This is a genomic window from Shewanella sp. 6_MG-2023 (assembly GCF_030547195.1).
Classification (GTDB): domain Bacteria; phylum Pseudomonadota; class Gammaproteobacteria; order Enterobacterales; family Shewanellaceae; genus Shewanella.
Window position 1 is genome coordinate 1 of sequence record NZ_JAUOQU010000025.1, and the last position, 81,420, is coordinate 81,420.

General features: G+C 41.4%; 71 protein-coding genes and 1 tRNA gene. 34 read left to right on the top strand and 38 right to left on the bottom strand.

Annotation, left to right across the window (positions count from 1 at the left end):
• Positions 1-311 precede the first annotated feature (311 nt).
• The 4 genes from Q4533_RS14415 to Q4533_RS14430 all read right to left on the bottom strand — a co-directional run bounded on the left by Q4533_RS14415 (position 312) and on the right by Q4533_RS14430 (position 6,793).
• Positions 312-1,043: an NYN domain-containing protein gene (locus Q4533_RS14415; protein WP_303503009.1), complete on the bottom strand. Its 732-nt coding sequence runs from the start codon at positions 1,041-1,043 to the stop codon at positions 312-314.
• A gap of 91 nt (positions 1,044-1,134) precedes the next feature.
• A complete protein-coding gene (locus tag Q4533_RS14420) occupies positions 1,135-2,934 on the bottom strand; it encodes a hypothetical protein (protein WP_303503011.1) in 1,800 nt (599 codons plus the stop codon).
• 1,066 nt (positions 2,935-4,000) lie between these two features.
• Positions 4,001-4,357 carry a hypothetical protein gene (locus tag Q4533_RS14425; RefSeq protein WP_303503013.1) on the bottom strand — a complete coding sequence of 119 codons (357 nt, stop codon included), beginning with the start codon at positions 4,355-4,357 and terminating at the stop codon, positions 4,001-4,003.
• 159 nt (positions 4,358-4,516) lie between these two features.
• Entirely contained in the window at positions 4,517-6,793 is a 2,277-nt protein-coding gene (locus Q4533_RS14430; protein WP_303503015.1) for a dynamin family protein, read from the bottom strand.
• Positions 6,794-6,942: 149 nt separating this feature from the next.
• Here Q4533_RS14430 and Q4533_RS14435 point away from each other — a divergent pair, with 149 nt between their 5' ends.
• The 3 genes from Q4533_RS14435 to Q4533_RS14445 all read left to right on the top strand — a co-directional run bounded on the left by Q4533_RS14435 (position 6,943) and on the right by Q4533_RS14445 (position 9,205).
• Positions 6,943-7,500 carry a hypothetical protein gene (locus Q4533_RS14435; RefSeq protein WP_303503017.1) on the top strand — a complete coding sequence of 186 codons (558 nt, stop codon included), beginning with the start codon at positions 6,943-6,945 and terminating at the stop codon, positions 7,498-7,500.
• Between the two features lie 50 nt (positions 7,501-7,550).
• Complete coding sequence (locus tag Q4533_RS14440; protein ID WP_303503019.1) at positions 7,551-8,093, top strand: hypothetical protein; 543 nt, start codon at positions 7,551-7,553, stop codon at positions 8,091-8,093.
• 347 nt (positions 8,094-8,440) lie between these two features.
• Complete coding sequence (locus Q4533_RS14445) at positions 8,441-9,205, top strand: endonuclease (RefSeq protein ID WP_303503021.1); 765 nt, start codon at positions 8,441-8,443, stop codon at positions 9,203-9,205.
• Between the two features lie 65 nt (positions 9,206-9,270).
• On the opposite strand, the gene Q4533_RS14450 is transcribed toward Q4533_RS14445, so the two are convergent.
• The 4 genes from Q4533_RS14450 to Q4533_RS14465 form a co-directional block, all read right to left on the bottom strand.
• Entirely contained in the window at positions 9,271-10,311 is a 1,041-nt protein-coding gene (locus Q4533_RS14450) for an HNH endonuclease (RefSeq protein WP_303503024.1), read from the bottom strand.
• A 76-nt stretch (positions 10,312-10,387) separates the two neighbouring features.
• Positions 10,388-10,759, bottom strand: a complete 372-nt coding sequence (locus tag Q4533_RS14455; RefSeq protein ID WP_303503026.1) for a hypothetical protein — start codon at positions 10,757-10,759, stop codon at positions 10,388-10,390.
• 60 nt (positions 10,760-10,819) lie between these two features.
• The gene (locus tag Q4533_RS14460; RefSeq protein WP_303503028.1) at positions 10,820-12,013 is read right to left on the bottom strand and encodes a hypothetical protein; all 1,194 of its coding nucleotides are present in this window, start codon (positions 12,011-12,013) and stop codon (positions 10,820-10,822) included.
• Between the two features lie 77 nt (positions 12,014-12,090).
• Positions 12,091-13,131 carry a hypothetical protein gene (locus Q4533_RS14465; protein WP_303503030.1) on the bottom strand — a complete coding sequence of 347 codons (1,041 nt, stop codon included), beginning with the start codon at positions 13,129-13,131 and terminating at the stop codon, positions 12,091-12,093.
• A gap of 282 nt (positions 13,132-13,413) precedes the next feature.
• Between Q4533_RS14465 and Q4533_RS14470 the strand changes: the two genes are divergently transcribed.
• From Q4533_RS14470 to Q4533_RS14500, 7 genes are all read left to right on the top strand, one after another.
• Complete coding sequence (locus tag Q4533_RS14470) at positions 13,414-14,097, top strand: hypothetical protein (protein WP_303503033.1); 684 nt, start codon at positions 13,414-13,416, stop codon at positions 14,095-14,097.
• A gap of 112 nt (positions 14,098-14,209) precedes the next feature.
• Complete coding sequence (locus Q4533_RS14475; RefSeq protein WP_303503035.1) at positions 14,210-15,139, top strand: site-specific integrase; 930 nt, start codon at positions 14,210-14,212, stop codon at positions 15,137-15,139.
• Positions 15,132-17,186: an ATP-binding protein gene (locus Q4533_RS14480; RefSeq protein ID WP_303503037.1), complete on the top strand. Its 2,055-nt coding sequence runs from the start codon at positions 15,132-15,134 to the stop codon at positions 17,184-17,186. Before Q4533_RS14475 ends, Q4533_RS14480 begins: the two co-directional genes overlap by 8 nt.
• A 112-nt stretch (positions 17,187-17,298) precedes the next feature.
• A complete protein-coding gene (locus tag Q4533_RS14485; protein WP_303503038.1) occupies positions 17,299-17,748 on the top strand; it encodes a DUF6641 family protein in 450 nt (149 codons plus the stop codon).
• 102 nt (positions 17,749-17,850) lie between these two features.
• On the top strand, positions 17,851-18,279 hold the full coding sequence (locus tag Q4533_RS14490; RefSeq protein ID WP_303503040.1) for a DUF2787 family protein: 429 nt from the start codon (positions 17,851-17,853) through the stop codon (positions 18,277-18,279).
• 70 nt (positions 18,280-18,349) lie between these two features.
• Positions 18,350-18,604: a viroplasmin family protein gene (locus Q4533_RS14495; RefSeq protein WP_303503042.1), complete on the top strand. Its 255-nt coding sequence runs from the start codon at positions 18,350-18,352 to the stop codon at positions 18,602-18,604.
• Positions 18,605-18,862: 258 nt separating this feature from the next.
• Positions 18,863-20,695: a hypothetical protein gene (locus tag Q4533_RS14500; RefSeq protein WP_303503044.1), complete on the top strand. Its 1,833-nt coding sequence runs from the start codon at positions 18,863-18,865 to the stop codon at positions 20,693-20,695.
• A gap of 28 nt (positions 20,696-20,723) precedes the next feature.
• Here the strand turns inward: Q4533_RS14500 and Q4533_RS14505 are convergent, their stop codons facing one another.
• The 3 genes from Q4533_RS14505 to Q4533_RS14515 form a co-directional block, all read right to left on the bottom strand.
• Positions 20,724-21,833, bottom strand: a complete 1,110-nt coding sequence (locus tag Q4533_RS14505) for an XRE family transcriptional regulator (protein WP_303503077.1) — start codon at positions 21,831-21,833, stop codon at positions 20,724-20,726.
• Positions 21,820-22,422 carry a hypothetical protein gene (locus Q4533_RS14510; protein WP_303503046.1) on the bottom strand — a complete coding sequence of 201 codons (603 nt, stop codon included), beginning with the start codon at positions 22,420-22,422 and terminating at the stop codon, positions 21,820-21,822. The genes Q4533_RS14505 and Q4533_RS14510 overlap by 14 nt, the downstream gene beginning before the upstream one ends.
• Before the next feature lie 555 nt (positions 22,423-22,977).
• Positions 22,978-23,062: transfer RNA gene (locus Q4533_RS14515), tRNA-Leu, on the bottom strand.
• Positions 23,063-23,502: 440 nt separating this feature from the next.
• On the opposite strand from Q4533_RS14515, the gene Q4533_RS14520 reads away from it, so the two are divergent.
• Positions 23,503-23,634: a DUF3149 domain-containing protein gene (locus Q4533_RS14520; protein WP_076540587.1), complete on the top strand. Its 132-nt coding sequence runs from the start codon at positions 23,503-23,505 to the stop codon at positions 23,632-23,634.
• A gap of 95 nt (positions 23,635-23,729) precedes the next feature.
• Here Q4533_RS14520 and Q4533_RS14525 read toward each other — a convergent pair whose 3' ends face one another.
• The gene (locus Q4533_RS14525; RefSeq protein ID WP_102436678.1) at positions 23,730-24,341 is read right to left on the bottom strand and encodes a superinfection exclusion B family protein; all 612 of its coding nucleotides are present in this window, start codon (positions 24,339-24,341) and stop codon (positions 23,730-23,732) included.
• 242 nt (positions 24,342-24,583) lie between these two features.
• Positions 24,584-25,378 (bottom strand): tRNA cyclic N6-threonylcarbamoyladenosine(37) synthase TcdA, encoded by a 795-nt coding sequence (gene tcdA / locus Q4533_RS14530; RefSeq protein ID WP_102436769.1) that lies wholly within the window; start codon positions 25,376-25,378, stop codon positions 24,584-24,586.
• 408 nt (positions 25,379-25,786) lie between these two features.
• On the opposite strand from tcdA, the gene Q4533_RS14535 reads away from it, so the two are divergent.
• Both Q4533_RS14535 and Q4533_RS14540 read left to right on the top strand, forming a co-directional pair.
• Positions 25,787-26,818 carry a porin gene (locus Q4533_RS14535; RefSeq protein ID WP_102520925.1) on the top strand — a complete coding sequence of 344 codons (1,032 nt, stop codon included), beginning with the start codon at positions 25,787-25,789 and terminating at the stop codon, positions 26,816-26,818.
• Between the two features lie 490 nt (positions 26,819-27,308).
• A complete protein-coding gene (locus tag Q4533_RS14540; protein ID WP_303503048.1) occupies positions 27,309-28,340 on the top strand; it encodes a porin in 1,032 nt (343 codons plus the stop codon).
• A gap of 85 nt (positions 28,341-28,425) precedes the next feature.
• Here Q4533_RS14540 and Q4533_RS14545 read toward each other — a convergent pair whose 3' ends face one another.
• Entirely contained in the window at positions 28,426-29,085 is a 660-nt protein-coding gene (locus Q4533_RS14545; RefSeq protein ID WP_303503050.1) for a thiopurine S-methyltransferase, read from the bottom strand.
• A 164-nt stretch (positions 29,086-29,249) separates the two neighbouring features.
• Entirely contained in the window at positions 29,250-29,606 is a 357-nt protein-coding gene (locus tag Q4533_RS14550) for a hypothetical protein (protein ID WP_076540594.1), read from the bottom strand.
• 276 nt (positions 29,607-29,882) lie between these two features.
• On the opposite strand from Q4533_RS14550, the gene Q4533_RS14555 reads away from it, so the two are divergent.
• The gene (locus Q4533_RS14555) at positions 29,883-31,691 is read left to right on the top strand and encodes a protein kinase (protein WP_102436672.1); all 1,809 of its coding nucleotides are present in this window, start codon (positions 29,883-29,885) and stop codon (positions 31,689-31,691) included.
• Between the two features lie 124 nt (positions 31,692-31,815).
• Here Q4533_RS14555 and Q4533_RS14560 read toward each other — a convergent pair whose 3' ends face one another.
• The 3 genes from Q4533_RS14560 to Q4533_RS14570 form a co-directional block, all read right to left on the bottom strand.
• The gene (locus Q4533_RS14560) at positions 31,816-34,215 is read right to left on the bottom strand and encodes a zinc-dependent metalloprotease (RefSeq protein ID WP_102475357.1); all 2,400 of its coding nucleotides are present in this window, start codon (positions 34,213-34,215) and stop codon (positions 31,816-31,818) included.
• A gap of 73 nt (positions 34,216-34,288) precedes the next feature.
• Positions 34,289-37,996 carry a response regulator gene (locus Q4533_RS14565; protein WP_102531221.1) on the bottom strand — a complete coding sequence of 1,236 codons (3,708 nt, stop codon included), beginning with the start codon at positions 37,994-37,996 and terminating at the stop codon, positions 34,289-34,291.
• A 321-nt stretch (positions 37,997-38,317) separates the two neighbouring features.
• Positions 38,318-39,712, bottom strand: a complete 1,395-nt coding sequence (locus tag Q4533_RS14570) for a PhoH family protein (RefSeq protein WP_102436666.1) — start codon at positions 39,710-39,712, stop codon at positions 38,318-38,320.
• Positions 39,713-40,068: 356 nt separating this feature from the next.
• Between Q4533_RS14570 and rapA the strand changes: the two genes are divergently transcribed.
• Together rapA and Q4533_RS14580 are read left to right on the top strand one after the other, a co-directional pair.
• Positions 40,069-42,975, top strand: coding sequence for an RNA polymerase-associated protein RapA (gene rapA / locus Q4533_RS14575; protein WP_102436664.1), 2,907 nt, complete (start codon positions 40,069-40,071; stop codon positions 42,973-42,975).
• A gap of 170 nt (positions 42,976-43,145) precedes the next feature.
• Positions 43,146-44,018 carry a DUF3530 family protein gene (locus Q4533_RS14580; RefSeq protein WP_303503052.1) on the top strand — a complete coding sequence of 291 codons (873 nt, stop codon included), beginning with the start codon at positions 43,146-43,148 and terminating at the stop codon, positions 44,016-44,018.
• Positions 44,019-44,218: 200 nt separating this feature from the next.
• Here the strand turns inward: Q4533_RS14580 and Q4533_RS14585 are convergent, their stop codons facing one another.
• Positions 44,219-45,025 (bottom strand): crotonase/enoyl-CoA hydratase family protein, encoded by an 807-nt coding sequence (locus Q4533_RS14585; protein ID WP_102475359.1) that lies wholly within the window; start codon positions 45,023-45,025, stop codon positions 44,219-44,221.
• 380 nt (positions 45,026-45,405) lie between these two features.
• Here Q4533_RS14585 and Q4533_RS14590 point away from each other — a divergent pair, with 380 nt between their 5' ends.
• On the top strand, positions 45,406-46,401 hold the full coding sequence (locus tag Q4533_RS14590) for a response regulator (protein WP_102436656.1): 996 nt from the start codon (positions 45,406-45,408) through the stop codon (positions 46,399-46,401).
• An 88-nt stretch (positions 46,402-46,489) separates the two neighbouring features.
• Complete coding sequence (locus tag Q4533_RS14595; protein ID WP_102436654.1) at positions 46,490-47,449, top strand: sensor domain-containing diguanylate cyclase; 960 nt, start codon at positions 46,490-46,492, stop codon at positions 47,447-47,449.
• A 110-nt stretch (positions 47,450-47,559) separates the two neighbouring features.
• Here the strand turns inward: Q4533_RS14595 and rraB are convergent, their stop codons facing one another.
• The 6 genes from rraB to Q4533_RS14625 all read right to left on the bottom strand — a co-directional run bounded on the left by rraB (position 47,560) and on the right by Q4533_RS14625 (position 52,238).
• Positions 47,560-47,961, bottom strand: a complete 402-nt coding sequence (gene rraB / locus Q4533_RS14600) for a ribonuclease E inhibitor RraB (protein WP_102436652.1) — start codon at positions 47,959-47,961, stop codon at positions 47,560-47,562.
• Positions 47,962-48,018: 57 nt separating this feature from the next.
• On the bottom strand, positions 48,019-48,807 hold the full coding sequence (locus Q4533_RS14605; protein WP_102436650.1) for a 1-acylglycerol-3-phosphate O-acyltransferase: 789 nt from the start codon (positions 48,805-48,807) through the stop codon (positions 48,019-48,021).
• 218 nt (positions 48,808-49,025) lie between these two features.
• Positions 49,026-49,799, bottom strand: a complete 774-nt coding sequence (locus tag Q4533_RS14610) for a metal ABC transporter permease (RefSeq protein WP_303503054.1) — start codon at positions 49,797-49,799, stop codon at positions 49,026-49,028.
• Between the two features lie 4 nt (positions 49,800-49,803).
• Positions 49,804-50,706: a metal ABC transporter solute-binding protein, Zn/Mn family gene (locus Q4533_RS14615; RefSeq protein WP_241901140.1), complete on the bottom strand. Its 903-nt coding sequence runs from the start codon at positions 50,704-50,706 to the stop codon at positions 49,804-49,806.
• On the bottom strand, positions 50,696-51,913 hold the full coding sequence (locus Q4533_RS14620; protein ID WP_303503056.1) for a hypothetical protein: 1,218 nt from the start codon (positions 51,911-51,913) through the stop codon (positions 50,696-50,698). The genes Q4533_RS14615 and Q4533_RS14620 overlap by 11 nt, the downstream gene beginning before the upstream one ends.
• An 85-nt stretch (positions 51,914-51,998) precedes the next feature.
• Positions 51,999-52,238, bottom strand: coding sequence for an ABC-type zinc uptake system zinc chaperone (locus tag Q4533_RS14625; RefSeq protein ID WP_133126465.1), 240 nt, complete (start codon positions 52,236-52,238; stop codon positions 51,999-52,001).
• 313 nt (positions 52,239-52,551) lie between these two features.
• On the opposite strand from Q4533_RS14625, the gene Q4533_RS14630 reads away from it, so the two are divergent.
• Positions 52,552-52,677, top strand: coding sequence for a hypothetical protein (locus Q4533_RS14630; protein ID WP_277869338.1), 126 nt, complete (start codon positions 52,552-52,554; stop codon positions 52,675-52,677).
• Here the strand turns inward: Q4533_RS14630 and Q4533_RS14635 are convergent.
• A complete protein-coding gene (locus tag Q4533_RS14635; RefSeq protein ID WP_303503058.1) occupies positions 52,674-52,991 on the bottom strand; it encodes a hypothetical protein in 318 nt (105 codons plus the stop codon). The genes Q4533_RS14630 and Q4533_RS14635 overlap by 4 nt on opposite strands.
• Before the next feature lie 110 nt (positions 52,992-53,101).
• On the opposite strand from Q4533_RS14635, the gene Q4533_RS14640 reads away from it, so the two are divergent.
• The gene (locus Q4533_RS14640; RefSeq protein WP_102436640.1) at positions 53,102-54,727 is read left to right on the top strand and encodes a mechanosensitive ion channel family protein; all 1,626 of its coding nucleotides are present in this window, start codon (positions 53,102-53,104) and stop codon (positions 54,725-54,727) included.
• A gap of 101 nt (positions 54,728-54,828) precedes the next feature.
• Here Q4533_RS14640 and Q4533_RS14645 read toward each other — a convergent pair whose 3' ends face one another.
• Both Q4533_RS14645 and Q4533_RS14650 read right to left on the bottom strand, forming a co-directional pair.
• Positions 54,829-55,698: a MaoC/PaaZ C-terminal domain-containing protein gene (locus tag Q4533_RS14645; protein ID WP_241901136.1), complete on the bottom strand. Its 870-nt coding sequence runs from the start codon at positions 55,696-55,698 to the stop codon at positions 54,829-54,831.
• Between the two features lie 141 nt (positions 55,699-55,839).
• Positions 55,840-56,733: a TraB/GumN family protein gene (locus Q4533_RS14650; RefSeq protein WP_303503060.1), complete on the bottom strand. Its 894-nt coding sequence runs from the start codon at positions 56,731-56,733 to the stop codon at positions 55,840-55,842.
• Positions 56,734-56,801: 68 nt separating this feature from the next.
• Here Q4533_RS14650 and Q4533_RS14655 point away from each other — a divergent pair, with 68 nt between their 5' ends.
• Positions 56,802-57,113, top strand: a complete 312-nt coding sequence (locus tag Q4533_RS14655) for a prephenate dehydrogenase (protein WP_076540628.1) — start codon at positions 56,802-56,804, stop codon at positions 57,111-57,113.
• 99 nt (positions 57,114-57,212) lie between these two features.
• Here Q4533_RS14655 and Q4533_RS14660 read toward each other — a convergent pair whose 3' ends face one another.
• On the bottom strand, positions 57,213-57,743 hold the full coding sequence (locus Q4533_RS14660; RefSeq protein WP_102436634.1) for a DUF3016 domain-containing protein: 531 nt from the start codon (positions 57,741-57,743) through the stop codon (positions 57,213-57,215).
• 357 nt (positions 57,744-58,100) lie between these two features.
• Between Q4533_RS14660 and Q4533_RS14665 the strand changes: the two genes are divergently transcribed.
• Positions 58,101-58,436, top strand: a complete 336-nt coding sequence (locus Q4533_RS14665) for a hypothetical protein (RefSeq protein ID WP_303503063.1) — start codon at positions 58,101-58,103, stop codon at positions 58,434-58,436.
• Positions 58,437-58,530: 94 nt separating this feature from the next.
• Here Q4533_RS14665 and Q4533_RS14670 read toward each other — a convergent pair whose 3' ends face one another.
• Entirely contained in the window at positions 58,531-59,040 is a 510-nt protein-coding gene (locus Q4533_RS14670) for a DUF4240 domain-containing protein (RefSeq protein ID WP_102436630.1), read from the bottom strand.
• Between the two features lie 103 nt (positions 59,041-59,143).
• Here Q4533_RS14670 and Q4533_RS14675 point away from each other — a divergent pair, with 103 nt between their 5' ends.
• The 5 genes from Q4533_RS14675 (at position 59,144) to Q4533_RS14695 (ending at position 62,389) form a co-directional block, all read left to right on the top strand.
• The gene (locus Q4533_RS14675) at positions 59,144-59,530 is read left to right on the top strand and encodes a hypothetical protein (protein WP_303503065.1); all 387 of its coding nucleotides are present in this window, start codon (positions 59,144-59,146) and stop codon (positions 59,528-59,530) included.
• Positions 59,531-59,617: 87 nt separating this feature from the next.
• Complete coding sequence (locus Q4533_RS14680) at positions 59,618-60,415, top strand: response regulator (protein ID WP_102436626.1); 798 nt, start codon at positions 59,618-59,620, stop codon at positions 60,413-60,415.
• Positions 60,416-60,656: 241 nt separating this feature from the next.
• Positions 60,657-60,929, top strand: coding sequence for an HU family DNA-binding protein (locus tag Q4533_RS14685; RefSeq protein WP_102436624.1), 273 nt, complete (start codon positions 60,657-60,659; stop codon positions 60,927-60,929).
• Positions 60,930-61,218: 289 nt separating this feature from the next.
• Positions 61,219-61,908, top strand: coding sequence for a TorF family putative porin (locus Q4533_RS14690; protein WP_102436622.1), 690 nt, complete (start codon positions 61,219-61,221; stop codon positions 61,906-61,908).
• A gap of 304 nt (positions 61,909-62,212) precedes the next feature.
• On the top strand, positions 62,213-62,389 hold the full coding sequence (locus Q4533_RS14695) for a PA3496 family putative envelope integrity protein (RefSeq protein ID WP_198589379.1): 177 nt from the start codon (positions 62,213-62,215) through the stop codon (positions 62,387-62,389).
• Between the two features lie 518 nt (positions 62,390-62,907).
• Here the strand turns inward: Q4533_RS14695 and Q4533_RS14700 are convergent.
• From Q4533_RS14700 to metB, 6 genes are all read right to left on the bottom strand, one after another.
• Positions 62,908-64,275 (bottom strand): sodium:alanine symporter family protein, encoded by a 1,368-nt coding sequence (locus Q4533_RS14700; protein ID WP_102436618.1) that lies wholly within the window; start codon positions 64,273-64,275, stop codon positions 62,908-62,910.
• 303 nt (positions 64,276-64,578) lie between these two features.
• Positions 64,579-64,836 (bottom strand): cysteine-rich CWC family protein, encoded by a 258-nt coding sequence (locus tag Q4533_RS14705; protein ID WP_102531227.1) that lies wholly within the window; start codon positions 64,834-64,836, stop codon positions 64,579-64,581.
• Positions 64,837-64,948: 112 nt separating this feature from the next.
• Positions 64,949-65,992, bottom strand: coding sequence for a c-type cytochrome (locus Q4533_RS14710; RefSeq protein ID WP_102436614.1), 1,044 nt, complete (start codon positions 65,990-65,992; stop codon positions 64,949-64,951).
• A gap of 9 nt (positions 65,993-66,001) precedes the next feature.
• Positions 66,002-66,685, bottom strand: a complete 684-nt coding sequence (locus Q4533_RS14715) for a c-type cytochrome (protein ID WP_102436612.1) — start codon at positions 66,683-66,685, stop codon at positions 66,002-66,004.
• 338 nt (positions 66,686-67,023) lie between these two features.
• Positions 67,024-69,417, bottom strand: a complete 2,394-nt coding sequence (locus tag Q4533_RS14720) for a bifunctional aspartate kinase/homoserine dehydrogenase II (protein ID WP_102436610.1) — start codon at positions 69,415-69,417, stop codon at positions 67,024-67,026.
• Between the two features lie 62 nt (positions 69,418-69,479).
• Complete coding sequence (metB, locus tag Q4533_RS14725; protein WP_303503067.1) at positions 69,480-70,640, bottom strand: cystathionine gamma-synthase; 1,161 nt, start codon at positions 70,638-70,640, stop codon at positions 69,480-69,482.
• A gap of 207 nt (positions 70,641-70,847) precedes the next feature.
• Here metB and metJ point away from each other — a divergent pair, with 207 nt between their 5' ends.
• Both metJ and Q4533_RS14735 read left to right on the top strand, forming a co-directional pair.
• Positions 70,848-71,162: a met regulon transcriptional regulator MetJ gene (metJ, locus tag Q4533_RS14730; protein WP_076538901.1), complete on the top strand. Its 315-nt coding sequence runs from the start codon at positions 70,848-70,850 to the stop codon at positions 71,160-71,162.
• 150 nt (positions 71,163-71,312) lie between these two features.
• On the top strand, positions 71,313-72,053 hold the full coding sequence (locus Q4533_RS14735) for a sulfite exporter TauE/SafE family protein (RefSeq protein WP_102475366.1): 741 nt from the start codon (positions 71,313-71,315) through the stop codon (positions 72,051-72,053).
• A gap of 61 nt (positions 72,054-72,114) precedes the next feature.
• Here Q4533_RS14735 and Q4533_RS14740 read toward each other — a convergent pair whose 3' ends face one another.
• Entirely contained in the window at positions 72,115-73,305 is a 1,191-nt protein-coding gene (locus tag Q4533_RS14740) for a conjugal transfer protein TraF (RefSeq protein ID WP_102436604.1), read from the bottom strand.
• Between the two features lie 122 nt (positions 73,306-73,427).
• Positions 73,428-74,333: a LysR family transcriptional regulator gene (locus tag Q4533_RS14745; RefSeq protein ID WP_303503069.1), complete on the bottom strand. Its 906-nt coding sequence runs from the start codon at positions 74,331-74,333 to the stop codon at positions 73,428-73,430.
• 137 nt (positions 74,334-74,470) lie between these two features.
• On the opposite strand from Q4533_RS14745, the gene Q4533_RS14750 reads away from it, so the two are divergent.
• From Q4533_RS14750 to Q4533_RS14770, 5 genes are all read left to right on the top strand, one after another.
• A complete protein-coding gene (locus Q4533_RS14750; protein WP_102475367.1) occupies positions 74,471-75,190 on the top strand; it encodes an SDR family oxidoreductase in 720 nt (239 codons plus the stop codon).
• Positions 75,191-75,539: 349 nt separating this feature from the next.
• Positions 75,540-77,222 carry an ABC transporter transmembrane domain-containing protein gene (locus Q4533_RS14755; RefSeq protein ID WP_102531230.1) on the top strand — a complete coding sequence of 561 codons (1,683 nt, stop codon included), beginning with the start codon at positions 75,540-75,542 and terminating at the stop codon, positions 77,220-77,222.
• Positions 77,219-79,291 carry a peptidase domain-containing ABC transporter gene (locus Q4533_RS14760; RefSeq protein ID WP_303503072.1) on the top strand — a complete coding sequence of 691 codons (2,073 nt, stop codon included), beginning with the start codon at positions 77,219-77,221 and terminating at the stop codon, positions 79,289-79,291. The genes Q4533_RS14755 and Q4533_RS14760 overlap by 4 nt, the downstream gene beginning before the upstream one ends.
• Positions 79,284-80,609 carry an HlyD family type I secretion periplasmic adaptor subunit gene (locus Q4533_RS14765; protein WP_102475370.1) on the top strand — a complete coding sequence of 442 codons (1,326 nt, stop codon included), beginning with the start codon at positions 79,284-79,286 and terminating at the stop codon, positions 80,607-80,609. The genes Q4533_RS14760 and Q4533_RS14765 overlap by 8 nt, the downstream gene beginning before the upstream one ends.
• Positions 80,610-80,625: 16 nt before the next feature.
• Positions 80,626-81,420 (top strand): hypothetical protein (locus Q4533_RS14770; protein WP_303503075.1); only part of this gene is annotated, 795 nt, incomplete at its 3' end.

Below are 81,420 nucleotides of genomic sequence, written 5' to 3' on the forward strand. Positions count from 1 at the left end.
TTATTATTGAGTTCGAAGACAGAATTGTGAAGCATATTAACTAAATTGCAGTTACACAGAATCTGTTACACCCTCGACAAAATAGAAATTTTAAAATACCCAACTTCACGATAATGATTATTATCGTTAAATTGGCAAACCATTGGCAAAGCGCACATTTTTCGACTTGAAGTGGCTCAACTTTACGATAACCGTAAGTTACAGCCACTTCACAATAGGCGTAAATTAGGCTCAATCAGGTGAACCAAAGGATCTTAGGCAAATGCCACTATATCGCGATCAAGTACAAGCATAATGATTATCATGAAGTCTCATGATGACAGTCTCTTAGCTTGCTGCTTAGCCCTCTTAATATCACGAACCCAAATCACTGTGTTGTTCGTGACTTTAGTTTCGAACAAATCAATAGCACCAAAGAGATCACTTAATTTTTTAAATCCATAGTTTCGCTGATCAAAAGATGCTTGGTTAGAGATCTGTGAACCAATTGGACCGAGCATAGCCCACCCATCATCTTCTTCAACAGCCTCAATCGCCTGCCTTAAAAGACTAATAAGCTTATTATCCTTGTTCAGGCTTTTATCAAACTTAGGTAGCCCTTCAACACTTTGTTCGTATTCGTCTAGATATAGGAAACGGGAACAGCTGTTTACGAATGCACTTGGTGCCTTACGTTCACCAAACCCAATCAAGAATTTGCCGTCAGCAAGTGCTCTAGTTACTAAGGGAGTAAAGTCACAATCAGATGACACAAGGCAAATGATATCGACGTCTTTAGTATAGAGAATATCCATAGCATCGATGACCAGTGCTATATCAGTGGCATTCTTACCTTTGGTTAGATCGAACTGCTGGATTGGCTGTATAGCATATTCATGCAATACATCTTCCCAAGGCTTGATATTAGGGCTCTTCCAGTTACCATAAGCCTTGCGTATGTTCACTACACCGTACTTTGCCAGCTCTGACAAGATCACATCAATTTTGGCAGCTGGTGCATTGTCAGCATCGATAAAAAGAGCTATTTTTTCTTTATCTTTCATAAGACTCACTTAAATAAATATTACATTTTACGACAAGAAAGCTGAGCACTCATTTTGAAAATAAGGCAACAAAACTGTTGCCTTTCTTCCCTTAATGATGAGTTAACTCATAACACAGTCTAAACCCTGTTTTTAGGTACTTATATTTTCCAGTACTGTATCGAGGACCTGAAGAGCGAAGAATATGTTTATCACCATAAAAAGAAGTTAAGCTAGCCGAGCGAATTGAAGTGCCTTCTAGTAACCATTCAGCAAATGAATCAGAGTCGACAAAGCTAAGCTCTTTGCATTGGAAGTTAACAAGATCTCTTGGATATTTAACTGGCAAAGCATCAAAATTTTTGGGATTCATATATGGAGGATATGACTTATAAAGGTTCCCCTTCAAATCATAGAAACGTAAACGAAATTCTTCATTGTAATTAGGTGTCCTTGAGTGACCTTCTTTTCTAAGTTCTAAGTATTCGTCTAACCCAAGTAAACGCAGAGGAACTCCCGTTTCTTTTTCCTGCCAGTTTATATAAGCCAAAACATCGTAAAAAGAGAGTGATGCAGGTAAGGATGTGTCCTCATCACTATTTACAGGTTTAATCGCATCTCCTTTTCTTGAATCTGCGTAGCCCTTATTGTTTGCTAAAAAGTAATATAGTTCATCAATTGTTCTTAGTTCCGATACCATCAATTTTTTGTCACCCACAGCAACTTGTTTAAAACCTTTAAGCATATTGCTGGAACTTCTTGATTGAGGCTTGTAAATACCTTTATTTTCATAAAACTGTCTAAGAATCACTTCTGAACTTGAATAATCAGCAATCGTATTTCCATTCCCATAAAACAATTTTTCAGACTGATGCGAATCTAGATTTCTATTACCTTGGTACTCAAAGTAATACCATCGTTTGAATCGGTATGTCTCAATGCAACTAGGTATATCAGAACGCTTAAGGTATTCACCATAAATCTGATGGTCAAATTTATGATCCCTTTGGTTTTTAATTATAAAGTCATAACCTCCTTGCCCATCAGAAAGAAAAATCAGGTTTTCATTAAACGGGATTACGTCAACCCAACCCTCTTTTCCCATCTTAAACAAAAGGTTAAGCAAACTTTTTATATACAGTGCTTTTTCAGAGTCATGTTTAAACCCTTCATCATCCCCAGAGTTATATAGCTCCACTTCCGGGAAATCATCGGTGAGATCTGTGAGGTTGTTCCCTAACAAGTGATAAGCTGCCGTTACATTAAACTCAAGCCTATTTTGTAAAAGAATTAAATCAATAACCCTAACAGTTCTCCTTTCCCCACCAATGATTGGTTTAAGTTCAGTGAATATATCTAGATTCAAAAACTCTTGTTGTTTTTTAGGTAGCTCTTCAAAAGGAAAGTTTTTATTAACCATATGGTTAACATGATCATTCCTTCTAATAACTTGATACCAATCCTCATCTCTACTCACAAGCCCTGGGATATCCATGTTATGCCAGTCAAAAATACTCGCAAAATCAAAGTCGTGACCAGTAAATAATCTCTGAGGTAGCTTGTGGTCTGTGAAGAAAAGACGCTCGGAAACCTGCTGGTGAGTGAATGGTCTGCAAGGGTTATAGTGACCAGCTATACTATGTTCCAGCAAATTCACTCGCTTATTGAGGTTATTTCTTACCATAAATGGCAGAAGCTTATCCTTGTATTCTTGCTCATAAAAAGCAAAGCCACCCAGAAACCCTAGCTTCTTCGAAATAGCATTGAGTTTGGTTGTATGAGGGATTGTTTCTCTATCATGCATTGCCTTTTTTGATGAACGCTTTAAGCTTTCTGGTGCTAAGCCATCCAAAGGAATAATGTGAAACTTATCAAGAGGGAGTAGAGTTACTGGAGTATTATTTTTTTGCATTTTTTAAAACCTATTAATAGATGATTAGCCCCAATTTCTTGGTGCACTTCTGGCTAATAAAAAAGGTTTCAATCAATGAATATCGCGAAGGTTATGGACATTGATATAGAGTTTTGTTTTGTAAGAAGTACATTACAAACCGCAGGTAAGCTCTAGCCCTAGGTTTTTTAATCTACTTGATCAATATACCGTTCGTCAAACATTATCTTACCCAAATATAAAAAATCTGAGTAAAATTTCATGAGGTGATGATATCCCCCTAGCTAGGTGGCCAAACCACTATGTCACTACAGTATGAAATTTGGGGAGTGAATCAACACCATGATAATTACTGTTACCGTTAAGTTGGCTTTAGCTAACATGCGGCAACTACAGTCAAAGCTTCTACCTAAACACGTTTTTGGAGAATACTGAGTTACGATGAACTAGTGCAGCTGAATTTTCTGATAACTTATTCTATGCCAAACACACCAATTGACTACAAAGTAGTGGCCTGTTTTGCTAAACCACTACAAAGGAAGTGTTAGTGAGAATATCATTTGTCACTTTCGCCTTCAGACAATAATTAATTGAATAGGAATAAACCCGTAAATCAAATTACACATATTTACCTGTCTTGCGTGTAATTATGCATGAGTTAGATAATTGCGTGTAATTAGAGGTAACAATGAGGAAAAAGTCGGGACAGGCATAACTTTTAGGTTGAGCATAACCCACCTTTCAGATTAGGTTTTCTATAGACAAAGCTTTACTCGTCCTACTTACCTTTTGAATAACGAAACTCACTTTGGGCAGAAACGGCTTAGAGCTTAAACACAAAAAACTGCGGTTTACATTACGATAAGTATCCTAGTAAATGGAGAAGGCGGAATTGTATTCACTGAAAGAACCGCCCTCAGCAAGAAGCTCCAGTGTTGCTCTACCTCCTGAATCCATTCAATTCTCGCATGAAGAAAAGTACGTCAAATTAGGAGTTGTCGAAGTGATACTACACTGGGTCGCAACAGAACCAAGAAAAGCCGTGAGAGAATAAATCACAGCTTTGGGTTTGGGGGGCCAATTGTTCCTAATCAGAATTTTTATTTGTAGCCGCAATGACAGCACCAGAAGTTGCAGCTCCCGCAACCGCTCCAGTAGCTGTAACTAAAGCTGTTCCTCCCGCCACTCCAGCTCCACCGGCGGCTAAACTGCCACCACCTAATGCTGCTAAACCTGCTGAGCTAGCAGCAGCCCCACTTAATGTTCCGGCTGCAGCTCCTAACCCAGCCGCACTTGCGGCAGCTCCTATTGCTGGAGCTACTGCAAGTGCTGCTCCACCTGTTGCAACTGTTGCTGCGACAACTACGATTGATTTGATTGGATTATCGATAACTGCATCAATACCATCCGAAATAAAATCACCTAAACTATCAAAAAAACCCATATATCCACCTGTTTATCAAGAAAAATTAGTTTTTGCTTTTACATGATTAAAGAGCTAGTCACTTAACGCAAATAACTCTCAGCTACAAAGTCGACCAGATGTCAGGCCAGTCGACGGACCTCGAGCATAATTGCCCGGGCTTTGCCTATCTTATTGCCGTTAGAACGTAGCCTTCATTTTGACGATGACATCAACACACTTATCCAGTTCTGCCGCATCGAACTCAGTTTTAGCTTCTTCCTTCATTTGCTCGATGTGCTTATCTGTCTCTGATTTCAGTTCATCAAGACCCGCTTTGGTCGCCTTGACGGTATTATCCCAGAATTCAGAAACAGGGCTTTCCAGCTTCGACCAAACATCATCTTTGTCGAGTGCAGCTTTAACTTTCTTGGCCAACCCCTTCTGCCAAGAACCACCAGCAATACGATAAATCGCGTAACCTATAGCAGCGGCAATTGCGATACCAATAGTGATAGGCCCACCGATCGCCGCCACGAAGGAGGTAACGCTGGTTACGCTACCAGCCAAACCTAAGCTTGTCAGAACGCCTGCAGCCTTACCAACCAGGAGATATGCGCCCAAGTTACTTGCGATGGTCGAAACATATAATGACATTGCCCCCAAGCTGCCAATGCTGGATAGACCGCCGATGAACGCCGCACGGGAATTGAAGCCCGACAGGTCCAAATCTAACCCGTCCATGTCACCCCGCTTACCAGCTTCAGTCTTAAACGAAGGTGCGATTTTCTGCCAGCGGTCAAGCAAGACGTCTAGTTCGTTGGAGAAGACCTTACCACTCGTTTTAAGTGTGCTCTCAACCTTGGAAGAAAGCATTTGCCCAATGTAGTTACCAACCTCAGCTTGCGCCTCTTTCTTGCTGTCGTATGACTCTTCAATCAAGTCAGCCAAACTATCGACATTGGTTTTTGCTTCAAGGAATAATTTCATTGTGCTCAAATCTTCCTGTTTGCGGGTTTGGCAAGATGTAATATGAGCTTCGAAGCCGCTTACAAGCTCAACAACTTCCTCACGAAATCGGGCATCCTGCTTTTGTACCTCTTCAACACGCTTTTCTACATTGGCTTTTTTGGCTTCCAGGTTACTAACCGCTGCAGCCAGTGCGCGAATAATTTCCTTGTTAATGCGTTGGACGTCTTTTTCGACAATCTGAGTGTGGTGTTCTGTCAGATAGTCCACCATCTCATTGAGGCGGACCATCAAGCCATTGCGGAATTCATCGTTTTCTCGCCAGAAAGGTTGCAAGCGTGAAGCAAGATCTGCTGCATCTGGTGCTTTGCTGATAAAGCCTTCTGCCACCCAGTGCTTGAATACTGTCTCATCAAAGATTTTACGTGTGCGCTTGAATGCCTTAACCCCAAGGTCTTTCGCAACTGATGCGGGAATGGCGTCATGGCAATGAGACTGAACAAACAGCAAATGCTCGAGTGGTTTCTCTTTTTCTACTGGTGGGCGCTGACGAATGATGTCAGTGCCGAAGTACAGTTGAGCATTATCAAGAAAGCCGGTAGCTTGAGACAGGAATACAACACCGTCCACCAATTCGGCGCCTGTCTTAGCCTTCTCTGAATCGCCTGACTCTTCTTCATTCAGGTGCCCAGGAGTGTCCATCAACCATGCACGTTCTAAAATCTTAGCCTCTGAGAACACAATTGAGATATAGGCGTCATTCGGCATCGTTGAGTCGTAGTCATGGATCCCGAGGCGATCCAAGATGCTTGTATCGCCATCTTCAATCAGAAACTCTTTAACCAGAGATTCATCATGGATCATGTGTGGCATAAAGCCTTTTTTGAATAGTGAAACCGCACCTTTTAGAGATTTAGGACGGTCAGTCTCATGCATTAGCAGGTTCACGATACTGGTGGCTGGTTGATAGCCGTAAGGCAGTAACTCTTTCGCTACAATCGTGTTAATCAGCGTTGACTTACCTGAGTCATAATGTCCAAAGAAGCCGATTACTGGTTTACGGTCTAGGCCTTTTAAAGCTTCGGTCGCGGTGAACAGACGTTCCTCAAGTTTCAGGCTTTTAATGTACGGGTGTGGGTTTGAAACCAGAACTCCTTGAGCCTGTATTACTTGCCCTAATGCAGATTGGATAACTGTCGTAATCGCTGATCTTGTGTTCGAGTTAATCATGTCCATAGATTTAATGCTCTCTGAGAATGTTAGTTCGGTTAAGTGGTCGAAATACTCTTTCGGATCACAGCCTATCGCTGCCATATAAGCGGCGATGTTGATGGCGCTTGCTTTAAGCGGCTGCTTCTCAATTCTGGAAACTATCCGCTGGTCTAAAATACCTTTTATGCCAAAAGCATCAGAACGTGTTGCTACATCAGCCTGCGTAAGCTTCGCATCAATTTCTCTTTTCTTAATGAGGAAATTAGACAGCTTTTCAGATAGTTGTTTTAGGTTCATATTGATTACTCATGGCCGTAATTGATTTTAACTATGACACCGAACTCAGAAACGTGCAACAGTCTTAGTCAAAAATGTCTTAAACCATTGCACAGTTCTACATTTGTGTTAGATTGACCAAACAAAATTCAATCCCAAGGTCAACGCACATGTCCTGGTTCATGCCCAAACCCACGTATAACCCTTTGTGGGAATTAGCTAAAAAGCTGCTCAAATCTAATGATGACAATCATTCACCAGAGCCATCCGATAAAAAACGCTTAGCTTCTTCCAAGGGAAGTCGTACAAAAGCTCGCAAGAAGATGATCCGCAATATTTTAGTGGCTAACCGGCAGAAGTTACGCGCTGAGCTCTTGGATTCACTGCAGACAGATTTCCCAAGATTTTCCGATGTAACCTGCGAATTTCAGCTCGGTAAGCTGGTGGTTGACTTCAACGGGGTCGGGTACATACAAGCAGCTATGGATATGCTGGCTAGCAAGTTTGATGTCCAGATAAACCAATCAGCAACCGGTGACATGATTGAAATTGAGATGACACCCATTGACGATGTTGTAAAGAAAGCATTGGCTAAAGCCAACGACCAATATGGCGAGTTGTGCGGGTTCAACTACGACAATGAGTACAACCAGGCTGATGATGCGTACTTGAAAAGTATCAGCCGCTTGTTACCGAAACACTCTACCCAGTCCAGTAATGCAATGTGACTTGCCGTACTGATCAATATAACTATTTCGAAAGATATTGAAGGTTAATTATGTTTCAGATGATACCTATCTTAGGTGCAGCTTGGCTTGCCAAGAAGGTTTATGATGCAATCATGGACGATTCTAATTCCGACTCCAGTGGTTCATCCACCAGCTATGACGATAGCGAAAGGCAACAGCGTATTAAGACAGCTAAAAATCACAGAAAAAATACTCGGTCTAATCTCATCAAAAAAGCCATAGCGGATCACCGGCAGAAAACTGCAGCCGAGTTGAAGCGGAAGTTAAACAGGAGTAAGCCAAGTGGGTTCAAGGTAAAGGTATACGACGATAAGCTTACGATAACGAACGACAGTTTGAAAAAAGCTGAAAATGTGATTCTTATAGTTAACAGCTGCTTTGCTGGTGCCAAGAAACGTCAGCTCAAAGGTGGGACGATACATATTGCCCTTCCCTCGACAAAAGAGTTGGTGGCCAAGACGCTAAAAAATGCAGATGAAAACTACGGTGCTGAATGTGGGATTTCCCATAACGAGCAATATGTCCAGGATGATGACACCTTCCTCGATCAGTTGAACCAATTACATAATTAACCACAATAAGCAGAACCATGATAATTGCCATTAAGTCAGCTTGCTATGCACAGTGTTCAAATATTATTAAACACTCTCAAACTTATCGTCAGTAACTTATCCACAGTTCATGCATTCCTTTCTCATTTTATCCCCCTTTATGAGTGGCACTACAAACTGAACTATTAAAAGTCATATCACAAAGGCGCGTCACTCATTAACTTGCCTCCCCTAATAAGTTGACACTAATTCAGGCTAAGAACAGCCTGCCGTCTGCACCTTATATCAGTGCGATAGGCTAAACACTTTGTTGAGGAAACATTGAAAACCAGTCATGATATAAGGATGACTTCCCCGCAGACGACTTCATGCGCCTTACTTACCTATCAACCATATTACTCCCTTTCCTTCTTACCACTCAGACTGCGGCTAACGGTAACGAGCCAAATACCACAAACCAGTCATTCAATAAGGCAAAGAAGTCACTTGAAAGTAGTATTTATAATAATCATCGAGAGACCATTTACTGCGGAGCTGAATTTACTGAGAAGAAAAAAGTCATTCCTCCCCCCGGGTTTGAAACCGCTAAGTATATAAAGCGCTCTAAGAAAGTGGAATGGGAGCATGTTGTTCCCGCAGAAAACTTCGGCAGGTCATTTAAAGAGTGGCGTGATGGACACTCAAGCTGTGTTGATAGCAAAGGGAAGTCATTCAAAGGACTGAGGTGTGCTAAAAAAGTAAATACCGAGTATCGTTACATGCAAGCTGATATGTATAACCTTTACCCAGCTATCGGGGCAGTTAATGCTTTACGCAGCAATTACAATTTTACGATGCTACCAAGTTCACCGTCTAGCTTTGGAAGCTGCCAAATGAAAATAGACAATAGAAAAGCCGAGCCTCCCATTGCTGCTAGAGGCCGAATTGCTCGTACTTATCTTTATATGGATAGCACCTACCCGAGGTATGCTCTGAGCAAACAACAGAAGCAATTAATGACCGCATGGGACAAGCAGTTTCCAGTTTCAAAGTGGGAGTGCACACGAGCCAAAAGAATTGCCGCTATCCAGAAAAATAGTAATCTAGTAGTACAAAGCCGATGTCAAAACCTTAGTGAAAAAATCATTTACTGACTCAAATTTTTTAGACCACACGCTTTATCACTGTATATCTATATACAGCCTAGATTCCCAGAGCCCTAACTGCCATAGTGCTTCTTTCTATGGCAGTTAGGGCATAATGCAATTGCGTTATCTACTGTATCATCGCCACCGTCGGCCAACCTAACTATATGATGGACCTCTAGATATGGTTTTGCATTTGATTTCCTTACAAATGGAGCATCTTCAAAACAAGCTCCGCACACACCTTTAGCTTGTTCTAAGACCTCAGCTACAACATCTGGATTACGCTCATAGATAACAGTTCTGACAACTCTAGTCTTTGGCTTTTTAGGGGCTTTACTTAATCTTTTCCTCCGTTTTTCAGATAGGTCATTCGATGATATCTCTGCTTGTAAATTCAACTCAGCATTTATCTCTTGAAGGGAGCTAATGTGTGTTGAGTTTATTTCACCTAATTGAAACCACTTTTTATCATTCTCATCGAAATGGTTTAAATACCTGAAAGCACCTTTAAAAGTAAACTTATTATCTGTTTTTTTGGTGCGGACAAAGGTATAAATTGGGATGTGACCAGAGTTAATTATTGATTTATTATCTTCATAGGACTCTCTGAAAGTATCCCCAATACTCTTCATATAATACTTAAGCAATGTCCCTTTAATCAGCCATTCATTTTCGTATTTACCACCTTTCAAGGTGACTTTTATCGCAATCGCCTTTAATTCACCATCGACCTTGTGTAGCTGAATACCACCGCTTCGGGTATCGTACTGTCGAACAACAGAAAGAATATCTCGGGCGTAATACTCTTGATCTAGTTTAAAATCGCCAAACTGTGAAATCTCCCCCAACTCATCTTTAAACTTTTTTTCAAAACTAGGTAGGATGCTTTCATAAGTCTCTAGCCCTGCAGCGTCTAACTGATCAACGCTACTGTCCCTGGTTTTCGTAGTACTTAAAAGATACTGGTAAATATCGCCAACTTTCTTAAAGCTTTCTATCCAAGGAACTTGGCTTTTAGTCACATCCTTAACCTTCTGCGCAACATGATTTGATGCAATGGCGGGTAGTAAGACTCTATCTAATACATACTGTTTGGCTGTTTCTACACTCATTATATTCCTAAACCATGTTAATAACGATTACCAGTAAGTCGGTAGTACACTTAGATCACTACCGACTTACAACTTACTATCGTATTGTCACTCCTTTCAACTCTAAATGGCTAACTATCGCTCCTCTTGAACGACCAAGCTCTCTAGACAGAGTAGAGGCTGCACGCCCAGCGATGTATTCACTAATTAATTTTTTAGTATCCACATTTGACCAAGGAAAACCATGGTTTCTTGCTTTGCCATTGACTATATTTATCAACATTTTATCTTGCTGTGTTAAATATGTCTTCTTACTCAGATTTTGTGCGACTAAATTTATGCAAATGTTTACAGCCTCAAGGACTTCCGGCTCATTAAAAAAATGATCTTTTCTCATTTTTTGTCTTGAGAATGGGTGCACTCCATGGGCAATAAACTTCAGTGTTTCTAACGCAATATCGGCCTTCATCATCAATTCCTTTATCTACTATATTAGTTATCTAACTTCTATTTTTCTTCGGCTAATCAGTCATAAAGCAAGAAATTTCGCTCTTATTTCGCACAACTTATCTCTGACAATTTTATTAATCATAATTCCATCAACACCTAATTCGCATTGCTTTAAAATCTTGGCTAGCTTTACTCTATCTGTATTATTTTTATTGCGTCTAAGCGCTGCTACACCAAAGTATTGAACAATCTGCCAGTCCCCGCTGCTTTCACCTAATAGCTCACTTAACTTATTAGAGTCATAGGTAAGTAAGCCAGTATAAAGATCTTCTACCTGCTCAATATCTTTCAACTTAAGACCTTTGAGGGATTTAACGTTATATGGCCTAATTGTCATTTCCAATCTAGTACATACTTTATTACCATCCACTCCACGCTTAACCTGCTCAGCAGTTTTATTGTAAACCTGAACTCTACGTGACTTATTAGCTCCAACAACCTTAGTTTCTACAACTCCATTAGCCCTTACAAAGGCTTTATAGAATGAGCTTTTATCAAGACTAATGGTGGCGTCACCAACTAAGTAACCATCACTGTCGAACGTAACATCGACTCTAGTTACATTTGATTTCAGTATTCGATTTTTAAAGTGTCTTCCGCACAACTTCTTGAGCTTTTTAACAAGTACTCTTAAGTCCTTCTCTTGGTAATTAGATGGGTTATAGCTGACTTTTAATTCCTTTATCTTTTTTGAAATTGGCTTAATAAGGAGCTGTAGACTACCGAATTGCTTAGCCTCAATTGAAAATGATTTATTGAATTTCACCCCCTTCGCATTTGGGTGTGAATATTGTTTAACCCTGAATAAGCGCATCTCTTCCTCAATCAATATCGAATGCAAACGCTTACTTTCAGATCGAGTTAGTGGAATAGTTATTTCAAGTTTATCTAAAAACAAATCAGCAAAGATTTCAGGACTTGCCAATTTGCAAGACAACGAGCTGTAGTCTGAATAATTTAGAACAAGATCTTGATACGGTGCAGAAGTCGCTCTAGTTACTACTACCGTAGACTTTGCGGGCTTATATTCTTTGTAGCTGCTTAACGTATCATGGGCAGCTTCTGACATAAGTACGCTGTCAAAATTACTCAGATTAGACTTATGGATGCTAATTAGATCATCAAGTGTGATATTAGCCATTGTATGCTTAGCATGATCAATGACAGTGATGTTATAGTCAGATTTAGCTGCATCGGCTAGTAGAATTTTCATTATTTGGCCTCTTTAGTTGCAAATTTGCAAGTATCAAATCTAGAGTAAAGGGCGCTTAGCATCGCCCTTTTAAAACACTAGGTATCAAGGTCTCCAAAAGTTTCTACTAACAGGCTTACCTGCTTTTTCATTTCACTAACGCTCTCAGGGCGATGCTCAACAAGACACTTTGAAATAGATTGGATTTTTTCACAGTAATCAATGAATTTTTCCAAATCAGCATCTAAGTCAACCCCATGAACTGTATTTCTCTTAACAACCTCTATTTCCGTTAAATTTAATGCAGGTTCCACACGCTCATACTCTTCAATAGCACCACTTTCAATAGTTTGACTAAGAGCTCCATTTTGAAGAAGTGCTTTATGAACTTCTTGAATCAATTTCCCTGTCACTTTCTTAGTAGAGTTTTCATCAGCAACGATTTGATTACACTCTTCATGAACCTTTAGAAGGTGGAGGTCACCATGATCAGCACGAATAGTTGAATAGCTATTGAGAACATGGTCATTTTCATCACCGATATCACTCAAACATTGTCGATCCTCTAGCTCATAAATAGAAGTCACCCCATGCTTTAGAAATACTAAAGTTTGTACATTTCTAAGAGCCTTTGACACTTGATAGTCGGCAAGATTAAAGTACTTTTCAAAGTATGCGCCTTGTGTTAACCCCATTGTTTTAGGTAGATCAAGCTCAATCGACATATATATAACGACACGTATAAACTTTGAGGCTTCATTACAAACCTGACCCCACTCTGAAACTCTTTTATCTGATAAATATTCAGTAGTATTCTCTAAATTCACAAGGCCATAAAGCATTGAGCCTAACTGTGTGCTTTTAGGTTCCTTTGCAAATATAAGCTCACCATATTCAATACTGGCTTTAGTCATAACCAGAGCCTGTTCATCGGCTGTTTCATATCCTCCCTCATTGGTATAGTCATCAAAATCATTATCAGTTGATGGGGAAATATTACCGAAGCCACGACGTTGCAGTTTGGCTTTTGGACTGGTAATATTTCTTATTGGTTTAACCTTCTTTCTTATTGGTTTAACCTTCTTTCTTACTGGTTTAACCTTCTTTTTAGTTTGCATAACATTCGTATTTTTTATCATTGTAATCCTCTATTAATTGCCAGTATGTCTCCTGAAAACAACTACAATTCTAAAGAAAACCCTACAATAATCACGGTATAGCAGCCGGAAAAATCCATACAAAGCAAACACAGAATACTCACCTAACACACTAAAAAATAAACAAAATACATCCACCTCTTCACATTACCCTCACCATCGTCTAGTATTTCTAAAGCGATTATTTGTGAAGCCTTACTCTCTCGGGCTTTACAAGAGCCTTACAAAGTAATTAACAGTGAAACTCACGCCTAATGGATATCTATGAAAATTGGCACAGAAGAAAACCCACTTATTGCAACTTTAGATAAAGTAGCCAGGCCCTTACTAGAAACGGCATTGAGAGACAAAAGTTTTGAGTTCAAAGATGAGCATACATATGGAGTTGAGTTATTTTTGAATAATGTTGCCGGAAATGCGCATCTATCTAAGATGGCAATTCGAATTGCCATCTTTTTTTATAACTATTTTCTTTCTGAAGATTCTGATCGGTCTTTCGATTATGAAACTGGAGAGGTGTTTATGACAACCGATCCTGCGAGTCAAACATTAGTCAATGAGCATGAAGAGTATAGCGATAATGAGTTTTATGTGAATTATGCAGGCTCCATTACTGGGTTTCCTATGCCTTTACCAAACCTTGTAACTTTACTTGTCGAGTCAAGTATTCATATAAGTTCATCAAATCTTATTAAGACACTAAAAGAGCTTCATGATTTCAAATACCTAACACTCTCGCCTCCTCCTAATTATCCAAAAAGCAAAAATAGAACGCCTTGGAGGCATATCAGACTCTACAAGGGCATGATAGAAAAACCATTCTATTATCATGTAACCAATAAACCAAAACGTAAAATCTCAGCATTCAGTCCACTTCCGGTTAGGGTACGTTACCGTGAAATAGGGGCGCTAGATCTATTCAATATTAATGCAACTAAGCTCACCTAATTGGTTTCACGAAAACCAACCGTCCGAAAGCACCACTAAAACCACTCTTAACAGCCTGATATAATGGACTTATCAGCACGAAGTTCTTCGTGTTCTATCTAGGCTCTCCTTTATGAATAATCAAACTCCAACGGCGTTGTTTTTGTCACGCCTTGCGCCCAGTGGCCGAAGACCACTGCGCAGTCAATTAGGTACTGTAAGAAAACTTTTAAAATGGAAAGGTGAAGTGGAAGACCAGCCATTTCACACTCTGAACTACGCACAAATTGAATACATAAAACGCCACAAACTTGATGAAGGAAAATCACCTCGAACGATTAACTTGGTGCTGTTCGCACTAAAGGCCATTGTTAAAACTGGCTTCCTTATGGGAGTGGTAGACGATATGCAATGGCGTCAGGTACAAGCCATTAAACGATTAGCGATTAATCCAAGTACCAAAGGCAAAGCGTTATCATCTTGCAGTGTTGGCCAGTTAATTAACACCTGCTACCTAGACAAACGGTATATAGGTAAACGTGATTGCTGCATCTTAGCCATTTTCTTAAGTACTGGCCTAAGGCGTTTTGAATTAGCCAACCTTACAGTCAGTGACATTCAACTCGACAAACACACTCTAACGGTTAAGTCTGGTAAAGGTAAAAAACCACGTAAACAACCCATACCAAAGTGGGCATTAACCTATATCACTAACTGGTTAAACGTGAGAAGCCACCAAGCAGGAAGTCTGTTTAATCCCATCTGGAACAATGTGATTAAACCTGACCGAGGCCTCAGTAGTGCCGCCTTGTACCAGATTGTAAAAGCCAGAACGTTAGCCGCTACTGGTATCACCATTTCACCGCATGATTTACGCCGCACATTTATCACCGAACTGCTCAACCAAAGTGTTGATTTAAGTACTGCCAGTAAACTTGCTGGCCATGCCAATGTCACCACAACCCAAATCTATGACAAACGTGATGAGTCAGTAATGAAGGAGGCTATTGACCTGCTTAACTATCAACTCGATGACCCATTGAATGGAGAAAACCATGACTAGACTCCATGCGCCTATCCCCACAGATAATATGGTAGTAGAAGTCACGCCAATACTGTCTCACCAAGGTTGCGCCACGACCTATGCTTACCAAGCCATTACCTCAGGATATATTGATGATACCGACCTTCATGATATCAATAGCCGCATCATTAAGGTCGTTTGTGGTAAAGGTTTTAAACTAGGTTCAACGAATAAAAAGACGTCACTAAAAAACCACCTGAAGAAGCAAGGCATTCAAGCCGATTCTGAAAACCTAAACCACAATTGTCAGTTATTATCCCAAGGATTGGGGTTGCCAAGTGACAGTTGGAAAGTGATTAAGTTTATTGCGGTAATGAATGTTAATCGTGGCCTATATGATTTCATCAATAAGGTTTTACCAGAAGATAATTACGCCAATGCCATGTTTGCCTATATGCTCGATATACCTGAAGCCAAACTCATTGAAGTATTAAAGTCATTAACCACCACAGGGCTATTTGACCAGTTCTTTGATAGTTCGCTCATTGATTTTATGAACCTGCCACAGGCTATCACCAGTCTATTACTCGGTAAAAAGGTCGAGTATTACATCAACCTCATTGAGCCCTTTATACAATCCAAGCCAAAGTCTGAACTCAAGTTACGCCACTTCAACCACCTTGAGTGTGACACCTTGCAGCAGTTCTTGGATATCAGTATCAACCACTCCATGCATGGCATAAACATCTTGCTATATGGGTTACCAGGTACAGGAAAAACAGAACTTGCAAAGGTATTGGCCGACAAAAATAACGCTAACCTGATTGCCATTAAACCCGCTGGCGATGAGGTATCAGAAGAACATGCTCGGTTTAAGAAGCAGGCCTTTAGCTCCAACCTAAGACTACAGTACCTAACACTGGTAAAGCGCCTTGTGTCACCAGATGAAAAGACCATGTTATTGATAGATGAATGTGAGGATATTTTTGAACAAAGTCTTTCACACCGTGGTTATGGTAAAGATATGTTGCATGAATTAATGGAGCAAAACATCATTCCAACGATTTGGATAACCAACCATATCGATACCATTCCTCATAGTTGCATTCGTCGTTTCACCTATATCCTCAATGTCAGCATTCCCGATAACCGAGTAATGGAAAGCCTGATGGATAATAGTTTTAAAGGCCTAAGAGTATCCAAATTATTTAAGCAGAAACTGGCATCATTACCTGACGTAGTGCCCGCTAATATCACCAATGCCTCATTCGTAAGCCGCACGATTGGATTAACAGGTAAAAACGCTGAGCGGAATATTGAAAATATGGTGAAGAGTACGCTAGAAGCTTGTGGCCACAGCATTAATACCAATATATATAAACCACAACTTCCCTTTTCAACCGAGTTCTTGAACCTCCAAGGCGGCAATCAAACCATTATCCAATTAGAGAAAACAATTAACCAGCAATCTAATATTCGTACCTTATTAGTGGGTCCACCCGGTACAGGTAAAACGGCAGTAGTGGAATACTTGGCAAGTATAAGTAACCGAGAACTGGTCACTATTAAATGTTCAGATGTACTGGGTAAATACGTTGGTGAAAGTGAGAAGAATATTGCCCGAATCTTCCAAGAGGCCAATGATAACAACAGCATTTTGTTTTTTGATGAAGTGGATAGCCTACTACTCGATAGAGGCGGTTTAAATGCCAGTTGGGAGATACAACAGGTCAACGAACTACTCACGCAAATGGAATGTTTTAATCAGCCATTCTTCGCAGCAACGAATTATTCAGAGCGCTTGGATAGAGCTGTCATGCGTCGATTCGACTTCAAGCTATCATTTGATTATCTAACAGATATTCAAGCTCAGAATCTGTTTAGGAGAGTCACAAGCACAGACATACTATCGATTCAGATACTGAAATCATTAAGTTTACTTAAACTACTGACTCCCGGTGACTTTTCCATCTTAAAGCGCCGTCTAAAACTCAATAAAAATAAATTAACTATCGATGAATGCTTAGCCATTATCACCACAGAAAACAACAGTAAGCCTAACCATAAAAGCATCGGTTTCAAATAACTCATAACCGTAAAATCGACCACTTCGTCAATAACCCATTTCGCCACAAAATCTAGTCCACCACAGGGCTAGTTCAATTAGTTAATACAACCAACCACAAAAGGTAATCACTATGACTACATCATTATTGAGTTCACTCAAGGTCACCGCTCGCCCTGAAGACGGCAGTAAAAATCCACTAGTTCAACGTAGAGAGAAGTTACTCACCAAGTTAGGCCAACAAAAGATACTGGCTCTCGCTCTAATCGAAAATGAACCTCACACTTTCTACCGTGAAAAATGGGTTAAAGATGATGAAACTGGCGAGAAAAAGAAAATCAAAGTAGCGAAAAAGGTGAGTCCTTGGTTCTACAAACGCAACAACTGCTACTACCTAGAAGTACGCAATGGTAATAAGCCGCTGGAGCTACAAAAAGGCATGCATGCCATTGAGGTAGGTGAAGAAGAAAAGTTAGTAGACACCATTGAAACCATTATCGAGGCTGTTGTGGCTGGTGAGGTTGATACTTTACTTACTAAAAGTAATAAGCCTGGCACCAAGAATGAAAAGAGTAAGAAGTAACAGTTGCGAATTAACCTTAACCACCATGAATGAAGCTGGTGCCTGATATTCTTCAGGCCACGCTTTCTCTCCTTTGTCACAAATGCCTGAAAGGACACCGCTATGACTATCAAGATAAAGCACCAAGATCTATGTTTACCAATATCCCCCATGTTCGCCCTGCACTTGGCAGATCTTATCAGCGAACATACGGCAGCCTCAGCCGTTACCATCAACTTCAGAGATCCTAACTATTCAGCCAAGCGTGGCGGTTTTCACCCTGTGGAAGTAAGACTAGAGAAAGAAGTTAATGAGGAGCATGGCGACCAATGGCAGATCTGCTATATCACCGACTTTAGTTTTGTTTCTGTTGGTTACATGGCCGAGCTAACCAAGGAACTGGACTTCGACTTTGATAACGGTATTTTCCGGCACCTGATGGGCGTATCACCAATCGAGCAAGCCAGTGAGATCTACCAAGTGTGGGAACAAAACTTCTTGGCTTATAGCTTTGGGGTTAAGGCTTACCAAGTTAATATCGCCAGCGATTAATTCTGCTTTTTCTAAAACTGTAAATCCAAGTTGTAGAGTAATTTTGCTCTACATCATTGGAGAAGTTTTAATGAAAAAATTTAAACAAAAACTAAAAAGTCATTTCCCATACTATGTCGTTCCTGTAGGTTCAGAAACCGGTATATTCGACAGCTTTCACAAGGCTAGAAAAAGTTACGAAAACTATCCACATGGCCGTTGCGAGGGGTTCCACACACTCAAAGGAGCCCAAGATGCATTAAACCGTCACGCCAATGCATTGCGAGATTCTAATGCTGAATTTCATTGGGGCCCAACTCCACCACCACGCGGTAATAACTGCTAGAACATAGAAAAGCCATGGGCGGTTTCAATGTTGTTACTGCCCTAAGTACATCCCACTGAATATTTAGCTCCAGGAATCAACAAGCGTATTAGCTGACCAGTCCCCCTTTAGTAAAGTGTCCGGTAAAAGTTGACATAAACAAGTTCTAGTGACCTCCTTAAGTAGTTTTGAAGGGGGATCACGGTTAAAAAAGATCGTTTTGCATAAATATATGTGACATGTAAAATCACAGTTCATCACTAGTTAAGTAGCTTACTAATGTTTAGAGCTTTCAAAACTTTCATCCAATATCTAAAAGCAACTTTAATTAGAGTAAATACAATGACTTATGCAAACTACGCCTCTCAACTACCATTGCCATCCAGCGAAATCCCTGAAACATTAAGGAACTTATTAGAAGTTGAAACTACGTCCTCTCCGTCAAAGAAAGTTCAAATTACCACCAATTTCGAAAAAGACCAATACGGTGACAGACATGAAGCTCTCCAAATGATTATGGCTTGTGTTCCTGAAAATGAACTATCAAATTTAGGACAGTTAAATGAAAGTAGTGAGGGCGTTGTTTCATACTCAAAACCAATTTGTGACAACAAAGGGGATATAAATAGTATCAAGCCTAGTATCTCAGGTTACGACTACATAGTAGCCTCTTGGGGAGACGGCCAACGATATTCATACTCATTGGCAGAAAAAGTATGGATGACTTTAGGCTTATCACCGAGAGTTAAAGGTAACTCTGTTCAAAAAGTAACATATGATGATCTTTCAAAGCCAATAATTGATGTTGCTAATGGAGATTTCGCGAGCCAATATTACTTTCACTCTAGCCGTGATATAAAATGGGAAATGCGTAATGACTACCTTAGAAAATACCTATGGATGAACGGCTGCTGGGGAGTTAGAGTTTTCTACTATGAGACATATATTAAAGACACTCCAGCGATCAGAAAGTTATTTGGCAAGGACAAATACTTCCAATGTAACAAGCCAAACAGTTGGTACGATTTAATATTAAGAGAACATCAAAGTAAAATATTGTTGCAAATTCATGCAACTGTCCCTGTTGTATCACCTGAAAGATGCGATTTCATTGATAAGTATTCATTAGTTTGGGCGGGAGATGGTTCTCCAATGTCTAAAGACCGAGCCTCCTGTCACATGAAAGATGAGCACGTTTACGTTGATGATAGGTTTCTAGAAAAATATGAACGCAATAGTATGTTTGAATGCACTCCTTTCAAAAGGTACACTTCATTTAGCAGCTGCCCTTCCTATGGCGGTCAGTGGGCATTTCGAGACTGCGAAAGAGTTGGTAGAAACATGCTTAAAGTCTCAATCTATGAGCTTTATAGAGGGGTACCATCACAAGAAATTCTTCATGTTCACAAACACGCTATTTCAGCTTTAGAAGCTAAAGGTTTCCCCGAAGATGAAGAGCATATAGTTTGCAAGAGTTTTAGATTACTTGAAACTTTAATAGACTTATCAGAAAATTTGGCTACGCTAGCAAAGGTTGCCAACGGCACCTTAATTCGGCCTGTTGATTTCGTTCTATTTGATAGACAAGAATACAACAATGAGGGTATTAGTAATTTCTCTATAATTAAGAAGTTATCTCAAGTCGCCCCACTTGATATGTATGAGCAAGATTTTTTAGCTCGTTGTAAAACGCTCAATGAGATAATAAACAGGTTTAAAATAGTCCCTTTACGTAAAGTGCTAATTTCTCTAGGTGCTAAAGAAGAAGACACACTAAAAATCCAAGGAATAAGACTCTTTCAAGCACTATTCAATATTCTTGATGATCATAATAGTAAATCAGAGTCACATAAACTTCTTCATGTAGCAGCTAAAGATATCAACATCACAAGTAGAAACGCCAAAATAGCCCCGCTATTCATAAACAATGACCTAAGAAATGCCGAAGCACATGAGTCGATTGGAAAATCATTGGAGCATTTAGAGAATCTAGGATTTGATATTTCTTCGGTTAGTGAAGGATACGGTCACGCTTTAGACTACATTCTGGATTCAGTAACTGATGCACTCATAGAACTAAACACTTCAATTCAAAATGCTATTCACAGATAAAAAGCAGGCATTATAACCTGCTCTATCGTTACTGTACCGATACTAAATGTGGTTTTGGTGTCTTTAACCTATAACGGTTTATAAGGGTTGATTCGTTCAGGCCACTTTGTTTCATCAATTTAATCCAAGTATAGCTATCTAGCATATCGATAGCTCTTTGGATCATTTGTGGTTCTTCCGTAATCAAGCGATCATCACCGTTTTCAACCTTTGCCTGACCACTTCTAGAGATAGTTGTAAACCCAGTTTTAGCTTTCTCTGGTGTAATAAGCCCAAGTTTACTAGCTCTGTAGATAATCGCTTTTAAACTGACACCCCACCTAACCTTCAACTCCTCTAGAGCTTCCCAATTAAAGTATTGGCCTCGCATTCGAGGAAATTCTGCACTAAAGCTTGAACGAGGCATTAAAAAGGCACTGGCAAAATTATTAGCTTGTGCTTCAGTTATACGGCATCCAGTTTCAACACCTCTATGCATGATCAAGTGTCCTATTTCGTGAGAAATATCAAACCTCAATCGACATGGACTTGTTTTAGCTGTATTTCTAACAATAATGGGGCGACCATTATAGATAGAAAAAGCATCAACTCGTTCATCTGCTTCAGATAGGTTTACAACGATACAACCAATTGATTCAGCGAGCTTAATAACATTTGAAATTGGACCAAGACCTAATCCAAGTTCTCTTCGGAAATGTTCAGCAACACCTTCAATGGAAGCCACTGTTTGAATATCTTTATCACATACTTCAAGCAACCTGACTTCTGGAAAGTCGACTTCTTCATTCAGTAAGCTCAAAAAATTATCATCGAACATTTCCACTTGTGCCATGATCATTTTTTTCAGAGTTTGCGTAGAAGATCTTAAACTTCTAAAGTGACATTGATCCACTTCAATTGGTCGCTTCCTTGGACTAAAGAAAAAATCCTCCTTTACATTTAGAAGGCTAGCTAATTGTGCTAATTGCTCATCAGAAGGAATAGCCTCATTCTCAAGCTTATGTGCGTATTGCCTTGTGACAACTAGTTCCTTACCAACGTCAACTAATGAAAGCCCAGACGCTACCCTAGCGATTCTTAACTTATCCCCATTGTAGTCCAATGTCTTAATGTCTGTAAAAAGGCTACTTTGTTTCATCACTTAAATTATCACGACTTTGTTTACGAGCCAGTAGAGGCTCTGGAATTTCGACAGTTTTAGTGATTTCTGAAATAACAGGTGTTATAACGTTATCTTCATAATCCCAATAACAAACTGGATTTTGGTTAAAGTCAAACCCTACAAGTGTTGCCGTAGGTTCAACTTGATGATCTTGCCTATCAATTCCAATGAACACTCTCCAAGCTACTGCCTCAATTTTGTTATGTTGTTCTAGCTCAAGACTAAATTGCATATTCTCAAGAGAGTTTTTACTTAATCGATGAGTTTTCTTAGGGTTATATGCATCATCTATAACAAACTGAACTAAAGTTCTACCAATACGAACGGTGTAGTCCATAGTTTTATTCGCTAAGGAAATCCAAGGAAGGTCTCTATTTGAGGAGAGATCTATCATTAATCCCTGTAAACGACCATATGGTAGGCAACCTTTTGTCCACGCGGTATCATGATTTGAACTAGAGTCTTTAATGCTATCAGCAATAGTATCTAGACACTTATCACAAAGAACATTAAGGCGATCTTCAGTTAAGTCAGCAGAAAGCTCGAAGGGTTGTTTTGTTACCATATATAAATCCTATACCGTGGGTTAAAGTATGCATTAGCTGAGAAATGTCAACCTCAATTCTATGCTTAATTCATGATTTGTCAACCCGAAGTATGCATAAACCTAAAATTGTAAACTGACTGGTTTTAGCCTTAAACCTTTAAATTGTTAGTTCCTTGACCAGAATAGTATTCAGCCACTTCTCATCACATTCAAGTCTACCATCCACCGCAACTTTGGCTTCCTGCATTTGTAAGCCAAAGCTTTCTAGACACTTAGTTTTTTCATAGAGCAGCTAAACATTTCCTACTCTAAACATCATATTTTAGATTATTAGTTCTAATACAAGCATGTAGACTAATGAGCTGACACTGAAGCAACGTTATAACTTCTAGGCACTACTTAATAAAAATATTAACAAACCACTCCAACACTATAGGTGGAAAAAGCTCATGCAAAGGGAATGATTCCGGTACTTTAATATGGAAAATAGAAAGGGGTATTAGAAGGTTCACTATACGCCAGACACAAAAAAACCGACTTTATGTCGGTTTGATTATTTCTCTTAAAGAGAAATGGTACCAGCGGTCGGACTCGAACCGACACGTCTTTCGACAGGGGATTTTGAATCCCCCATGTATACCAATTTCATCACGCTGGCATAGCTGTTGTAGCTGTATATTTCGTTGCAAATCATATAATTCTTTGCAAGCCTTTGCAAGACAAATAACATCTAAAAAGGACTTTTAACTACTTGAATTTCAGCAGCTTAGACTAATTGTTAATGTAGGCACGAGCAATTTTGAATCCCCCATGTATACCAATTTCATCACGCTGGCATCATATTGTAGTCAATCAAGCTTGGCTCAATTGAGTGACGGAATTATACCTAGGCCAATGACAATGGCAAGCCCTTTCATAAGCAAAATGATCAAATCAATCTCAATAGCTTAAATCTCATTCAAGTAGAGTAAATTTGCGCTAATCGACATTAATAAATCTTCCCCATTAAAAAGCACTGACTTTATTGATCAAGATCATAAATGTTAAAAAATGAAAATAGTATGTTAAAGCTAGTTTTACAATGAAAGGATAATGATTATGGCTTTTTGGTTAGATTTAATGTTTGGTAACGCAATCGGATTGCTGTCAATGATTGTTATCTTCTGCACCATGGGGATCATGTCTTACATGATGTGGATGTTTATTGTGAAATCTGCTCCTAAGGAATAGTTACTACCCTCCTTCTATAATTTTTGTTATTTGTTATTTGTTTCTTTAGGGGGCTTTCGCCCCCATTTTTATGTTTATTAAACCTAATTTTTAGATTACGCGGCATGCTTTCTAGATTGCACTAGACCATTTACAAACTGTGGTCGCGCTTTAATAAGGTGATTAAGCTCTTCCTTACTTGGCTCGCCTGCGGGTAATCTCAATACTTCACGATTTAAATACAAACGCGCTTTCATTGAAATTTTATACTCAGCAGTCGGTCCTTGAATCGCATAGTGACGCTCATTACCCACTAACTCTAAAATATTACTGTCCACTAGACCTTTAACTGCCAATTCGTTTTGCGGTAGCGCCAAAATTGTCGCTCCCTGTAAAAAGAACTCTCGCAGTAACGCTCGCTCAGCGGGATCGAGTAACTTAACTTTGGCTTCTATGGTTTCAACAGCGCGTTTTTCTTTTAAAATCCCAATCGACTCGTCAACCACAAAGGTGAATAATTGGCTTAAGAAAAAAGCGGCACCAACAATGAGCCCTAAGCCAATAAAATGGCCATAATCTGACACCAGAGCCGACAAAGAAAGCGTCTCAAGCACGTGCTGAGGTGCAACTAATAATACCGCACAAGCGATCACTAACCACAGCATAGTGCTGACTAAAACGCGTTTGATATTCACTAAATTTACAGCCTTTAATTTCATTTTCATCATCATGCTATCCACAGTGTCAGATTTTTGAATCTAGACTTAGTAAAGCAATTTCAATGCCAATAAAATGAGAAATGAATAAAAGCAGTTAACGCAATGACTTATTTAGAGGGAAGAGCAAACAACGGCAGTTAGGCGCATCAAATAAGCTGTTTAATGCGCCATGAAGATCGAAACTAAGCTATAGGTTAAATGAGATTGATAAGCTAAACGTTAAGCTTAAAAATATTGGCATTCTGTATACATTATTTGGCTGCCAATTTGGCTAATACTCGACTTGCAGCAATAAAACCAAAAGTGCCAGTAACCATAGTCACTGCGCCAAAGCCTGACGCACAATCCATTCTCATACTGCCATCGGCGCTATTTTTAGTACTGCAGACGCTACCATCATTTTGAGGATATACCAGTTGTTGCGTTGAAAACACTGCGTCAACGGCAAACCTGCGGGCAACATTTTTTGAAAAGTTATATTCTCTACGCAAAATGTTTCTGACTTTCGCTAATAATGGGTCTTGATAAGTTTTAGCTAAATCGGTTAACTGAATTTGAGTGGGATCGGTTTGACCTCCCGCGCCACCTACGGTGACAATTTTCAGCTTATTTCTTTTACACCATGCAATTAACGCCGCTTTTTGTTTGACGGCATCAATACAGTCAACCACATAATCAATCGCTAACGGACTGGCTTTACTACCCAGATGCTCCGCCAAATTATCGACAGTGATAAAGTCTTCGACTTCATTCACCACGCACTCAGGATTAATTTCAATAATTCGCTGCGCCATTACTTCAACTTTGGACTGGCCGATGGTGGATGCAATTGCGTGAGATTGACGATTGGTATTAGTGACACATATGTCATCTAAATCAATCAGTGTTATTTGCCCTATACCACTTCGAGCCAGCGATTCAGCGACCCAAGTCCCTACCCCACCAATACCGATGATCACGACATGTGCATTAGCAAAGTTTTCCAATGCCGCTTGACCGTATAGTCGACCTATACCACCAAAACGATTTAAGTATGATTCAGACAACATGTATTGCTCTTTAAACTCTCAATGTGGGGGCGGTATTTTATACGAAATCAACGCAGATCTGAATGTATTCCTCAATTAAACCTTAGTTAAACCCTAGTTACACACTGAAACACCTATTACCTAAACCCGCAACATGCAGCAAAAACAAAGAAAGCCAGTTAACCGCACCAATAAAACTGTTAACTACGATTTAAGTCATTGTAAATCATAATGATACATATAAATTAAATCCAACCTAAAGTGACATAGATCACGCTTTGGTATGAACTTTTTGTGGCAATATCCTCCACAGAACAGGAATTACTATGAATAACGATAAGGTTGATAACCCAGTCGTTATTTTCTATCAATATCAGCAAGCATAGCTGATAAAAATCAAGCCCTTACCAAAGGAAGATTAAGATGATGAAAAAAAACCTGATCACTGCAGCTATTTTATCTTGCACTGCAATGACCTCTTTTACTGCTCTAGCTGATGGCCCAAATTTTTATGGCCGCGCCGATCTTGCAATCACTAACTCTAGTGAAGGTATTGCAACTCAAAACCAAAAAGATGGCACTGTCCTTGAAAATAACTTTTCATGGTTAGGTGTTAAAGGTTCTGAAAAAATCAGTGATGACGTAGAAATCTTATATCAAATGGAGTTCGGCGTTTCTAACTTTGATAACTCTGGTAATACTTTTGCTGCTCGTAACAGCTTTTTAGGTATTAAAACAGTTGCAGGTACTGCATTAGTGGGTCGTAACGACACTGTGTTCAAAGCAGCAGAAGGTGGATTTGATTTATTTGGTAACAGTAACTCTGATATCGATTTATTAGTTGTTGGTCAAAACCGTGAAGCTGATGGCATTAGCTATTACTCACCAAAAATTGCAGATTTAGTGACATTAAATGCGACTTATTTAATGGATGATAATCACGAATCAACTAGCAGTTCTATGTATGCATTAAGCGCAACTGTTGGTGATAAAGCATTTAAAACACATAACTTTTATGCAGCTGCAGCATACCAAGATGGTATCAGCGATGTAGAAGCATACCGTGGTGTAGTACAAGCTAAATTTGGTGACTTTATTGTTGGCGGTTTATACCAAAACAGTAAAAGCCAAAAAGCTGAACTAGCTCATCTTGAAGGTGATAGCTACTACGTAAACCTAGCTTACCTAATGGGTAACCTAAAGCTTAAAGCCGCTTACGGTTATGATGATTCAGGTCTTGGTAAGTACGCTAGCCGTTTTGCTAATGATACTTCTAGCTTAGAAAACATGAGCGATTTCGAAATCAACCAGTTCAGTGTTGGTGCAGATTACCGCGTTAGCCCAAGTACCTTAGTATATGGTCACTACACTAAGTATGATGGCGACATGGTACTAAACCAAACTAGCCAAAGCTTAAATGACGATATCGTGACTGTGGGTTTACGCTACGATTTCTAACTCATCACAGCGACTTATTAACGGCTTAATCATCGTTTTTAAGCGTTAATTTATCTACCGATATGATGATTAAAAACGGTCTATTTAGGCCGTTTTTTTTGTTTTAGTCATTAGAGGTTGATTTTAATGACCTAATAGCTAAAAAAACTGCAATAACAACACTTCAAAGCTCCCACTTAAGCAATCCCTAAACCTGATGTAGATCTCATAAATTACTGGGCTAGCGCATTTTTAATTAGATGTGAACCTCTCTAAATAGGTATAACGCTATAAAAGTGTTAACCAAAACCCAAATACACAGCATTTATCACATCTTTTACACGCCAATTTTACCTCAAAACAAAAAACTTGATCTAGGCCACAACTTTTTAACGACAAACCTGTAAATATTGCAACAAGTTTGTTACGCAGAGTGTTCTGCGAAAAATACCACTAAAACAATCCCATATAAATGGGGATAGAACATCATGTTCTAAAGGGAGTATGAAAGATGAAAAAGACATTATTATCTGCATCAGTTGTATCGGTTTTAACCCTCACTTCGTTCGCTGCGTTAGCCGACGGTCCTGATTTTTACGGTCGCTTAGATTTATCTATCACCAACTCCGAAACCGGTGCAACCCTGCAAGGCGGCACTAACGGTGTAACCCTAGGTGAAAGTGGTACTTACATTGAAAATAACTTCTCAAACTTAGGCGTTAAAGGCAGTGAAAAAATTACTGATGGCGTTGAAGTGCTATACCAAATGGAATTTCAGGTAGAGAACACGTCTGGCAAAGGTGATGTTTTCAAAGCGCGTAACACCTACTTAGGAATTAAAACTGAAGGCGGCTCAGTGCTAGTCGGCCGTAACGATACCGTATTTAAAGCTGCTGAAGGTGGTGTGGATATTTTTGGTAACACCAATGCCGATATGGATCGTTTAGTTGGCGGCCAAACCCGTAGTGCCGATGGTTTTTGGTACTATTCTCCGCTGATTGCTGACATGTTTACCATTAATGCCACTTATTTAATGGAAGATAATCAAGCCTCTGATGACTCTCAATATGCCTTAAGCGTGACCTTTGGTGACAAAGGCCTTAAAAAACACAATTACTATGTTGCTGGTGCTTATAACAAAGCCATTGGTGGTATTGATGCATACCGCGCAGTAGCACAATTTAAAGCCGGCGATTTTAAAATTGGTGGTTTATTCCAAAACTCAGAAAGTGTGACTAATTCAGATCAAGACGGCAATACTTACTTTATTAATCTAGCTTACAACTTAAATGGCGTAAACTTGAAAGTAGAGTACGGTGCTGATGAAGCAGGTTTTGGTAACTACTACAAAAATCTAGGTGAAGCAGGCGCAGATGATGTCAATGTGCAAAATATCACAGTGGGTGCTGATTATCGCGTTGCTAAATCAACCTTAGTGTTTGCCCATTACGCTATGTATGAAGGTGATTACACCATGGCTAATGCTAAGACAGATCTTGAAGACGATAATGTCTTCAGTGTTGGTATGCGTTACGACTTCTAACAACGAGTTAGTCTACAACTGAAAAGCGACCTGATGGTCGCTTTTTTATTGTCTGCAGCTCACTAAAACAATAGAAAAAAATTTATTAAGACTTGCGGGTTAACAAATAAGCCGCTTCATTTAGCCAAGAGACATTCTTATTTAAAAATCGAGGGTTATCCGCTAGTACATCAGCGCACTCGAGTAATTCAATCTCGAAATATGGCGCCAGGTATTGTTCAATCCACTGCGGGCTCACCGCAAATGGCGGGCCATTAAGCTCTGCTTGTGGGTAATCTAAGGTAATCAATAACCCTTTAACTTTAGCCGGAATTAACTTGGCAAGCTGTTGTGCATATTGCTGGCGCATTTGCTCTGGCCAAGCAATTAAGGCGGCGCGATCGTAAAAAGCCTGAATCGACTTTGTCGCCGTTAATGGTAGGGTAAAAATATCACCTTGAATAAGGGTTACTTGATCAGCACAAAAAAATTGATGCTCAGCTTGCGAAGTTATGCTCACAGGCAAATTATTGTCGCTAAAAAAGTCCTCAACAGCGGTTTGGCTTAGCTCACAGCCAACAACATCATGGCCTTGCTCTGCAAGGTAACACATGTCTAATGACTTGCCACATAAAGGTACAAACACCTCTGCGCTGTTATCGACGGCAAGTGTAGACCAATACTTTACTAAAAATGGATTCACTTGCGGCTGATGAAAACCGATTTGTTGTAACTGCCACTTCTCATGCCAAAAACTCGCTTCCATGTAGATAAACTCAAGTCAGTAAATAATGCGTCTAACTCTAATCACTCTAAAAGTGAGATGCAACACTAAAAAGCTTAAACCCGTAAACCACAGTTTGAACCCGACAAACGACAACTTTGATTGACTAAACCTAAGCTATAAAGCAACAGTAATGGCAATGTCTGCTACTCTTGTTCAGCTTTACCTTGAAGCACATGCTGAACTTTTTTAAGCCACTTGCAGTTATCACATTGACAATTACGACGTGATAAATGATGTGGGCTCAAATTCGAGTCAATAAAGTCCACCGCAATCAACAACTGTTGTTTCAGATCTTCCACTGATTTTTTCTCAAGGGCCACCAGTTCATCATTATGATTCATCCAAATGCACTCTTCGCCCTGATGACAAGTAGTACATTGCTCATCACTGGCATTATAAAACACCGCATGTGGACAGTGAGTAACTTCCATCGACTGTAAAATACGTTGCCGTGGAAAAGGAAATAGTGAAATTAAATCCGCTTTGTTAATGGTAGGCATAAGCACTCCTTGATTAAACCGAATATTTTTACTTACTTAAATACTACCTACCTAACGCACAAAACAATTTGACTCACGTCAAAGTTTACAACAGCTAATTTTTACGATAGGTCGGTTTGAGATCTAGGTGAGGTTAATTTGCTTTATAAAGGCTAAAACAGAAAAAAAATCGGCTCAATCAATCCAATAGCTTGCCAGCAATGTGTAAATATGAGTTTATGAGATAAGCCAATACCAATACACTCAACAGGCACCTTGGTACATAGGAAGTTAATTTTGCAAACACCGCAGTTACAGCATTTTTATATCAATGAAGAGCAATCAGTTTACCTGCTCAAGGCTGAAGATGCCCGTAAGCATCGAGCCTGGATCCGTTTATGTAAACAGCAACTAAGCAAGCTTGGTTATCATGATATCGAGTTTATCGGCAAAGGTGCCTATGGCTTTGTGTTTGCGGGTATCAATGATATTAGCCAATCCCATGTGTTTAAGTTTTCCCGCATTACCCTGCCACGAAGCGTGCAAGATAGACTTGAAGAAGAAGCCTTCATGCTCAGTCAATTAGTGCACCCTAATGTCCCTAACGCCATCAAATTTGAGCGGGTCGGCAAGCAAGGCATTATGGTCATGGAGCGAGCCAAAGGTGAAGATCTCGATAAAATCTGTCACCGAATGGGGACGTTACCCATAGCCATGATCATCAGCATTGCACGGCAATTGGCCAATTTATTGTACTACCTGCGCACAGGTAAATGCTTAGTCCATGGCGATATTAAGCCATCAAATTTAGTGTATGACATTGAAAACGACCATTTATCACTCATTGATTGGGGCTCGGCGGTGTTTGCCCAACGTGATGAGCATAATAACTCGGTTGAAGACAATGTGATGTCCTTGATGTCGAGCGATCAACAACACACCAACGCCAGAATGGGCGATGTGTACTTTATCGGTGAAGATCAGCTTAATGGGGCGTTATCCAGTCCAAGATTTGATGAGCAAGGGGTGGCAGCCACCTTATACGCACTGGCATCAGGGCAAATTAGCCGCTTTGGCAGTAAAGTGATCACCGCCAGTAGTTTAGGTTTACCCATTGAGCTGGCCCGCACTTTAGATGGCATGCTTAGCGATGACCCCAGCAGACGTAATTTAGCCGGTGATTATTTTTTAAAGAGCATGCGCCACAATCACCGTATGCACTTGCCACACCTTGGGGCTCAGCCGTTAATTGAAGATATACCACTGTGGGTTTTACCAAAGCAAAAACAAGTCGAAACCGTGAGTTACAGTTCCAGAAAATCATTTTTAAAGGAACATAACACCCAAGACCCCATTACGAAGATGGATGATATTCAATTAGAAAAATATTACCGTAATTTTCTTGCGGGCATGGGTGACACTGAAAAAGGCTTTATTGCCGCAGTGGGTAAATTAGCCCAATACCCGATTGTGGGAGGCCTTGCCATTCATTGGCGTAAAAGCGGCGTCTATATCGACTCTAACCTTGCTATTTATGACCCCGACACTAAGGAAGTGTTAATCCAAGCGGTCAATAATATGGTGACCTTAGCCCGCGGCATTCGACGTATCGGGGTATTTAAAGCCTGCTTTTTTAACGCTAAAGACACCTTACATTTAGAGCGAAACAATCCATCTGAGCCATATAAAATGGTCAACGATGCGCAATTAAGTTTTGAAGTGGGTGATGTGCCCGCATCAGAAGGCCGTTCGCGGCTACATTCTTACTTTGAAGATGGTAAAGATCCTGAAGAGAACCTTGAGCTGCCCACCGAGATCATGACAGAACTGGGTTGGATAAACCAAATTCATCATACCGGCTGCATTATTTTTGAAGCCTTACCTAACCATCTAAAAATACACAGTTATTTGCGCTTATTAAACCCGAGAAAACAAGCAGCTTTTAGAGCTTCTCTGGATAGAATCTTATTTCATGCCAGTAAGATTCAAGGCCATGGGGTCTCAGGTTTTATGAAACTGCCTTATAAAAATACCCGTCAGTTTTCCCATATTGATCATAAAGCGGATCATTTTTACCCTAAAAATCCAAAGCAAATAGCAGAGTGATTATCTGCAGATGTCATCTCATCGGCTAAATTACTGCCAATAAAAAGCCCTGTTAGTCCGAGCATACCGGCTTAACAGGGCATTTTTAGCCACGCACTTATAACGAGCAGTTCATAGCAAAAAACTAAATTGGCGAACCCGGTGGCATCATTAGAGGTTTGGCAATAAAGCGATACTCCGCTGACTCAAGCCCTTTGGCTAAACCTTGCAATAACCATTCAAAATGGGCAGCTTGATAATTACTGGCGCGATTGCTACGGCGCTTTAATTGCTTCTCGGCATACGTTAAGCGCGCTAACAATTGCGCTTTTACTTCAGCTGAGGTGTTGTCGTTATGGTAGCTAGATAGTAACTCATCTAATACCACGGTATTGACACGCATCTGCACAGCTAACAACTGCCCACGCTGTAAATCTTGAAAAAGCGTTTTCGCCAATAACTTATCGATGAGACTCACCACAGATAACTGCTCTGAATCATCCATAAAGCCTTGATTGACACGGTTTAATCTTTCTGGAACTAATATTCGGCTTACCACATGGCGGCTCATCACCTCTGCCATTCCTATGGGGTCGGTTAACACCCCAATGCCAGAATCAAAGCTTTCTCGGGTTTTGCGGTAATTACCTGCTTTAGGCACTAATAACTCAGTGACTTCAGTCGGTACTGCTAAGCTTTCAGCCGATAGTAGCGCTAATAAAGAGCTTAAGGCTTCAGTTTGTAACTTGGGCGATAAATAATGCCAGCGCTCAGCTGAGCCATGCTGCTGATAGCTATAATCACTGCCACCAATCCACTTCGCTGCGGCATCCACTTGAAAACGGGTCAGTAAGTAAATTGGCACAAACACATCGGCAAGTTCACCTAGTGGCTGCTCTTGCAGTAAGGCATTGGCATTAAACTGCTCAATTGCCTTGCGGCGCACTTGCTCTAATCGTGTTAGTTCTGCTGCTGCAGAGTTACCGTTATCCCATAAACTTGCATAGGCATGGCTTGCTGATGCTGAGCGGGAATCTGCTTCACCAATGTAACGCAATCCTGCTGTTCTGGCTTGTTTCACTAGCTCGTCAGCATTAGCTTTATCGCCATAGCCGTAAGCAATAGTAAACTTGTCCCACTCACCAATGCCTTCAACGTATGGCGCTGAAATATCAACTTGATCCCCTTTAAGGGTAATGTTGGGATGGGGATAATCCATCACCGAAGCATTGTCATTGGTTGAGGCGGCAAAGTTATGATCTAGCCCCAAGGTATGGCCAATCTCGTGAGCTGACAATTGGCGTATACGCGCCAATGCTAAGGCCATTGATGCCTCAGCAGCGGCATCTCGGTCTTGCCAACCTGCGGTTAAACCGCGAGCAATAAGGTGGTCTTGTTTAACCCGCAAACTCCCAAGGGTGACATGGCCTTTAATGATCTCACCGGTGCGCGGATCTTTAATTGACGCGCCATAAGACCAGCCGCGAGTCGCACGATGCACCCATTGGATCATGTTATAACGAATATCTTGTGGGTCGGCATCTTCTGGTAATATCTCCAGCTTAAAACCATTAATAAAGCCTGCTTCATTAAAGGCTTCTTCCCACCAGCGGCCACCATCGAGTAATGCTGAGCGAATAGGCTCTGGCACGCCAGGATCAAGATAATAAGTAATCGGTTTAACCACTTCACTAGGAGCAATACCTGGGGTGACTTTTTCAAGTCGATGACGTAAAAGATATTGTTTGCTTACTGGCGAGTCGATAGGCGCAGAGTAATCAAAATACTCATCTGATAAATAACCACTCATCGGCTGATAAGCGCGGGGCTGATAACCCGCTTCTGGCAAGGCCACAAAAGAGTAGCGCATTCGCACTGAAACAAACTTGCCATCTGGAGTCACCTGCTTAACAAATTCGCCAGCTTTAGCGCTATTGAAAGTCAGTAAAACATCGACATCGGCATTTTGCTCAAATGACTTAACTCCTTGGGGTAAGATAACTGAGCGGGATTTATCCAAGGTATAACTGCCTTGCTTAGTGTCAGCTAAACGCTGAGAAACCCCATGTAAATCATTAATCATTAGATCATTAACCGCAACTAGCGGCGTTTTACCTTCGACCACTTTACCGCGCCATAATACCGATTCAGCAAACGCCTCTTTGACCGCTAGCTGTTCCGCTGGGTTATCGCTTGATGCCCGATAAAAGGTATTTAACTGTTTAAGCAGAATATAAGGACCGTGGCGCTCAAATTGCACCATGCGTGTTTGCCCGAGCTGGCCTCGGTCTAGGCCTATATCATTAGAACCAACGCCATGGGGTAAACTGCTGATCAGTAAAAAGGGCTCATTGAGTCGGTTTGCTTCTAAAAACAATTCCCCAGAGCTATTTTGGAAATAAAAGTTGATAAACCCTTGGGCTTTGTCACTTTGCTTTATCACTTTCTGCGCCGCTGAGGTCGCAGCGTAAGTCATAATTGGGGTTGCCATGAGTACTGGCGTTAATGCCATGACTGAAGCAAGCGCCATACTTTTACGATCCATTCAACACTCTCCCTTGTTGTTGTGCTCAGGTTAATTGTTATTATTGGCGACTTAACTGACGCCATTATTGTTGTTATTTTTGCTGCTGATTTTTATAGTCAATCCAATGCTCTAAGGTATCAAACAATTCATTTAATACTATCGGCTTGGTGATATGGGCATTCATGCCCGCTTGAATACTTTTCTCTCTGTCACCAGACATGGCGTGGGCCGTCATGGCAATAATCGGCATTTGCTCTGTAGTGTAACGCTTACGTAATTCTCTGGCAGCAGTCAAGCCATCCATGACCGGCATTTGAATATCCATCAATACGGCATCAAACGGACGAGTATCGATCATATCTAGTGCTATTTGACCATTATCAGCCACTTCAACTTCATAACCGGCGCTTTTAAGTAGCTCGGTGGCTACCTGCTGATTAATAAAGTTATCTTCAACCAGCAAGACTAATCCGGTTTGTTTGGCAGCTTCGGAATCCTCTTCAACCACAGGCGCTACATTCAATTGAGGCTCAGCGGCAAAGGCGCCAATAATCTCATCAAACAAGGCTGATGCTTTAAAAGGCTTTTGCAAAACAGCAAACACACGACTGACATCAAACTCGGCCTCTAACGGCTCAGCACTATAAGCGGTCATTAAAATAATCACCGGACGCTTTTTAATCCGCCCATCAGCAACCATTTCATCAATGATATTAATCACATCGCCGCCGCCCATTTCAGGCATCATCCAATCAAGCAATAATAAATCTATTGGGCTGTGGGCTAAAACATCTAGTGCCTGTGCACCACTTTGCGCGGTTTTCACCCCAAAGCTAAAGTCGCGCATCAAGGTGGAATATATCTGCAAAGCACTTGGGTTATCATCCACCACTAAGGTAGTTAAGTTATTTAACTGCTTTGGCACCACCAATGGCTCAACCACATTTTCTTCAGCAATTTCAAAACTAATGGTAAAGCTGAAAGTACTCCCTTGATTGAGCTCTGATTCAACGGCCATGGTGCCGCCCATCAGCGAGACTAAATGCTTACTAATAGACAGGCCTAATCCGGTACCACCATATTTTCGAGTGGTAGAACCATCAGCTTGGGAGAAGGCATCAAACAAGTTCGCTTGTTGCTCTTGGCTAATACCAATACCGGTATCGCGTACCCAAAACTTAAGGGTAATACGGTGATCTCGCTCGCCTACATCTTCACAGCCCAGTTCAATCTCACCATTTTGAGTAAATTTAACCGCGTTAGATAATAAGTTAACTAAAATTTGCCCTAAACGCAGAGGGTCACCACTGAGAATTAGCCCAGCGGTAACCGGGGCATATAGTAGTAACTCAACGCCTTTTTCTTGAGCCTTTTGCGCATTCATATCAATGACATGATCAAGCACTTTATCCAGTGGGAATGACACCCTTTCAAGCTCTAATTTACCCGCTTCAATTTTAGAGAAATCCAAAATATCATTAATAATGCGCAGTAATGACTGAGCAGAGAATCCCGCTTTATTTAAATAATCTTTTTGCTGAGCGGTTAACTGAGTTCGCAGCGCCAATTGCAACATACCGATAATGGCATTCATCGGAGTACGAATTTCATGGCTCATATTGGCCAAGAATTCACTCTTATACATGTTGGCTAACTCAGCATCTTGCTTAGCTTCAAGCAAGGCCACTTCGTTACTCTTTTGGCGGGTAATATCTTTATGCGTACCCAGCATTCGCTTAGACTGACCATCGGCAGCAAACTCCACTGCTCGGCCCCGAGACAGCACCCAATGATACTTTCCAGATTTAGAGCGCATACGGTATTCAATCTCATAGGTTCCTTTGGGCTTTAGCGCATATGCACTTCGATACTCTTCGACTCGCATGCGATCGTCTGGGTGAATAAGTGCATCCGTTGCTGAAATAAGCGCTGGAAATTCGTTCGGCTTATAACCTAGCATTGAATAAAATGCGGGGTTACAAATCAGCTGCTCTGAATCTAAATACCAATCCCACAAGCCATCTTCTACTGCATCCATGGCTAAATGGTAACGCTCTTCAGATAATCGTAATTGCTCAGCCGATTCATATTCACGGGTGACATCACGCCATACTGAAATAAGCCCTAATAACTCGCCGCGGCGGTTATAAAATGGCAGTTTTAAGGTATCGAGCAGTACCGTTTTACCACCAATATCGGCTTTTTCTTGATAACGCATCAGTGAGCGTTCGGTTAATACTTTTTGATCTTCTTCGCGGCTACGCACGCCTTGATCGTAACTGGTATCAAGGGACAATTGCCCGATCATGTCACTTTCTTTGCAGCCCAGCATGTACTCAGCCGATTTATTACAGCCTAAATACTTACCTTCTTTATCTTTGTAAACAATCGCCTCTGGGATTGAGTCAATCAATGAGCGTAATAGTGCAAACTCACGTTCTCGGCGCTCAGTAGTATCGCGCAAACGTTGGGTGCGCCTTGCGACTAAGTTATCCAGACGTTTATTTTGCTCGGCTAGATGACCGGTATATTGTTTGTTCTCTTCAAAAATACGACTCACCAGCAAGAACCACGGCTCCCAACCTTCAGTGATTTTTTCAGGTGGCGATTTAGGCTCGCGAGAACACTCTTCCAAATGGGTCAATAAACGTGAGGCAGGGTTAACGAATGAGCGGCGAGTTTGCCAGTGAACAATGGTCACCAGCACTGACAAGGCGAAAACCACCAGTAAGAAACTCACTTTTAACTTATCCCAAGCGTCTTGGAATAACAGGTCTTCATCTTGCAGATATAGCAAGCGCCATGGCGGGTTTTGCAGCGCGACTGAGTGAATATAGTAGCCGTTGCGCAGTATGCCATCATGGGCATCGAACATTTCAGATTCAGGCAAAGAATGCAGCTCTGACGGAATGCGCTGACTGATATGATAAACCCGGTTCATATCGCTGGCTTCAAAATCACTGTGGGACAATATATTGTTATATTGATCCAGCAAAATCACTGTACCCGGCATTTTAAAATACATCCGCATTTGCTTAGCTAACGATGCCAAAGTCATGTCTAAATTGATTGAACCAATAAACTCATCTTCAAGATATACTGGCAGACCTAGGGTGGTTAACAAACCTTGATCGGCTAAATCTACATAAGCTTCACGCCAAAAAACACTGCGCTGCGGATTCATGGCAGGAGTAGCAAGTTGGAATTGTTTTTTATTAAGCAGCTCTTCTCGAAAACGGTACTCGTCATTGGTCCACGGAAATGACGACATGATCCTTTGTTTGGATATGTAATAAATCGAAGAAGCTTTAGGGGCGGCCTCTTTCGCAACAGGGAAAGACAACGACAGCTCAAATAGCATTTCTAATTCTTGATAAAACCTGTCGCTGCGGCCATCAAGGGTACCCATACCGGTAATGCGCCCCATATTGGTAAAGGGCTCACCACTAGTGGCATAACTTGGCTCTAAGGTAAAAAATTGACCATCTTCATTGAATTTTTCGTATTGAGGTAAGCGATCTTTACGGACTAACTCGCCTAAACGTAAGTTATCTACGGCGACGTTACGTAAGCTTTTTACTGCACGGATACTCGACTCCAGCAGTAAATCAATTTGCAAGACATGACGCAATACTTGCTCTTCACGCTCTTTAATTAGCTGGGTTTTTTCACGCTCAAACAATACCCATGCCGATAAAAGTGCCATAACAATTACACCAATATAAGTATAAAAAACGGCTCGGTTATACTTTCTTTGAATAAGCGATTTTAATTGTAATTCTGGCTCGGTCGATTTCATTGAAAACCCTTTGGCTTTTCTTAGCAGCGTAGATATTTAATAAGGTAAAAAAGGAGGTACGCTAATAATGTCTATTTATGCATATTATCAGGAACATATTCGCAAGCACACGAATAAATGTTCACAAAACATGACTAATTTATTTTTCACTCCATTCCACTAAAAACATAGCAAAAATCTGACCATTATTCTTGGCAATAACCCGTAAACTGGCCGCTTACATAAAAGGCGCGTTAAAAGAGCTCGTTGAAACAGATTGCTTAAAAATAAAAAATGGCCACCTAACAGGTAGCCATAAACGGTACTTTAAAGCAGAAGTGCTTATAAGTTCTCTTCAGCAAACTCTGCTAAGCGAGATCGCACCACACCATTAAGGTAAATATTGGCACTGCCGTCAAAGTCTTTAAAACGCTCCACAATATAGGTTAAACCTGATGTCACCGCCGTCAAATAGGTTGAGTCTATTTGCGCCAAGTTACCACAACACACTAGTTTGGTGCCCTCGCCCATGCGGGTGATCATGGTTTTGATTTGTGATGCGGTCAGGTTTTGGCATTCATCTAAAATGACCACTGAATTTTGAATCGAGCGGCCACGCATAAAGTTAATCGATTTAAACTGCACGTTCGCCTTCTCCATGATGTAGTTCATGCTGCCGGTGGGGTTAACATCATTTTTATGCAGCACCTCAAGGGTATCAGTAATTGCCGCAAGCCAGGGCGCCATTTTTTCCTCTTCGGTGCCTGGTAAAAAACCGATGGACTCGGCAATTTCAGGGGTGTTACGGGTTACAATGACTTTTTCGTACTGGTTTTGCTCAACCACCAGCTCAAGCGCAGCCGCCATGGCAATTAAGGTTTTACCACAACCGGCGGGGCCGGTGAGGATCACTAAGTCAATATCTGGATCTAGCAAAGCATTTAACGCCATCCCCTGATAAATATTCTTAGGTTTAACACCCCAAGCTTGCAAATGATTAAGCCTTTCGCGGCCATAATCGATGATATTAAGATGTGTTGCGGTTTTGCTGGCAACCTTGCCGCAAAAATCAGAGGTTTCATCGATAAGGTATTGATTACTGTAGAAGGGCTCGTTACCTACGGCATCGATATCCACCTGATGGACGACTTTGCCAGCTTCTCTATCAGTAGAGACTTTATCCACCTTGTCCCAAAAATCACCGTCAAACTGATAAAAGCCTTTCGCCAAAAAGCGAATATCATCAATTAACTGATCGGTGCGATAGTCTTCAACTCGCTCAATACCCGCCCCTTTAGCTTTAAGGCGCATATTAATGTCTTTGGTGACTAATACGACCTGACGAGGCTGATGCAGATTTTGTAGATGAAGTGCGGTGTTAATAATACGATTATCGTTATTATCGCCTGGCAGAGCGCCAATGATAAAGTCGATTTGATGGTCGGGGAAAATAGATAAACTACCTGATACGTCTAAATGTCCTTCGCGGCTTGGGAGTGCAACGCCGTTTAGAATTTGTTCCGGCGAGGTCTTACCGCCAAGTATGTCTTCCAATGCCCTAATCGCGACCCGGGCATCACGGCTAATATCGTGCTTTCTATCCTTTATATTGTCTAATTCTTCTAACACAGTCATGGGAATTATTACGTCATGTTCTTTAAACGAATATATCGCTAAAGGTTCATGTAGTAACACATTGGTATCCAGTACAAACAACTTTCTGTCGTCTCGTTCCATGGCGCCTCCAGAGTGCTCAATACAAAATGTAACTATGGGATTAAAGCAATATAAACTCCTGTTCATAAGCTGGAATAATCGAATCATCATGATTGATTTTCAACCAAACTTAAATTTACTATGCCAGTAATTATATCAAGTCTCAATATCATTTTATTGATTAAAGGTTCGAGTTTAAGTTGTTAAAGTTGGCACTGAGATGACACCAAGATGACACTAAGATGTCAAAAATTCGCTGGCGTAAAAGTGAAATTCCTTCAGATGAATATTTAAATCACTGCTAGAATTTAAATTGAGTAGCGTTTGGTATAACATACGCGCCCTTTGTGTTTATCCGTCCCGAATGAGAGTAAAAAATGCCGTTTTCTTTAGGTCAACGCTGGATTAGTGATACCGAGTCAGAACTTGGTTTAGGAACTGTGGTTGCTGTTGAAGGCCGTATGGTGACAGTATTGTTTCCTGCCGCCGATGAGAACCGTTTGTTCTCCCGCAGTGAAGCGCCATTAACTCGTGTAATTTTTAATCCCGGTGACTCCGTAGAAAGCCATGAAGGCTGGAGCCTAACCATCAGTGAAGTCGAAGAAAAAGATGGTTTAGTCACCTATGTTGGTATCCACAGTGAGACCAACGAGACGGTACGTCTGCGTGAAACCTTACTAAACCACAACATTCGTTTTAATAAACCACAAGACAGATTATTTGCCGGTCAAATTGATCGTCTAGAGCGCTTTGGTATTCGTTACCAAAGCCAAATGCTACGCCATAAACTTGCCACCTCAGATTTGCTTGGGCAACAAGGCCCACGTGTTGGTTTAATTCCACATCAACAGTGGATTGCCCATGAAGTCGGTCGTCGCTATGCCCCTAGAGTACTTTTAGCCGATGAAGTAGGTTTGGGTAAAACCATTGAAGCTGGCCTTATTATCCATCAACAATTATTGACTGGCCGTGCTGAACGTATCTTAGTGATTGTGCCTGACACTTTGCGCCATCAGTGGTTAGTTGAAATGCTGCGCCGCTTTAACTTACGTTTTTCTATTTTCGATGAAGATCGCTGCGTTGAAGCCTATGCCGATAACGACAACCCTTTTTACACTGAACAATTAGTCATTTGTTCATTAGAACTATTACGTAAAAAGCGCCGTTTAGAACAAGCTGTCGATGCCGATTGGGACTTAATGGTAGTGGATGAAGCCCATCACCTTGAGTGGAGCGAAACCGCCCCAAGTCGCGCTTATCAAATCGTAGAAGCCTTAAGTGAAGAAGTGCCTGGAGTGTTATTGCTCACGGCAACGCCAGATCAATTAGGCCATGAAAGTCACTTTGCTCGTTTACGATTACTGGATCCAGATCGCTTCTACGACTACAACGCGTTTCTTGAAGAAGAAAAAAGCTATCAAAGCGTTGCCGAGGCCGCCGAAGCATTAGCTGCCAACGACAAGTTAGCTGACAGTGCTGTTGTCAGCTTAACCGAATTACTCAGCGAGAAAGACATCAGCGCAAGCATTAAGCTTATCCAAGCAGATGATGTCGATGCTGACGCCCAGCAAGCTGCCCGCGCTGAGTTATTACAAGATTTACTCGACCGTCACGGTACTGGCCGCATTTTATACCGTAACAGCCGCGCCTCTGTCAGTGGCTTCCCGACCCGTATTTTTAATCCGCATCCACTGGCTATGCCGCAAGAATACGTCACGGCTGAGCGCGTTAATGCCATGATGGGATCGAAAAAATCAGCTCAAGATCAAGCTAAGCAATCTCTAAGCCCTGAAAAACTGTATCAAGCCTTTGAAACCGATAGTGCCAGTTGGTGGAAGTTTGATCCGCGAGTCGATTGGTTAATTGAATTCTTAAAAGATAATCGCAGTAAAAAAGTGCTGATTATTGCTAGCCAAGCAGAAACGGCATTAAGCCTTGAAGAAGCACTGCGCACCCGTGAAGGTATTCAGGCAACCGTTTTCCATGAAGGGATGTCGATTATTGAACGTGACAAAGCCGGCGCGTACTTTGCTCAAGAAGAAGGCGGCGCTCAGGCGTTAATTTGTTCTGAAATTGGCTCTGAAGGGCGTAACTTCCAATTTGCGAGTCAATTAGTGCTATTTGATTTACCGCTCAACCCTGACTTACTTGAGCAACGTATTGGTCGATTAGATCGTATTGGTCAGCAAAATGATATTCAAATTCATTTGCCATACCTTGAAGACACCGCCCAAGAAAGACTGATGCATTGGTATCATCAAGGCTTAAACTCATTTGAACTTACCTGCCCAAGTGGCCATGTATTGTTCAATGAATTTGCTGATGAGCTAATGAACGTACTCAACGATGACAACCCAGAGCTAATGACAGCGCTGCTTAACGGTACCCAAAGCCGTTACCAAGCACTTAAGCAAGCGATGGAGCAAGGCCGCGATAAGCTGTTAGAGATTAACTCCCATGGCGGCGAGCAATCTAAAAAGTTAGTTGAACGCTTAGCGGAGCGAGACTCAGATACCCACTTAATTGGTTCGGTGATCCGCTTGTGGGACATTATCGGTGTGGATCAAGAAGATCGCGGCGAGAACTCAATCGTATTACGCCCAAGTGAGCACATGCTATTCCCATCGTACCCAGGTCTGCCTGAAGATGGTATTTCTGTGACATTTGATCGTGAAACTGCCCTATCACGTGATGATATTGCCTTTATCTCCCAAGAGCATCCATTAGTGCAAACGGCGTTAGACTTAATCACTGACTCAGAAACCGGAACCACCAGTGTTGCAGTGCTTAAAAACAAAGCCTTACCTGCTGGAACCTTGTTCCTTGAGTTAATTTACATGGCTGATGTTTCGGCACCTAAGTCATCACAGCTTTATCGCTATATGCCACCAACCCCTATCCGAGTGTTATTGGATAAAAGTGGCCAAAACTTAGCTGACAAAGTCGATTATAAGAGCTTTGATAAACAGTTAAGTGCGGTTAACCGTCATATTGCCAGTAAGCTTGTGAATGCATCACAACCTATTTTGCACCCGTTACTGGCCAAAGGTCAGCAACAGGCTGAAATAGAATTAGCCAAACTGGTTGAGCAAGCCCGTGAAAAAATGACCACCCAGCTAACTAGTGAGTTGACCCGACTTGAAGCGCTAAAGGCCGTGAATCCGAATATTCGAGATTCTGAAGTGGATTTTATTCGCAATCAAATGGCTGAATTAAATGGCTATATTGATGATAGTCAATTCCAACTTGACGCTATTAGAATGGTATTAGTTAGCCACGTATAATACACTGCTAACTCGAAGCAAAAAGCCCTGAACTTCAGGGCTTTTTTGTATCTATTTTTTGTCATTGTTTTAAGTGTTTAGCGTAAACATAAGCTCATAAACATAAGCTCATAAACATAAGCGCACAAGCCTATAGTGATGACATCGCAAGATTCGTTAAGGAAGCCACATTGCTGCTAAAGCCTCTGTTTGTTTTATCTGTTACCAGTCTTTTTAGCCTCAGCCTTTTCTGTCACAATGCTATGGCAGCCAGTGAGTTGCCTACTGCTAATGCTGGAAAACAATTTATCAGCGTCCAAGATCAACAACAGCCAGTTTGGGTCAAACCTTGTCAAGGCCCGCACCAGCGCGGCGCAGCTATTATCGTCGGTCCAACCGATTCCCCCGCCAGTGGCAGTGGCCTAATTCGCTATTTACGTGATGAGATCCCCGCATTTGGCTGGGCAAGCTTGAGCATAAAACCCACTGAAGGTTTATACCGACCAAATTTTGCCACTGACGCCGAAGAAATTCCCAAAGCCGGTGAAGCGCAGTTAACCCTGAGTCGTCACCAGCAAGCCCCCAAATTTAGCTCAAACCAACTACTTGAACTGCGTAACTTTCAGCAAGAACTTATGGTGGACAGTCTCGACCAATTGCAAGCTATTGAGGCGCAGTTCCCAGGAAAAAGACTATTAATCGTCACCGATGATAGTGCGGGCATGGTCATTAACTTACTTTTTGAAGCTAAGCTAGCCAAGCCCGACTTATTAGTGGTGATCAACCCCTATCGTGAATATGAGCAGATTATTGCGCCGCAACATCGCGGTTTATCCATTGCCCAACAGCTCAGAGAAATCGATATCCCAATACTGGATCTGCAATCAGCCGATGCTCATCAAATATCTATGACTGAAAGTGCTAGCAGAAAAGCACTCAATAAAGCTAAATCGAGCCAGTATTACCGCCAATATCAATTAGCGCTTAATCTCGATAATCAAAGTGGTTGGGAGCAAGTGCTGCATCATATTGCAGGCTTTAGTAAAGTCATTACCGCACGATAAAAAGGGCCAGCATATTGCTGCCCCTTAATGGCTATTTGCTTATTTTAAGACTGAGTAATAAGGCGTATTTTCAATTTTTTCAATAACATCGCATAATAATCAATCTCCAATGGCCTTTCAGCTATTCACTAAATTTGTGAAATGCAGTATTGGCCGCACTAGTCTAAAAGCTGATTAACTCACAACTGACTCGCTCATTATCACCACCAAGGCTGACGAGACTGATAAGCTTGCTCGGTTTGCTTTATTTCACGATTAGCGGCAATGATACGGTTTTTACCCGCTAACAGGCGAACTTGGCTTAAAGACTCACGACTTAATAACCGCCTTGTTGAGGCTGACCAACTATGATTGATGCTCATTTTAATGGCCGCATTCACATCAGGAGAGCGGGTCATAAACTGCTCGGCAAGCTCAATAGCACGCTGCAATGGCTGTGAACTTTTCTCGGTCACTAAACCAAAATCTAGCGCCTGTGCGGCTGATAGCACTTCTGCGCTATAGGTAATTTTTAAGGCCTTATCTTTGGGCATCACCTGTCTAAGCGCTGCCAGTCCTGCCATATCAGGCACTAAGCCCCATTTTGATTCCATAATAGACAGCTTGGCATCATCACTTGCAATACGAATATCTGCCCCTAGCGCAATTTGCATACCGCCACCAAAACAGCAGCCATCTAATACTGCAATCACAGGGATGGGTAAACGCTGCCAGCCAATAGACACCCGCTGGGCTAAGTTGGCATTACCTGGTAGCCATTTGAACAGCAATTTGGCAATCATGGAGGGGGATTTAGCAATCGCTTTAACATCTAAGCCCGAAGAGAAATTACCATCGGCGCCGGATAATATGACCGCATTAATTTCGCTATCTTTTCTAATATTTTTAATGGTTTTATCAATGGCTTTAAACATTTCATAATTGAGCGCGTTATATTTATCTGGTCGGTTTAGCGTCACAAAAGCAATACCGTTTTGTTTTTTTAACGCCACTAACTTCTTATTCATTGTTCATCCTTAATATAAATAATAACTGGTCAGTCCAGAAGTTACGTTAGCATAAATTGGCTTACTGGCGAATAGTTAAGCTAATTTGATATTCTTCATAAGCAGCTAAAACTACAACAATATATATGTTCCCGCAGGAACAAAAGTGCCGTCAAAATTCAGATTTACTGAATTTAAGAGCATTTTTTCGTTAAACGCCAAAAAATTGTCGATTTTTGGTGCGAAAAGTCAGCAATAAGTTGTAGTATGTTTGCCCATAAAAAGTAACATTACTCATCGACTCATTTTTCTTGTTTAATCGGAGTTCGTTTAAGTGCTCGATCGAGTAATAGCTAATGCATTCAAAATAATAATACCCTGTAAAAGGATCTGCTGTAGCCATGACTATTCCTATTTTAATCTGTGATGACTCAGGATTAGCCAGAAAACAAATGGCGCGAACACTTCCCAAACATTGGGATGTTGAAATCAGTTACGCAACCAATGGTGAAGAAGGCTTGGAGGTGATCCGTCAAGGAAAAGGGGAAATTGTCTTTCTCGACCTTAATATGCCCGTCATGGATGGCTATGAAGTACTAGAAGCCATTCAGCGAGAAGACTTGCCCGCCTTAGTCATTGTGGTCTCTGGTGATATTCAATTAAAAGCCCATGAGCGAGTAAAAGCCCTTGGCGCATTAGATTTTATTCAAAAGCCGGTTAGTGCTGAGTCCATCAGCAATATCTTAGAAGAATACGGCATTTTAACTTTAGCCCTTAAACAATCAACCAATGACACGCCGATGTTTAAAGTTGATTTACGTGACGCTTGCCAAGAAATTGCCAATGTCGCCATGGGCCGCGCTGCCGACTTATTAGCGAAACTACTCGATGTTTTTGTAAAACTGCCAATCCCCAACGTCAATGTTTTAGAAGTCAGCGAACTGACCATGGCACTTAAAGCCACCGAAGAAAGCTCGAAGATTTCTGCATTATGCCAAGGTTTTATTGGCGCTGGGGTTGCTGGTGAGGCGTTATTACTGTTCCATGACTCAAGCTTTGCTGACATGGCTAAACTCATGGGCCACAGTGATCCTGAAGATGCTAACAATGAAATTGAAGTGCTCATTGATACTGGTAATGTGCTTATTGGGGCATTCTTGAATGGCATTTCAGAGCAGCTTGATATGAAATTTAGTCAAGGTCACCCCGTTGTACTTGGTCGCCACTGCACGGTAAATGAGCTTATCCATGACAACTCAGAAAAATGGCAACGCACCCTTGCCATGGAAATCAATTATCAGATTGAAGACCACAATATTCAGTGTGACTTATTACTGTTATTTACGGAAGACTCAATCCCTACATTGAATGCAAAGCTTCACTATATATTTGAATAGATTAAGAAAATAATCATATAAACAGTTAGTTAATTGCAATGACTTAACATTGCATATAAAAAGAATAATACAATACGGATGTTAGAGCATGGCTACTGATCAAAGCGCAATGAACGAGCTACACTGGCTTATTGATATGGTACAAACCATTGAAGTTGGCTTGGTGGTGTTAGATCGTGACTACAATATCCAGCTTTGGAATGGTTTCATGGAAAACCATAGCGGTGTGTCACCTAACAGTATTAAAGGTCGCAATCTTTTTGAAGCGTTTAACGATTTACCCTCTGAATGGCTTAAGCAAAAAATGGAGTCGGTATTTCTACTCAAAAACCGATCTTTCATCAGCTGGGAGCAGCGCCCTTATGTCTTCCAGTTTAAAAATTATCGCCCGATCACTGGCCGCGCTGATTACATGTACCAAAACATTACTTTGCTGCCACTGGCGTCGCTAACGGGTGAAATCACCCATATTAGTATTATCGTTTATGATGTGACTGATATCGCCATCAATAAATTACAGCTAAAATCAGTCAATGAGCAACTAGAAACACTCAGCCAAACCGACAGCTTAACCCAGTTGTATAATCGCCGTCATTGGCAAGTTTGCTTTGAAAAAGAATACGAGCGCTTTGCCCGTTATGGTGAAAAAGCCAGTATGATAATGATTGATATCGATCATTTTAAAGCCATCAATGATAAATACGGCCACCCTGCAGGTGACAAAGTCATTCAAAGCCTCGCCAACATATTAAAGCAATCATTACGTGAAACTGATTTTGCCGGCCGCTATGGCGGTGAGGAGTTTGCGGTAGTATTGACTTATACCACCGCTGCTGAATCAAAATACTTCACTGAGCGACTGCGTAAAAAAGTCGAAGCCTCGCAAGTGGTTTATAACAATCAAATCATTAAAATGACCATCAGTATTGGCGTTAATGATTTATCCTCTGCCACCACTAGCAGTGTAAGTTGGTTATCTGGCGCCGATAAAGCTTTATATCAATCGAAAGAAAATGGCCGTAATCAAACCACGGTATTTGAAAAATAACCTGCAGAGGTTCATTTTATCCCCACCGCGATAAGCCATTAAAAAGCCCACAATTAAGTGGGCTTATTTATTAAACGAGTGACGCTAGTTAAGCGATAGTCGTTAATGATTTAGAAACCGTCGTCATCTTGGTCTTCATCTTCATCAAGCTCTTCTTCGTCACCAATAAAGAAGGTGCCCCAGCCGTCATAATCAACTTTTTGCTTGGCAGCAAGCAGCATTAACTGCTCGCATGCTTTATCAAGTAACGATGCTTCAAGAGCATGATTGGCGATAGCATCAAAGCAAATAATGGTTGAGCCATCTTCAAGCTCCATCTCTTCAGCGTCGTTAACTTCAAAACCTAATTTGAAAGCATCAACTGCGGCTTTTTCTAAACGATCAAAGTTAGTCGAAGAGAAATGATGCTCGATAGTATATTCAGCATCAGCTTGTGAACCATCATCAAGCAGCGCCTGAATAATTTCACGGTTCTCGGCAAATTGCTCTTTAAGTTGAGCTTCAATAGACATGGATTCTCTCCGTTAACAAATTTAAATACGCTATAGGGCTAATTATACGTGATAAAGCTACTGAGGTTTAGCCATTAATAGCGATGCTTCTTGATTTAATTCAGCTAAACGCTGTGACATCACTTGATGCACCTTAGCACAAAGCTTTTTCGCATCGGCTTTATCCACGTTTGCGGTCGACATAGGTGCCATCATTTCGACAATGACCACACCATTATTCCACTTGTTAAGTTTAATATGATTTTGGCAAGATGCTAATACTGGCACAATTGACGCTTTGGCGGCGATAGCAGTATGGAATGCGCCGACTTTAAACGGCAGTAGACCGCGCCCTCTAGAGCGTGTCCCCTCAGGGAAAATCCATACAGATAACAGTTTTTCTCTCATTCTCTTAACAGTCTTGGCCATAGTATCAAAGGCACTATGACGGTTTTTACGGTCAATCAGAATATTGCCTGATAGCCAATAAATCTGCCCAAATAATGGCATCCAAGCTAAGCTTTTTTTACCTAAACTCACCGTGGCTTCCGGCACTGCAGAGGTATGGGTAAATAAATCAAAATTATTTTGATGATTCGCTAAATAGATCTTAGGTTGCTTAAGGCTTGCTTCGGTTTCAGTGTCAGTACCAGCGTTAGCCTCAGCGCCAGTGTCTACTTGAGGGTTAATCACCGCGTTACGGGTAATCACTTTAATCCCTAAAATAGGAGCAACAGATGAAAATAGTTTAGCAATCACATGGACATTATCACGATGCATAGGTCTAACAATACAAAGGATGATTGCGAAAAAAAACGCCAGTGTTAGTAACACTGCTAGAATAATTGAACGAGCAATTAACAGCACAGCAGACTCCTACAAATAAAGTGGCGACAGTATAGCCAGCACATCTGCTGGACTCAATAGCTTAAGTTAATTTCGGTGTACAAATGTAAGCTTAAAGTAGTTATACCAAGCGGATTAATGCTCTGAATAGCTCAGATAATTAATATGCTTGGCATTATACACTGCTAAAAGTGAATTAATGATGCCTTAAACATTAACGCATCATTAATTCTGCAGCGTTACATTTCAGCCTTATTAGAACGATTACTGAGCAGTAAACGCATTAACACAGCACTGACCGCTAATGCCGCAACAATGGCTGCGCCACTAGGTAAGTCATAACTAGCCGAAAGTATAAGCCCTGCTAGGTAACCAACAAATCCCACCACATAAGCCAGCAGCAAGGTATATTTACCCACATACTGATTTAACGCTAACGCTGGCAAAATTAAGGTGCTGAAAACAAGATAAACACCCACTAATTCAACCGATAGTGTAATCACTATGGCAAATAGAAAGTAAAAACCTGCGCCTTCGAGGATATGAGGCTTCAATGCAATTAAAGCGAGGATCGCTACTGACACCAAAGCCGGCAGCACAAGCTGCGACCAATTTACCCACAATATCTGCCCCGACATTAGCTGCTTTAACAGCTCTGCGCCATGGGGATCATTAGACAATAACAACATTGCCCCAACCGCGCTAAGCACATAAAAACAACCAATAAAGGCTTCTAATTCATCGGCAAAACGCTTGGATAACCAAGCAATAAGCCCAGCGCCGCCCAAGGCAAATATGGCAGGCATCCACACATGAGAATAAGGAATATCTTCAATTCTATGATCCATATGAGCCACAATAGCCCCCAGCGCAGCCACTTGGGCAATCGCTAAGTCGATGAAAATAATACCGCGTTTAAGTACTTGTCGACCTAACACCACATGGGTAGACAAAATGATGATTCCGGCAATAAATGCCGGAAACAAAATCAATAGCAGCTCGATATCTAGCATAGGCTTATTGCGCCTCAGTTAATAACGTCAGTACGCTGTCATATAAGCTAATCAAATCCTGACTTTGACTGTTGCCACCTACTGACATTGGCAAAATCACCACAGGCAAATCAGTGCGCTCACCTAACCAATGTGCGCCACGCTCATCCTGATATGAGGCCACTATCACCGCCATCACATCACCTTGTTGGCTGCGACTTACAAGTTTAGCTAAATGGCTACTACTGGGTGGGATGCCCGGCTTCGGCTCAAGATCTGCCACTTGCTCCATGCCGAGCCAGTTAAACAAATATCGAAAGCTTGAGTGGTAAGCAATGACCTTTTTGCCCTTCAGCGATTGCGCTTGCGCTTCCCAGCGCGGAATAGCTTGCTGCCACTGCTCAGTAAACTCAGTTAATGCAACTTGATACTCAGCACTTGAGTTAGGATCTAACTCAATCATTTTCGCTGATAACGCCTGCGCCACTTTAAGGAACTTTCTAGGGTCAAAATGTAAATGCGGATTACCTTTGGCATGGACATCACCCATAGAGCGATCCACTTGCTCAAGTTGATCTAAGGTCTCGATATGATCCGCGGCATAAAAAAGCCCAGTATCAGTTGAAAGCACCTTGTTGTTTGAGGCTTTCATCTGCAACATTGGCAACCAACCAATTTCGAGATCGGCGCCAGCACACACCACTAAGTCAGCTTGACGCATTTTAGCAATTAAGCTTGGACGCGCTTGCACTTGATGTGGATCTTGCTGCGCACTCGTGGCTGAATAGACTTTAGCATCAGGAGCTAATGCCTTTGCTAATGCGCCATACTCAGGCTCACAAGCAAATACATTAAGCGCTGCATTTGCAGAACTCGTTAACAAGCTGGCAAATATGCCAGCTGCTAATATTAGTTTTTTAGAATTGATGCGCACCGTGAGCTCCTAATGACATAACATATTGTAGAGTAATGATATTATCGTCTTCAAAACCATCAAAGTTGGTGCCTTTCTGGTTAGTATATTGTAGACGTACGGTGGAGAAATGGCTCTGATGCCACGCCAAACTTAATTCGGTTTCTTTTAGCTTTTGTGGGTCTAAGTGATCGCCGTGGGCTTCAAAGCTATCCACTTCACCATAACGTAAACCAGCAGACCAATTTGGCGAGAACTGATACACGCCACTTAAGTACCAACCTTGATGGTAATCGTCATGGCCTTCAGCACTGAGTATCTCATGTTCATGTTCATGTTCATGTTCATCTTCATGATCTTCTTCAAATGAGAAAATATCAGTTACCCGGAAGTACTCGCCGCTAACAGTTAAGTGTTGGTATTTGTAATTACCATTTGGTGCCCACTTGTAGACAAAGTCTGCAATATAGGTATTTTCACCAGTATAGGCTGCGCTATGGCTATGACCTTCATGGTCGTGATCGTCATCAACATGGGGCTCATGCTCATCTTCTAGATAAGTTTTACCGTTTTCATTACGTAAGTAACTTAAACCCACTTGCCAAGAACTCGAGATACCAATATCACCGCCAAACTTGGTGAATGCCGAATACACCCCTACTGAACTAAAGTCACGTTCGTCATGCTCATCTTCAGCGCGCATTTTTTTACCACTAAAGGCTTCAACACCCATAGTCCAATACAAATCTGTCGGCGCTACATAAGTTAATCTGACACCATCATCAAAGTAATGCCCGCCCATAAAGGCGCGATAAACCCCAGGACGATCAGCAAAAGCGTCGGTATGAATGTGCTGATTATTTAAATAACCCACATCAGACAAGAAACGACCAGCGCGAATACCAAAACCGCCAGGCATACCCATGGTTTGAATAAAGGCTTCTTCAAGCTCAAGTTCAGTTTCGCCGTCATGCACTTCTAATATCGCAGTGACTTTACCGTAGAACATATCATCGATATTAGCGCTGATAGCAAATTCAGTTTCACCCAAACCAAAGCCTTCACTTCTGCCACCTAAACCACGATCACCTGATTGATAAAAACCATCTAACACCGCACTGATATTAGGATTGGTTAAGCTTGAATCTTCTGCAAAAACAGAGCTTGAAGAAAAGGCACACGCGATTGCGACTGCTGACAGTCGTTTATTTGAACTAAACATAAAATCTCCAAAATACAACAAACACCCGGCTATTTTACTTAATAGTCGGGAAATATAATTTATAATTATTAATTAAACTGTTGAATTAAATGAAGATTGGCGGTGCGCGGCTATGGTAATAAGCCTGATGTGAACTAAGAGATTCTGAATTGGCTAACGGTGTGAGTTCATACTCTTGACGTACAACCGGAATGCTAAATTCAATACTTGGAAGGGTTTTGTGAACCTGATGCTTATGAAAACATAAGCTGCAGTGAGTGTTAATGCTTTCATGTTTATGAACAGATCCGTGAGCGGATGCGGCAAAAGACAATAATACGAGCATGGCGCAAAGCCACATCGCAATATTTCGTCTTATGTGCAAAGCAAATCTCACTTAACTAGTCTCATCCATTAAATCATATCAGCGAATACCCAGTATCAGCGAATACCCAGTAACAATGGCTGCTATTCTTATAAATTAAAACTAATAAATCAACTACAAGTTTGTTACAAATCACTTCTACTGAAAATTTGTGATCAACAAGGGCGCTTTAACCCTCTCAACATTATGCTATTTTAAGATTAGCTTAAGCTGAAAAGGCTAATATATTTACTATAAATACCAATTTAATCTGCCAATGACAGAGGAATTATCTATGATGAATTTATTAAAAGACAATGTGGGCATTATTTTAACAATGGTGATCATCGGTGTTGTAGTTCTTGGCGGTATTTACTACGTTGAAACATCACTAGAAAATCAAGTTCAAGTAGTAGATTAATTTGTTTGAGAGCCCTCTTCAGGCGCTTCAATAACCAATAAATGATCCATTAAATGCGTTACCCCTGTAAGGATCAGCGACAGCATGATTACGGGGGTAATGATATTGGCTAATCCTGCCACAAAATAGCCTGTCAGCCCCGCACCTACCGCAGTATAAAAGCCAAGTATTTTTAACATCGTAAGATAACGATGGCGACCAAGCCAAGCCTGGCAGTGATAGCACTGAATATGCGATGATAACCCCTTACCTCGAGTTCCACTGATCTTACTAATCGACATAGGCTTGTGACAATGTGCGCATTGCAGTGCCATGATGAGCAACCTGTAGCTGAAAATAAAAAGTGCGTTAGTCTAGCAAATTATCGTCAAACTTCCTTCAATAACTTATGATAAAGTCATTATCAATATACAGGACGTTTATCATGCCTAGAATCTTGCTTATCTTATGTTGTTTCGTCAGCTTAATGAGCTTTTCACAAAGCAGTGTTGCAGCGCCAGCTGACCCTGCAACCATTAATAAAATAGCCCAACTACAACAACGCATTGATGCCGATGTAAGCTACCTTAAAACCGCAAAAGGTGAATTAAAAGCAATCAGTGAATTCCGCATTCTGAATAAAAACAATCAACTACGAGAAAAATTAGATTCATTAGTTAATCAAGAAAACCCGGATTTAGCCTATCTCACCCCGCAAATACAGCAACAATTGGGCTTTTTAGATAATGTCGGTAAATATTTAGATGATGACATCACAGCCCTGAAACTGGCATTAGATGACGAAAATCAGACTCAAACAATGAAAGCGGTTATTGATCGTGAAGCCGACAGGGATCTTTACTTACAGGCTGAACTACAAACAATCAATTGGGCCAACACCTTAAATATTAATGTCGACAGTGCCAAAACAGCATTAACCAATGAGCTAACCCTGCGGGCTGACTATCTTGAAAGTATCGTCAACTATACCCAAAACCAACTTAAACAAGCGATTAGTGACGCATCAACTGCTGGCGCTGATATCACTGCCGAGCAAAAATCCAAAGTTATTGAACTCAAAGAGCGATTATCACAGCACAGCAGCAGTTTAAGTATTGCCGCCGATATGCTTGATGACTTAGGCCAAGACACTGCGCAAATTAAGCAAACGCTATTTAGTGTTTCAGGGGATATTACTCAAGATGTTTTAAACTTTGATGTAGCGTCAAGTTTACTGAATGACTGGATGGATATAGCTAAAAATCAAGCGCTGGAAAATGGCACAGGGCTTACCTTTAAAGTGGTTATCTTCATCATCATTTTATTTTTAACCAGCTTAGTGTCTAAATTAGTTAAAAAAGTGGTTCGCAAAGCAGTTAATTCTTCCCAGCTTAATTTCAGCATGCTATTGCAAGATTTCTTCACCTCTATTTCTGGTAACGTCATCTTCGCGTTAGGTTTGCTTATCGCACTATCACAACTTGGCTTTGAATTAGCACCACTGCTGGCAGGTTTTGGTATCGCTGGTGTGATTATCGGTTTTGCCTTGCAAGATACCTTATCTAACTTTGCCTCAGGAATGATGATTTTAATCTACCGCCCTTACGATGTCGGTGACTTAATCAATGCTGCAGGTGTTACGGGGCGTGTTAGCCATATGAGCTTAGTCTCTACCACAGTGAAAACCTTAGATAACCAACGCTTGATTATTCCTAATAATAAGATTTGGGGCGATACCATCAATAACATCACCGCCGAGCAAGAACGTCGTGTGGATATGACCTTTGGCATTGGCTATGGCGATGATATTCCTAAAGCGGAAAAAATCTTAACCGATATTGTTATGGCTCACCCAAAAGTGAAAAAGTTTCCAGAGCCGACGATTAAGTTACATACACTCGGTGAATCGTCAGTAGACTTTGTGGTTCGCCCTTGGGCAAATCCAGTGGATTACTGGGAAGTCTATTGGGATATTACTCGTGAAGTGAAAATGCAGTTTGATGCCCAAGGCGTCAGTATTCCATTCCCACAACGAGATGTGCATATTTATCATGAAAAGGCGGCAGACTAAGCTGTGACAAGTTAATCTAATAGCTTTAAAATACTAAAAAGCCCGCTGCAATTTCTTGCTGCGGGCTTTTTTGTTATGCATTTACCGATAACGCTAGGGTATCAATCTAAGTACGACATGGTACCCATTAGATGTGGTCTGCGGCCTTTAATATCACGCATTTCAAAACGCTTACCATTTTCTATGCTTTCAAAAGCAAAGGTGACATCCGAAGGCATAAATACTGGCAACTTAAACTCTACGTCCACCTTAAATGGTCTATCACCAATAAATTGCATCAACCCAGCAAGTGAACGGGCTTTAGACCACATTCCATGGGCTAAAACACGATCAAAACCAAAACGCTTAGACACCATTGGGTGCAGGTGGATCAGGTTATAATCACCTGAGGCTTTGGCATACTGACGGCCTAAATTTTCAGCTAATGACCAGGTATTGACGTCTTCCCACACCATATCAGAAGCTCGCGGTGGTCTTGCTCTGCGGCCTTTAGACTCAATACGGTATAGGTAAGTTGATAAGGCTTGCCACACGAGTTCATCACCAACATAGACTTTAGATTCTAGTTCAAATTCAAGTCCTGCATCCGTGGTTTGGCTAGTAATAAGGTTGCACTCAACCTTAAAAACCTCATCAGCGTTAATAGGCCGATACAAGCTAATGCTATTTTTAAGATGGATCATCCCCAATAAAGGAAAGGTAATCGCTTTATGGGTAAAAATGGTGGCATGTAATCTAAATGCAAGCACGTACAAAAATGTTGGCGGTAACACTTTGCCATCATAATCAAACTGACATACCTCAGCATATTGACGAATTTTCTTATCTGATAATCTAATGCCATCCGTCTGTACATGGATCTTTGGTAAAGGTTGCTGATCCCAACCAGGCTTACGCGATAATAATATTTTGCGGTATAAAGACAACAACGACGGCATTGACGTTAATGCTATAGAGTAATCGTTACTCAAGTGGCTTACCTTTTTATACGGTGAAATTACTGTGCAAAATAACGGTATTTCTCCGTTTCACACTACTCACAAATGCTTTAATGCGCGCATTATACTACAGTGTAAAAATACCGCACAGCCCCAAAGTTTACTCACTGGCGTTTATAAACACTGGGCATGCCAACAATCTGTTACCTCAGCCCCTGTTTGCTTTAATATCATCGGCATCGATTGGCGGCCCACCAAGTGGCCTGCACCGACAATGATAAACAGCTGCTGATAATTGCCTTCGTTTAATAGCGCTATGGTGCGCTGACTCATTTGCTGATTCCGCTGCCACAGCAGTTTTTCAACTAATTCTTTGGCTACATCATCGCTTTGATGCTCCATGATATCGGCAAGTTTTTGTTTATCTCCACCGCGCCAAGCGGCCACCATTTCCAGCATTTCTTCATCACTTGTCTCAACCGCTTCATCTAACATTTGCCGTTGCGTTTGCTGACTAAAAGATGAAATCAACTCAAACTGGTAGGCCACACTTTCAAGCTCTAACAAAGTGCGCCCTTGATTTTTAGCTACAAAAGTCACATCCACCCCTTCTTCAGCGCTAAACCCTAACTGACTGAAACGCACTAATGCTACTTGCGCAGCCTGAAGCCATGGCGCTAAAGGCGATAATCCCTGACAAACCGCTAAATTGAGTTTACAAAAAGCTGGATAAGCCTGCCCTAAATCGACGCTGCTTGCTGGAGTTGCTAGGCCATATTGACCTAATAGTTGTTGAGTATCGGCTTTAGTCACATCCGCTTCAATTACCAATGCATCAGCCTGAGAAAAAGCCTGCTCAATAACCGGTGCCATCGGGTAAAAATCAGCTTTGCCCACATGAATTGAGCCTAATATGAATGCCTGTTTACCTTGATAAGTGACTTTATAAAAAGGCGGCGTGTCGGTTTCAGCTGCAGTCGCTAAACCACAGCTTAAAATAGCGACGATTAACAAACTCAAATAAGCAGAGCAACGCTTTGTTGCAGCAAACGTTAATTTAAAATCCATTAGACTTGTTAGTCCCATAGCAGACCCTTATAATTTAGCTTAATTTGAAGATGTTGAATGAGGCTATCATGCCGTATACCAAAGTTATCCAGCAAATAAAAGAAAGCCTGCAAACAGGATACCGTCAAGCCATTGATGCCGATAAAAGACTCGATGAATTACACCAAGTCGGCCACGGTAAGTTTGTAGCAATTTTTACCGAAGAACAAGGCTTTAGCCAAAGTAGTAACCGCTTCTTGCCTTATGTACAAGAATTAGCTGACGAGTTAGATGAGATCCAAGAACTCAGACATATTCCGCCTGAAACCTTAGAGGCTTATGTGAAAAAGCTCGGTGCTTTGCTGCAAACCTTGCACTTATTCAAACAGAACACCAAATAGCTGACACCAGCACTTAGTGATGTTTAGGCACAAAAAAGCGGCTTATCAATAAGCCGCTTTAGATTTTAAATATAACATAAACTACTGAATCATAGATATTTATAACTTAGGTGCTACGGTTTTCTTTAACCAATCTTCAAGCATTTTAGTCTCATACTCAAACGGCTTTTGATTACGGGTTGAATGGGTGCCATACATAAAGTTCATATCAACTAACTTTTCATCACCGGCCATAATCACTTGCTCACCTTCAGTGATGCTGTAGCTAAAGGTCATACGTGGTGGGTATAAGTCTTTTACAATCCGCAGTTCACTAGCGGAGGTCGCGCCAAATGTTGGCCGCAGATCACCGGCTAAATCCACATCAGAAACCACCATCTCAAGTTTCTGCTCTGGTTTTAAAATCTTTTCAGCTTCTTTGTTGATATTTTTAGTCATAGTGTCGAAAAAGCGCTGCTGAAAACGAGATTTCACTTCATTGGCCGTTTTTAAATCTCGGTACTTTTTAGGTTCTTGCCATTGAATTTTAACCACACCGTCTTCAGTCACTGGGTTGACCACGACTTCGTCCTTAGCTGCAGCAACATTACATACCAATGCACCTGCTAATAGTAAATATTTCATTTTCATCATTTTCCCCTAGCTATGAACCTAGTGTTTAAAAAATCAACAATTCTATACTTGTCGGATTATACAAGCAGTTACCTGAATATAAGCTTAACCTACTCTAGCAATACTTGCTGAAACAACATTTGATAGAGATTAATACCGACCAACCCAAAATCTGCTCAAATAACAAACTAACTGTTCAGTAATCATTCAGTAAAAATAGGTTAATGTGTCTCTCAACAAGTACTAGCGCCTTATTTCCCTTAACAATATCAAGGTGAATATCGCGAAAGACTGACCAACGAATAAAATTTGGACATATATATCGCTCAAGGATTCAGCGCTAATAGCAATTAACGTATCAATACTGGAGTTAATATGAATAACATCGAAACCAATACAGCAATCGGCACAACTACCAGCAATAAGATGATTAAGCCTATCGCTCTCGCAGCGACAGTTTTTATCGCCATGCTGGTGTCATCTTCAAGCTTTGCCCATCAATTTGATATCGATTCAAAAGGCGCCGAAGCGATAAAACAACACCAGCAGTTAATGAACCAGCATATACAAGTCGCTGAGCAAGAGTTTAATGCTGAATTAGAGAAAAACCTTGATCAGCAGTTACAAACCGCTGCACACAAGTTTATGACTCAAGCCTGCGCTAAATACGGTTTAGAGTTTGATATTCAATCAGAAACTTGCAGTAGCTAAGTCTGCCGATTGACAGGCTTACATCTCGATTACACTAAAAATGCAGCTATAAAGCTGCATTTTTTGTGGATGCTTAATTAACTTTCAGCGATATTTAAAATGGAAAACGCTGGCTTAATAAAGGATAGTTTTTACGGAGATCTTTTTTCTTGGTACTGAACTTTTTACCTTGAGGAGTATGCTGACCAGAGGGTACAAAAGGCAGCTCTTCACCGCAGCGGTCTTCATAGATTTTTCCGGCAATCAAATCATAATCTTCAATAAAGGGATAAGCATAGTCATCTTTTGTTGGCCATAACTCAAGCTCGCCCAAACAGTCGGGGTTAGCAATAATCTTGTTATACCAGGTCTCACCTAAGGATAAAATAAACCCTCGAAACTCCACAAAGCCATAATCTGAATCACAGCCAGTAACAATGTAAGCTGCGCCCCAAATATCCCAGCGGTAACTGCGGCGCATTTGTTGGCCAAATATCTTATCAAAAGCCGCTAAGTCAGCATCATCGAGCGCCGACAATTTTTCCACTAATTGATCATGGCACGCTTGCTCTGATTGCTCAGGATGGCTACGGGTCACCAAAGACCAAAATTCCGCCTCAGTCATTACTTATCCTAATTTCTTAAAAAACGTTTTCACAAACTATCTCTACTCACGCTATTCTACACCACATGACCACTCACATAGTTCCAATAATGATAATAATACTATGAATAAACCACCGTTAAGATTAACCCTATTAATTGCATTGTACGTGTTACTGTCTATTGTGGCCCTTTGGCGCTCTTATAGCATTCAAAGTATAGATTTATTCAGTATCGGCGTTATCCCTGTGTTGGTTGGCTTATTAATGCGAACACACTGGGCCAGCATTGCCTTAAAGGTATATTTAGCCATTCAAACCTTAGCGATATTAGCACTGTCTACCACTGCTATTATCGCCTATCAAATCACTCCTGAAGATGTAAAAGTGGTGTTCAATGGCTTTAATATCCCTATTCCTGCCATTGCTGCGGTACTATTTTCACTGCTGGTGTTTCAATACTGGGTGGCATTTTGTAAAGAAACAACGATTTATTTGAAGCCCAAAAGTTAACAAAGGCGCCCTGCTGACTATATTCATCCCTTAGCATAAGTTAACATGCGCCCATAAAACTCAGATCGAATAATAAGAAGCTATATAATGAGCCATTTATCGCCCAGTGAATTATCCATTTTGCTAGTTGAACCATCTGATGTTCAGAGAAAAATAATTATTTCACGCCTGCAACAAGAAGGCGTACATAGCATACAAACCGCCGCTAATCTTGCTCAAGCTAAAGAGATTATTGTTCGACACACGCCAGATCTTATTGTCAGCGCTTTACACTTTACTGACGGTGAAGCGACTGAACTACTCAGTTTTATTAAACAAAACTCTGACTATCAAGATATTCAATTTATGTTGGTATCCAGTGAATGTCGCCGTGAGCAACTGGAAATATTTAGGCAATCTGGAGCCGTCGCGATTTTACCTAAGCCTTTCGATGCCGATCATTTGGCCACAGCACTGAATTCCACTATTGATTTAATCAGTAATGACGAACTGGACCTAAGCCATTTTGATGTTCAGGATATTCGCACTTTAGTGGTTGATGATAGCCGCATGGCGCGAAACATTATCAAACGAACTATTACTAATTTAGGTATTCGGATGATAAGCGAGGCAACTGATGGCGCTGAAGCTATCGAATTAATGCAACAGCAAATGTTTGATTTAGTAATCACCGATTACAATATGCCAAGTGTTGATGGACTGGCATTGACCCAATATATACGCCACCAAAGCCAGCAGTCTCATGTGCCGATTTTGATGGTGTCATCAGAAGCTAACGATACCCACCTAAGCAACGTATCAAGCGCAGGTGTTAATGCGCTATGTGATAAACCCTTTGAACCTAAGTTAGTGAAGCAACTCCTGTATCAACTGTTAGAAGATTGATAGCTAACAAATTTTTGTAGGCCAAAGTTCAAAATGAGCAGCAACAAATCAATAAACTTGATAAAAACGGCAGAAGCAGTTAATTCACTCAGCCGAGTTTAAGCTAACTAGATCACTAAAAAGTTACTTATTAGCAATATAGCAGCACATTTATCAGATAAAATGCTTTCAAAGCCTTATGGCTTATGGCATGTTAATCTAGTTCTAAATAAATACATCTATGGAAAGCAGAGAATACAACATGAACAAAAGTGAATTAATTGCAAAAATTGCAGAAAATGCTGAGTTAACAAAAGCTGAAGCGGGTCGTGCACTAAAGTCTTTTGAAGAAGCGGTAACTGAAGCCATGAAAAACGGCGACAAGATTTCTATCGTAGGTTTTGGTTCTTTCGAAACATCAGTTCGTGCTGCACGTACAGGTCGTAACCCACAAACCGGCCAAGAGATCCAAATTGCTGAAGCAACAGTACCTAAGTTTAAAGCAGGTAAAACGCTAAAAAATAGTGTTAACTAAAAACCGCTAAAACGATAAAACCTCCTTTTTTGGAGGTTTTTTTATGTCTTTTTTTTGCATAAATAAGTAAAAACAACACTTAAACTGCACAATTAAAGTGCAACTACGCATCATTGAGTGGCAACATAAATGCAACATAAATGTGCAGTAATTTTTAAGCTATTGATTAATTTAACTTTATAAACATGGCACATCATTAGCAACACGTACCTCAGATAAAACAACATTTAGCGTCGACCCGACTTTATGCAAGATGCTAATTGAATAATAAAACTTTGAGGGAATGAAAATGAAAAAATCTCTGTATCAAGCTATTGCGCTATCAACAGGTTTACTTTTAAGCACTACAGCTTTAGCTGAAGTCACGGGTAATATTGGCGCGACGTCAGACTATATTTGGCGTGGTGTGTCACAAACTAGTGGTGCTGCGGTTCAGGGGGGCATTGATTATGGCCATGAGTCAGGTTTCTATGTCGGTGGTTGGGCATCAAATGTAGATTTTGGTGACGGCACCTCTTATGAGCTTGATGTGTATGCCGGTTTCGGTGGTGACATTACAGAAGACTTAAGCTACGACATTAACTACCTTTATTACGCTTACCCAGATTCACCGGGCAGTGTTGATTTTGGTGAAGTAACAGTTGGTCTCGCGTGGAAATGGTTAGATGTCGCATACTCTTACACAGTCAATGGCGGTGATGATATTGCTGAAAGCCCATTAGATTCAAAAGATATGATGTATGCTCAAGCTAACCTGACTTTCCCATTAACTGAAAAAGTGTCACTGGGTTTCCATTATGGTTACTCAAACGGTGATGTAATCACCAGCTGGTACGGCACTGATAGCTATTCTGAGTACAACGTATCACTAAGCACTGATACTGATTTCGGTACTATCTCGTTCATGGCAACAGATACTGATTTAGAAGATGATGATGCTAAAATTGTTCTTGGTTACTCATATAGCTTCGATCTATAACCATCAAAAGTATTAAATGATGTTAGCTATTTAATCTAAATTATTAAAAAATCAAAAAACGTCACCTTAGGGTGGCGTTTTTTATTGCTCTGAGCCTCAAAATCCTCACCACAGAAGTGCGCATTTTTTTTATTAGCTGCTACATTCAAATTATGAGGTTATTTTTCTGCTGCCTAGCAAATTATTGCTCAGCAATAAAGTAGCAATATTGTGCTCACGGTTTCAAGCCGTTCAGGCTGTGATTACCGTTTATGTAAAGCCATTAATTATGCTTTACGAGTACCACCCATGTGAGGATAAAGTGATGGCTAATATTACTGAGACTATCCCAAATGATACTGAAATCGAGGCAATGGTTTCACCAAAAAATCAACGCTCCGCTGAAATTATTGAACGTAAAAGGCAGGTTAAACGCCGCTTAGATGATTATCTAGAACAAGCTGAATTGCGAAAAAGCTTAGGGGAAGATGACTTCTTTTAACCCAGTTCCTTGTCCGGGCTCATCAGGCCAATAGTTTTTATAAGCTTAAAGCTTCACTTTAAGATTAAGACTTTAATAAGTATGCAAGACCATTGCACTCTAAATAAATTGAACAGGCTGGGTAAATCTTTTTGCCGCAGTCTGTGATAATGAGTGCATTACCACCCCTTTGTTGGGTTTGCACTTTTAATTCTTTTTTCAGCATGCTGATACTGGTGAAACCAACCTCTATTACTTCAGGTTTGTTAGCGCAATAAGTCGTCACCACCTCACCTAGCGGTTCATTGTCATGGTTATACAATTCACTAGGCTGATAGATTTCAACCGTTGAGGCAATCGCTTGATTAGTAATATATTTATCAGCATTGGTTCTTATAGAGATACCATTACAGCCACCGACGAGCCATAAGCAAAAAACTCAATGGAAATATTTGGTTTGAAAGTTTCATCGATAATATTCCTTCTCAGTAAAGGCATACACTCCCCGTGTATGCCTTCATCATTCATCAACAGCGTTATTAGCTCTCTAATGCCTTAGCTTTTTGCTTGGCAAAATACTCTCGGGTTAAACCAAAGACCACAGGACTTAATAGGACTAGCGCAATTAAGTTAGGAATGGCCATCATTGCATTAAGCGTGTCAGCCAACAGCCAAATAAACTCTAATGAACTCACGGCGCCTATGGGTACCACAAGGGTCCATATTAAACGAAATGGTTTTACCGCTTTATCGCCAAGCAAGTATTGAACACACTTCTCACTATAAAAACTCCACCCTAGAATAGTCGTGAAGGCAAACACAGCAAGTGCTACCGCCACAATATAATTACCCATGGGCAGTGCATGTGAAAATGCATATGAAGTTAGTGCTGCGCCGTTCTCACCTGATGTCCAAGCACCGGAAACAATAATCGCTAAACCAGTAATAGAGCACACAATGATGGTATCAATGAATGTACCTAGCATGGCCACTAAGCCTTGCTTTACCGGATCATTGGTTTGCGCTGCAGCGTGAGCAATGGGCGCACTACCTAAGCCCGCTTCATTGGAGAACACACCACGGGCGACACCAAAACGAATCGCAGCCCAAACAGCTGCGCCAGCAAAACCGCCTTGAGCAGCAACTGGGTTAAACGCACTGTGAATAATTAATTCAAATGCTGCAGGAATTTGGTCTGCATATACCACTAAAACAGCTAAACCCGCGGCAATATAAAACAGGGTCATTAACGGCACGAGTTTACCAGCAACTTCTGCAATACGTTTAATACCGCCCATGAGTACTGCACCGACGAGTACCATTAAGACTAAACCAGTAACCCAGCTCGGCACGCCAAAGTTAGCACTCATGGCATCTGCCACTGAGTTAGTTTGCACGGTATTACCGATCCCAAAACCGGCAATAGAGCCCAGTATCGCAAACGCTGTCCCTAACCAGGCCCATTTGCTGCCTAAGCCATTTTTAATGTAATACATCGGTCCACCGACGTGATTGCCATTACTGTCTTTTTCACGATACTTAACTGCCAATACCGCTTCGGCAAATTTGGTCGCCATACCCACTAATGCGGTGCACCACATCCAAAATAATGCCCCTGGCCCACCAATAAAAATAGCGGTAGCCACACCAGCAATATTACCTGTTCCTATGGTGGCTGAGAGCGATGTCATTAGCGCATTAAAAGGACTAATTTCACCTTTATCAGTGCTATCACTGTCGGTTGCTCGACCCGACCACAGCAGTTTAAAACCAGTGCCTAATTTTAGGATTGGCATTAATTTTAATCCGATAGATAAAAATAATCCCACTCCTAAAATCATCACCAACATGGGTACGCCCCAAACGATGCTGTTTACTGCATTAATAAATGCCGTTAATCCTTCCATTGAAAACCTCATAATGAGTTAAATATTTATAGTTATTATTAATCGTTATCACTAAACGTTATTTTTACGGTTACTGCGTTCACACTACTAATACATCAGTGCGTGAATTTCAGATTACCTTCATTGGCACTAAATTGGAAACATCGGTACGATTCAAACCGAACAAATCAGCAAATAACAGTTTTTTATCAGCCAATTAAATTAATTTAATTATAAAAAAAGCGCTAACTAAATTAGCGCTTAAATCTTATTGAACCATTACAACCTAGCCTAAACACCCTGAATAAGCAGTCATTAAGGCCTTCACTGGGACAGTTTTTGATAGCAGCTTTGACAGACGCAGGCTTTGCCCTTTAACTCTGTGCGCAGCTTGTCACTGATCACAGCTTTAGCTGAAGCGCTTAAACACCAGCAGTCTTCAATCGGTTTACCCGCACTAACCGCGCATTGATTAACCTGCTGGCAAACGGGGCACGCTAATGGCTCAAAAATCGCGTCTTGTGCCTCAGATACTAATGGTTCATTTGCTTGGTTTGGTGAATATATTTCTACATCTTTCATCTGGTTCACTTTGTTTCGTTAACTGGTTTAATTTCCATAAAATGCTTTATGAGATAAGGCTATGCCTTAACGATTGTAGCTTAAAAGCATAAGCTTGAAACTGGTTAAAGTCCTACTTATTAACAGGAAAATTTGGATAAGCTTCGGCGCCTAAAACATTACCAAGCTGCTGCTTGCCATAAAAGCCATCATGTTGATGATAACTTTTTTGGGTTTGTGGCAGGTCTCCTTTAAAACGCGGATCTTGCGGCCTTTCATGGGCATTAACAAAAGCTGCCACATCCCAAGCCTGCTGCACTGTTAGCTGAATACTTTTACCCAGCGGCATATTCTCATAGATAAAATTAGCTGCAGTGTTCACTCTATGCATCCCTGCGCCCCAGTTGTAGCTTTGCGGCCCCCATAATGGCGGTAAAGCGCTCACATTAGCCATTTTAATGCCTTGACCATCAACGCCATGACAAGCCTGACAATGGGTTTGATAAACTATTTCGCCTCGCTCAGTTGAATAAGCTTGTTCTGGCGCTTCTAACTTGGGAAAACCTCGGCCAGCAAGTGAAGTTAAGGCTTTTTGATCCCATTTAGCTTTCACTGCAGCTGGAATTGGGAACTCTTCTCTATTGCCACCTTTTACCAGTTCTACATCACTCAACTCTGCTACTTTGCTATCGAGATTAAATTGATTCAGTAAACCGCTCATGGCTAGCCAATAAGAATAAGCTGAGATAGCCACAAGTTCCTTACTGCCTGATGCGGGGGCTGTACCATTCATTGAATAAGTAAAGCAACCTTGAATCCGTTCCTGGTAGCTATTCACTTTGTCATTTTTCTTTCGATAAGCGGGATAAGCCATATAGGCAGCCCATAGCGGTGAAGCATTGGCTTTATTACCTGCGTTCATATGACAATTAACGCAATTAAGCTCATTGCCGACATATTTATCTCTTAATTGCTGAGTATTAACAAATATCTGATAGCCCAAACGTACTTTGTCGCCAAACTCACCCTCTGGAATAGCTGATAAATCGCTAGGTTGCAGATACTGCGCTGCGGGATCTTTTGCTATAGCGGGGATCTGAGCTTGCCTATCGGGTAATTCTGCAGCGCTAACTGAACTGATAAACACACCTGCGACTAAATAATTAAACAGTTTCATGGTATGTCCTTATTTTTGTGCCAAAGGCTGTTGAGCAGCAGCATTTTGAACCAGAGGTTTTAAAGCTGAAAAGTACGCTGACAATGCGTCAATTTCATCAGCAGTCAGCTTAGCGGCAATATTAGCCATCATATTATCGACATCACCTTTTCTAGTACCATTTTGCCAAGCCAATAGTTGGTTTTTTAAATAGCTAGGTTCTTGGCCTGCAAGTCGAGGGAAGTTGGCTGCGCCAATGCCTGAAGGTCCATGACAGCTAGTACAGGCAGGTATATCGCGGCCCCAATCTCCCTGATAAGCCAATTTTTCCGCCGTATCAGTTATCACAACCTTGTCACCGCGGTATTGCAATGGGATCTCAGCTACTGTTTTAGCGGCAAAGAAATCAGCAACGACTTGGATAGCATCACCTTGTACTGTCGCAGCCATCGCCGACATTGTGGGACTTTGTCGATTACCCATTTGAAAATTAACCAGCTGCGAGGCGATATACTCACTGGATAAACCCGCCAACCTAGGCCCTATAACACCTAAACCCTCACCATTAACACCATGGCAAGTTAAACAAACTTGCGCCTGTGTGGGTACGGTTTGCAATAACTCTTTGGGAGATTGAGCAGGAATATCGGCAATAGCCAAGTTACGACTTGCCCCTATTGCTATTATCGTGATGACTTGTAAAAGGAATTTCATATACCGCCCTCTCCTTGGATGATGTTTAGCTACTGGAATAATAAATGTAGTCCATCAGATCCACTTTATGTGACTTAATTGAATACTCTCCACCAAAGAAAAAGTAACCCAAATACGCTTACCAAAGAACAGACAGCGAACATTTGCAGGCTAAAGACTGATAATGAAAAGGTCGTTGTCGATTAATCATCAGCAAATCGACTGGGAGTGAAGTTAACTCTGAGCTTATGCTTTTAGCGCTATTTTATGACAATAAAAAAGGCCTATTCCGTTAGGGAATAGGCCTTTAAAGTTAATCTTTCAACCAAGTTAATCGTCGTTTAACTCGCGCTTAAGGATCACTCCTGCAGTAAATCCTTACAGATTTGTACTAAGTCAGACTGCACAGCTGCTGCGGTAACTTCTCGGCCAGCACCTGGGCCGCGAATAATTAACGGATTGCCCTGATAAAAAGTGCTGCGGATGACAAACACATTATCTCCAGGGGTTAAACTGGCATAGGGATGGTTCGAGTCGACCCATTGAATGCCTACTTCAGCATGCATTTTGCCATCGACTTTATCTAAAGATGCCACATACCTTAAGACTTTATTTTGCTCAAAGGCTGCACTATATTGCTGCAACATAAACTCATCTAACTCGCCAATGCGCGCTAAAAAGTCATCTAACGACAAGTCGGCTAATTCAGCTGGCACTAATGAATTTAATTCAATGGCATCAAGCTCAATCTCAAAGCCAATTTCACGGGCCAGAATAAGTAACTTTCGCTGCATATCTCGGCCAGATAAATCATCTCGAGGATCTGGCTCTGTAATGCCTAATCCGCGGGCTTCAACCACGAGTTCAGAAAAAGATTTTTGCCCATCGTAATGCTCAAACAGCCAACATAAAGTACCTGAAAAAATACCGCCAACAGCTTCGATATTGTCGCCACTATTGCGTAAATCGTTTAGGGCATGCTGTACTGGTAAGCCAGCGCCGCAACTGGCATTGTAACGCCAAAATAAACGCCGGTTACTTAGCTGCTGCTTAAGCTCACGGTAAAAAGGTAACGGCCCTGAGCCTGCAAGTTTATTGGCGCTCACCATATGAATCCCTCGAGCGAAAAACTCTGGGTATTGTAAGGTTAAGCTGGCGCTAGCACTGATATCCAAGGCCACCAGCTCATCGCAGTCGAGCAGCTCAAGCTGCTCAAATAAACTAGGGTAGTCCCATGTTGTTGCTGTGGTATCAAAGTCATCTTGCCAGTTATTGGCATCTATTCCTTGCTGGCAAATGAGCGCCTCTTTTGAACTCACTAAACCCACAAGTTGCACATTGGCTTCTAGTTCACGGTTAAGCATGGTGGATGAGCGCTGAAATAAATCAATCCAGGCTTCACCAATATTACCGACCCCAAGCAATAATACCCCAATACGCAATCGCGGGCCTGCGCAGCGTCGGTGTACTTTTTGGGTGAGTAAATTAACCTGAGATTTAGGCACTAAGGTCACTAAACTCAAACCATCTTGATACAGGGGTTTGGCATCGCGACTTAATAATCGGGCAAAGCTGCGGCGGTAGTGCTCTGCATCAGCACTAACCAAAGCGACTAAACCTAAATCAGTATGAGCATGGATATCACTAATTAATAGCTCATGACTATGTAGCTCCAGTAACGCTTGTACCTGCTTTTGGTTTTCAGCAGTGAATGCCAGTTCAACTTTATGATGGGCAGAGCACCAATATGCTAGCGGCGCAATACCGGCTTGCTCAAGTAATTTGAGTGTGGTTTGAATTAGCGCTTGCTGCTTAAAGCGAAACAGCACCACTTCATTTAAACTGGTAACCACTGGAGCGCTGGCTGACGAACTTTGGGGCGCAATAAGGGTAAAGTCAGTATGTGATGCGTAACTTGAGCGCACCGCGAGACTAACATTAGTATCAAATAAGGGCTGTAAAGTTCGGCTGTGCAGTACTGGCGAGCCGAGTTTAGCTAAACGATCGGCTTCAGCAAGTGACATGCTTTCAAGTAATTTGGCATCATTAATTTTATTCGGATCAGCGTTAAATACCCCTTCAACATCGGTCCAAATAGTCACTCGTTCAATGTCCGCTAAGCTGGCAATTAAGGTGGCGCTGTAATCTGAGCCATTGCGGCCAAGTAATAATGTATCCCCTTTACTGTTGGCGCAGATAAAGCCGGTGATAACTAACCGTGTATTTGGATTAGCATCCAGCAGCTTTTGGACTTTTTCGCGGGACTCATCAAGACGAATATTCGGCACAGGCCCTTCATCAGCCACCAGCAGTGAGCAGGCATCAATATTCGCGGCAGCAACGCCAGACTCTCTTAATAAGGCTGCCATTAATCGTGCTGACCAACGCTCACCAAAGCTTAATACATGATTGAGCTGAAATTCATTGCGCTCTTCAAGGGACAATAAACTGACTAATTGCGATTTATCGGTTGATAGGCGCTCACGTAAATCGCGCGCTTGTTCGTTTGAGAGAAGTTGCTCAATCAGGTTTTGCTGATAGCTCACCAGTACTTGTAGCTCTTCTTGCCACAAGTCACCGTTTTCTCTTAAGGAGAGTAATTTATATAAAAAGTTAGTACTTTTACCCGCAGCTGAAACAACGACTAAATCATCACTGTTGCCATGAGTCAGTAAAATATGGGCAACGCGGCGATAGCAATCTGCATCAGCAAGACTTGAACCACCAAATTTATGTAAATGACTGCGGGCCATTTTTCACTCCTTAAACAACATATACCAGCCTGACTACATGAATATAGCCAAGGGAGATTAACTTAAAGCGCAGCGACAGCAGCTAAGCCTACTTCAATATCGGCAACCAAGTCTTCAGCATCTTCAATCCCGACAGATAGTCGCAGTAAAGTATCTTTAATGCCAGCTTCATACCGTGCTGCAGGCGCCATTGCTCTATGGGTCATGGTTGCAGGTACGGCAACTAAGCTTTCCACTCCGCCTAAGCTTTCAGCAACACTGAAAATAGACAGTGCATTTAAAAAGGCGACCACTTCTGCTTCACCACCTTTAAGTTCGAAACTTAACATAGCGCCGAAGCCTTGTTGTTGCTTAGCTGCAATATCGTGACCTGGGTGGTCTTTTAAGCCTGGATAATACACTTTTTCGACAAGATTGCTGGCCTGAAGTACGTCAATAACTTGCTCAGCATTTTTTTGATGCTCGCGAATACGTACAGCTAAAGTACGAATGCCACGTAAGGTTAGGTAACTATCAAAAGCCGAGCCTGTTAGCCCTAAGGTGTTTGACCACCAGTGTAGTAACTCACCCAGTTCAGGGTCTTTTGCCACCACAGCGCCACCTACAACGTCACTATGACCATTGATATATTTGGTGGTGGAATGCATGACGATATCAGCGCCTAGCTCTAATGGCTGTTGCAAAATTGGCGATAAAAAGGTGTTATCAACCACAACTAAGGCATCGACTTTATGGCTTTGCTCAGCAATAGCTTTGATATCAACAACACGTAATAATGGGTTTGACGGCGTTTCTAACCACACCATTTTAGGTTTCTGAGCAATCGCATCACTGAGTGCTTGCTCATCTGTTTGATCAATCACCAGTAATTTAAATTGGCCTTTGTTGGCAAGATTTGTGAACAAACGGTAACTACCGCCATAACAATCGTGAGGCACAACCAGTAAATCATCGGGGCCTAATAAACTAGTGACCAAGGTAATCGCAGCCATACCGGTACAAGTAACCACCCCAGTAGCGCCATGTTCAAGTTTGGCAATGGCTTCACCTAACACGCAGCGCGTCGGGTTTCCTGAACGACTATAATCAAACTCTCTAGGGTTTTTATGGCCATCAAAAGAATAGTTTGTTGATAGATAAATCGGCGGGACTACAGCGCCGTATTGGGTATCTGACTCGATACCTTGGCGTACTGCTAGCGTAGCTGCGCGATGTTTGCTCATTGTAAACTCCTAAAGAATACACACTAAAGAGATGTCTAGATGGCTAAATGTACCTAAGCTAAGTCACATCGTCAATACAAATCAGCCGTTTAGACGTCTAAACATAAAGAAATCTATTTCCATTCGTTATAGAATAACCGCAATAATTTGACTGTTATTATTTAGCGGTTAAAATCTGCCACGAATCTATCGTATAAAGGTGAGTTAATGACTGAATGGAATGGCGACTATATCAGCCCATATGCCGAACATGGCAAAAAAAATGAACAAGTTAAAAAAATCACGGTATCCATACCTTTAAAAGTTTTAAAAGTATTGACTGATGAACGTACCCGCCGCCAGGTTAATAACTTACGTCATGCAACCAATAGTGAACTACTGTGTGAAGCATTTTTGCATGCCTACACTGGACAACCACTGCCAAATGACGGTGACTTATCAAAAGAAGGGCCTGATAGCATCCCATCTGAAGCAAAAGCTTTGATGGATGCCATGGGAATTGAGTGGGAAGATCTTGATTAAGTCAAGCTAGCGACTAGCGCTGAAGTACTTGCGCTAAAGTACTTGCGCTAAAGCATAAGCCTGCTCAATTAATCAAACACTGCTCGTCATTTAACGCATCGAGCTCTCAAGCTGAGAGTGAGTTGCAGTATTGCGCCTAAAGAGTCGACAATGGAATTTATCGATCCGCAGACCTTGATGCTTGCATCGGTTATCATTTTTCTAGGCGCATTAACCCAAGGCCTTATCGGTTTTGGGCTTGCGGTTGTTGCCAGTCCACTTCTCTATATCATCGACCCACAATTAGTCCCAGCCCCTGTGATTATGATGGGTTTTTCCATCGCCTTATTGACCTTATTGCGTGAACGTACTCAACTGGAGTTTAATGGGCTGCAATATGCGCTGCTGGGGCGAATACCTGGTGGCTTTATGGGCGCAGGTTTATTACTGTTTGCCCCCCAAGCAGTACTGGGGTTAGCCATTGCCTTTATTGTCGGCGCAGCGGTGTTGCTGAGTATTTTTAAGATCACAGCGCCAGTAAATCGGCTTTCGCTATTTATTGCAGGTGTCTTGTCGGGGGTATTTGGAAATATTGCCGCCATTGGTGGGCCACCATTAGCGATTTTATTAGCCGGTAAAGATGCGCCGCAGTTTAGAGCCGCGCTATCGATCTTTTTTGTTTTCAGCTCAATGATCGCACTGATTATTTTAATGCTTGCAGGCTTAGTGGAAGAAAAGCATCTGTGGTTGTCATTGATGCTATTGCCATCTGTCATACTCGGAAATATTGCCGCAGGAAAGCTAACCAATAAGGTTGATAAAAATAAGACTCGCATCGCCACTATGGTGTTATGTAGCTTAAGTGCATTATTGCTAACCCTTAAGTCGTTAATTGAATTATCAGCAGGCTAGTCGATCATCTTTTTGTGGCAGATATAAATGCAACAATGATGACAGCTAAAAATGATAACGCTTAAAAGTGATAAGAAGTTTGCAGCACAGCGCCAATGGCATCATCACCATAGCTGCCGCTCATATCCAGCTTAAAGGCTTGGCCGATGGCAAAGCCGGTGCCGAAAGAGTAAATATCTACGCTATTATCTTTTAAGTCATGGCGGTAGCCCATGCGTAAAAACAGCCAGTCAGTGGCTTTAACTTCACCGCCCACTCGCCAATACTGCACCGCATCAAACTCGCTAAAACGGCTTTGCTCCACCAGATCAATATCCGTGGTTAAGGTGACTCTGGACCAATCATAAGCAGCTCCCACTGTGACTAACGGCTCAATTTGGTATTCAAATGTCCGTCCTTGAGCTTCAACTGTGGTTATTTTTTTACTGAATAAATTACGAGCAGACAGCCCTAAGGTTAAGCTTTCTGTTGGCTCAATAGCCACCCCAAGATCAAGGTTAAATAAGCTGTCATCATTTCGATATTTATCATCATCAAAATCATCGACATCAAAGTTATTGGCACTGGCACTGTAATGATAGGTATCAATGCGTTGAAACTTAGGTGAAATCCCAACTTTTACAGGCATGTTAACTATAGATAGTGGAAAGCTTAACGCCACCCCAAAATCTGTGACTCCGGCGGCTAATACAATGCCTTGAGAGTCTAAGTCAGTGAGATCTGCAGGAGGGTTGGCGGGATCGAGATTAGTCAGCATATCAATATCACCTTGAGCAATATCAGCAACGCCCATAGCGTCAAGATGACTTTTGTAAAATAGCGCCATTGGCACGGTTTGAGTTGGCAATACTAATGCTGCGCCAATTGCGGCTGATACCGAGGCGTTAGTGCCGTTGAGGGCATTTAAATTAATAACTAAATCATCACGAAAACCAGCAATATCATCAGTATCATTGCCGTTTATGGCCGTTTCTAAGTCATCAAAACTGTCTTGTAGTGAGTCAAACTTATCAAGCATATTGTCGCTATCATCCACTTCAGCAGCCACAACCGGTAACAGTAAGGAGAACTCATTGGTTTTTGGGGCGTAAATAGCCAGTAAAGCGGGATTAATAAAACTTGCGCCGATACGGCTAGATGAGGCTACACCTGTACCGCCCATGCTATCACTGCGAGCTTCAAAATAAAGCTGACCCGCTTGCGTATTTATCGCAAACAGCAGTAAAAACAATAGCAGCGCTAAGGATCTCATCATTCACCATTTTCATTTTTAATTATCTAATAAAGATAGTCGAAAAAATTAAAAATAGGCTTCAATCCCGTTAGACTTTTACGGCATAGATGAATTTAATCAGCCGTTTTTTAAATGTTATTTTATGAATCAGGTAGATAGCGCTTAAAATTTTCCATGGTGAATTGAATAAATTTTTTCAGCCTTTCTGGTTGGAATTTATCTTTATGGTAAAGCATATAAAAAGGCGTGTCGGGAATATGCCAATCATTAAACACATTCACTAATTGACCCGCTGCAATTTCATTAGCGCAATATAAATAAGGTAATCGCACAATGCCATTTCCTGCTAAGGCGCTGGCTTTCATAGCGCGGCCATTTTTACACTTAAAACCGCCCTTAATGGCAACGTCTACAGCTTGAGCATCTTGCCTATGGCCAAAGCGCCAATGGCTGATCGAGCCAGTAATACACAGGTGATTATTAAGCTCGCTTGGATGCTGCGGTTGACCATATTTCGCTAAGTATTCAGGGGCGACTAAAGTGCGGTTTTCGATATCCATCAGCTTTCTGGCCACCAAGCTTGAATCTGCCAGTTCGCCCATGCGAAATACAATATCAAAATGGCCCTCGATTAAATCAACCCGCTGGCTACTAAAATCAAGATCGATGGTAATTTCAGGATACTGTTTAATAAAATCATTCACCAAGGCCACTAAAATATCTTCACCAATCACCCCGCCAACGCAATTAATGTGGATATTGCCCTGCAGTTTTTCAGCGCTATCTAATGTCATTGCAACAATTTGATCGATCTGAACCAACGCTTGCTGGCATTGAGTCAGTAACATTTCACCTTGCTCAGTCAAACGCTGCGTTCTGGTGGTTCTAATAATTAGGCTAACACCAAGAAACTTTTCTAAACTTAATAATTGCTTTGATAAATGTGAGCGTGAGCAGCCCAAAACCTGTGCAGCTTGAGTAAAGTTACCTTGCTCAGCAATCACCACAAAGGCTCTGATATCAATCAAATTTATGTCTAAGTTCATAATAATGTCTATTTTAGTGTGTGGTCATCAACAAGCGATTAGGAGCCATGTATAAACAATGATGTTCTTTGTGGATTATATATCAACAATGAGCCATTACCTATAATGGACACAACTTAACGAACGAGGTAAAAATCATGAAATCACTTGTTGTCATTACTGGCGCATCATCAGGTATTGGCGCCGCTATGGCGAATGCATTTAGCGCTAAAGGTCACCCACTACTTTTACTTGCTCGTCGCGTTGAACCAATGCAAGCACTTAACCTGCCCAACAGCTTATCTGTTAGCGTTGATGTTACTGATGCTGCAGCGATGAAAACAGCGATTGCGACTGCTGAAGCAAAGTTTGGCCCTGTTGGCTGTTTAGTCAATAACGCTGGCGTAATGCTACTTGGTCAAGCAGATGTACAAGATCCTGCCCAGTGGAGCCAAATGCTCAACATCAATGTGATGGGCGTGCTTAATGGTATTCACGCTGTGCTTGCTGATATGAAAGCCCGTAAAACAGGCACTATTATCAACGTAAGCTCTATAGCGGGTCGTAAAACATTCCCTAACCATGCAGCATATTGTGCCAGTAAGTTTGCTGTGCATGCGCTAACTGAAAATATCCGCGAAGAAGTGGCGATGGATGATGTGCGAATGGTGACTATCGCTCCAGGCGCTGTTGAAACGGCCCTGCTTAGCCACACAACCGATGAAGATATTAAAGCCGGCTACCAAGAATGGAAAGAGTTCATGGGCGGCGTTATCGAGCCTACAGCAGTTGCTGATGCGGCTGTATTTGCCTTTGAAATGCCGCAAAATGTTTGTGTACGAGAAATTGTCTTAGCGCCAACTCGCCAACAACCTTAAGAATATATCAAGTCTAGATAGGTCTACATTTCAGCTAAAAACCATGAGTTATTACTCATGGTTTTTTATTATCTTTGCATTAATTTTAATAAGCGGCCTCCCTTTACATACTCCACGCGTACCTCATGCAAACTCATTCTCTTATCCCTCGTAATAATGCCGCCATTTCGAGCAAACTCGCTGCATCTGATTAAAAATCAGTTTAACCCCAAGATGTTATATTGATTGCTTAATATTTAAATTAAGTTAGATTAAGGTAAGGAAAACTGACTAAAACAAGCTACGCTTAAATCATTGGTTTATTGATTGCTTAGTCGTTACGCATTGCGATAAAAAGGACATTTTTTGTATGCAGGAAAACTTCAGTTTATTTTCCAGGAATAAAGCCTTTCCCGAGCTATTATTGTCATCGACATTTATCAATTTATTGTCGCTTGCGCTGCCATTCACCATGCTACAAATCTACGATCGTATTCTGCCAAATCAAGGTTATGGTACTGCCACTATTCTTGTTTCTGGTGTGGCGATTGCGATTTTACTGGAATTATTACTCAGATATGGCCGCAGTTGGCTACTTGCAGCATCAGCAGCCAATTTTGAATTAGAAACCACAACCAAGGTGGTTAACAAGCTCATGCAAGCGGACTATCACCATGTTGAATCCATGGGAACAGGTAAAGTTACTAATGGTTTAGCCAGTATTGCGAGTATGCGAGAGCTCTATTCAGGGCAAGCAATTGTGGCACTCATGGATTTTCCATTTGTGCTCATTTTTCTTGCATTGGTTGCCTATATTGGTGGCCCGCTGGTATTCATTCCGATAGTCGTCTGGGTACTTGTTGGCGCTCTGGTTTATGTCATTGGCAAAAAACTCGCCATAGCCACTGAGGATCTCGCTCTTTCAGATGCTGAACGAACCCGAATGTTGATACTGGTGTTATCAGGGCTAACCACAGCCAAGGCCCTATCTTTAGAAGACCGATTAGCCAGTATTTATAATAAAATAAACCACCAGCGACTAGCACAACAGCAACAAGTCGATTGGTTATCAGCTAAGTTACAAGAAGTCATCCAAGCAGCATCGCAAGGAACAACACTAATATTAGTGATGCTAGGTTGTTTAGAAGTCCTTAACGGTTCGCTTACAACGGGTGGACTGGCTGCATGTTCAATATTAGCGGGTCGCGCCATCGCACCATTAAGTGCAATTATTAGCCTTCGTTCTCGACTTGTGAGTGCCAAAACGGCGATGTCACACGTAGATGATTTGACCGCCATTCCAGCCGAAGCGTTTAGTGCTGAAAAAATCTATCAACAAAAAATCCCTAACGGCCCTATTAGGTTTCAAAAAGTCGATAGCAGTAATTTAGGCACTGTCATTCAACAGTTGAATTTAGAGATCCTCCCTAAAACCTTAGTTACCCTGCAATCAAATCCCCTGAGTCATGCTAGCCACTTACTCAGTATCATTGCTGGATTTCAAAAGATAAGTACAGGTGAAGTCGCCATTGATGGGGTTTTACTTCATGCACACGATAGTAAAGAGTTTCGACAGTCCGTTAACTATGTTGCCCCTTGGCCAACCTTATTTGCAGGTAGTTTACTTGAGAATATGACCATGTTCCGAGCAGAGTATGAACCACAAGCAATGGCAATTGCTGACAGTTTAGGCTTAACGGCTAAAATTGCCGAATTGCCCAATGGTTATCAAACTTCAGTCGGTGAAAATGACAACCAAATGCTAAATAAAGGGGCAATTAAACTCATTGCAATAGTCAGAGCGATAGTCCAAAAACCGTCGATATTGCTATTGGATGAGCCGATGATTTCACTTGATGCCGATGCCCAAAATAAACTACTCACTTTATTGGCCCAACTGAAACAACAAATGACCATTGTAGCGGCATCCCACTACCCTGAAATCGGTAAAATTAGTGATGAAGTTGTCACAATTGAGGGACATGCTCAGCCTAAAGAAACTAATAAATCGCCGCACGTGGATAATAGTGATTCACAGGAGGTGATCCTATGAAGACTTTAGAACTAAAACCATTACTAGTTGAGCTGTTACAACAATTAGGTCTTTACACTCAAGCCAGTAACGTGGCTAGTGGCACTGAAAACGATCTCAATACTCTCGCGGTGTCCCGCTTATTAAAAAAACACCAAATTGGTTTCTCTGTTATTAAACCGTCAGATAATACCCTGCATTTAACCATCTACCCTTTCTTAGTTGTCCCAGCGAAAGACAATGCCTTTATAGCAAGAAGACAGGGACATCAGTTCGAAAAACTAGAGAATAATCATTGGCAAACGGTCGATATGACTCAGCTAACAGATGATGCATACTTATTTGTTATTGATGCCTTACCTCGTAGTAAAAAGAGTGTTCAAGCATTCGCCGCTCACATGAGTAAGAGAACTAAATGGTATCGTCCCGTTTTCTGGCTGAGTTTACTGTCCAGTATTACAGGGTTAGCTGTACCTCTGTTTACCATGGCTGTATATGACCGAGTCATTGGTGGTCAAACACCCTCCATACTCCCCAGCATAGCCTTAGGTGGAGCGCTTGCGATTGGTATATTAATATCGACCCGTTTAGCGCGTGCACAAATTCTTGCAACCACCAGTAATCGATTTGCTAGAGACCTTTCCCAGATAACCTTTTATCGACTATTACACATGCCGTTAATGGTACTGTCACGCGTCGGCATTTCAAATCATATCGCTAGAATGCGTAATGCAGAGAAGGTCAGAATGCTCTTATCTGGCCCTGGTGGTGGAGGCTTAGTCGACCTGCCTTTCACTATTATTGCGCTGCTGGCGATTATGTTTTTAAGTGGATGGTTAGTGTTAGTGCCGATTGGCATGTTGATCTTGTATTACTTGGTGATGAAAGTTGTCAGCCGCTATGTTCAAGCTGCTTCACCCACCATTAGTGGCGAGTATCAAAATGCCTTAAGTGAGCTGGCTAAAAACCTATTGCAACTCAAGGCGGCTGGCGACACCGAAGGCTGGCAAACAAAATTTATTCGTCAATGCCGTGAAAACAGTCGTCAGAATTTTCTTTATGCTAAACGAAATGGCCTAAATGCAGCCATTGCTCATTCACTGAGTTTATTCACCGCACTCATCACAGTGTTTACGGGAATATTTTTAGTGCTAAACCAAACGATTTCCCCCGGTGCATTAATTGCCTGTGTGATGATGATTTGGCGGATTACAGGCCCTGCACAACTGGCATTTTCATCTCAACAGAAATTCACCATGATGGATGTTGCCGTAAAACAGTTTGATCGGTTCATGCAGGCAACAACGGAACAATCAGAATTACGTTTAGACACCCCTGATAATACTCAAGCACCAGCAATTTCATTTCAGCATTTAACCCTGAGATATAAAGCTGAAGGTGAGCCGGCACTATCAGGTGTGAATGTAGACATAGAACCCGGTGAATTAGTTGCCGTTATAGGGCCCAATGCCTGTGGTAAATCAACCTTGCTACTGAGCGCCTTAGGCGTGTTGGAAGCACAAGCCGGATTTGTCACCGTGAATGGGAAAAATTTAAAACAATATGACACTGAAATATTTAGGCATTGGGTGGCTTATAGCCCATCACAACCTGATATTTTCCCAGGGACTTTAGCTGAAAATATTCGGATAGCGAAACCAGGTGCAACCGATGATGAAATTAAAACCGCGATAATTGCCGCTGGTGGGGCCAGCTTTTTTAATAGCATCAATAATGACTTATCGATTGATTTACTCGGTGAGAATAACGCTATGCTTTCCGCTATTGAAGGGAGTTACATCAACCTTGCCCGCGCACTGATAAAACAATCGCCATTATTATTGCTTGATGAACCATTACCCCACCGAAATCCAGAATCAAAACAGCAGTTGATAAAGACCTTATTAAACCTTAAAGGTAAATCCACCGTACTGTTTACTAGTCACGATCAAGATTTAATTAAACACGCTGACAAAGTCATTATTCTTGATAAAGGCGCTGTGGTTTATGCGGGTCCAATTCCCGATCAAGCACCTCAAACGCCAGATGCCACTAACGCCGCCATGCAGGAGTCTCCAACCAATGGATAATCGTCAACTAGCTAATCGAGTCTGGCCAGAACATGAATTTGCAGAAGCAATAGAAGCCCCTGCTGAACGTAAATTAATTCGAAATATCATCTTATTGATCACCGGCTCAATTTTAATCATGTTGGTTTGGTCTGTTTTTACCAGCGTAGAAGAAATTTCAAAATCCAAAGGCCAAGTGGTGCCGTTAGGCCATAGGCAGGTTATACAAAGCCGTGCTGGTGGCACTATTGCTTCTGTGGTAGTTGAAGAAGGTGACGTTGTTAAGCAAGGTGATATTTTGGCAAGTTTTGTCTCAATTGATAGTTTGTCAGCCGAGGAAGAACTATCCAGTAAACGTGCTAACTTAATGATGCGAATTGAACGTTACGAAGCCTTCATTGATGCTCGCGATGCCAATTTTGATGAGTTCGCCTATGAGTACCCGCAACTGGTTAAGCTGCATCAGTCTTCGCTTAATCGCATGATCGATGAACGAGTGGCAATTGAGCAGCTATCAGAATCTGAAATAGCCAAATCTCAAGCGGAATTGGATGGTTTGAAAACTGAAATACCTCCCCTTAGCGATCAAATCCAAACCGCAGAACAAACGTTAAAAATGATGTTGTCAGTAACAGAAGAGCAAGCCGTTTCAAAGTTACGCATTTTAGAATCACAGCAAAAGCTTGATTCTTACATGCGAGAGCTAAAGGCGATGGAAAGCAAACAACAAGTTCTCACCAAGAACCTGCTAAATCTGCAGCAACAACTCAAACAAAGACAGGCTTCATTATTAAAAGAAGTCGGTGAAAAACGTACTGACACCCAAGCTGAATTATTAGGTGTCACAGCAAGGCTTAAATCATCCAGCTCACTGGTATCTCAAAACACCGTAACCGCGCCTGTTGACGGCATCATTCAATCAATCCCAACATCTTCAACTGGCAGCGTCATTCAACCAGGTGGGACTGTGGCTGTAATTGTTCCCATGACCAAAACGGGTATGATGGAAATTAAGCTGTCACCAAGAGATATCGGCTTTGTCCATGTTGGTCAATCAGCAAGAATCAAAATCGATGCGTTTGATTACAGCCGTTATGGCGCGTTAGATGGAATCGTAAAACGTATTTCACCAAGCACAGATAAAGATGAAAAAGGCGGTGTATTTTATAAAGTGCAGCTTGCCATTGATAAGCCCTACTTTTTGGATAATCCCGATAGTTTTGCATTAATTCCTGGAATGACTGGCGAAGCAGATATTGTGACAGGTGAAAAAAGTGTCTTCCAGTACTTATGGAAACCAGTGTTCACCAACATTAACGAAGCATTTGGCGAAAGATAAATGGTAGGAGCATCCCATGATCACGGATAATAAAGATAATAAAAATAAGCCAAATGAAAAAAATAAACTCAAAAAGGATCTGCCCGAAAATAAAATCCAGCAAGCAATAAAGAAAATTGATAATGATGCTAAAAAGTTGCGGGCAAAAGAATCTCGAGATACGGGGAACATAACCCCAAATAGACAAAATGATCTGGTAGCTGACAAGTCTTGGCAGACGAATATAGCGAATGCATCTGAGGATGATAAAGCAACTGAAGCAGATTTTACTCATGCAGCTACTAATCCAGAAGCTAATCCAGAAGCTAATCCAGAAGCTAATCCAGAAGCTACTCAGCAAGACGTTTTAAAAACATCCACAACGCCACAACAGTTAACAAGCTCAACACTTAAAAATGCCAGTCAAATCGCTGATAGCAACCCGATAGAACCGAGTCAGCAGCAGCCATTAAATAAGCTTATTGTAGAAACAGGTTCAACTCAAACAACAGGACTAGCAGCGGGTGCACATTTTCATAATGGTAATGTCACAACCCAAGACATAAGCCAATTTAGAACATCTCAAATTTCGTTACCTGAACAAAACTTTCAGACTGCTTTTACCATTAATTCATCATCTCATTCAGTATCAAATGTAATCACACCACAAACTGCAACACATGAAGTGATTGAGACACTAAAAGGTACCCCAACACCTGACATTACCCCTCCCTCTACTGGCACTGGCACTGGCACTGGCACTGGCACTGGCACACCCACAGCCACAGCCCCAGCCCGAGGGCCGGGGACGGGAAGAGCGACAGAAAGAGGG

What these genes read in the sequence shown, in the direction of transcription:
- Q4533_RS14415 (WP_303503009.1), bottom strand. Translation starts at nt 1,043, where the DNA reads ATGAAAGATAAAGAAAAAATAGCTCTTTTTATCGATGCTGACAATGCA.
- Q4533_RS14420 (WP_303503011.1), bottom strand. Translation starts at nt 2,934, where the DNA reads ATGCAAAAAAATAATACTCCAGTAACTCTACTCCCTCTTGATAAGTTT.
- Q4533_RS14425 (WP_303503013.1), bottom strand. Translation starts at nt 4,357, where the DNA reads ATGGGTTTTTTTGATAGTTTAGGTGATTTTATTTCGGATGGTATTGAT.
- Q4533_RS14430 (WP_303503015.1), bottom strand. Translation starts at nt 6,793, where the DNA reads ATGAACCTAAAACAACTATCTGAAAAGCTGTCTAATTTCCTCATTAAG.
- Q4533_RS14435 (WP_303503017.1), top strand. Translation starts at nt 6,943, where the DNA reads ATGTCCTGGTTCATGCCCAAACCCACGTATAACCCTTTGTGGGAATTA.
- Q4533_RS14440 (WP_303503019.1), top strand. Translation starts at nt 7,551, where the DNA reads ATGTTTCAGATGATACCTATCTTAGGTGCAGCTTGGCTTGCCAAGAAG.
- Q4533_RS14445 (WP_303503021.1), top strand. Translation starts at nt 8,441, where the DNA reads ATGCGCCTTACTTACCTATCAACCATATTACTCCCTTTCCTTCTTACC.
- Q4533_RS14450 (WP_303503024.1), bottom strand. Translation starts at nt 10,311, where the DNA reads ATGAGTGTAGAAACAGCCAAACAGTATGTATTAGATAGAGTCTTACTA.
- Q4533_RS14455 (WP_303503026.1), bottom strand. Translation starts at nt 10,759, where the DNA reads ATGAAGGCCGATATTGCGTTAGAAACACTGAAGTTTATTGCCCATGGA.
- Q4533_RS14460 (WP_303503028.1), bottom strand. Translation starts at nt 12,013, where the DNA reads ATGAAAATTCTACTAGCCGATGCAGCTAAATCTGACTATAACATCACT.
- Q4533_RS14465 (WP_303503030.1), bottom strand. Translation starts at nt 13,131, where the DNA reads ATGATAAAAAATACGAATGTTATGCAAACTAAAAAGAAGGTTAAACCA.
- Q4533_RS14470 (WP_303503033.1), top strand. Translation starts at nt 13,414, where the DNA reads ATGAAAATTGGCACAGAAGAAAACCCACTTATTGCAACTTTAGATAAA.
- Q4533_RS14475 (WP_303503035.1), top strand. Translation starts at nt 14,210, where the DNA reads ATGAATAATCAAACTCCAACGGCGTTGTTTTTGTCACGCCTTGCGCCC.
- Q4533_RS14480 (WP_303503037.1), top strand. Translation starts at nt 15,132, where the DNA reads ATGACTAGACTCCATGCGCCTATCCCCACAGATAATATGGTAGTAGAA.
- Q4533_RS14485 (WP_303503038.1), top strand. Translation starts at nt 17,299, where the DNA reads ATGACTACATCATTATTGAGTTCACTCAAGGTCACCGCTCGCCCTGAA.
- Q4533_RS14490 (WP_303503040.1), top strand. Translation starts at nt 17,851, where the DNA reads ATGACTATCAAGATAAAGCACCAAGATCTATGTTTACCAATATCCCCC.
- Q4533_RS14495 (WP_303503042.1), top strand. Translation starts at nt 18,350, where the DNA reads ATGAAAAAATTTAAACAAAAACTAAAAAGTCATTTCCCATACTATGTC.
- Q4533_RS14500 (WP_303503044.1), top strand. Translation starts at nt 18,863, where the DNA reads ATGTTTAGAGCTTTCAAAACTTTCATCCAATATCTAAAAGCAACTTTA.
- Q4533_RS14505 (WP_303503077.1), bottom strand. Translation starts at nt 21,833, where the DNA reads ATGAAACAAAGTAGCCTTTTTACAGACATTAAGACATTGGACTACAAT.
- Q4533_RS14510 (WP_303503046.1), bottom strand. Translation starts at nt 22,422, where the DNA reads ATGGTAACAAAACAACCCTTCGAGCTTTCTGCTGACTTAACTGAAGAT.
- Q4533_RS14520 (WP_076540587.1), top strand. Translation starts at nt 23,503, where the DNA reads ATGGCTTTTTGGTTAGATTTAATGTTTGGTAACGCAATCGGATTGCTG.
- Q4533_RS14525 (WP_102436678.1), bottom strand. Translation starts at nt 24,341, where the DNA reads ATGATGAAAATGAAATTAAAGGCTGTAAATTTAGTGAATATCAAACGC.
- Q4533_RS14535 (WP_102520925.1), top strand. Translation starts at nt 25,787, where the DNA reads ATGAAAAAAAACCTGATCACTGCAGCTATTTTATCTTGCACTGCAATG.
- Q4533_RS14540 (WP_303503048.1), top strand. Translation starts at nt 27,309, where the DNA reads ATGAAAAAGACATTATTATCTGCATCAGTTGTATCGGTTTTAACCCTC.
- Q4533_RS14545 (WP_303503050.1), bottom strand. Translation starts at nt 29,085, where the DNA reads ATGGAAGCGAGTTTTTGGCATGAGAAGTGGCAGTTACAACAAATCGGT.
- Q4533_RS14550 (WP_076540594.1), bottom strand. Translation starts at nt 29,606, where the DNA reads ATGCCTACCATTAACAAAGCGGATTTAATTTCACTATTTCCTTTTCCA.
- Q4533_RS14560 (WP_102475357.1), bottom strand. Translation starts at nt 34,215, where the DNA reads ATGGATCGTAAAAGTATGGCGCTTGCTTCAGTCATGGCATTAACGCCA.
- Q4533_RS14565 (WP_102531221.1), bottom strand. Translation starts at nt 37,996, where the DNA reads ATGAAATCGACCGAGCCAGAATTACAATTAAAATCGCTTATTCAAAGA.
- Q4533_RS14570 (WP_102436666.1), bottom strand. Translation starts at nt 39,712, where the DNA reads ATGGAACGAGACGACAGAAAGTTGTTTGTACTGGATACCAATGTGTTA.
- rapA (WP_102436664.1), top strand. Translation starts at nt 40,069, where the DNA reads ATGCCGTTTTCTTTAGGTCAACGCTGGATTAGTGATACCGAGTCAGAA.
- Q4533_RS14585 (WP_102475359.1), bottom strand. Translation starts at nt 45,025, where the DNA reads ATGAATAAGAAGTTAGTGGCGTTAAAAAAACAAAACGGTATTGCTTTT.
- Q4533_RS14590 (WP_102436656.1), top strand. Translation starts at nt 45,406, where the DNA reads ATGACTATTCCTATTTTAATCTGTGATGACTCAGGATTAGCCAGAAAA.
- Q4533_RS14595 (WP_102436654.1), top strand. Translation starts at nt 46,490, where the DNA reads ATGGCTACTGATCAAAGCGCAATGAACGAGCTACACTGGCTTATTGAT.
- rraB (WP_102436652.1), bottom strand. Translation starts at nt 47,961, where the DNA reads ATGTCTATTGAAGCTCAACTTAAAGAGCAATTTGCCGAGAACCGTGAA.
- Q4533_RS14610 (WP_303503054.1), bottom strand. Translation starts at nt 49,799, where the DNA reads ATGCTAGATATCGAGCTGCTATTGATTTTGTTTCCGGCATTTATTGCC.
- Q4533_RS14620 (WP_303503056.1), bottom strand. Translation starts at nt 51,913, where the DNA reads ATGTTTAGTTCAAATAAACGACTGTCAGCAGTCGCAATCGCGTGTGCC.
- Q4533_RS14625 (WP_133126465.1), bottom strand. Translation starts at nt 52,238, where the DNA reads ATGCTCGTATTATTGTCTTTTGCCGCATCCGCTCACGGATCTGTTCAT.
- Q4533_RS14630 (WP_277869338.1), top strand. Translation starts at nt 52,552, where the DNA reads ATGATGAATTTATTAAAAGACAATGTGGGCATTATTTTAACAATGGTG.
- Q4533_RS14635 (WP_303503058.1), bottom strand. Translation starts at nt 52,991, where the DNA reads ATGGCACTGCAATGCGCACATTGTCACAAGCCTATGTCGATTAGTAAG.
- Q4533_RS14640 (WP_102436640.1), top strand. Translation starts at nt 53,102, where the DNA reads ATGCCTAGAATCTTGCTTATCTTATGTTGTTTCGTCAGCTTAATGAGC.
- Q4533_RS14650 (WP_303503060.1), bottom strand. Translation starts at nt 56,733, where the DNA reads ATGGATTTTAAATTAACGTTTGCTGCAACAAAGCGTTGCTCTGCTTAT.
- Q4533_RS14655 (WP_076540628.1), top strand. Translation starts at nt 56,802, where the DNA reads ATGCCGTATACCAAAGTTATCCAGCAAATAAAAGAAAGCCTGCAAACA.
- Q4533_RS14660 (WP_102436634.1), bottom strand. Translation starts at nt 57,743, where the DNA reads ATGAAAATGAAATATTTACTATTAGCAGGTGCATTGGTATGTAATGTT.
- Q4533_RS14665 (WP_303503063.1), top strand. Translation starts at nt 58,101, where the DNA reads ATGAATAACATCGAAACCAATACAGCAATCGGCACAACTACCAGCAAT.
- Q4533_RS14670 (WP_102436630.1), bottom strand. Translation starts at nt 59,040, where the DNA reads ATGACTGAGGCGGAATTTTGGTCTTTGGTGACCCGTAGCCATCCTGAG.
- Q4533_RS14675 (WP_303503065.1), top strand. Translation starts at nt 59,144, where the DNA reads ATGAATAAACCACCGTTAAGATTAACCCTATTAATTGCATTGTACGTG.
- Q4533_RS14680 (WP_102436626.1), top strand. Translation starts at nt 59,618, where the DNA reads ATGAGCCATTTATCGCCCAGTGAATTATCCATTTTGCTAGTTGAACCA.
- Q4533_RS14685 (WP_102436624.1), top strand. Translation starts at nt 60,657, where the DNA reads ATGAACAAAAGTGAATTAATTGCAAAAATTGCAGAAAATGCTGAGTTA.
- Q4533_RS14690 (WP_102436622.1), top strand. Translation starts at nt 61,219, where the DNA reads ATGAAAAAATCTCTGTATCAAGCTATTGCGCTATCAACAGGTTTACTT.
- Q4533_RS14695 (WP_198589379.1), top strand. Translation starts at nt 62,213, where the DNA reads ATGGCTAATATTACTGAGACTATCCCAAATGATACTGAAATCGAGGCA.
- Q4533_RS14700 (WP_102436618.1), bottom strand. Translation starts at nt 64,275, where the DNA reads ATGGAAGGATTAACGGCATTTATTAATGCAGTAAACAGCATCGTTTGG.
- Q4533_RS14705 (WP_102531227.1), bottom strand. Translation starts at nt 64,836, where the DNA reads ATGAAAGATGTAGAAATATATTCACCAAACCAAGCAAATGAACCATTA.
- Q4533_RS14710 (WP_102436614.1), bottom strand. Translation starts at nt 65,992, where the DNA reads ATGAAACTGTTTAATTATTTAGTCGCAGGTGTGTTTATCAGTTCAGTT.
- Q4533_RS14715 (WP_102436612.1), bottom strand. Translation starts at nt 66,685, where the DNA reads ATGAAATTCCTTTTACAAGTCATCACGATAATAGCAATAGGGGCAAGT.
- Q4533_RS14720 (WP_102436610.1), bottom strand. Translation starts at nt 69,417, where the DNA reads ATGGCCCGCAGTCATTTACATAAATTTGGTGGTTCAAGTCTTGCTGAT.
- metB (WP_303503067.1), bottom strand. Translation starts at nt 70,640, where the DNA reads ATGAGCAAACATCGCGCAGCTACGCTAGCAGTACGCCAAGGTATCGAG.
- metJ (WP_076538901.1), top strand. Translation starts at nt 70,848, where the DNA reads ATGACTGAATGGAATGGCGACTATATCAGCCCATATGCCGAACATGGC.
- Q4533_RS14735 (WP_102475366.1), top strand. Translation starts at nt 71,313, where the DNA reads ATGGAATTTATCGATCCGCAGACCTTGATGCTTGCATCGGTTATCATT.
- Q4533_RS14740 (WP_102436604.1), bottom strand. Translation starts at nt 73,305, where the DNA reads ATGAGATCCTTAGCGCTGCTATTGTTTTTACTGCTGTTTGCGATAAAT.
- Q4533_RS14745 (WP_303503069.1), bottom strand. Translation starts at nt 74,333, where the DNA reads ATGAACTTAGACATAAATTTGATTGATATCAGAGCCTTTGTGGTGATT.
- Q4533_RS14750 (WP_102475367.1), top strand. Translation starts at nt 74,471, where the DNA reads ATGAAATCACTTGTTGTCATTACTGGCGCATCATCAGGTATTGGCGCC.
- Q4533_RS14755 (WP_102531230.1), top strand. Translation starts at nt 75,540, where the DNA reads ATGCAGGAAAACTTCAGTTTATTTTCCAGGAATAAAGCCTTTCCCGAG.
- Q4533_RS14760 (WP_303503072.1), top strand. Translation starts at nt 77,219, where the DNA reads ATGAAGACTTTAGAACTAAAACCATTACTAGTTGAGCTGTTACAACAA.
- Q4533_RS14765 (WP_102475370.1), top strand. Translation starts at nt 79,284, where the DNA reads ATGGATAATCGTCAACTAGCTAATCGAGTCTGGCCAGAACATGAATTT.